This is a genomic window from Nitrospirillum amazonense, from assembly GCF_007828045.1.
GTDB lineage: Bacteria > Pseudomonadota > Alphaproteobacteria > Azospirillales > Azospirillaceae > Nitrospirillum > Nitrospirillum amazonense_C.
In genome coordinates, this window is sequence record NZ_VITN01000015.1 from 1 (window position 1) to 115,343 (window position 115,343).

Annotated in this window: 77 protein-coding genes and 1 pseudogene (1 of these 78 running past the window's edge); 38 read left to right on the forward strand and 40 right to left on the reverse strand. The window is 67.6% G+C overall.

The genetic code is table 11. The annotated features are described in order from the left end of the window. From FBZ89_RS20665 to FBZ89_RS20700, 7 genes are all read right to left on the reverse strand, one after another. Nucleotides 1–15,861: S-layer family protein (locus FBZ89_RS20665; RefSeq protein WP_145751773.1), on the reverse strand; the 15,861-nt coding region annotated here is incomplete at its 3' end. 461 nt (nt 15,862–16,322) lie between these two features. After that, nucleotides 16,323–16,592 (reverse strand): NHLP leader peptide family RiPP precursor, encoded by a 270-nt coding sequence (locus tag FBZ89_RS20670; protein ID WP_145751775.1) that lies wholly within the window; start codon nt 16,590–16,592, stop codon nt 16,323–16,325. Nucleotides 16,593–17,191: 599 nt separating this feature from the next. Then, entirely contained in the window at nt 17,192–18,133 is a 942-nt protein-coding gene (locus FBZ89_RS20680) for an aldo/keto reductase (protein WP_145751776.1), read from the reverse strand. Nucleotides 18,134–18,135: 2 nt separating this feature from the next. Beyond that, a complete protein-coding gene (locus FBZ89_RS20685; RefSeq protein ID WP_211115292.1) occupies nt 18,136–19,617 on the reverse strand; it encodes an efflux transporter outer membrane subunit in 1,482 nt (493 codons plus the stop codon). Between the two features lie 16 nt (nt 19,618–19,633). Beyond that, on the reverse strand, nt 19,634–21,121 hold the full coding sequence (locus FBZ89_RS20690) for an MFS transporter (RefSeq protein ID WP_145751777.1): 1,488 nt from the start codon (nt 21,119–21,121) through the stop codon (nt 19,634–19,636). Continuing rightward, nucleotides 21,118–22,245 carry an HlyD family secretion protein gene (locus FBZ89_RS20695; RefSeq protein ID WP_145751778.1) on the reverse strand — a complete coding sequence of 376 codons (1,128 nt, stop codon included), beginning with the start codon at nt 22,243–22,245 and terminating at the stop codon, nt 21,118–21,120. Before FBZ89_RS20695 ends, FBZ89_RS20690 begins: the two co-directional genes overlap by 4 nt. 71 nt (nt 22,246–22,316) lie before the next feature. Beyond that, nucleotides 22,317–22,676: a hypothetical protein gene (locus tag FBZ89_RS20700; protein ID WP_145751779.1), complete on the reverse strand. Its 360-nt coding sequence runs from the start codon at nt 22,674–22,676 to the stop codon at nt 22,317–22,319. Between the two features lie 56 nt (nt 22,677–22,732). On the opposite strand from FBZ89_RS20700, the gene FBZ89_RS20705 reads away from it, so the two are divergent. The 3 genes from FBZ89_RS20705 to FBZ89_RS20715 all read left to right on the forward strand — a co-directional run bounded on the left by FBZ89_RS20705 (nt 22,733) and on the right by FBZ89_RS20715 (nt 25,182). Beyond that, nucleotides 22,733–23,449 carry a TetR/AcrR family transcriptional regulator gene (locus FBZ89_RS20705; protein ID WP_246172418.1) on the forward strand — a complete coding sequence of 239 codons (717 nt, stop codon included), beginning with the start codon at nt 22,733–22,735 and terminating at the stop codon, nt 23,447–23,449. Continuing rightward, the gene (mug, locus tag FBZ89_RS20710) at nt 23,440–23,964 is read left to right on the forward strand and encodes a G/U mismatch-specific DNA glycosylase (protein WP_211115294.1); all 525 of its coding nucleotides are present in this window, start codon (nt 23,440–23,442) and stop codon (nt 23,962–23,964) included. The genes FBZ89_RS20705 and mug overlap by 10 nt, the downstream gene beginning before the upstream one ends. A 324-nt stretch (nt 23,965–24,288) precedes the next feature. Next, on the forward strand, nt 24,289–25,182 hold the full coding sequence (locus FBZ89_RS20715; protein ID WP_186457479.1) for a LysR family transcriptional regulator: 894 nt from the start codon (nt 24,289–24,291) through the stop codon (nt 25,180–25,182). 57 nt (nt 25,183–25,239) lie between these two features. Here the strand turns inward: FBZ89_RS20715 and FBZ89_RS20720 are convergent, their stop codons facing one another. Continuing rightward, nucleotides 25,240–27,603: a TonB-dependent receptor gene (locus FBZ89_RS20720; protein ID WP_145751781.1), complete on the reverse strand. Its 2,364-nt coding sequence runs from the start codon at nt 27,601–27,603 to the stop codon at nt 25,240–25,242. Nucleotides 27,604–27,951: 348 nt separating this feature from the next. Between FBZ89_RS20720 and FBZ89_RS20725 the strand changes: the two genes are divergently transcribed. The 3 genes from FBZ89_RS20725 to aptA are packed head-to-tail and all read left to right on the forward strand — an operon-like array spanning nt 27,952 to nt 30,996. Then, nucleotides 27,952–28,197, forward strand: a complete 246-nt coding sequence (locus FBZ89_RS20725) for a hypothetical protein (RefSeq protein ID WP_145751782.1) — start codon at nt 27,952–27,954, stop codon at nt 28,195–28,197. Next, on the forward strand, nt 28,194–29,660 hold the full coding sequence (locus FBZ89_RS20730) for a sodium:solute symporter family protein (RefSeq protein WP_145751783.1): 1,467 nt from the start codon (nt 28,194–28,196) through the stop codon (nt 29,658–29,660). The genes FBZ89_RS20725 and FBZ89_RS20730 overlap by 4 nt, the downstream gene beginning before the upstream one ends. Next, on the forward strand, nt 29,653–30,996 hold the full coding sequence (gene aptA, locus FBZ89_RS20735; protein ID WP_211115295.1) for an omega-aminotransferase AptA: 1,344 nt from the start codon (nt 29,653–29,655) through the stop codon (nt 30,994–30,996). Before FBZ89_RS20730 ends, aptA begins: the two co-directional genes overlap by 8 nt. Before the next feature lie 69 nt (nt 30,997–31,065). On the opposite strand, the gene FBZ89_RS20740 is transcribed toward aptA, so the two are convergent. Next, a complete protein-coding gene (locus FBZ89_RS20740; RefSeq protein ID WP_145751784.1) occupies nt 31,066–31,947 on the reverse strand; it encodes a LysR family transcriptional regulator in 882 nt (293 codons plus the stop codon). Nucleotides 31,948–32,144: 197 nt separating this feature from the next. On the opposite strand from FBZ89_RS20740, the gene FBZ89_RS20745 reads away from it, so the two are divergent. Beyond that, a complete protein-coding gene (locus tag FBZ89_RS20745) occupies nt 32,145–33,569 on the forward strand; it encodes an amidase (RefSeq protein WP_145751785.1) in 1,425 nt (474 codons plus the stop codon). Nucleotides 33,570–33,657: 88 nt separating this feature from the next. Here the strand turns inward: FBZ89_RS20745 and FBZ89_RS20750 are convergent, their stop codons facing one another. The 5 genes and pseudogenes from FBZ89_RS20750 to FBZ89_RS20770 form a co-directional block, all read right to left on the reverse strand. After that, entirely contained in the window at nt 33,658–35,340 is a 1,683-nt protein-coding gene (locus tag FBZ89_RS20750) for a tannase/feruloyl esterase family alpha/beta hydrolase (protein ID WP_145751787.1), read from the reverse strand. Next, nucleotides 35,337–36,764, reverse strand: a pseudogene (locus tag FBZ89_RS32005) (MFS transporter). The gene FBZ89_RS20750 and the pseudogene FBZ89_RS32005 overlap by 4 nt, the downstream one beginning before the upstream one ends. Further along, the gene (locus FBZ89_RS20760; protein WP_211115296.1) at nt 36,761–38,857 is read right to left on the reverse strand and encodes an acetoacetate--CoA ligase; all 2,097 of its coding nucleotides are present in this window, start codon (nt 38,855–38,857) and stop codon (nt 36,761–36,763) included. Before FBZ89_RS20760 ends, FBZ89_RS32005 begins: the two are co-directional and overlap by 4 nt. A 100-nt stretch (nt 38,858–38,957) precedes the next feature. Next, nucleotides 38,958–41,267: a TonB-dependent receptor gene (locus FBZ89_RS20765; RefSeq protein WP_186457480.1), complete on the reverse strand. Its 2,310-nt coding sequence runs from the start codon at nt 41,265–41,267 to the stop codon at nt 38,958–38,960. A gap of 154 nt (nt 41,268–41,421) precedes the next feature. After that, entirely contained in the window at nt 41,422–42,513 is a 1,092-nt protein-coding gene (locus FBZ89_RS20770; RefSeq protein ID WP_246172392.1) for an AraC family transcriptional regulator, read from the reverse strand. A gap of 283 nt (nt 42,514–42,796) precedes the next feature. On the opposite strand from FBZ89_RS20770, the gene FBZ89_RS20775 reads away from it, so the two are divergent. Then, complete coding sequence (locus FBZ89_RS20775) at nt 42,797–43,825, forward strand: alpha/beta hydrolase (protein ID WP_246172394.1); 1,029 nt, start codon at nt 42,797–42,799, stop codon at nt 43,823–43,825. Nucleotides 43,826–43,885: 60 nt separating this feature from the next. Here the strand turns inward: FBZ89_RS20775 and allB are convergent, their stop codons facing one another. Both allB and FBZ89_RS20785 read right to left on the reverse strand, forming a co-directional pair. After that, complete coding sequence (allB, locus tag FBZ89_RS20780; protein WP_145751793.1) at nt 43,886–45,304, reverse strand: allantoinase AllB; 1,419 nt, start codon at nt 45,302–45,304, stop codon at nt 43,886–43,888. A gap of 48 nt (nt 45,305–45,352) precedes the next feature. Further along, entirely contained in the window at nt 45,353–46,144 is a 792-nt protein-coding gene (locus FBZ89_RS20785) for an SDR family NAD(P)-dependent oxidoreductase (protein ID WP_145751795.1), read from the reverse strand. Between the two features lie 173 nt (nt 46,145–46,317). Between FBZ89_RS20785 and FBZ89_RS20790 the strand changes: the two genes are divergently transcribed. Then, nucleotides 46,318–47,298, forward strand: coding sequence for a LysR family transcriptional regulator (locus FBZ89_RS20790; protein WP_145751797.1), 981 nt, complete (start codon nt 46,318–46,320; stop codon nt 47,296–47,298). On the opposite strand, the gene FBZ89_RS20795 is transcribed toward FBZ89_RS20790, so the two are convergent. From FBZ89_RS20795 to FBZ89_RS20815, 5 genes are all read right to left on the reverse strand, one after another. Further along, on the reverse strand, nt 47,277–48,935 hold the full coding sequence (locus tag FBZ89_RS20795; RefSeq protein WP_145751799.1) for a hydantoinase B/oxoprolinase family protein: 1,659 nt from the start codon (nt 48,933–48,935) through the stop codon (nt 47,277–47,279). The two genes, FBZ89_RS20790 and FBZ89_RS20795, sit on opposite strands and share 22 nt — an antisense overlap. A 5-nt stretch (nt 48,936–48,940) precedes the next feature. Then, nucleotides 48,941–51,046 carry a hydantoinase/oxoprolinase family protein gene (locus FBZ89_RS20800; RefSeq protein WP_145751801.1) on the reverse strand — a complete coding sequence of 702 codons (2,106 nt, stop codon included), beginning with the start codon at nt 51,044–51,046 and terminating at the stop codon, nt 48,941–48,943. After that, a complete protein-coding gene (locus FBZ89_RS20805; protein WP_145751803.1) occupies nt 51,030–52,040 on the reverse strand; it encodes an isopenicillin N synthase family dioxygenase in 1,011 nt (336 codons plus the stop codon). The genes FBZ89_RS20800 and FBZ89_RS20805 overlap by 17 nt, the downstream gene beginning before the upstream one ends. A 194-nt stretch (nt 52,041–52,234) precedes the next feature. Continuing rightward, the gene (locus FBZ89_RS20810) at nt 52,235–52,537 is read right to left on the reverse strand and encodes a 2Fe-2S iron-sulfur cluster-binding protein (RefSeq protein ID WP_145751805.1); all 303 of its coding nucleotides are present in this window, start codon (nt 52,535–52,537) and stop codon (nt 52,235–52,237) included. Nucleotides 52,538–52,588: 51 nt separating this feature from the next. Beyond that, nucleotides 52,589–53,818, reverse strand: a complete 1,230-nt coding sequence (locus tag FBZ89_RS20815) for an NAD(P)/FAD-dependent oxidoreductase (protein WP_145751807.1) — start codon at nt 53,816–53,818, stop codon at nt 52,589–52,591. A 192-nt stretch (nt 53,819–54,010) separates the two neighbouring features. Here FBZ89_RS20815 and FBZ89_RS20820 point away from each other — a divergent pair, with 192 nt between their 5' ends. From FBZ89_RS20820 to FBZ89_RS20835, 4 genes are read left to right on the forward strand one after another with little or no spacing between them, the layout of a single operon-like run. After that, nucleotides 54,011–54,805 carry an SDR family NAD(P)-dependent oxidoreductase gene (locus FBZ89_RS20820; RefSeq protein ID WP_145751809.1) on the forward strand — a complete coding sequence of 265 codons (795 nt, stop codon included), beginning with the start codon at nt 54,011–54,013 and terminating at the stop codon, nt 54,803–54,805. A gap of 29 nt (nt 54,806–54,834) precedes the next feature. Then, nucleotides 54,835–56,031, forward strand: coding sequence for a cystathionine beta-lyase (gene metC / locus FBZ89_RS20825; RefSeq protein ID WP_145751811.1), 1,197 nt, complete (start codon nt 54,835–54,837; stop codon nt 56,029–56,031). A gap of 29 nt (nt 56,032–56,060) precedes the next feature. Further along, entirely contained in the window at nt 56,061–56,477 is a 417-nt protein-coding gene (locus tag FBZ89_RS20830) for a DUF3830 family protein (protein WP_088874452.1), read from the forward strand. Beyond that, nucleotides 56,474–57,952, forward strand: coding sequence for an aldehyde dehydrogenase family protein (locus FBZ89_RS20835; RefSeq protein WP_186457481.1), 1,479 nt, complete (start codon nt 56,474–56,476; stop codon nt 57,950–57,952). Before FBZ89_RS20830 ends, FBZ89_RS20835 begins: the two co-directional genes overlap by 4 nt. A 31-nt stretch (nt 57,953–57,983) precedes the next feature. Here the strand turns inward: FBZ89_RS20835 and FBZ89_RS20840 are convergent, their stop codons facing one another. Then, complete coding sequence (locus FBZ89_RS20840) at nt 57,984–58,586, reverse strand: LOG family protein (RefSeq protein ID WP_211115297.1); 603 nt, start codon at nt 58,584–58,586, stop codon at nt 57,984–57,986. A 291-nt stretch (nt 58,587–58,877) separates the two neighbouring features. Between FBZ89_RS20840 and FBZ89_RS20845 the strand changes: the two genes are divergently transcribed. Together FBZ89_RS20845 and FBZ89_RS20850 are read left to right on the forward strand one after the other, a co-directional pair. Continuing rightward, complete coding sequence (locus tag FBZ89_RS20845) at nt 58,878–60,203, forward strand: aromatic ring-hydroxylating dioxygenase subunit alpha (protein ID WP_145751816.1); 1,326 nt, start codon at nt 58,878–58,880, stop codon at nt 60,201–60,203. Then, the gene (locus FBZ89_RS20850) at nt 60,173–61,642 is read left to right on the forward strand and encodes a glutamine synthetase family protein (protein ID WP_211115298.1); all 1,470 of its coding nucleotides are present in this window, start codon (nt 60,173–60,175) and stop codon (nt 61,640–61,642) included. Before FBZ89_RS20845 ends, FBZ89_RS20850 begins: the two co-directional genes overlap by 31 nt. A gap of 168 nt (nt 61,643–61,810) precedes the next feature. Here the strand turns inward: FBZ89_RS20850 and FBZ89_RS20855 are convergent, their stop codons facing one another. From FBZ89_RS20855 to FBZ89_RS20865, 3 genes are read right to left on the reverse strand one after another with little or no spacing between them, the layout of a single operon-like run. Then, nucleotides 61,811–62,602, reverse strand: a complete 792-nt coding sequence (locus tag FBZ89_RS20855) for an SDR family NAD(P)-dependent oxidoreductase (protein ID WP_145751818.1) — start codon at nt 62,600–62,602, stop codon at nt 61,811–61,813. Then, entirely contained in the window at nt 62,603–63,460 is an 858-nt protein-coding gene (locus FBZ89_RS20860; protein ID WP_145751819.1) for a phytanoyl-CoA dioxygenase family protein, read from the reverse strand. Nucleotides 63,461–63,462: 2 nt separating this feature from the next. Next, a complete protein-coding gene (locus tag FBZ89_RS20865) occupies nt 63,463–64,290 on the reverse strand; it encodes a D-glutamate cyclase family protein (protein ID WP_211115299.1) in 828 nt (275 codons plus the stop codon). Nucleotides 64,291–64,375: 85 nt separating this feature from the next. Here FBZ89_RS20865 and FBZ89_RS20870 point away from each other — a divergent pair, with 85 nt between their 5' ends. Further along, nucleotides 64,376–65,143 (forward strand): SDR family NAD(P)-dependent oxidoreductase, encoded by a 768-nt coding sequence (locus FBZ89_RS20870; RefSeq protein WP_186457482.1) that lies wholly within the window; start codon nt 64,376–64,378, stop codon nt 65,141–65,143. 2 nt (nt 65,144–65,145) lie between these two features. Here the strand turns inward: FBZ89_RS20870 and FBZ89_RS20875 are convergent, their stop codons facing one another. Next, nucleotides 65,146–66,357 (reverse strand): MFS transporter, encoded by a 1,212-nt coding sequence (locus FBZ89_RS20875; protein WP_186457483.1) that lies wholly within the window; start codon nt 66,355–66,357, stop codon nt 65,146–65,148. 222 nt (nt 66,358–66,579) lie between these two features. On the opposite strand from FBZ89_RS20875, the gene FBZ89_RS20880 reads away from it, so the two are divergent. After that, nucleotides 66,580–67,869, forward strand: a complete 1,290-nt coding sequence (locus tag FBZ89_RS20880) for a lipase family protein (RefSeq protein ID WP_145751825.1) — start codon at nt 66,580–66,582, stop codon at nt 67,867–67,869. Between the two features lie 172 nt (nt 67,870–68,041). Here the strand turns inward: FBZ89_RS20880 and FBZ89_RS20885 are convergent, their stop codons facing one another. Then, entirely contained in the window at nt 68,042–70,381 is a 2,340-nt protein-coding gene (locus FBZ89_RS20885; protein WP_145751827.1) for a TonB-dependent receptor, read from the reverse strand. Nucleotides 70,382–70,427: 46 nt separating this feature from the next. Here FBZ89_RS20885 and FBZ89_RS20890 point away from each other — a divergent pair, with 46 nt between their 5' ends. Beyond that, nucleotides 70,428–72,239 (forward strand): amidohydrolase family protein, encoded by a 1,812-nt coding sequence (locus FBZ89_RS20890; protein ID WP_246172396.1) that lies wholly within the window; start codon nt 70,428–70,430, stop codon nt 72,237–72,239. A gap of 152 nt (nt 72,240–72,391) precedes the next feature. Here FBZ89_RS20890 and FBZ89_RS20895 read toward each other — a convergent pair whose 3' ends face one another. Next, complete coding sequence (locus FBZ89_RS20895) at nt 72,392–74,116, reverse strand: chemotaxis protein (RefSeq protein WP_145751829.1); 1,725 nt, start codon at nt 74,114–74,116, stop codon at nt 72,392–72,394. Nucleotides 74,117–74,615: 499 nt separating this feature from the next. On the opposite strand from FBZ89_RS20895, the gene FBZ89_RS20900 reads away from it, so the two are divergent. From FBZ89_RS20900 to FBZ89_RS20940, 9 genes are read left to right on the forward strand one after another with little or no spacing between them, the layout of a single operon-like run. After that, the gene (locus FBZ89_RS20900; RefSeq protein ID WP_246172398.1) at nt 74,616–74,981 is read left to right on the forward strand and encodes an STAS domain-containing protein; all 366 of its coding nucleotides are present in this window, start codon (nt 74,616–74,618) and stop codon (nt 74,979–74,981) included. Beyond that, nucleotides 74,981–75,349 (forward strand): response regulator, encoded by a 369-nt coding sequence (locus tag FBZ89_RS20905; RefSeq protein WP_186457492.1) that lies wholly within the window; start codon nt 74,981–74,983, stop codon nt 75,347–75,349. Before FBZ89_RS20900 ends, FBZ89_RS20905 begins: the two co-directional genes overlap by 1 nt. Further along, entirely contained in the window at nt 75,346–77,496 is a 2,151-nt protein-coding gene (locus FBZ89_RS20910) for a chemotaxis protein CheA (protein WP_145751833.1), read from the forward strand. The genes FBZ89_RS20905 and FBZ89_RS20910 overlap by 4 nt, the downstream gene beginning before the upstream one ends. Nucleotides 77,497–77,511: 15 nt before the next feature. Further along, nucleotides 77,512–78,012, forward strand: a complete 501-nt coding sequence (locus FBZ89_RS20915; protein WP_145751835.1) for a chemotaxis protein CheW — start codon at nt 77,512–77,514, stop codon at nt 78,010–78,012. A 14-nt stretch (nt 78,013–78,026) separates the two neighbouring features. After that, on the forward strand, nt 78,027–79,763 hold the full coding sequence (locus tag FBZ89_RS20920) for a methyl-accepting chemotaxis protein (RefSeq protein ID WP_145751837.1): 1,737 nt from the start codon (nt 78,027–78,029) through the stop codon (nt 79,761–79,763). 15 nt (nt 79,764–79,778) lie between these two features. Beyond that, the gene (locus FBZ89_RS20925; protein ID WP_145751838.1) at nt 79,779–80,321 is read left to right on the forward strand and encodes a chemotaxis protein CheW; all 543 of its coding nucleotides are present in this window, start codon (nt 79,779–79,781) and stop codon (nt 80,319–80,321) included. A gap of 29 nt (nt 80,322–80,350) precedes the next feature. After that, the gene (locus FBZ89_RS20930; protein WP_145751840.1) at nt 80,351–82,306 is read left to right on the forward strand and encodes a HAMP domain-containing methyl-accepting chemotaxis protein; all 1,956 of its coding nucleotides are present in this window, start codon (nt 80,351–80,353) and stop codon (nt 82,304–82,306) included. Next, nucleotides 82,307–83,191, forward strand: a complete 885-nt coding sequence (locus FBZ89_RS20935) for a CheR family methyltransferase (RefSeq protein ID WP_246172400.1) — start codon at nt 82,307–82,309, stop codon at nt 83,189–83,191. Nucleotides 83,192–83,197: 6 nt separating this feature from the next. Then, nucleotides 83,198–84,280 carry a protein-glutamate methylesterase/protein-glutamine glutaminase gene (locus tag FBZ89_RS20940; RefSeq protein ID WP_145751841.1) on the forward strand — a complete coding sequence of 361 codons (1,083 nt, stop codon included), beginning with the start codon at nt 83,198–83,200 and terminating at the stop codon, nt 84,278–84,280. 35 nt (nt 84,281–84,315) lie between these two features. Here FBZ89_RS20940 and FBZ89_RS20945 read toward each other — a convergent pair whose 3' ends face one another. The 6 genes from FBZ89_RS20945 to FBZ89_RS20970 all read right to left on the reverse strand — a co-directional run bounded on the left by FBZ89_RS20945 (nt 84,316) and on the right by FBZ89_RS20970 (nt 92,788). Further along, nucleotides 84,316–85,419 carry an amidohydrolase family protein gene (locus FBZ89_RS20945; protein WP_145751843.1) on the reverse strand — a complete coding sequence of 368 codons (1,104 nt, stop codon included), beginning with the start codon at nt 85,417–85,419 and terminating at the stop codon, nt 84,316–84,318. A gap of 9 nt (nt 85,420–85,428) precedes the next feature. Continuing rightward, the gene (locus tag FBZ89_RS20950) at nt 85,429–88,452 is read right to left on the reverse strand and encodes a TonB-dependent receptor (RefSeq protein WP_186457484.1); all 3,024 of its coding nucleotides are present in this window, start codon (nt 88,450–88,452) and stop codon (nt 85,429–85,431) included. Between the two features lie 41 nt (nt 88,453–88,493). Continuing rightward, nucleotides 88,494–89,390 carry an N-acetylglucosamine kinase gene (locus FBZ89_RS20955; protein WP_211115300.1) on the reverse strand — a complete coding sequence of 299 codons (897 nt, stop codon included), beginning with the start codon at nt 89,388–89,390 and terminating at the stop codon, nt 88,494–88,496. Between the two features lie 64 nt (nt 89,391–89,454). After that, on the reverse strand, nt 89,455–90,612 hold the full coding sequence (locus FBZ89_RS20960; protein ID WP_145751846.1) for an AgaS family sugar isomerase: 1,158 nt from the start codon (nt 90,610–90,612) through the stop codon (nt 89,455–89,457). Further along, nucleotides 90,612–91,898 carry a D-tagatose-bisphosphate aldolase, class II, non-catalytic subunit gene (locus tag FBZ89_RS20965; protein ID WP_145751847.1) on the reverse strand — a complete coding sequence of 429 codons (1,287 nt, stop codon included), beginning with the start codon at nt 91,896–91,898 and terminating at the stop codon, nt 90,612–90,614. Before FBZ89_RS20965 ends, FBZ89_RS20960 begins: the two co-directional genes overlap by 1 nt. After that, nucleotides 91,895–92,788: a DMT family transporter gene (locus FBZ89_RS20970; RefSeq protein ID WP_145751975.1), complete on the reverse strand. Its 894-nt coding sequence runs from the start codon at nt 92,786–92,788 to the stop codon at nt 91,895–91,897. Before FBZ89_RS20970 ends, FBZ89_RS20965 begins: the two co-directional genes overlap by 4 nt. Before the next feature lie 200 nt (nt 92,789–92,988). On the opposite strand from FBZ89_RS20970, the gene agaR reads away from it, so the two are divergent. Both agaR and FBZ89_RS20980 read left to right on the forward strand, forming a co-directional pair. After that, a complete protein-coding gene (agaR, locus tag FBZ89_RS20975) occupies nt 92,989–93,780 on the forward strand; it encodes a transcriptional repressor AgaR (protein WP_145751849.1) in 792 nt (263 codons plus the stop codon). A gap of 110 nt (nt 93,781–93,890) precedes the next feature. Beyond that, nucleotides 93,891–95,969 (forward strand): glycoside hydrolase family 36 protein, encoded by a 2,079-nt coding sequence (locus tag FBZ89_RS20980; protein ID WP_145751851.1) that lies wholly within the window; start codon nt 93,891–93,893, stop codon nt 95,967–95,969. 90 nt (nt 95,970–96,059) lie between these two features. Here FBZ89_RS20980 and FBZ89_RS20985 read toward each other — a convergent pair whose 3' ends face one another. Then, complete coding sequence (locus FBZ89_RS20985) at nt 96,060–96,929, reverse strand: SDR family oxidoreductase (protein ID WP_145751852.1); 870 nt, start codon at nt 96,927–96,929, stop codon at nt 96,060–96,062. A gap of 159 nt (nt 96,930–97,088) precedes the next feature. Between FBZ89_RS20985 and FBZ89_RS30960 the strand changes: the two genes are divergently transcribed. The 5 genes from FBZ89_RS30960 (at nt 97,089) to FBZ89_RS21005 (ending at nt 104,324) form a co-directional block, all read left to right on the forward strand. Further along, nucleotides 97,089–97,262 (forward strand): hypothetical protein, encoded by a 174-nt coding sequence (locus tag FBZ89_RS30960; protein ID WP_186457485.1) that lies wholly within the window; start codon nt 97,089–97,091, stop codon nt 97,260–97,262. Between the two features lie 156 nt (nt 97,263–97,418). Then, nucleotides 97,419–98,576, forward strand: coding sequence for a porin (locus FBZ89_RS20990; RefSeq protein ID WP_145751854.1), 1,158 nt, complete (start codon nt 97,419–97,421; stop codon nt 98,574–98,576). A gap of 235 nt (nt 98,577–98,811) precedes the next feature. Continuing rightward, nucleotides 98,812–102,270: a hybrid sensor histidine kinase/response regulator gene (locus tag FBZ89_RS20995; RefSeq protein WP_145751856.1), complete on the forward strand. Its 3,459-nt coding sequence runs from the start codon at nt 98,812–98,814 to the stop codon at nt 102,268–102,270. Next, nucleotides 102,263–103,213, forward strand: coding sequence for a response regulator transcription factor (locus tag FBZ89_RS21000; protein ID WP_145751858.1), 951 nt, complete (start codon nt 102,263–102,265; stop codon nt 103,211–103,213). The genes FBZ89_RS20995 and FBZ89_RS21000 overlap by 8 nt, the downstream gene beginning before the upstream one ends. 142 nt (nt 103,214–103,355) lie before the next feature. After that, complete coding sequence (locus FBZ89_RS21005) at nt 103,356–104,324, forward strand: hypothetical protein (protein ID WP_145751860.1); 969 nt, start codon at nt 103,356–103,358, stop codon at nt 104,322–104,324. Between the two features lie 69 nt (nt 104,325–104,393). On the opposite strand, the gene urtE is transcribed toward FBZ89_RS21005, so the two are convergent. The 5 genes from urtE to urtA all read right to left on the reverse strand — a co-directional run bounded on the left by urtE (nt 104,394) and on the right by urtA (nt 109,312). Then, complete coding sequence (gene urtE, locus FBZ89_RS21010; protein ID WP_145751862.1) at nt 104,394–105,116, reverse strand: urea ABC transporter ATP-binding subunit UrtE; 723 nt, start codon at nt 105,114–105,116, stop codon at nt 104,394–104,396. After that, nucleotides 105,109–105,915 (reverse strand): urea ABC transporter ATP-binding protein UrtD, encoded by an 807-nt coding sequence (urtD, locus tag FBZ89_RS21015; RefSeq protein WP_246172402.1) that lies wholly within the window; start codon nt 105,913–105,915, stop codon nt 105,109–105,111. Before urtD ends, urtE begins: the two co-directional genes overlap by 8 nt. Continuing rightward, nucleotides 105,912–107,018 carry an urea ABC transporter permease subunit UrtC gene (gene urtC, locus FBZ89_RS21020; RefSeq protein WP_246172404.1) on the reverse strand — a complete coding sequence of 369 codons (1,107 nt, stop codon included), beginning with the start codon at nt 107,016–107,018 and terminating at the stop codon, nt 105,912–105,914. Before urtC ends, urtD begins: the two co-directional genes overlap by 4 nt. A gap of 29 nt (nt 107,019–107,047) precedes the next feature. Beyond that, on the reverse strand, nt 107,048–107,956 hold the full coding sequence (urtB, locus tag FBZ89_RS21025; RefSeq protein WP_145751866.1) for an urea ABC transporter permease subunit UrtB: 909 nt from the start codon (nt 107,954–107,956) through the stop codon (nt 107,048–107,050). 150 nt (nt 107,957–108,106) lie between these two features. Then, a complete protein-coding gene (gene urtA / locus FBZ89_RS21030) occupies nt 108,107–109,312 on the reverse strand; it encodes an urea ABC transporter substrate-binding protein (protein ID WP_246172406.1) in 1,206 nt (401 codons plus the stop codon). 292 nt (nt 109,313–109,604) lie between these two features. On the opposite strand from urtA, the gene FBZ89_RS21035 reads away from it, so the two are divergent. From FBZ89_RS21035 to FBZ89_RS21050, 4 genes are all read left to right on the forward strand, one after another. Next, complete coding sequence (locus tag FBZ89_RS21035) at nt 109,605–109,958, forward strand: hypothetical protein (RefSeq protein ID WP_145751868.1); 354 nt, start codon at nt 109,605–109,607, stop codon at nt 109,956–109,958. Nucleotides 109,959–110,069: 111 nt separating this feature from the next. Beyond that, a complete protein-coding gene (locus tag FBZ89_RS21040) occupies nt 110,070–111,341 on the forward strand; it encodes a TolC family protein (RefSeq protein ID WP_145751870.1) in 1,272 nt (423 codons plus the stop codon). Beyond that, nucleotides 111,338–112,630 carry an efflux RND transporter periplasmic adaptor subunit gene (locus FBZ89_RS21045; RefSeq protein ID WP_145751871.1) on the forward strand — a complete coding sequence of 431 codons (1,293 nt, stop codon included), beginning with the start codon at nt 111,338–111,340 and terminating at the stop codon, nt 112,628–112,630. The genes FBZ89_RS21040 and FBZ89_RS21045 overlap by 4 nt, the downstream gene beginning before the upstream one ends. After that, nucleotides 112,627–115,343: the 5' portion of an efflux RND transporter permease subunit gene (locus FBZ89_RS21050; protein WP_145751873.1), read on the forward strand. It continues 400 nt past the right edge of the window; 2,717 of the gene's 3,117 nt are visible here — the first part of the coding sequence; it begins with the start codon at nt 112,627–112,629; its stop codon lies beyond the right edge, outside the window. Before FBZ89_RS21045 ends, FBZ89_RS21050 begins: the two co-directional genes overlap by 4 nt.

Genomic DNA, 115,343 nt, shown 5'->3' on the forward strand with positions numbered 1-115,343 from the left:
CAGGTTGCCGCTGGCCAGTTCCACGGTGCCGCTGGTGCTGGTAATGGTGCCGATGGCGCCGTTCTGGCCCGTCAGGGTGCCGATGGTGGAACCGGTGCCGCCGGTGACGCTGAGGCTGGCGCTGCCGGTGTTGGTGATGTTGCCGGATATCGTGCCGCTGTTGGCCAGGGTGCCCAGCGTGCCGGTGGAAGCGATGTAGATCGCCATGGCGCCACCGGCGGTGTTGGTCAGGCTGCCGGTGATGGCCAGGCTGGCCAGAGTGCCGCCGATATAGTCGTTCGCGGCCACGGCCAGCAGGCTGGTGCCGCTGGTCGTGCCTGTCGCCGCCAGGCCGGTCACACCGCTGGTCACCGTGGCCCCAGCATAGTTGGAACCGGCACCGCCCTGGACCAGGGTGGCGCTGTCACCCACCAGATAGTTGCCGGTGCCGCTGAGACGGGCATCGACCACGCCGCCGCTGATGTTGGCGGTGCCGCTGACGTTCAGGTTATGCCCGGCCACGTCGAGTGTGCCCGCCGATTGGCTGTAGGCGCCGGTGACCGAGATGTCGCTGGCCAAGGTGAGGCTGGCGCCACTGTTGCTGACGGTATGGCCGGTGACATCGATGGCATCGCCCAGGCTGACGGTGCCCGACGCGAAGCCGAGGTTGCTCAGGCTGTTGCGGATGGTGCCGCCGCTGAAGCTGCCCACCGCCGTGCCGCTGCCACCCGCGATCACCAGATCGTGGCCGCTGCTGTTGAGCAGGTCGCCGATCAGGGCGCCGCTGTTGGCCAGCGTGCCCAGGCTGCCGCTGGCCGCGATGTACACTGCCGTGGCGGCGGTGAGGGTGCCGGTGTTGGCCAGGGTACCCAGCGTGCCGCCGATATAGTCGTTGCCAATCACCGCCAGCAGGTTGGTGCCCACCACGCCCTGGCTCACCACCAGGCCGGTGAGGCTGCCCTGCACCGCCACGCCGGTGTAGCTGGACCCGGCGCCGCCGGCGACCAGTGTCGAGGCACTGCCGGCCAGGAAGTTTCCCGTGGACGCAAAATCCGCGAGCACGGTGCCGCCGCTCAGGCTGGCGGCCCCGCTGACGGCCAGAGCCCCGCCGCTGGCGATGTCCAGGGTCAGGGTGCCGGCCGTCTGGCTGTAGGCGCCGGTGACGCTGACCAGACTGTCCAGGATTACCGAGGCGCCGCTGTTGACCAGGGTGTGGCCGGTCACGGTCACGGCGTCGTTCAGCAACAGGTTGCCGGAGGCGAGATCCACGTTGCTGAGGGTGTTGATAATGCTGCCCTGGCTGCCGGCGGTGTAGCCGGTCAGGGTGCCCACGCCCGTGCCGCTGCCACCGGTGATGCGCAGGTCATTGGTCGACAGGTTCAGGATGTTGCCGGTGACAGTACCGCTGTTGACCAGCACGCCCAGGCTGGCGCCGGTGTCGATGTACAGGGCCGTCGGCGCCGTGATTAGGCCGCTGTTGACCAAGGTCCCGATGGTGCCGGCATTGTAGACGCCGTAGGTGGCGCCCAGGATGGTGCCGCCGTTCAGCACCGTGGCGATGGTGCCGGTGTTGTAGAGGCCGGCGGCCGTGGGCGCGCCGGCATCGATCAGCGACCCGGTGTTGACCAAGACGTCGATGGTGCCGGCGTTGTAGAGGGCCATCTGGCCCGCGACGGTGCCGCTGTTGCTGAGCGTGCCGATGCTGGCGCCCGCCTGGTTGCCCAGGCCGGTGATACTGCCGATCACCGTGCCCTGATTGCCCAGGGTGCCGATGGTGCCACTGTTGCTGATGCCGGCGACACTCCCCAGGACGGTGCCGTCATTGCTGAAGCTGCCGACCTGGCCCTGGTTCAGCACGGCGATGGTGCCGATCAGGGTGCCGGTGTTGGACAGGCTGCCGACGGTGCCGCCGGCGGCGACATGGACGGCCGTCGGGGCGTCGATCACCCCGCTGTTGCCCAGGCTGCCCAGCGTGTCGCCGACATAGTTGTTGGCGATCACGGCCAGCAGGTCGACATTGCCGCCGATGGTGACGGTGCTGAGCGTCACGCCCACGCTGGCCACGTTCACCAGGGCCGTCAGCCCGGTATAGCTGGAACCGGCACCACCCACGACCAGGGTGCCCAGCACGCCGCCCACCAACTGGTTGCTGGCTGCCGAGACCGAGGCCGCCACCGTACCGCCGCCGAGCGCTGCGACACCGGTGACCACCAACTGACCGGCGTCCAGCGCCAGGCTGCCCGCCGTCTGGCGGTAGTCGCCGGTGATGGTCAGGGTGCTGGCCAGGTGCAATGAGGCACCGGTGTTGGACACCGTGTGGCCCGCCGCAGCGATCATGTCGTTCAACAACAGGGTACCGCCGGCGAAGACCACGTCGCCGCCCGTACTGGTCAGCGTGCCGACACCGGACCGGCCCGTCAGCGTGCCGACCAGGGCGCCGGCGCCGCCCGTGATCACCAGCGCGCCGGCGCCGTTGTTCAGGACATCGCCGGCGATGGTGCCGCTGTTGGCGATGGTGCCCAGGCTGCCCAGGTTGACCAGGGCGTGGGCGGTGCCGGCCAGCAAGCCGCTGTTGACCAGGGTGGCGAGCGTGCCGCTGCCGGCCACATAGATGGCGGTGGCAGCCGACAGGGCGCCGCTGTTGGTGACGCTGCCCAGCGAACCGCCGACATAATCGTTGCCGACCGTGAGGGTCAGGCCATTGCTGACGGTGCCCTGCGCGGCGGACAGGCCGGTGATGCCGCTGACCTGCAGCTGCGCCGTCACGATGGCGCCGCCGGCCGCCTGCAGCAGCGTGCTGGTCCCCACCAGATAGTTGGCGGTGGAGGACAGGTTGGCCAGCACGGTACCGCCGACGGTGGCGGTGCCGCTGACCACCAGTTCAGCCGCCTGGGTGTCGTTCCGCGTCAGCACCAGGCTGCCGCCGACCTGGCTATAATTGCCGCTGACCGTCACGGCATTGGCCAGCGCCAGGGTCGCGCCGCTGTTCACCACGGCATGGCCGGTGGCGACGAGATCATCGTCCAGCAGCAGGGCGCCGGCCGCGAAGACCACGTTGCCCCGGGTATTGGTGATCGTACCCCTGCCGGAGAGGCCCGTCAGCGTGCCCAGGCCGCCGCCGGCACCGGTGAATACCAGGTCCTGCGCCGCGTCGTTCACGATAGCGCCGCGGATCACGCCGCTGTTGGCGATGGTGCCCAGGGTGCCGTCATTGTACAGCGCCGTGACACCCGCCAAGGTGCCGCCGGCAGCGTTCATCAGAACCGCCAGCGTGCCGCTGTTGTAGAGGCCGACGGTGGCGGTGATGGTGCCGCTGTTGGAAACGGTGGCGATGCCGCCGCCGTTGTACAGGCCGGCGCGCGACATGGCGCTGATCAGGCCCGTGTTGCTGACCAGGGTGGCCGTACCGATATTGTGGAGGCCGTCACGGCCGCCGGTGATGGTGCCGCTGTTGGCCAGGGTGCCCAAGGTGCCGACGTTGGCGGCCGCACTGCTGGCCCCCATGACGGTGCCGTCGTTCACCAGGGTGCCGACGACCCCGTTGTTGGCGACGCCGATCACACCGCCCGACAACAGGCCGGTGTTGGACAAGGTGCCGACGCTGCCGGTGGCGGCAACGTAGCCGGCGGTGCGGACGCCGGTGATGGTGCCGCTGTTCGACGCGTTGCCGATGGCGCCGCCGATATAGTCGTTGGCGAACTGCAGCAGCAAGGCGCTGGTGCCCGCCACCGTCACGATGGTGGTGTTGCCCGCGAAGCCGGCCAGGGCGGTGATGAGATTGGCGCCGCTGAGGTCGATGCCACCGCCAGCCTGCATCAGGGTATAGCCGTTGCCATAGAGATAGGTGCCGCCGGCGCTGAGCGTAGCCTGAACCACGCCACCGCTGACGACGATGGCCTGACTGGCGACCAGGCGGCCGGTGCCGGGGTCGATGCTGAGCGTGCCGCCGGTCTGGGCGTAGGCGCCGGTAATGCTGACCTGGCTGGACAGCTGCAAGGCAGCACCGCTGTTCACCACCGTGTGACCGGTGACATCGATGGCGTCGGCCAGCAGCAGATCGCCGGACGCAAACACCACGTTGGAAAGGCTATTGACGATGGTGCCGCCGGTGAAGGTGCCCACCGTGCCGCCGGCCCCGCCGCTGATGGAGAGATCCACGGCCGACAGGTTGCGGATGTTACCGGTCAGTGTGCCGGTATTGGCCAGTTGGCCCAAGCTGCCGCCGGCCGCGATATAGACGGCCGTGGCCGCCGACAGGCTGCCGCTGTTGGTCAATGTGGTGTAGGCGCCGCCGATATAGTCGTTTTCCGCCACCAGCAGCAGGGTGTCGCCGCTGACGGCACCGGTGCCGGTAAGGCCGGTGAGGACCGAGCTGACCGTGGCACCGCTGTAGTTTGACCCGTTACCGCCGACCACCAGAGTGCCCAGCGTACCTGCCAGGTAGTTGCCGGTGGCGGCCAAGGTGGCCAGGACGGTACCGCCGGTGATGCTGGCCGCACCGCTGGCCGTCAGCCCATTGTTCACGCTGGCCCCCAGGATGCCGGCCGCCTGGCTGTAGGCGCCGGTGACGCTGACGGCATCCGCCAGTTGCAGGTTGGCGCCGGCATTGACCACGGTATGGCCCGTGGCCTGAATGCTGTCGTTCAGCCAGATGGTGCCGCTGGCCAGGACCACATCGCCGCCGACGGCGATGGTGCCCTGGCTGCCCATGGTGCTGCCGGTGAAGGTGCCCTGGGTGGCGCCGCTGCCGCCGACGATGGTCAGGGTGCCGGCGGCCACCCGGATGTCGCCGGCGATGGTGCCGCTGTTGCCCAGGGTGTCGAGGCGCCCGCCTCCGGTCACCAGGACACCGCCGCTGAGCTGGCCCTGGTTGTCGAGGGAAAGCAGCGTACCGGTGCCGCCGATGGAAACGGTGGCGATGCCGCCGACGTTCAGGGCGGAGGCGACCACGCCGCCGTCGATGGCCAAGCCGGCGGTCTGCCCTGTCAGGGTGCCGACATTGTCGAGGAAAGTGATCAGGCCGCCGCTGTTGCGCAGGCCATAGGCGCCGCCACCAATGGACCCGACATTCACCAGCGCGCCGACGGTGCCGACATTGCGCAGGCCGGCGTTCTGGCCGACCAGCGTGGTGCTGTTGGTCAGGGTGCCCAGCGACCCTGTGGTGGCCACATACAGCGCCGTGCTGGCGTTGTTGACCGCGGCGGTGATGGACAGCGTGGCGAGCGTGCCGCCGATATAATCGTTCAGCGCCACGGCCTGCAGGGCGTTGTTCGCCACCGTACCGCCCAGACCGAAGCCGGTCACCAGGTTGGTGATGCCGAGGCCCGTATAGTCGGACCCCGCACCACCCTGCACCAGCGGCCCCAGGATGCTGCCGGCCATATAGTTCGCGGTGCCCGACGCGCTGGTGATGGTGGCGGTACCGCCCGTGAACCGTGCCGCCCCAGTGACGGACAGCATGTCGCTGCCGATGCCCAACCGCAGGCTGCCGCCCGTCTGGTCGTAGTCGCCGGTGACGGCGACGGTACCGCCGAGCGTCAGGTTGGCGCCGCCATTCACCACCGTGTGGCCGGTGGCGTCGATGGCGTCGGCCAAGCGCACATCGCCGGACGCGAAGACCAGGTTGGACAGGCTGTTGACGATGGTGCCGCCGCTGAAGATGCCCACCGTTCCCCCGGTCCCGCCGGTGATGGACAGATCGACGGACGAGAGGTTGCGGATGTTGCCGGCCAGCGTGCCGCTGTTGGCCAACCGTCCCAGGCTGCCGGCGGCGGCGATGTAGACAGCCGTCGCGGCCGACAGGCTGCCGCTGTTGCTCAGCGTGGCGTAAGCGCCGCCGATGTAGTCGTTGCCGCCCACGAACAACAGGCTGTCGCCGCTGGCCGCCCCGCTGCCGGTCAGGCCGGTCAGGGCGGAGGCCACCACAGCGCCGCTGTAGTTGGAACCGGCGGCGCCGGTCCCCAGGGTGCCCAGCGTACCCGCCAGATAGTTGCCGCCGGCATCCAGGGTGGCCAGGACGGTGCCGCCGGTGATGCCGGCGACGCCGCTGACCGTCAGGCCATGGTCCACGGTGACGCCCAGGGTGCCGGCCGTCTGGCTGTAGGCACCCGTGACGCTGATGCCGCCGGCCAACGCCAAATAGGCGCCGGTATTGACCACGGTCGCTGCCCGCACGCTGTCGTTCAGCAGGACATTGCCGCCGGCCAGCACCAGGTTGCCGCCGGCAATGCTGAGGGCGCCCTGGCTGCCCAGGGTGGCGCCGGTGAAGATGCCCATCACCGTGCCACTGCCGCCGGTGACGGTGAGATCGCCCGAGGTGGCCACGTCGCCGGCGATGATGCCGGCATTGGCCAGCAGGCCGATGGTGCCCGCGGAAATGCCAATGCTGCCGCCGGCGATGGTGCCCTGGTTGATGAGGGTGCCCAGGATGCCGGCATCCACACCCACCACACCGCCGCCGACCACGCCCAGACTGGTGATGGACAGCAGGCCGATGGCGCCCGCGCCGCCGATGCCGGCGTTGGTGGTGCCGAGGATGGTGCCGCTATTGATCAGGATCCCGATGGAACCGGCATTCTCGATACCGCTGGCAGCACCGCTGATCACGCCGCCGTTGTCCAGCGCAGTGATGCCGCTGGTGGTGAAGCGCACGCGCACGGCGTAGCCGTCGCCCAGGATGGTGCCGGTGTTGCTCAGGGTGGCGACGGTGCTTTCCACCAGCACGCCGCCCTGGGTGCCGCCGTTGATCACGCCGCCGGCGGTGTTGATGAGGGTGCCGACACCGCCCGTCTGCTCCACATAAATCCGGGCGCCGATGCTGCCGCTGTTGGACAGCAGGCCCAGCGTGCCGCTGACATCGAACGCGCCGCCGATGGTGCCACCGTTGACCAGCGTATCGATGGCGCCGTCCGCGAACAGGCCCCCCAGGGTGCCGTCGTTGGCCAGCGTATGGATGAGGCCGGTGTTATGGAGGCCGAACCCGCCGCCGGTGATGGTGCCACTGTTCGACAGCGTGGTGATGGTGCCCAGGTTGGCGATGGCGGTGCTGCCGACGCTGCTGATCACGCCGCCGGTGTTGGCCAAGGTGCCCAGGGTGCCGGTCTGGGCCACGTAAACGGCGGCGCCGTTCTGGACGCTGAGCGTCCCGGTGTTACCCAGGCTGGCGTAGGTGCCGCCGATGTAGTCGTTCCGCGCCACGCCCACCAGGGCGGTGCCGGCGATGGCGCCGCCAAGGGTCAGGCCGGTGGCGTCATCGGTCACCACCACGCCGGCATAGTCGGAACCGGCACCGCCGGCAACCAGTGTCCCCACTGTGCCGCCCTGCAGGTAATTACCGATGGCGGCCCCCACCAGTTGCACCTGCCCGTTGGTCAGGCTGGCGCTGCCGCTGGCGGCCAACTGGCCGGCGCCGGTCACCAGGACCAGGGTGCCGCCCGTCTGGGCATAGTTGCCGGTGATGCTGACGGCGCCGGTCAGGGTCAGGTCGGCGCCGGTGTTTCGTACCGTGTTGCCGCCGACATTGACGCTGTCGTTCAGCAGCACGTCGCCGGATGCGAAGATGACGTTGCCCAGGGTGTTGGTGATGATGCCCTGGTTGGTCAGGGCGGCGCCGGTGAAGGTGCCGGTCCCGATGGTGGTATTGCCCAGCGTGCCACCTGTGATGGTCAGGTTGGGCGTGGCCGTGGCGTTGTTGATGATGTTGCCGGCGATGGTGCCGCCGTTGGCCAGTGCGAAGAACTGGCCCAGGCTTCCGATGCTCAGCGCGGTGGCGCCACTGATCACACCGCTGTTGAAGTTGAGGATGGATCCCAGCGTGCCGCCGTCCTGCACCTGGACGCCGCCGCTGATCCGCCCGATATTGCCCAGCGCGAACACCGAACCACCGCCGCTGACGGCGACAGTGGCGATGCTGCCGTCATTCAGAGCGAACATGACGCTGCCGCCGTCCACCGCCAGGCCGGCCGTCTGGCCCGCCAGGGTGCCGTGGTTGCCGAGGAAGGTGATGGCGCCGCCGCTGTTGCGCAGGCCATAGGCGCCGCCGGCGATCGTCCCGTCGTTCAGCAGCGCGCCGATGGTGCCGAAATTGCGCAGGCCGGCGTTCTGACCCACCAGCGAGGTGCTATTGGTCAGCGTGCCCGATATCGACCCCGTGGCGGCCACGTACAACGCCGTGCTGGCGGTGCTGACGGCACCTGTGATGGACAGCGTAGCCAATGTGCCGCCGACATAGTCGTTCAGCGCCACGGCCTGCAGGGCGTTGTTCGCCACCGTGCCGCCCAGGCCGAAGCCGGTCACCGTGTCGGTGATGCCGAGGCCGCTATAGTCGGACCCCGCCCCACCCTGCACCAGGGTGCCGAAGATGCTGCCGGCCATATAGTTGGCGGTGGCCGAGAAACCGGTGACGGTGGCGGCACCGCCTGCGAACCGAGCCGCCCCGGTAACGGACAGCAGGTCGCTGCCGACACCCAGCCGCAGGCCGCCGCCCGTCTGGCTGTAATCGCCGGTAACGGCCACGGTGCCGCCCAGGGTCAGTGCGGCGGCGCTGTTCACCAGGGTGTGGCCGGTCACGTCGACGGCATCGGCCAGGCGCACATTGCCGGACGCGAACACCACGTTGGACAGGGTGTTGATCAGGGTGCCACCGGTGAAGGTGCCCACCGTGCCACCGGCCCCGCCGGTGATGGATAGGTCGACGGCTGACAGGTTACGGACGTTGCCGACCAAAGTGCCGGTATTGGCCAACTGGCCCAGGCTGCCGGTGGCCGCGATGTAGACGGCCGTCGCGGCCGACAGGCTGCCGCTGTTGCTCAGCGTGGCATAGGCGCCGCCGATATAGTCATTGCCACCCACGAACAGCAGGGTGCCACCGCTGGACGCGCCACTACCCACCAGACCGGTCAGGGCCGAGACCACGGTGGCGCCGTAGCCGGACCCGTTGGCGCCGGCCGCCAGGGTGCCCAGCGTACCCGCCAGATAGTTGCCGGTGGCGGCCAGGGAGGCCAGGACCGTGCCGCCGGTGATGTTGGCGACGCCGCTGGCCGTCAGGCCGTTGTTCACCGAGACGCCCAGGGTGCCGACCGTCTGGCTGTAGCCGCCGGTGACGCTGACGGCACCGGCCAGTTGAAGGTTGGCGCCGCTGTTGATCAGGGTGTGGCCGCTGACGACGACGTTGTCGTTCAGCAGGATGTTACCACCCGCCATCACCACATTGCCGCTGGTGACGGTGATGGTGCCCCGGTTGGTCACGGTGGCACCACTGAAGGTGCCCGCCACCGTGCCGGTGCCGCCGGTGATGGTCAGGGTGCCGGACGTGGCCTGGATGTCGCCCAGGATGGTGCCGCTGTTGTTCAGCAGGTCCGGCTGGCTGGTGAGGGACAGGGCGTTGGCACCACTGATCAGGCCGCTGTTCAGGATGGTGCCGAAAGCGCCGGACAGGGCCGTGCCGCTGGCACCGGTGGCCTGGATGGTGCCGCTGTTGATCACCGTGCCCGTGGCGCTGGAGGAAAAGACGCCGTACTGGGCGCCGCTGATCAGGCCTATGTTGACCAGGGTGCCCAGGGAACCGGCATTCCCGATGCCGCTGGCGGCACCGCTGATCACGCCGCCGGCGGTGTTGATGAGGGTGCCGACACCGCCCGTCTGCTCCACATAAATCCGGGTGCCGATGCTGCCGCTGTTGGACAGCAGGCCCAGCGTTCCCCTGACATCGAACGTGCCGCCGATGGTGCCACCGTTGACCAGCGTATCGATGACGCCGTCCGCGAACAGGCCGCCCAGGGTGCCGTCGTTGGCCAGCGTATGGATGAGGCCGGTGTTATGGAGGCCGACCCCGCCGCCGGTGATGGTGCCGCTGTTCGACAGCGTGCCGATGGTGCCCAGGTTGGCGACGGCGGTGCTGCCGACGCTGCTGATCACGCCGCCGGTGTTGGCCAGGGTGCCCAGGGTGCCCGTCAGCGCCACATAGATGGCGGCGCCGTTCTGGACGCTGAGCGTCCCGGTGTTTCCCAGGCTGGCGTAGGTGCCGCCGATGTAGTCGTTCCGCACGACGGCGATCAGGTTGTTGCCAATGGTGACGCCGGCCAGGCTGAGACCGGCGCCATCGCCGCTGAGCGTCACGCCGGCGTAGTCCGACCCGGCGCCGCCGGTCACCAGGGGCCCCACCGTGCCGCCCTGGAAATAATTGTTGGTGGCGGCCCCCACCAGTTGCACCTGCCCGTTGGTCAGGCTGGCGCTGCCGCTGACCGCCAGCAGACCGCCGCCGACCGCCACGCCCAGGCTGCCCCCCGTTTGGGTGTAGTCGCCGGTAATGTTTACGGTGTTGGCGACCGTGATGCCGGCGCCAATATTGCGCACGACAAAGCCGTTGGTGGTGATGCTGTCGTTCAACAGCAGGTCGCCGCCGGCGAAGACCACGTCGGCGTAGCTGGTGGTGATGCGGCCCTGGCTGGTCAGGTTGGCGCCGGTCAGGGTGCCGATGGTGCCGCCGGTGCCCCCAGCGATGGTGAGGGCGGCCGCCAGCGTTCCCGGCCCCGCATTGGATGGGTCGAAGTTGTTGTAGATGTTGCCGGCGATGGTGCCGCTGTTGACCAGCAGGTCCACCTGGCTGCCCACGAAAATGTCCAGGGCGGTACCGCCCTTTATCAACCCGGCGTTGGCGATGGTGCCGATTTTCCCGCCATTGAAGACGCCGATGCCGAAACCGGGACCGGCGATGGTGCCGGAATTGGCCAGGCGGGCGATGGTTCCGGAATCGGCCAGGGCGAAGGACACGCCGCTGCTGATCGTGCCACCGTTGTCCAGAAGACCGACGGTGCGGTCGTTATAGAAGCCCACCCCGTTGGTGGACATCAGGGTGCCGCTGTTGGTCAGGGTGTTGATGGTGCCGTAGTTGCGCAGGGCCACGTTGGTCCCGCCACCGATCAACCCGCTGTTGGTCAACGTGTCGATGGTGCCGCTGTTGGTCATGTCCGACCGGACGGCGGTGATACTCCCGCTGTTGCCGAAAGTGCCGATGCTGCCGCTGTTATTAACGGCGAGCCCGGAGGTCACGGTGGCGGCGATGGTACCGCTGTTGGTCAGCCGGGTGATGTTGCCGCCGTTATAGAGTCCGTAGGACTGCCCCAGGATCGTCCCGCTGTTGTTGATCGAGCCGATGGGGCTGACGGTGCCATTAAGATATAGAGCCGTCTTGCCGGTGATCAGGCCCAGGGTCTGATTGTCGATAGCGCCGATGGTGTTGAAATTGGAACCGATGATGGCGGTCCGGGCGGAAATGGTACCGCTGTTGAGCAGGGTGCCGATGCTGCCGACACCGATGCCGATGGTGTCGCTGTCGATCACACCGCTGTTGTCCAGCAGGCCGATACCCCGGTTGTTGGGGGACGAGATGCCAACGGCGGTACCGGTCAGCGTGCCGCTGTTGGCCAAGGTGCCCAGCGTGCCATTCAGATAAAAGGCGGTGCGGCCCGTGGCGGTGGCCGTGTTGCCGACGCTGCCGATATTGCTGTTGATGTAATAGTTGCCGGCCACGGCCACCAGGTTGGCGCCGGCCGTCCCGATGCTGGCCGTCACGCCGCCGAGCGTCCCGGCAAGGGTGCCGGTCAGGCCGGAATAGGTGCCGCTGGCGGCGGAAACCAGGGTGGTGAGAACATCGCCCAGTAGATAGGTGTTGGCGTAGCTGAAGGCCACGGTGCCAATCACCGCGGCACCGGTGATACTGGCGGTACCGCTAACGACCAGGCCACCGCCGGCCCCCAGCAGCAGCGTGCCGCCGGTCTGCGCGTAGTCGCCAGTCACGCCGATGTTGCCGGGTAGGGTCAGGGTGGCGCCAGCATTGACCAGGGTGTGGCCGCTGACGTTCACGCCTTCGCCCAGGCGCAGGCCGCCGGCCAGCACCAGGTTGGCAAGGGTGTTGATGATGGTGCCGCCGGTCAGCACGCCCACCGTGCCGGCCGTCCCGCCCATGATGGACAGGTCGTGGGACGACAGGTTCAGGATGGTCCCCGACAGAGTGCCGGTGTTGACCAGTTGGCCCAGGCTGCCGGACGCGGCGATGTAGACCACGGTGGCGGCCGACAGGCTGCCGCTGTTGGTCAGGGTGGCCAGGGTGTCGCCAACATAGTCGCTCTGCGCCATCAGCAGCAGATTGGTGCCGTCATTCCCGCCGGTGAGGGTGATGCCCGTCTGGGGCGCCACCGTTATGGAGGCGCCGGTGTAATCGGAACCGGCACCGCCCACCACCACCGTGCTGGGGGCACCCACCACGTAATTGGCCTGCGTCGGCAGGCTGCTCAGGTTGACGCGGGCGCCGGTCAGGCTGGCCGCACCGCTGACGAGCAGTTGGGCGCCGTTGAACAGGCTCAGGCTGCCGCCCGTCTGGGCATAGTCGCCGGTGATGCGGACGGTATTGGCCAGCGTGATGCCGGCGCCGGTGTTGATGACCGTGTGGCCGGCGGCATCGATAGCATCGTTCAGCAGCAGGGCGCCGCTGGTGAAGACCACATTGCTGAAGGTATTGCTGATGGTGCCTTGGCTGTTGGCGGCGTAACCAGTGAAGGTGCCGATGGTGCCGCCGCTGCCGCCCGCGATGGTCAGGCCGCCATAGGAGAAGCTGTCGTTCAGGGTGCCGTTGACGATGTTGCCGGCGATCAGGCCTGTGTTCACCAGGGTACCGATGCTGCCGCCGAAGACCAGCGCCACGGCCTCGGGCGCCAGGATGGTGCCGCTGTTGATCACCGTACCCATGGTGAACTGCGATTGCAGGATGCCATATTGGTTGCCGGTGCCGCCGCTGACGGTGATCAACCCGCTGTTCAGCACCGCGGCAACGGTCCCGACGTTGTAGATGCCGACGCCGCCGGCGGTGGCCGCGATGGTGCCGCTGTTGCTGACCGTGGCGACGGTGGCGTTGTTGACGATGCCGAAGCCGCTGGCACCCACGGCGATCCGACCACCATTGGACAGCAAGGTGGCGACGCGGCTTTGGCTCAGGATGCCGACGTGCGCCAGAATGGTGCCGGTGTTGGACACCGTGCCGATGGTGGCGGCGGTGCCCAGGCGGATGCCGAACTGGGTGGTGGCGGCGCTCACGCGCGCATCGATCAACCCATCGTTGACCAGCGTGCCGATGGTGGCGGCACGCACATCTATCCCCACCCCCACGGTACCGGCGGTAAGGTGTCCCCGGTTGACCAGCGTGCCGATGGAAGCGCCATCGGCGACATAGGCCGCGATGCCGCCGGCATCCACTGTACCGGTCAGCGTCAGGCTGGCGGCATTGGTGCCGATGTAGTCGCTGGTCGCCACCGCCAGCAGGTTGGCACTGTCGGTGCCCAGGGTGGCCGTCAGCGGGACGAGGCCGCTGTCCACCGTGCCGCTCAGGCCGGTGTAGGCGCCGCTGGCCGCGGACACCAGGGTCGAGAGCGCATCGCCCACCAGATATGTCGCGCCCGCCGACGGGGTGGACAGCGTGGCGATGACGCTGCCGCCCGTCATGGTGGCCGCACCGCTGACCACCAGTTCTGCGCCCGGCTGCAGCATTAGGGTGCCCGAGGTCTGCGCGTAGTTGCCGGTGACGCCGACCACGCTGGCCAGGGTCGCGGAGGCGCCGCTGTTGGCCAGGGTGTGGCCGCTGACGTTGACCGCATCGTCCAGCAGAAGGCTGCCGCCGCTGAGCACCACGTCGCTGAAGCTGTTGGCGAGGGTGCCGCCCGTCAGCGTGCCCACCACACCGCCCGTGCCGCCACTGATGGACAGGGTATTGGCCGACAGGTTCCGGATGTCGCCGGTCAGCGTGCCGGTGTTGGTCAACCGGCCCAGGCTGCCGGTGGCCGCGATGTAGATCGCCGTGGCTGCCGATATGCTGCCGCTGTTGGTCAGTGTGGCAAGCGCGCCGCCGATATAGTCGTTGCTGGCGATCAGCAGCAGGTTCTGGCCGTCGTTGCCGCCGGTGACGGTAGCCCCGGTCAGAGGGGTGATGGAAATGGTGGCGCCGGTGTAGTCCGACCCCGTGCCCCCGGCCACCAGGGTGGTGGGCGATCCCACCACGTAGTTGGCGGCGGCGGGCAGGCCGGTCACGCCGACCTGGGCGTTGGTCAGGCTGGCGCTGTCGCTGACCAGCAATTGCGCGCCGTTGGCCAGCGTCAGGCCGCCGCCCGTCTGGGCATAGGCGCCGGTGAGAGTGACGGTGTTGACCAGGGTGATGCCGGCGCCATTGTTCAGCACCGTGTGGCCGCTGGCGTTGATGGCGTCGTTCAGCAGCAGGCTGCCGCCGGCAAACACCAGGTTGCTCTTGGTGTTGCTGATCGTGCCCTGGCTGTTGGACGCATAGCCGGTGAAAGTGCCGACCGTCCCGGCGGTGCCGCCCATGATGGTCAAGTTGCCGTAGCTGAAGCTGTCGGTGCCGTTGACCACGTTGCCGGCGACCAAGCCGGAATTGACGAAGCTGCCGGTGATGGAGGCACCCAAGGCCAGAGAGACGGCGCTGTTGGCGATGATGGTGCCGCTGTTGACCAGGGTGTCCAGGGTCCAGTACTGCACCCGCACGCCGGTGCCGATGCCCATGGAGATGAGGCCGCTGTTGCGGATCGTGTTGATGAAACCGGCGTCATAGATGCCGATACCGCCGCTGCCACTGACGATGGTGCCGCTGTTGATGATGGTGGGAAGGGTGGCAGCGGTGTAGACGCCGTAGCCCTGGTTGCCGGTGAGCGAGATCGTGCCGCTGTTGGACACCAGGCTGACCGCGTTGCTCTCGTCCCAGATGCCGAGCCAGCCGACGATGGTGCCGGTGTTGGACACGGTGCCGACAGTGGCGCCGCTGGTCACGTGGATGCCGGCCTGGGTGGTGCCGACGGCGATGGATGAGACGTCGATCAGCCCGGCGTTGACCAGGGTACCGATGGTGGCGCTGCCCACCTGGATGCCGATGCTGCCGGCGATCAGGGTGTCGGCATTGACCAGGGTGCCGATGCTGACGCCGTCGGCGACATAGGCGGCGAAGGTGCCGGCGCTGACCGTGCCGGTCAGTGTCAGGTTGGCGACGCTGGCGCCGATATAGTCGTTGGTGGCCCGGGCCACCAGATTGCCGCCGATGGTGCCGCCGCCGATGGAAAGGTTGGCGATACCGCCAATGACGCTGACGTTCACGCCTGAATAGGTGCCGCTGCTGGCGGCGACCAGTGTGGACAGCGCCTGGCCCGCCAGGTAAGTGGCGCCGGTGGGCACGCCGGACAGGCTGGCGGTGATGGACCCACCCGTCATGGTGGCCGCACCGCTGACCGCCAACTGGCCACCGCTGCCCAAAACCAGGGTGCCGGCCGTCTGGCTGTAGTCGCCCGTGACGTTGACCAGGGTGGTCAGCGTGACGGAGGCGCCGGTATTGAGCAGGGTGTGGCCGCTGACATTCACGGCGTCGTTCAGCAGGATAAGGCCACCGGCCATCACCACGTTGCTCAAGGTGTTGGTGATGGTGCCCTGGTTGCCGCCGAGGCCCGTATAGCTGCCCACGGCGGTGCCGGTCAGGACCAGGTCGCTGGTGCCGTTGTTGATGATGGCGTTGACGATGGTGCCGTTGTTGCTGATCGTCCCGAGCGTGCTGTCGCCGGAGATGGAGATGCCATAGCCGGTGCCGCTGATCACCCCGTTGTTGTGCAGGGTGCCGATGGTCGATCCGTTGGTGAGCAGGATGCCGCCCACACCGGTCGCGAGGGTGCCGTTTTCGACAAACGGCGTGATGGTGGCGCTTTGCAGCCAGACGGCGACCGTGCCGGACCCTGCCAAGGTCGTGCCGGAGAGGGTCCAGCCATTGCGGAAGTTGCCGCTGAAGGTGGTGTAGGCGTCGGTGGCCCGTGCCGGCCGGGGAGCCGCCAGCCCGACGGCCATCACCGCCAGCGAAGATCCGGCCAGAAGAACACTCCGGGCGCGAGCGCGCCGCAGCCGGTGGTTATGTTGTATCTCTTGCGGACAGGTGTCAGCCCCGCCAGCCCCTCGCAGCCCCATCCCTGCCCCCACACTTTTTTGCTCGCCCCCGCAGAAAATCGCCGCCTTAAACTATCGGCCCAGATCCGCTAATAGGCTGGTTCAACTTAAAAATTCAAATAAGCCCTTCCTGAGCCCCGCACGCACGCATGAAGCATTATTCTTATGTAATATAGATTAGTACTATAGACGGAATCTTGGCATTAACCAATAACACCTTCCGCATACGCATTCAGATACCATGAGGGCTACGTTGAAGAGGCGGCCCTCATGGATCAGCACACTACCACCCGTCATGCAAGACGGCGCCGCGCCCAACACGCCCCAGGCCAACACCGTGCCCAGGGAGCCACCCGCGCGCGGCGTCAGAGACTGAGTTCGCAGTACCAGCACCAGCCGCCGGAAGCGCCATCCAACTCCTCGTCCGACAAGTCGGTCGGACGGGCGGGAAGCACCAGAGTGTAGCTAGCCTCGGTGTTCTCCACGACCGACAGGCGGATTCCCGCAGGAACGTCGACCCCTTCCGCCGCCAGCACCGCTGCCGGATCAGCCAGCAGCCGCACCTTGAAATCCTCGTCCGCCCAGGCCTTGGCAATGACCCGGCCCGCCGCCTTCGCCTTCTTTTCGTTCGTCACGTCCACCCCCCTCGAGATTGGTCAAAGTGATTGCAAACATGCCGGAAGAAATGTGGAACCTGCGGTCAGGCATACGGTGGTTGATGTTCAGCTGCCGCGTGTCCTGTTCGCCGATCTCGCGTGACAGTAATTACGGGCCGAGAACCTGTCTGTAGAACAAACGCGCCACAGCGGTAATCGCCCTTTCCTGGCGCCCCCTCCCATGACCATCGGTCCCGAATACTGGGCTGCTGTCATACGTTTACATCTTGCGAATTATCGGCTCTGGCCATCATAAGCGGCACGCGCTGACCGGATGGTGTCCATGCGCGATAGTACCCACGTCGCCAAAGCGCGCACGGGTTCCAGCACCCCGCGACCGAGCGGCGTCATTGAATACCGGCCCGCGACCCGGTGCGACTGTCACCGTATGACCGTTCCGAACGAACAAACAGGGAGAAAGGTCGCCGCTCGCGTCACGGTAGGCAATGCCTGTCCGGCAGGAAAAGTCCGCCCCCTCCCCTTTCGGCCCCCGCCGCCGACACCGGCTGGCGGTTTGACGGAACCTGGATGAAAAAGGGCGGACAGGCTGAAGGCCACGGACATGGCGTGCCGCCACCTCATCCCGCACGGGGAATGAAGCCGGGCACGCCGGTTTCCACCACCGCGTTGAAACGAACATTCATGGCGATGCCCTGCCGGATTTCCCGCATCGCCTCTTCAGGCAGGGCGGAGATTTCGAAGTTCTCCCGGATATGATCGGGGTTGGTGGACGTGGTCAGCAGCGCCGTGCCTCGCTGCACCGCCCACGCCAGCGCCACCTGCGCCGGCGTCCGCCCCAGACGCCGCGCGACACCCACCAACACGGCGTCCTCCAGCACCCGGGGCTGCATGGCGTGTCCCAGGGGCGCGAAAGCCTGCAGGACGATGCCGTGCTCCTGGCAGAAGGCGAGCAGATCCCATTCCTGGAGATAGGGGTGGGATTCCACCTGGACCATGGCGGGCTTGATCCGGGCGATGGCCACGATCTCCCGCAGCCTATCCAGCGTTATGTCCGACAGGCCGATGGCACGGCAGCGCCCCTCCTCCACCAGGCGCTCCATCGCCCGCCAGGTATCGGCCAACGTCACGTCGGTGTCGTAGAGCACCCGCCCCTGCCCATCCCGCGGGTCCTGGTCCTCACCCGGCTGGAAGGCGAAGGGGGTGTGGATGATGTAGCAATCGACGCTATCCACGCCCAGCCGCCGGCAGCTCGCCTCGAAGGCGGGACGGACCCGTTCCGGACGGTGGTTGGTGTTCCACAGCTTGGTCGTCAGGAAGATATCTTCCCGGCGCACCATGCCCGCATCGACGGCGTCCCGCATGGCCTCGCCCACCGCCGCTTCGTTGCGATAACGTTCCGCGCAATCGAAATGCCGGAATCCCACTTCCAGGGCCGCCCTGGTCGCCCGCCGGGTGGCGGCGGGATCGGGGATCAAGGTGCCAAAGCCCACGGCGGGGATGGCGCCCGCCCCATGGGCGGAGGGCAGCGTGGTGCGCGCGAACATGTCATTGGTCGTCATGGTCATATCCCTTTCCGGGCGATGGTGATGCGTGCGGAAGCGCCGGACGCGTTGCCGCCCAGCGCGATGAAAAACTGCACCGTGTCCAGATAGCGGGCCGTCTTGGCCTGGATCTGGCCCAGCAACGCCCGCTGATAGGCCCGTTCGGCATCCAGCACCTGCAGGACACCCGTCTCGCCCACGCGATAGCCGTCGCGATTCAGGCGCAGGCTGCTCGCGGCGGCGGCCAGGGCCCGCTCCTGCGCCGCGTAGGCATCCGCGTCGTGGCTGATGGCCTGCAGCACGTCGGCCACCTGGCCCAGCGACCGGACCACCGTCCGCTGGTAGGCGGCGCGCGCCGCCCTGTAGCCGTCGATCGCCCCCTGTCGATTGGCCTCGAGCGTGCCGCCATGGAAGACCGGGCCGGTCAGGCCCGCGGCCACACTCCAGAGCGAACCGCCGGCCTGGAACAGGGACGCCGGGTCGGCCCCCGCCTGGATGAGGGATCCGGACAGGGTCAGGTGGGGGTAGAGGTCGGCGGTGGCCACGCCGACCGCCGCGCTGGCGGCATGCAATTCGGCTTCGGCCTCCAGGATGTCGGGCCGGTCATGCGCCATCTCCGACGGCAGGCTCAGCGGCAGTTCCGGCGGCAGGGTGAAGTCGGCCAGGTCAAAATCCGGTACCACCTGGTCGGCCGGCCCCTGTCCAGCCAGAATGGCCAGTGCATGCCGCGCCGCCTCGCGCCGCTGCGCCAGGGGCGGCAGCAGGGTCTGGTCCTGCGCCAACTGGGTCTCCGCCAACGCGACATCGGCTTGGCCAACGCCACCCTGGCCATGGGCCACGCGCAGGAGGGCGAGAGTGCGCTCATCATCGGCCAATATCGTCCGGACGGCGTCAATCTGCGCCCGCGCGGATGCCAGCAGCACGGCCTGGGTCGCGACCTCACCGGTCAGGGTCAGATAGGCGGCGTCAAAACGATGCCGCTCCGCATCGGCCAGTGCCCCCTGCCGCTCGACCAGCCGCTTGGTCCCGCCGAACAGGTCAAGGTCGAAGCTCACATTGGGACCAAGCGCATAGAAGCTGGAGGTCGCCGGCGTTGGCGCCCCCGACCGTCCTCGGCCGATCTGGCCACCAGCGTCCACCTGAGGAAAGAGGGCGCCACCCGCGGCCTGGACGGCCTCCGACGCCTGGTCGATGCGCGCGTCGGCGATCCTGAGATCGAAGTTGCCGCCGATTGCTCGCCGCATCGCCAGGCTGAGCGCCGGTGAACGGAACGCAGACCACCAGTCGCCGGCCATCCTGCCGCCTGCCGTCACACGCTGGGCAGCGCCGGCCTGGGCCAAACCATCCTCCGCTGCCAGGTCATAGTGCGCCGAGGGCGGATCGGCCGGTGGCGTGAAGTCTGGACCGACGGTGCAGGCGGGTAGCAGGACCAGCGAGAGGGCCGCCGCAATCTCCCGCCCAAGAAGCCATCGACGCGGAACGGACACATGAGACGTCATCATTTCACGATCTCCTCGACTATCGGTCGCTTGGGCGCGGCGCGCGCAGGAACAGGGCGAGCGGGGCCGCCGCCAGCATCACGAGCATCAGGATCTTGAACTGGCCGATGATGGCGACGGTGGCGGCCTGGCCGGTGACCACCTCGTTGATCAGGGCCAAGGCCGGCCCGGAGGCCGACGCCACGCTATGGGCGGCGGCGCGATAGGGGGTGAGATTCCGGGCCAACGCCAGATGCATGGCCTGGGTGTTGCCGTAGAAGAAGATCTGGACCACGGCGATGCCGATGGTGCTGCCGTACAGGCGGGACAGGTTGAACAGGACCGCCCCTTCCGGATGGGCCGTCCGGTCCAGCGTGCTGAACGCCACCCGGCCCAAGGCCGGCAACAGCAGGCCGAGGCCCGCCCCCTGCAGCGCGCCCGCCAGGACCACCGGCCGCCAGTCCATGGCCGGGGAATAGCCCAGCATGCGCCAGTTGGCGTACACGACCAGCGCGGTGCCGGCGACCACCAGGGCGCGGCTGTCGATGCGCGCCGGCACCCAGCCTGCCAGGATCAGCACCCCCACCAGCGCCACGCCACGCGGCACGGCCATATAGCCGGTGGTGTCGACCGGGTAGGCGAACAGGTCCTCCAGCATGGGCGAGGTCAGCGCCAGGGTCGGCAGCAGGACGAAACCGGCGGCGAAGGCGATGAGGGTCGACAGGACGAAATTACGGTCCCGGAACAGCGCTTTGTCCAGAAAATGCGCCCCGGCCGTCAGGATGTGGACGATGAAAAGAGAGAACCCCAGCATGGCGGCCGCAGCCTCCGCCCAAATCTCAGGCGAGGCGAACCACTCAAGACGCTCCCCCCGATCCAGCAGCAGTTGCAGGCCGACGATGCCCAGCGAAAAGGTCGCCAGGCCGAAGAAGTCGAAGGGCGGGCTTTGCGGCGCCCTTTTCCCCGGCAGCCACAGCGCCATCGCCAGGAACACGAAGCCCGCCAGCGGCAGGCTGGCATGGAAGATCGACGGCCAGCCGTGATACTCGCTGAGCCAGCCGCCGATGGGTGGCCCGCTGCTGATGCCGAACAGCCCGCATGCCGTGCTGGCCAATCCAATGCGGGCATGGCGCGCCGGCGGCGCCAAGTCGAGCAGGATCGCCAGCGCCCGCGCCCCCAGCGGTCCGCTGGCCGCCCCCTGAAGGATGCGGGCCAGGATGAGCTGGCCGCTGGTGCCGGCCCGCGCGTCAAGCACAAGGCCAAGGCTGAAGAGGACAAGCGACCCCAGCAGGACCGCCTTGCGTCCGAAGCGGCCGGCCAGCCATCGTGTCAGCGGTAAGGTGACCAGGCTAGCGGTCACGTAGGCGGTGAATATCCAGCCGATCTCGTCATCCGCCATCGACAGGGTCCCCTGCATGTGCGGCAGGGCGGCGTTGGGGATCGAGATGTTGACGCCCTGCATGTAGATCGCCAAGAGGGCCGCGACCATGAGCACACGCTGGCCGCCGGAGGGGGGCGTCGGGGTCATCTTGCCGCCCCCATCGCCAGGGCGGGCCAGAAGGCAGGAAGCCAGCGGCGGCGGTGTCCGGTGTCGATCCGCGCGGTGACGCTGATGCCGGAGTAGGCCGGCCAATCCGGCGCCGCCCCGTCGAGTTCGATGCGCACCGGCAGGCGTTGGACAACCTTGACCCAGTTCCCGGTCGCATTCTCTGGCGGCAGGACCGCGAAGTCCGACCCCGTGCCGGGACTCATGCTGACGACATGCGCCTTGAGGGCACCGTCAGGGAAGGCGTCGATGCGGATGGTGGCCGCTTGGCCCGGCCTCATGTGCGTGAGGTCGGTTTCCCGGAAATTGGCTTCGATCCAGACCTGCCGGCTGGACAGCAGCGAGAACACGGGCGCACCGGGTGTGACGAAATCGCCGACCTGTAGCTCGTCGACCTTGGTCACGATGCCATCATCCGGCGCCGTCACGGTCGCGTAGGAAAGGTCGAGCCGGGCGCGGTCAAGGTCCGCCCGGGCCGCGCGCACCGAGGGATGGCGGTCGACCGCCGCATCCGGATCGCCATTCAGCGCGGCCACGGTGTTGGCGATCTGCTGCCCAATCGACGCGATACGCTGGCGCGCGACCTTGAGATCCGTCTCGGCCCGCTCATAGGCGGCGCGCGAGGCGAAGTCGGCGGCCATCAACGCCTTCTTGCGGGCGTACTCCCGTTCGTCGAAGTCGGCGGAATCCCTGGCGGATTGAAGTTCAACCAATTGCTGACGGTAGGTGGCCTTGAGGGCCGTGATCTGGAGACGCGCGCCGTCCAGCCGCGCCTCCGCCTGGTCGATGGCGATGCGGTAGGGCTGGGGATCGATACGGAACAGCACCTGGCCCTTGGTGACATGTTGGTTGTCCGTGACGGCGATCTCTACTGCCTGCCCACCCACCCGGGCGTTGACCGATTCCTTCGCCATGCGGACGAAGGCGTCATCGGTGGAAACATAGGGTTCGTCGGCGACGTGGCGGGCCGCGCCCAGGATGGCCATCACCACCGGGAACGCCAGCAGCAGAGGAAGACGCAGCTTTTCCTTCAGCGTTTTCTGGGGACTTACGGTTGAGCCGCCGGGCGAGCGGAGATCAAGCGGTCTTTCGATTTGCGCGTCCATCACATGACCTCTGGTTCGAAGGGTGCCGGCAGCCGCACCCCGGCTTTCCGGGGCGCGGGCCGAGGCACGGGTCAATTCGGCGCCAGGCGAGCCTGGGTCAGGGCGCCGTCCAGGTTGGCCTCGCAGCGGCTGTAACCGCTGCTACCAGGGGCCAACCCCACCTCGGCGCAGGCCGAGACGGCGCCTGGCGGGCTGTGGCGCTCCGCCGGCTGGGCGGTGGCCAGAGCCCGGTTCAGGGTGCTGACGCAGGCGGCGTAGTCGGTATCGTTGACCGTCAGGCCCAGGGTCTGCTGGCAGACGTGCCGGATGGCGGCGGCATCGCTGTCCGTGACCGGTGTCGCCCAAGCGGACGGAGCGGCGAGGGTCGCGGCGCCCACCAGGGCGGCGGCGATGGTGGCCTTGATCGACGTAGGCAAAGTCCGGGTGTTCATGGCCTTTACTCCATGGTTGGGAGGGGTGGGTTTCCAAGAAGCGGAATTTGAAGGCGGTGCCCATCGCGAGGCCGGCGCCGCCCTTGTGTTTTGTACTGATCAGTATATATATTGAGAATGAAGCCCCCCGTCAAAGGATTTTATGCGAGATGGTACAAATATCGAATGACGACGAACCCAAGCGTCGCGGCCGGCCCCGTGCCTATGATCCGCAGGCGGCCCTCCTGCGGGCGATGGATGCGTTCTGGAAAAGCGGCTATTCCGGCACGTCGCTGGACGACCTCTCCGCCGCGACCGGCATGAACCGGCCCAGCCTCTACGCGGCGTTCGGCGACAAGCGCTCGCTCTACCTCAAGGCGCTCGCGCATTACTGGCAGGTCGCGCTCGGTGCCATGCACGCCGACTTGGCCGAAAACCGCCCCTTGGCGGACTCGCTGATGCGGGCCTATGAGGGGGCGCTGGCCATCTATTTTTCCGGGGAAGACCGGGCGCGCGGTTGCTTCGTGGTCAGCACCGCGGTGACGGAGGCCGTGGAGGACGCCGAGATCCGAGAGGGCCTGATGACGGGATTCCTGGCCTTCGACGCCGATTTCGAGGCGCGTTTCCGCGCCGCGCAGAGGAACGGTGAGTTGCGGGACGATGCGGATCCCGCAGCGCTTGCCGTGATCGCGACGGGGGTGATGCATACCATCGCCATCCGCGCCCGCTCCGGCGCCACCCGGGCCGCATTGGAAGAGTTGGCGCGCAAGGCGGTCCGCGCCTTATGCGGATGAGCGGGCTCCAGGCGCTGCCGGACATTCTCGCCAACCACCTGGACGTTGTCTTCTGCGGCATCAATCCCGGCCTGACCGCCGCCGCCACGGGACACCACTTCGCCGGACGGGGGAACCGCTTCTGGCGCGTGCTGCACCGGGCCGGCTTCACGCCGCGGGAAATCCGGCCCGAGGAGGGCCAGACGATCCTGCGTTATCGCTGTGGCCTGACGACTGTGGTCGAGCGGCCGACGGCGCGGGCGGACGAGGTGTCCGCGTGGGAATTTGCCGACGCGGCCGCGCGGTTCGAACAAAAAATCGCGGCTCACGCCCCCCGCCACGTCGCCTTTCTCGGAAAGGCCGCCTATTCCGCGTTGTCGAGGCAAAAAGGGATCGCCTGGGGCCGCCAGCCAACCAGCATCGGCGGCGCCGCGACATGGATATTGCCCAATCCCAGTGGCCGGAACCGAGCCTACACCCTGGACCAGTTGGTAAACGCCTACCGTTCCTTGCATCAGGCGCTGATAGGGGAATAGTCGGCCACCGCCGTAACGCCGAGAGGCTGTACGGAAGCTGACCGCCAAGCTGGGCGAGACGCTGGCCGCGCATTACTATATCGGCCCCGGGGGCCGGACGCGGCTAGATTTGGCTGTCGCCGCCGATGTCATGCCGCCTGAAGCCGCTTGACTTCCCCGGGCCGAAGCCGACATCGTCAGGGTTAACACCTGTGGGCAGGCAGGCCGAAGACAGGCTTGATGCCTGAATCCGCAAGGAAAAACAGGGAACAGGGGCCACGTGTGTTCCTAGTTGAACGCCCGGGTGCCCTGGTGAAGGCAGGTGGGGCAAGGCTGGGCGGCGGCATGCGTTTGAAGGCGCTGGAGGTTTTTGTCGAGTTGGGCGAGGCGGAATCTTTCCGTCAGTTGGCCCGTGCGCACGGGGTGAAGGCCAGCGCCATCAGCCGCCAGATCGAGGCGCTGGAATACCATTTCCGCACGGAGCTTTTCGACCGCAACGCCGAAGGGATCACGCTGACCGAGTCCGGCCGGCTGCTGCTGGGGTATGCACGCACCATCCTGGCCAACGTGCGCGAGGCGCGCGCCGCAACGGACGAACTGCGGGGGCTGGAGCGCGGCAACGTGACCATCTATGCCGCCGGCGCCCCGGCGGCCGGCATCCTGGCGCGCGTGGTGGCGGATCTGCACATCCAGTACCCAGGCCTGCTTTTCCACATCGAGACGGCGAGCGCCAGCAACGTGTTCGATGCGGTGGAAAGCGGCAAGGCCGACCTGGGCCTGACCATGTTCTCGCCCGAAACCAGCAAGGTCGAAATCCGCCTGAGCAGCTATGTCGAACACAAGATCATCGTGGCGCCCGGCCACCCGCTGGCCGGGGAGGAGCGGGTGTCGCTGCGCCAGCTGGCCAGCGTGCCGCTGGTGCTGGCCGGGGCCAGCCACGGGTCGCGCATGCGGCTGAACCAGATGGCGCGCGAAGCCCACGTGCTGCTGGAACCGGTTTTCGAGAGCAGTTCCGTCGAGGTCCACAAGGAACTGGCCTTACGCAAGGTGGCGGCCCTGGTGCTACCCGTGATGTGCTGCCAGCGCGAGATTGAGACGGGACAGCTGATCGCGCTGCCCTTTGAGGAGCGCGACGCGATGATCACCACGGTGGACCTTTGCTGTGCCCGCGGCCGGCGCCTGTCCTTCGCCGCGCGCAAGCTGTCCGCCGCCATCGGCCACGCGCTGGAGGGCGCCTGACGCGGGCTTGCCGGAGACCAAGGAAGGGGCCGGATGCGCCGCCGGCCCCGGCCCCGGTCAGTAGGTGATCGAGAAGCGCACACCCCAGGTGGCGGGCTCGCCGGCCAGCGCGATGTTGTTGCCCGCGACGAAGAAGTTGCGGGTCACGTCATAACGCTTGTCGAAGATGTTCTTCCCGAAAAGCTTCAGGCTCCAGCGGTCGTCCTTGGGCGCCAGGGTCACACTGGCATCGACCAGCGTGTAGCCGGCCACGTCGTAGAGCGAACCGAAGATGGAGTTGTAGGTGCTGCGGCTTGAATAGGACATGTCCGTCGTCAGCCCGTAGTCACCCAGGTTCCAGAGATAGGAAACCGACCCGTTCGAGGTGAACTTGGGGGCGAACTCGGTCTCGCCGGCCCGGTTGGTCGGCACGCCGACATAGAGCCCGCCCACCTTCACCGCGGTGCCGATGGTGGAGAACTCGTCGAACGAGCCCTTGGCCAGGGCCAGCGATTCATTGATGCGCAGGTTCTTGATCGGCTCCCAGATGAAGTCGGCCTCGCCACCGTACAGGTGGGACTTCGGCGCGTTGATGATGGAACCGACCAGGCCCGTCAGCGGGTTGACCACCGCCGACTGCACCTGCTGGTCGCGATAATCATAATAGAAGGCCGAAATATTGAAGCGCAGGTGATATTCCGGCACCGCCAGCTTGTTGCCGATCTCATAGGCAAAGATCGTTTCCGGCTTGAAGGGCGTGGTGGAGGTCTGGGCGACGTTCGAGTTGTAGGCGGTGAAGCCGCCCGACTTGATGCCCCGGCTGAACGAGACATAGGCCATGTCGTCGTCGGTGAAGCGGTACTGGAGTTCCGCCTTGCCCGACGGTTCCAGGAAATCGGTGTCGCGATAGGGCACGAAGTTGCCGGGGTTGGTGACGACGCCGTTATCGACGTAATAGGCGCCGAAGTCGCGCAGTTCGCGCTTCTCATATTCCAGGCGCAGGCCGCCGGTCAGACTGAGCTTGTCGGTCAGGTCGTAGGTCACCTGGCCAAAGGCGCTGCCCGTGTTCACCGTCTGGCCGTAGGTGACGTTGCGGTCAAAGCCGTTCAGTTCGTAATAGCCGGTGGCGTAGCGGTCGTGCAGGACCTGGTTGGCGTAATACAGGCCCGTCACCCAGTGCCAGTCCTGGTCCCCGGTCGAGGTGAGGCGCAGCTCATTGGCGGCCACGTTGGCGCGGGTATCGAAATAGACGTCGCCCGTGCTGCGGGGCGAGCCGTCGAAATTGTCGTACTCCTGCCGCGTGGCGTGGTCGAAGCTGGCCAGGTCGGTCAGGGTGGCGAACTCAAAGTCCCAATCCGCCCGCACGCTGGTGCCAACCGTATCGATGTGGGAGAAGGGCTTGGTGGTGGGCGAGATGCCGATTTCCGAAGCGAACTGCGGCGTCGTGCCCCATCCCGTGGCGTCCCGTGCGGTATCGGCCGGGTAGACCGGATACTGGCTGGGGTATTTGGTGTTGAGCGCCGTCAGCGGGGAGAGGAGATAGGTACCCGCCGCGTCGGAGCGATCGCGGCTCCAGTGGAAGTTCAGGCCCACACGCAGGTTGGAACCGCTGTCGTAATCCAGCAACGCGCGCAACGCCTGCCTGTCCGCGTCGCCCAGCGCCTCGCCGGTGTCGCGGTTATGCTGCCAGGCGCCCCCTTCCTGCACCTGTCCCGCCACGCGGAAGGCGAGCTTGTTGTTCAACGGGCCGGAGACGAAGGCATCCGACGTGACAGCGTCGAAGCTGCCGTACTGGACCGCGACGCCGGCCGTCATCTCCTTGGTCGGCTTGTTCATGATGTAGTTGATGGCGCCGCCCGTGGTGTTGCGGCCGTAGAGCGTGCCCTGGGGCCCGCGCAGCACCTCGACGCGCGACACGTCGAACATGGCACCGTTGCTGGCGAAGGGGACGGGGTAGGCCACCTCATCGACATAGATGCCCACCGCCGGCGCATTGTTGCTGGCATAGTCGTTGAAGCCCACGCCGCGGATCTGGTAGGCGGGCTGGCCGCTGCCGAACTGGGGCGTCACCTGCAGCGACGGCGTCAGGTATTGCAGGTCGTAAACGTTCTGGACATTGCGATCGACGAGGTCACTGCCCGTCACGACGTCGATCGAGGTGCCCACCCGCTGGGCGTTCTCCAGGCGGCGGTTGGCCGTCACCAGGATGGTCTGGACGTCGATTTCCTCCAGCCCGGCCCCCTTGTCGGCGGCCTGCTCCGCCGCCGGCGCCTGGTCGGCCGCCCGGGCGACATTGCCCGCCAGGGCCAGCAGCAGCGCCAGCGCCGTGCCGGTGCGCAGCGCCGCCCGGTTCAATCCCCCGCTTCTTCCTTTGCCGGGCACGCCGCCGCGGAAGTCATCGCGCCCCGGATGGGCGCCCTTATCAAGGACAAGCCTGCTCATTTATCATCCCCAAACATGAATGGTCACAGGGGGGCTTCCCCTCTCTCAACCAGGGCGCTCCGCTGTTTCCTTGCGGTTTATGCGCCGTACCTACCTGTTCGCATTCATGCTGCTGCAACGCACAATCCGGCGAAAGCACTTTAAGGCGGTCACCCTGTCGCATTTTCCGGGGCACGCCCTGCGGCGGTAACCCCCTGCAATGCCGGCCGATTTGCGCGACACCCTGTCCCGCAGGAGGTGCTAGGCGGCGGCGGGCGGGCGCGGCATCCTTCGAGCATGGGCCGGCCTCCCTTCGCGGGTGCCCGCGTGGAGGTCGCCCCCAGAACCACAAGCTGGAAGGAGCCCCGCATGGCGGAAAAACGGACAGAGGATGGGCTGGGCAGGGATATGCCGCGTTCGGGTTTGGCGGTGTTGGCGCTGGGCCTGCCGGTCACCCTGCTCTTCGGGTTGACGCTGTGGGCGCCCTTCGCCTCGGTCACGTTCCTGGGCATCCGGGGTTCGATCTGGTGCCTGTTCGCCTGCGCGCCGGCGACCAGCCTGTGCCTTCTGGCCTGCAACCGTCTTTCCGGCACCCAGGGGAAGGGGACGCCATGATCCCCGCCTTCGTCACGATCATCGCCGCCTCCGTGCTGCTGGCGCTGTTTTCCAAGCGCGGGCACACCCACCAGGGCGCCAAGGAGTTCTTCACCGCCTCCGGCCAGTTCGGCGCCGTCCTGTTCTTTTTCCTGTCGGTGGGGGAAACGTACAGCGTGACCAGCATGCTGGGCTTCCCCGGCGGGGTCTATGCCAAGGGCGGCGACTTCATCACCTGGTTCTTCGGCTACATCCTGCTGGCGGCCCCGGTGCTGTATTGCGTGGGGCCGGTCATCTGGCGGGCCGGTGTCCTCTACGGCGCCGCCACCATCCCCGATTTCTTCCGCAGCCATTTCGACAGCCGCGCCCTGGAACTGGTGATGGCCGGCTCCGCCATCCTGCTGCTGGTGCCGGTGGGAACCACGCAGTTCATGGGGCTGAAGATCGTGCTGGCCTCGCTGGGCCTGCCGGTGGCGCCAGTGGTGCTGCTGGCGCTGGCGGGGGGCATGGCCTTCCTCTACGTGGTCATCGCCGGGCTGCGCGCCTCCGCCTTCGTCGCCATCCTGAAGGACGTGCTGATGCTGTCGGCGATCCTGCTGGTCAGCGGCGTGGCCATCGCGCGCTGGCACATCGACGGCGGGCACATCGACGGCGGGCAGGCCGGCGGCGCGGCGGCACTGACAGTGTCCGCCCCGGCCGGCAGCGACCATAGGGGCCTCGTCTTCGCCCTGTCGACCATAGTGCTGCAGGCGGCGGGCTTCGCCATGATCCCGCAGACCTGGGCCTTCCTGTTCTCCGCCCGCGACCCCGGCGCCATCCGCAGGGCGCAGGTGGTTTCGCCACTGTACCTGCTGCTTTTTCCCCTGCTGATGTGCGTGGCCTACTTCGCCCGGTTCCACGGCCTGCGACCACCGCAGCCGGACTTCGTGTTCATCACCACCGCCCAGGCCCTGCTGCCGGAATGGATGGTGGGCGTGGTGCTGGCCACGATCACACTTTCGGGCCTGGTGCTGCTCAGCAGCGTGTGCCTGGCCATCAGCCCCCTGGTTACCCGCAACATCGTCTCCGGCCTGAACGAGGCCGGCCAGCGGCGCTGGGCCAAGGTCGTCACCGCGCTCTACATCCTGCTGTCCATCATCGGCACCGAGGTGTCGGGCAAGTTCATCGTCACCCTCAACAACATCTTCTATTTCGGCATCGCCCAGTCGCTGCCCGCCTTCTTCGCCGCGCTGTTCCTGCCGCGCGTCAGCGCCAGCGCGGTGATCGTGGGCATGGCGGCGGGCTACGCCACCGCCTTCTGGATTTACCTGGCCGCCATCGACGTGGGCGGCCTGAACGCCGGGCTGGTGGGGCTGGTGCTCAATACCGCCGTCATGCTCACCGCCGCGGCCCTGCACCCGCGCCAGCAGGCCGCCACCCTGCTGACGCGCCTGCGCGCGGCCCCTTCCCTTCCTTCACATGACCAGGATCCTGAAAATGCTTGAAGATGTCGCCGGCCGCCCGCCGCTGCGGAGCAACGAGGCCGACCTGTCCTCCTTCTGGATGCCGTTCACCAACAACCGCTTTTTCAAGAAGAACCCGCGCCTGCTGGCCAGCGCCAGCGGCATGACCTACCGCACACCCGATGGGGCGGAGATCCTGGACGGCACGGCGGGCCTGTGGTGCGTCAACGCCGGCCACGCCCGGGCGGAGATCGTGGAGGCCATCGCCCGGCAGGCCGCCACGCTCGACTTCGCCCCCACGTTCCAGCTGGCCCATCCGCAGGCCTTCGAACTGGCCAGCCGGCTGTCGGCCATCATGCCGGCCAGGCTGGACCGCATCTTCTTCACCAATTCCGGTTCGGAGTCCGCCGACACCTCGCTCAAGATCGCATTGGCCTATCACCTGGCCCGGGGCCAAGGCGGCCGCAACCGGCTCATCGGCCGGGCGCGCGGGTACCACGGCACCAATTTCGGCGGCATGGCGGTGGGCGGCATCGGCGGCAACCGCAAGGGGTTTCAGACACAGCTGCCAGGGGTGGACCATCTTTCCCACACGTATCGTCCGGCGGACGCCTTCACCCGCGGCCAGCCGGCCGGCGGCGCCGCGATGGCCGACGAGTTGGAGGCACTGATCGCCCTGCACGGGGCACACACCATCGCGGCGGTCATCGTGGAGCCGGTGGCCGGTTCCACCGGCGTGCTGGTGCCGCCGGCGGGCTACCTGGAACGCCTGCGCGAGATCACGCGCGCCCACGGCATCCTGCTGATCTTCGACGAGGTCATCACCGGCTTCGGCCGGGTCGGGGCGGCCACGGCGTCCGAACGGTTCGGGGTCACGCCGGACCTGCTCAACATGGCCAAGGGCATCACCAACGGCACCGTGCCGATGGGCGCGGTCGCCGTCTCGCGCGACGTGCACGACACCATCGTGAACAGCGCCGAGCCGGGCATCGAGCTTTTCCACGGCTATACCTACTCGGCCCATCCTGTGGCCACGGCCGCGGCGCTGGCCACGCTGGAGATCTATGAGCGTGACGGGCTGTTCGCCCACGCCCGGGCGCTGGAAGACCATTGGGAAACGGCCGCCCATTCCCTGCGGGGGACGCCCCATGTGATCGACGTACGCAATTTCGGCCTCATGGCCGGCATCGAGCTGGCACCCCGCCCCGGCGCCCCCGGCGCGCGGGCGATGGAGGTGTTCCACCGCTGCTTCGATGAGGGGGTCCTGGTGCGTGTGACGGGCGACATCATTGCGCTGTCACCGCCGCTGATCGTCACGCCGGCGCAGATCGCCCGCATCTTCGAGCAGATCGGCAAGGTCCTGGCCGACGTCGCCTGACACCGCAGGGTCCCGCTGGTTCCGGCGGCCGAGCGCCGCCGGAACCAGCGATTCAGAACCGCGGGCGATTCAGAACTGCGGGCGATAGCGTTCGATCAGCTCGTCCAGGAACTCCACCACCGCACGCACCCGTGGCTGGTGCTGGTGGTCGACGTGGAACACCAGCCAGTAGCTGCGCTTCACCTCCACCTCCGGCAGCACCCGCACTAGGCGCGCGTCGGCCTCGGCCGCGAAGGCGTGCAGCAGGCCCAACCCCAGCCCCGCGGCCACCGCCCCCTGCTGCGCGGAAATGGACGTGGACCGGAACACCGGCCGGGCATCGGGGATCACCTCGTTGAGGTAGAGCAGCTCGGGATCGTCGATCTTCTCGTCCATGTACCAGACGAAAGGATGGCGGCGCAGCTCCGCCCGGCTGGTGACGGGGCCGTGCTCGGCCAGGTAGTCCGCCGACGAATAGAGGCACAGGCGGAAATCCACCAGCCGCCGCGCAAAAACGCGCCCCTTGGGCGGGCGGTTGAGCACGATGGCGATGTCGGCCTCATGATTGGCCAGGCTGACCTGCCGCGGCTCGGGCGCGAGGTCCAGCCGCAGGTCCGGATAGCGCCGGTGGAACTCCGCGACATGGGGGGCCACGATGGCCATGCCGAAGGCCTCCGGGGTGGCAATGCGCACCACGCCCGACGGTGCCGCCCCCCGGGGCCCCAGACGCGCCACCGCCGCCTCCATCTCGCTTTCCATGCGCTCGGCATGGGGCAGCAGCAGGCGCCCCGCCTCCGTCAATGTCACACCGCGCGGTGAACGGTCGAACAGCCGCACGTCCAGCGCCGCCTCCAGCGCGCCGAGCCGGCGGGCGATGGTCGTATGGTCCACGCCGACCGCCTTGCCGGCCGCGACCAGGCGCCCGCTGCGGGCCACGGCCAGAAATAAGTGCACGTCGTCCCAGTCCGGCATAGGCAAATTCGCCCAACAGTTTCTCGATAATGCGCATTTTTCCACATATGCCCGGTCTTTATCCTATCCTCAAGTCGAAAGCCGCCACCGGCCCCCGGGCGGGGCGGTGATCGACCAGAGTTTCGTCATCCCCACCTTGGCGTTGAGGCCCCTTCCCGTCCCCACCGTCCCTCCGGCCAACTGAAAGAGACAGCCTGATGACCAACCTCGCCGACCTGACCGCGACCGCCCTGTCCGACGCCTTCGCCGCGGGCGCGCTTTCCCCGGTGGAGGTAATGGAAGCCGTTCTCGACCGGGTGGACAGGCTGGAGCCGCTGCTGCACGCGACCTACGCCCTGGACGGCGACGGCGCGCTGGCGGCCGCGCGGCTTTCGGAGGAGCGGTGGCGGAAGGGGGCGGCGCTGGGCCCGCTGGACGGCCTGCCGGTGACGCTCAAGGAGCTGATCGCCACGCGCGGGGTGCCCAAGCCCATGGGGACCGCCGCTGTGGAGCTTACCCCCCAACCGGAGGACGCGCCCATCACGGCCCGCCTGCGTGAGGCCGGGGCGATCGCCTTCACCAAGACCACCGTGCCTGATTACGGCATGCTTTCCTCCGGCCTTTCCAGCTTTCATCCGCTGACCCGCAACCCCTGGGACCTGTCACGCAACCCCGGCGGGTCCAGCGCCGGGGCGGGCGCCGCGGCGGCGGCGGGTTACGGCCCCCTGCATGTCGGCACGGATATCGGCGGCTCGGTGCGGCTGCCGGCGGGCTGGTGCGGCGTCTTCGGGTTCAAGCCCAACAACGGCCGCATTCCCATCGACCCGCCCTACATGGGCCGTTCCGCCGGCCCCATGACGCGCACGGTGGACGACGCCGCGCTGCTGATGACGGTGATCTCCCGCCCCGACGCGCGCGACTTCATGAGCCTGCCGCCCGCCGACCTGCCGTGGCGCGACTTGGCGGGCGATGTCCGGGGCCTGCGCTTCGGCCTGATGCTGGACGCCGGGTGCGGTTCCCCCACCGAGCCGGAAGTGGCCGAAGCCGTGACCGCGGCGGCCCGCCTGTTCGAGCAGGCCGGGGCGGTGGTGGAGCCGATGACGCCCTTCGTCACACCGGAGATGTTTGACGGCTTCGACCATTTCTTCCGCATGCGCTTCTGGGCCGAGACGAAGGATTTGCCCCAGGACCGCTACCGGAAGATCCTGCCCTATATCCGGGCCTGGGTGGAACCGGCCGCGGCCTATGACGCGATGACCGTCTACAGCGGCTTCAGCGGCCTGATGGCCATCCGGGAACAGGGCGTACGGGCCAGCCAAGCCTATGACTACATCCTCTCGCCCGTGGCGCCCATGCCGGCCTTCGCGGCCGAGTTGCCCAGCCCCAACAACGACCCCGCGCGGCCCTTCGACCACATCGGCTTTACCATGCCCTACAACATGACCGAGCAGCCCGCCAGCTCGATCAACTGCGGTTACACATCGGGGGGCCTGCCCATCGGCCTGCAGATCGTGGGGCGGCGCTTCGATGACATGGGCGTGCTGCGCGTCTCCCGCTGGTTCGAGGAAGCTCGAGGGCCCCAGCGCCCCTGGAGCGAATTGGCGGAATTATTGGAAGGTTCTTCGCAGGGGCGTGGGTCGTGAGGACGGCGGCCGTCGCCTGAACGCCGAAGCGGACGGGGCGGACCTCAGTGCCCCGGGACCAGGCCCCGAGTATAAGAGGCCCGTCGCGTCAATGTTGGGCCCCCTTGTCGCCTTCCGAGTGGTTCGGCGTGGACGAGCAAACGAAACTTTCCGCGGCATTGGTCGAACCGCGTCCATCATACGACGCCTTTTGCGGATACGCGCACAGCGGCCGTTGAAGCTGGATCGTCCTCGGGTCGCCCATCGCGAACTTCGTGGCGATCACCCGGTCGGGCGCGCGTCTTCCGTTGGCCCAGTCGATCAATGAGGCGAAGAGGTCGTCCCCCGGACCGCCGATGGGTGGCTGCGGCGTCCCGCCGAGCGCCGAGTTGAACGCGTCGGGACCGGGGCCGCCACCGCAGTGCATCAGCCCGGGCGCCAAAAAGAGCCTGGCAACATCCCGGGCCTGGTCCATGCCCCCCAGTTCACGCACCTGGCGGTCATAGAACGCGACCGACTGGCCCGGCGGCACCAGCGTGTCAGCCAGGCCATGATAGATGATCAGCTTGCCGCCGCGCGCCTTGAACGCACGCAGGCTTCCCCGGGTGGCGTCGTTGACGTCGCCGCCCAGGGCGCGGTCGATCGTGGGCATGTCGCGATCAAGATCGAAACCCCGCCAATCCCAATCGGTACCGAACACCCATTTGAACAGGCCGCCGAATTGCGGCTGGCCGTTGGCGGCGCTCTGCAGGAACGCCCAGCCGAAGCGGCCCTGAACCTCGCTGCCCGGCAGCCAGCCGAAAAAGACCGCGCGCCCGTCCGCGGTGGTCGGCCCACTGTAGAACGCGCGGGCAGTCGCGACCTCGGCCGGCGTCAGGCATTGGTCGGACTCCGCCCCCAGGCAGCCCAATTCCGCAGGGTCGAAGGGGCAGCTGAGGGGATCGGTGATGAAGGCGTCACCCTGCAGGCCGTAGCCGCGACGGTTGCAGCTTGCGACCGCGGCGTCGCTCAGCAATCGAAGCTTGCCATCCGACAGGTGACTGCCGGGTGTGCGATTGGCGGCGATGAAGTCCCACAGGACGGCGGCGTGGCCCCAGGTCCGATTGATGACGGGCGCGCCGACCAGGATGCCGTCATAGTCCGCGGGATAATAGAGCGCCTCGATCAGCCCCTGCTGCCCCCCGGTCGAACAGCCGGTGTAATAGGAGCGCGTGGCAGCCCGGCCGTAGTAGGCCTGGGCGATGGCCTTGCCGGTCACCGTCATGACGTGGGTGGACAGACGGCCCCAGTCCTTCCACTTGCGGGGATGACCGATAAGCGCATCGCCGTCCAGCGGCGTCGCGGGTGCCGTTCCCGTATCGGTCGTCGCCACGGCGTACCCGCGCCGCAGCCCGCCGACCATGCTGCCGTACCCGCCCTGAAGCACGCCGGCGAACCCCCCGTTGCCGTTGCCGTGGAAGACGCCGGCCCAGGTGCCGACCGGCAGCCAGACATCGACCCCGATATCGGAATCGGGGGCCGACCGCACATGGGCGATGACACGGCAGAAGGCCGGCAGGGTCGATGCGTCGCGGAGGCCCGGAGCGACCCCCGCACCTTTTTCGACCATCGCCGCGCTGTCGATGGTGGTGTCCTTGAGGCGCAGTTGGGTAAGCGCCTCGCAGCGGGCGGCATCGGCCGCTGGCGCCATCCCGGCCGCCGGTGACGGCGTGGCGAACGCGAAAGCCGCCATTGCCATGGCGAGCGGGGCGAAGAGCCTTGAGAAGTTAAGGGCCGAAACCTTCATGGTCATGAACCTCGCCTGGCGGAAGATGATTTAGCGTCCCGGGTCAAGAAATAGGTGCATGTCAGCGATATGAAGCACACGCCGAACAGGAAGATGGAGATCGGCAGGGTCGACGCGTACTTGGCGAATAGGGCGGTCGCGATGATCGGGGCGAACCCGCCGCCGATGACGGCGCCCAATTGGTAACCGAGCGAGGCGCCGGAATAGCGCACTTCCACGGGAAACAATTCGGCGAAAAGCGCCGCCTGCGGGCCGTACATCACGCTCAGGCACAGCAGTTCCACGGTGAGGGCCATCAGGACGGCCGGATAGGACAGCGTCTCCAGCAAGGGGAAGAAAGCGAAGGACCACAGCCCGGTCAGCGCCGCCCCGGCCATGAAAAGGGTTGATCGCCCCCACCGGTCCGACAGCGCCCCGAAGAACAGCACGCCGGGTACCATGACGACGCTCGCCGCCACCACGGACGCGAGCATCGCGCTTCGGGACAGGTGCAGGACCGAGTCACCATAAGACACGGCATAGGTGATCGCGGCGTAGAAGCATGTGTTCGAGGCGATGAAGGCCCCACCCGCCAGCACGATCTTCTTGGGATGGCGCCCCAGAACCTGAAGGACCGGTGACTTGCGCTTTTCATTCCGGGTGAAATCCTGCGTCCGGGCGGCCTGTTCGAACGCCACCGACTCCTCCAGCCTCGTCTGGATATAGAGGCCGACGAAAACCAGCGCGATGCTCAGGATGAAAGGCACGCGCCAAGCCCAGGTTTCGAACGCGTTCCGCGGGAAGGCCGCCACCACGAAGAAGAAGACGATGTTGGACAGAACCACGCCCAGCGGAACGCCCATCTGGACGAAGCTGCCGTAAAATCCTCCCCTGCCTGGGGGAGCGCTCTCGATCGCCATGAGCGCGGCGCCGCCCTATTGGCCGCCGACGGCGATGCCCTGGACGAAGCGCAAGGCCAGAAGCAGCAGCGGGCTGAGGGCGCCGACACTCGTATAGGTCGGCAGGAAGCCGATCGCGGTGGTGGCGAGGCCCATGGTCAGCAGTGCGACCAGCAAGGCCTTCTTGCGGCCGAACAGGTCCCCGAAATGGCCGAATACGATGCCGCCGAACGGCCGGGCGATAAAGCCCACGGCAAAGGTACTGAACGCCGCAAGCTGGGCCACCAGCGGCGGCAAGTCCGCCGCGAAGAAGATCTTCGGAAAGACCAGGGCGGCGGCCGTTCCGTAGACGAAGAAATCGTACCATTCGATGGTGGCGCCGGCACCGGCCGTCAACGCGACCTTGAAGAGCGAGGCCCCTTTGTTCGCCGCCCCTTTGTTCACCGCTGATGAATCCATCATTTTTTCTTTCCGGGCCGGCGCCCGCCTGTCAGCCACGGGCTGCGCGGCGGACGGTTGACGCAACGCTTTATCCACTTGCCGCGCGCTCATCCAATGTCACCCCTGGCTTTGCCGTCCGCAGTGCCCGACCGTTCCCGCCAGGCCTCGGCTTGCGCGATGTACCAGGGAATGACGCCGGGATTTTCGGTCACATTGGGATCAATGACCTTCGCCGCGGGCCAGCCCTGGAACAGACGCTTGACCGGCAACTCCTGCTTCTTGCCGGACAGGGTACGCGGAATCGCCGGTGCCGGAATGAACGCGTCGGGGATGAACCGGGGCGAGAGCGAGTCCCGGATGGCGGCGACCACGGCCGCCTCCAGTTCCCGACCCCAGACACGCCCGTCGCCAGGGACGACAAACATGAACAGCTTGCTGTCGCCGGCGCCGTCCTCGAGGTCAATCACCAGACTGTCCGCAATGGATCCCAGGCGTTCCACGGCGGCATAGATGTCGGCGGTACCCATCCGCAAGCCGTGCCGGTTGATCGTGGCGTCGCTCCGTCCGGCGATGACGCAGCTTCCGTCAGCCTCCACCGCCAGCCAATCGCCGTGCCGCCAGATGCCGTCCCACGCGTCGAAGTAGGTCGAGCGATAGCGGCTGCCGTCCTCGTCACCCCAGAAGAACAGCGGCATGCTGGGGAAGGGCCGTGTGCAGACGAGTTCGCCGACGCGGCCGCGCAGCGCATGTCCATCCTCATCCCAGGCCTCGACCGAGGCGCCCAGGTGGCGGCATTGAAGACGGCCGGGCGTTGGAGGCAATTCCCGGTTCCCCGACAGGAACGCGGCGGCGATGTCGGTCCCGCCGGAGATGTTGCACCACCAGATGTCGGGGGTACCCACGGCGTCGAACTGCGCGGTGCCCCAGTCCTGGACATCGGCCGTCAATGGGGAGCCGGTGCTGCCCAGCGCGCGGATGGCCTTCAGGTCACCGATCCCGTTCAAGGCCAGGCCTGCCCTGCGGCAACTGGCGAAGAACGCCGCCCCGGCACCGAACCAGGTCACACCGTGGCGCGCGGCGAACGCCCATAAGGGCTGCCATTCCGATTGCCCCCCGGCACCTTTCGGCGAACCGTCATAGAGGCAGATCGTCGTCCCGGTGAGGAGCCCCCCCACCTGGATGTTCCACATCACCCAGCCCGTGGCACTATACCAGTGGAACTTTTCGCCGACCGTGTTGAGCGAATAGCTGGGCCCCAGGTCCAGATGCATGTTGCCGACGCAGGCCGAAATGACGATGCCGCCATGCCCGTGCACGATCGCCTTGGGCAGGCCTGTCGTTCCGCTGGAATAGAGGATCCACAGCGGATGATCGAAAGGCAGCCATTCGGGCTCGAACGCCGCGACCCCTGCGTCATCCGCGGACTGGGCGCCGTCGAAGTCGATCGAGTCCGGTATGTGCGCCGCGCCATGCCCTGTCCGGATCGCGAACAGGGACTCGACAGTGGGCAGCCCGCGCCGGATCGCCTCGACGGTGGCGGAGCGATCCATGCGCCGGCCGCCATAAAAGACCCCGTCGATGGCGATGAGCGCCTTGGGCGCCGCCTGCCGCAATCGATCCAGCACCGCCGGCGTGCCCATATCGGGCGAGCACATCGTCCACACCGCGCCCAGGCTGGCACAGGCGAGCATGGAAACGACCGCCTCGGGGATATTGGGCAGGTAGGCCGCGACCACGTCGCCGCGCCCTATCCCCCCGCGGCGCAAGGCAAGGGCCAGCGACGCCGTGCGCCGCCGCAGCTGGCCCCAGGTCCATTCGATGGCCTGCCCGCTTTCCCCTTCCGCGATGATCGCCGGCTGCCCGGCGGCATCGGCCAGGCCGGCGTGGCGAAACACCTGCCGCGCATAATTCACCTGCACGCCCGCGAACCAGCGGGCGTCCGGCATCGCCCCGTCTATGATGACGGTCGGCGGCGTCGGGGATTCCAGCGCGTGATAGTCCCAGACGCTCAGCCAGAACGCGGCGAGATCGGATCGCGACCATTCCCACATCGCCGCGTAATCGGGAAACGTCAGGCCGCGTTCCCGATGCAGCCATTCCCGATACAGTCTTATCTGGGGGACGCTGTCGCCCGCCCCGCGATTTGTCATGTTGGACTTTCCTCGTAAATCGATAGCCAGCGCCGCCCCGGATCGCAGCGCCATGCCCGGTATGGGGGCCGCGATCGAGACCTGGATGCCGAGCGCCAGCCTACGCGGACCGCGCGGGACCCGAGCCTCGCGGCCCGCCCAGAACCGGTGCCGCTCAGAACCGGTGATAGAGCGTCGCCCCGTACATGCGCGGCATGCCGATGGACCCGGCGGTGTACGCCGTCGCACCGGGCCGGGTGGTCGCCTGGCTGATATAGCGGATGTCAAAAGCGTTGCGGACCCAACCAGTCAGCGACCAGGCCTTGTCGAAGGTGCCCAGACCAACCGACGCGTTGAACAGCCCGTACCCGTCCTGGGAGTCGAGCGGGTTGTTGTAGATGTCGAAATAGACCCTGCTTTGCCATTTGTAATCGGCGCGCGCGGTGACCTCCAGCGCGTTGGAAACCGGGAAGACGTACTCGCCGGACACGTTGAACTGCCATTTTGGCGCCTGGGTGAGCGTGTTGCCTTCCAAGTTCTTGGCGCCGGGCGGCAACGCCTGGCCATTGGTGGTCACCCCCACGCACGCGGCGGCGGTCGGCAGGGTCGGATACAGCGGATCGTTGTTGCAGAACTTCCCATATTCCGTATCGAGGCGCGTGACCGCCCCGGCCACCTTCAGCCCTTCGGCCAGGATGGCCTCGAATTCGAACTCGACGCCCTTGATCGTGGCGGCGGACGAGTTCTCGACCTTCGGGAACTGCACCCCCGTCTGCACGTTCGTGCGGAAGACGGTCTGCTGCAGGTTGGTGTAGTCGGCATAGAACGCGGTAAGGCCCATGCGCAATTTGTTGTCGAACAACTTGGCCTTGGTGCCGATTTCGTAGTTCCAGACATATTCCGGATTGAAGAAATTAACCGGCTGCGTAATGTCGCCCAGGGTGTTGAAGCCACCCGACTTGAATCCACGGGACACGCTGGCATAGACCAACGTGTTGTCTTGGGGCGTGTAGTCAAGCGCGAAGCGGGGCGTGAAAGCCTTCCAGATATCCTTGTCGGCGAGAAGATAGTGAAGCCCGCCCGACGTGGCATCCATCGCATAAGACTTGGAGTCGAGGGTATAGCGTCCGCCGGCAGTCGCACGAAGACTGTCGGTCAGGTTGTAGCGGAACTGCGCGTAGGCCGCATACGAGTCCAGCGTTTCGGCGGGAAGATAGACCAGCAGGTTCTTGACCGCCGCCGTGCTGAGGTACAGCGGCTCACTCGAATCCCCGTGCATGTAAAACAGGCCGGCGACCAGATCCGCCCGGCTGCCCACGTCCGTGGTCGAGGTAAGTTCCTGCGTCACCTGCTTCGCGTACAGGCCGATGAGATCGAACCGCGAGCTGGCCACGGGCGTCAGATCGACATCGAGGTTGGTCAGGTCGATATCGTGCTTGATGAAGCCCGTGGTCGAGGTAATCGACGTGTCCGGCCCGAGGTCCAGGTGGGCGGTCAGGGTGGCCCTGATGTCCTCCACGTCCCGTTGATTGGGTTCGTTGAAATAGAAGGTCAGGTCGTCAATGTTGTTGCGGGGATACGCATAACCCGGCACCTCGGTCGGCATGGGCCTGGCCGGATCAGCACGGCCCAGCAGAAGATTGAACGATGGGTCGCTGCGGTCGCGCGTGTAATCGACCAGCGCGCTGATGCTGAAGATTTCGGACGGCTTCACCAACACCTGGCCGCGCACCTCCGTGAGGTCGGCGTTGTCGTTGTGCCGGCCGAGATACGCGTTGTCCGTCCAGCCATCCGCACGGTCCCGCTGGAAGGAGACGCGGGTCAGAACCTTGTCGGACAGCGGCACGTTCACGAAGCCCTTGGCCCCGAAACGCGCGTAGTTGCCACCGGTGAGCGCCAGTTCGGCATCGGTCTGATCGGTCGGGGCCTTGCTGTTGACATTGATGGCGCCACCCGTCGCGTTGCGGCCCTGGATGGTGCCTTGCGGCCCGCGGAGGACCTCCACCCGTTCGATGTCGAGGAAGGACGGGTTCATCATGAAATGGTTGAGCAAAGGAACGCCGTCGAGCGAGACGGTCACACCCGACTGGCTGCCGATGTCCTGCCCGGCCTGGCCGATGCCGCGCATGGCGATGAACACGTTGGTGGAGCGCGTGCCGAACTGGAGGCTGGGCGCGAGCTGGACGAGGTCGCCCACCTCCTTCACGCCGGCCTTCTCCAGTGTTTCCCCCGAGACGGCGGTGATCGCTATCGGGATGTTCTGCAGGCCTTCGGCGCGCTTTTCGGCCGTCACGAGAATTTCTTCCAAGCCGAGGTCGCGCGAGGTGTCGGCCGGAGCGACCGAGGCGCCATTCTGTGACTGAACGGCGGCCCCCTGGGTCTGGGCCTGCGCCCACACCTGGCCCGTGGCCAGGCATCCACCGACCAGCGCCGTCGCCCCCAAACCCAGCGCGCGCGCACGACGGATCAGCCTCAAGCTGCTCATGTCCTCCCCCTCCCTTTTTATCCGATTGACGCCGGGGATCTCACGCCCCCGGTCGAGGCGGATCTTCGCATTTGCCGGACGAGAGGCAATGACACGGGTGACGCCATGATTTGGCGGAAGTGACATGGGGGCGCCGCGCGGCCCCATCCCCGCCCTATGCGATGCGCCGATCCTTGAGAAGGACGGTCGCGGCGCCGACCTTTGCCGCGTCGGCCATGTATTCGGTGCGATATGCCGATGGCGTCATTCCGGCCCAGGCGTAGAAATGGCGCGAAAAGCTGCCGGGCTCGCTGAACCCCACGGTAAGGCCGATCTCCGTGATCGGCAGGTCGCTCGCAAGCAAATAGGCCGCGGCCAGTTCCCCGCGCAGGCGCGTCCTCATGTCCTGGAAGCACTCCCCTTCCAGCGACAGATCCTGGCGAAGCCGCCTGGGGCGGGTCCGCAGGCGCGCGGCGACGACCTCGACCGGCGCCGACCAGAGGCCGGCGCGCTGGAAATCGATCAGCACCTGCCGCGTCCGCTCCCGCCAGGTCGGGCCACGATCGGGAATGTCGAACCAATCAGGCTCGCTCGCGTAGTAATCGTCATATTCTTTGATTGAACTGTGCACCAGCCGCACCGCCAGATCGTCCCAGTCGTAAGACAAGGCATCCACCGGCGCGTCGAATTGCACGGGACAGCGGAACAGCGCGAACCGGTCGAAACCGTTTTCCTGGATGGGGCGCGGCCCCCGGATGGAAAGGCCGCGAAGCACCAGCGGACGGCCGATCAGCCAACTGAAGAACTGGTATATCCAGACAAACCTGATCCAGACCAGGATGTCCCGGTTTACACCCGGGATGGTCTGGTACTTGCAGATGTGCTGAAGGCCGGAGCCGTGCTCCTCGGTAATGCCCGGCCCGACATCGGCGGACATCGCGTCGGTGAAGCGGATGCTGACCCGCAGCGCCTCGCCCAGGGTGGCGCAATGCAGGAAGGACAGGAGGCGCTCGGCCTCGAGCGCGAGGCGACAGCCTTGGGCGAAGAAGCCGAGATAGACGTCATCAAGCGCGAACTGAATCCGACGGATCAGTCGAACCAGGGCTTGACCATCGATCGCGGCGCGCGCGTTCCCGTAGACCGCCGGATCAATCGCCGCGTCCCGTAAAAGCGCGTAGGGGTCGCCCCCCTTGAGCACGGCGCCTTGCAGCAGTTGCCGGACCGCCTCGCCATCCAACCCCATCTTTCCCGTGGGTTCTTCTTCCATCCCGTATTCGTTCTTATGGCGACATGGCCGGGCCGATGTCGCGTACCGCAAGGCGTCCATTATTTGCAGCGCCCCATCCGCGCCGCAAGGGCCGGATGACGGTGGCGCGCCGCGCGGCAGCTTCCTCCCACGACAACACGCGCACCGCCGCGGCCCCGCCCGCAACGTGCAAGGGACCTTGACACGTCAAGTCATTTATTCGCAATCTAATAAAAATCAATGCCAAGCGCTTGGCTTCCTCGCCCCACGCCCCTCGCCTTCTTGGACGGAATGCGCCGGGGCCGTGCCCGAGGTCGCCGCGACGGGGGAACTTCCGGTGATCAACCGACGTGATTTGGCGGTCGCGATGGCCGCGATAGCAAGCGTGCCGGCCAGCGTCCATGCCGAAGGCAAGGCCGCGGGAAAGGTGCGCAGCGTCACGCTGCGATCAGCCAACGTCCCAGGGGACGTCCCTGTCAGCATCTACACGCCACCGGCCTACGATCAGGGGCGTCCCCTTCCCCTCATGCTTCTTCTGCATGGTGGCAACGGAAGCGATCGGGATTTGCTGCGTTTCATTCCGGCGATCGACACCGCCATAGCAGACGGCCGAATCCCGCCCGTGGTCATCGCCACACCCAGCGCACGCCGGTCCCTGTACATGGATTTCAAGGACGGGTCGCAGCGTTGGGAAACGTTCATCATTTCCGACCTGCTCCCCCACCTGCGCGACACCCTGGCCGTGTCGGCGGAGCGGCGAGACAGCTTCGTCGGCGGATATTCCATGGGCGGACTGGGAAGCCTGCGGCTCGCGTTCAAACACCCGGAGGTCTTCGGCGCCGTGGCCGGCCTGGAACCCGCTGTCGAGCCCGTCCTGTCCTGGAGCGACGCGGGCCCGCGCGTCAAATTCTGGCGGCCGGAAAAGGTGATCGAACCAATGTTCGGTTCGCCCATCGATCTCGATTACTGGGCGGCGAACCATCCCCCAACAATCGCCAAGCGCGATCCCGGGCGGCTTATCGACCTACCCATTTACATTGATGTCGGCGATCAGGACATGCTGTACCTGAATCAAGGGGCGGAATTCCTGCATCGCGTCCTGTTTGACGCCGGGGTCGGCCACGAATATCGGTTGGTGCACGGCGCGGACCATGTGGGCCCATCGCTGGTGCCACGGCTTCTCGAAGCGATGGAATTCATCGGCCGCCAGATACGCCCCCCAGGATGGATAGATGAAACCGTGCTGAAAACACGCGCGGTTTATGATGACATCAAGCGGGCCGCCGGGGTGCCGGTCGAACCGGTGGACCCCAGGCGGATCAGAGGACTGTGAACGGGAAATATCGGCAAGGGCCAGAGGATACCCCATACGGTTCGCGCGGCGGCAAATCCTCTATTTACGGTTCTTTCTGACGATGGCCGCCGTGGTCGTCTCGACGTTGCGAGGCTTGGGCGTCGGCATCTGCTGGATGCGGCGGACGTTGCGGCCGTGGCCCTTGGCCTCCGTCACCAAGGCGCCATCCCGCATGACGAAGCGGCCGCGAACCAGAGTGTGCACCGGCGCCCCTTTGGCCGCGTGGCCGTGGAAGGGTGTGCTCGATCCCTTGGACTTCAGCTTGGCCGAATCCACCTGGGTTTCCCGCTCCATATCGATGACCACCAAGTCGGCATCCGATCCCGGCAGCAGGGCGCCCTTGCGCGGGTAGAGGCCAAAGGCCTTGGCCGGGGCGAGCGAGGTCATGCGCACATAGTCGGTCAGCGACAGGCGGCCCGCGCCCACTTGCGTCAGCATCAGCGGCATCTGCGTCTGCACGCCGGTGAAACCACAATCCGTCGTCCAGATGTCGTCGCGGTGCTTTTCCTCATGCGAGTGCGGGGCGTGGTCGGTGGCGATCATGTCGATAGTGCCGTCCTGCACGGCGCGCCACAGCTGGTCCTGATGCGTCTTCTCGCGCACCGGCGGGTTCACGCGGATCAGCGACTTCTTCTCGGTGTAGGCGCGCTCATCCAGCAGCAGGTAATGCGGGCAGGTTTCCGCCGTGATGTCCACCCCGCGCGCCTTGGCCTCCCGCAGGGGGCGCAACTCGTCGCCCGAGGAGACGTGCAGGATGTGGATGCGGGCGCCGGTCCATTCCGCCAGGATGGCGGCGCGGGCCACGGCTTCCGTCGCCACCACCGGCGGCCGGGCATCCAGGTGGGCCAGCGGGTCGCAGCGGCCGGCCTCCCGCAGCTTCTTGGACCGGCGCGCCATGATGGACGCGTTTTCGGCATGCAAGGCGATGCGGTAGCCGTGCTTGGCCACGATCTCGAAGCCTTCCAGGATGGCGCCGGTGGGCGGCGACGGCAGGTTGCCGAAGGTGTTGCCCATGAAGCACTTGAACCCGGCCACGCCGCCCTCGATCAGGGCCTCCAACTCGGTCAGGTTCTCCTCCCCCAGCAGGCCGTAAATGCCAAAATCGACATAGGCTTGCTCGGCGGACTTCAGTTTCAGGTTCAACGCTTCCACCGTGCCGGTGGGCGGGTTGGTGTTGGGCATCTCGAACACCGTGGTGACGCCGCCCATGGCGGCGCTGGCCGTCCCCGTCTCCCACGTCTCCTTGTGGGTGTAGCCGGGGTCGCGGAAATGCACATGGGCGTCGATGGCGCCGGGCAGGATGTACTTGCCCGCCGCGTCCACCACCTCGGCCGCCTCAGGCATGGACTCAGCCGCGCCGATGGACAGGATGGCGCCGTCCTTGATGGCGATGGAGGCCTGGAACTGGGCGCTGTCGGTGACCAGGGTGGCGCCGTTGATGACGATGTCTGCCTTCATGATGCTTTTCCCGCGAGGATGCGTAAGTCTTGGGGGAGGTGACGGGTGTCAGAGGGCGGCCCAGCCGCCGTCGACCGGCAGGTCGATACCGGTGATCTGCTTGGAAACGTCGGACGCCAGGAAAAGGCAGGCGGCGGCCACGTCCCGGGCGGTGCTGATGCGGCGCAGCGCGTACTCGGCCGCGTGCTCGGCGATCACCTCTTCCTCCGTCAGGCCGCGGGCCTTGGCCACGGCGGGCATCACCTTGGTGCGGAAGCGCGGGCCGTCCACCATGCCGGGGGCGACGATGTTGACGTTGATGTTATGCGGCCCCGCCTCGATGGCGGTGGATTTGGTGATGCCGCGCAGACCCCACTTGGAAGCCGAATAAGCCATGCGGCCGGCGCGGCCGCGCAAGCCGAAGGTGCCGCCGACATTAACGATCTTGCCATAGCGGCGCGCGATCATGCCCGGCAGCACGGCGCGCATGGTGTTGAAGCAGCCGGTCATGTTCAGACGCACGATCTCGTCAAAGGCCTCCGGTGTGGTGTCCCACGCGGTGGTTCCCACCGGGCCGGTGCCCCCCGCCACGTTGACCAGCACGTCCACCTGGCCGAATGCTTCGACCGTTGCCGAAACGGCGGCGGCACACTGCGTGGCGTCCAGCACATCGCACGACAGCACCAGCGCGCGCGCGCCCAATCCTTCTATTTTTGCCGCCAGTTCGTTCAGTGGCGCCATATCTCTCCCTAAAATTGCAATATCCGCACCCTCTTCCGCAAAACAAAGGCAAATATCTGGGCCCATTCCCTTGCCAGCACCCGTGACAAGAATCTTCTTTCCCGCAAGGAACAGATCCATTTCATTCCTCTATATTGCTTCAGGCAACTATGGATATTTTGTCAGATTTAGATCAATCTGGAATGCAAGGTCGGATGGTTAGCGCCCCACCCCATTGACATTAAAGATATGCCGTTGCCACAGTTGTGCTAAAGCTGGGGTGGGGCGTAGCCAAAAACGAACAGGGACCCGTCATGGCTCTGCGTAATCAGCGAATTTGGATCTACATAAACGAGGTCGCCCGCATCGGATCGGTACGCCAGGCGGCGGAACGCCTGAACGTCACCCCCTCCGCCTTGCTTCGACGTATCCAGGATGTGGAACACGACCTGGGCGCCCCCATCTTCGAACGCCATTCCTCAGGTGTCCGCCTGACGGCGGCCGGTGAGGTGCTGATCCGTTGGATCCGCTCGCAATCAGCGGATTTGCGGCGCGTCTATTCGGAGATCGAGGAACTTTCCGGCCTGCAGCGCGGCGAGGTGCGGCTGGCCTGCAGCCAGGCGGTGGCGCGCGGCTTCGTGCTGCGCCAGGTCGCCGCCTTCCGCAAGAAGCACCCCAACGTGCGCTTCAAGATCACGGTCACCGACCATTCCACGGCCATGCGCCAGCTGACCGCGTTCGACATCGACCTGGTGCTGATCTTCCGCCCGCTGCGCCATCCCGAACTGCACCCGATCATGTCGATCGGCCAGGGACTGGTCGCCATCATGAGCGCCGACCACCCGCTGGCGGCCAAGGACATCCTGCGCCTGCGCGAGTGTGCGGAGTATGAAACCGCCATGCCGGAGTCATCGTTCGGCGGGCGTGAGATCATCGAGAACCGCCTGGCGGCCAGCTCGGCCAAGCTGTCCATCGGCGTGGAGTCCAATAGCTTCGACCTGCTGGGCGACCTGGTGGCGGTGTCCAACCTGATCGCCTTCCAGATCGACATCGGCGCCGACCTGTGGCGCAACGACCCGCGCTATGCCGTGCGCCGCATCAGCGACCTGGACCGCACCTATGGGCCGCTGGTCCTGGGCCAATTGAAGGGGCGCCCCCTGCCCCTGGCCGCCGCCAAGTTCGCCGAGCAGATGGCCCGGGAACTCAACGACTGCCGGTCGCTGCCCACGCTGGGCGACTATTACCCCGGGGATGAGCAGGTGCCCTTCGAGGGTCAGCCGACGCCACTTCCGTAAAAGCGGACGGCCGCTTCGGCGGAGACGAAGCCCTCTTCCACATCGCGCGCCACCAAGTCCGCGGCGCGCGATGTGGCCGCCCCCAGGCCGGCGCCGCCGGGAATGTCCAGCACCAGCCGGTCGCCGGCCGGGATTTGCTGAAGGCCCTTGGCCTGCATCGCCTTGCCCGACGCCAGGCGTACCGACCCTTGCGAACCGTCACCGCCGCCATCCCGGCCCTGGGCGGGATGGTCCACACGCTCGAACATGGCCAGCACCTCGAAGGCGCTGTCGTCGCGCATGGCCACTTCCACCCGCTGGCCCAGGCCGCCACGCCGTTCGCCGATGCCGCCGCTGTCCGTCAGCAACTCCTTGCGCCAGATGACGATGGGGGCGCTGTTCTCGGTGATCTCCACCGGCATGGCGCGCACGCCGCTGGGGAAGGCGGTGCCGGACAGGCCGTCCTGGCTGGGACGCGCGCCCGAACCGCCGCTATTGAAGAAGATGGCGTCGAAGCTCTCACCGGCCTGAGGCTCGCCCGCCGGCTGGCGGCCGCGCAACTGCACGCTCCACAGGCAGGAGCTGCCCTCCGCCGGCACCCGGTCGGGGATGGCCTGGGACAGGCAGCCGAACACCAGGTCGGGCAGCATCTGGCCGATGACGTGTCGCGCCGCCACCGGCCAGGGCCGCTGGACGTTGACGATGCTGCCCTCGGGCGCCACCACCTCGAACGGCAGCAGGGCGCCGTAGTTGTTCGGCACCTCCGGCGAGATGACGCAACGCAGGCCGAAGATGGTATAGGCGCGGCAATAGTTGAGCACCACGTTGATGCCGCGCGGCACGCAGGCGTCGGTACCCTCGTAATCCACCAGGATGCGCTCACCATCGATGGTCAGGCGGGCGCGCAGGGTGATGGGGTGGTCATAACCGTCAATGGTCAGGCTGCTGGTCCAGCTGCCCTGGGGCAGCCTGGCGATTTCCGCCCGGGTGGCGGCCAGCGAGCGGTCGACGATGTAGTCGGCGACACCGGCCAGGTCGTCCAGCCGGAATTCCGCCAGCATTCCGCTGAGCCGCCGCGCCGCTGACTCGTTGCTGGAGATGTAGGACAGCACATCGCCCCGCACCTGCAGCGGCGTGCGCACGTTCAGGCACAGGATGTCCAGCAGATCCTGGTTCAGCACGCCCCGGCTGGCCAGCTTCATCAGCGGGATCTGCAAGCCTTCCTCGAAGACCGACCGGCCGTCCGGCCCCTGGCCCAGGCCCCCGATGTCCACCTGGTGGCAACAAACGCCGAACAGCCCGACGATGCGCCCCTGGTGGAAGGCCGGCGACAGGACGGTGACGTCATGCAGATGGCCGGCCGTCAGCCAGGGGTCGTTGGTGATGAAGTGATCCCCTTCCATCATCGTCGGCACGGGGAACTTGGCCAGGAAATGCCGCACGCCAGCCGCCATGGAGTTCACATGGCCGGGGGTGCCGGTCACGGCCTCCGCGATCAACCGCCCCTGGAGATCGAACAAGGCGGCGGAGAGGTCGCCGGCATCGCGCACGGTGGTGGAAAAGGCCGTGCGCATCAGGGTCTGGGCCTGTTCCTCCACAATAGAGATCAGGCGGGTCCAGATCACCTGGGTGCGCAGTTCATTCAACGCTGCCGTCATGGCGGTTAACCTTCCTCACGCCGGGTCAGGATGAGATAGCCGTTGGCGTCCATCCAGGCATCGAAACGGGGGGAGACCACGGTCGTGGTCTCCCGCTCGGTAATCAGCGCCGGGCCCTTGACCCGGTCGCCCGGCCGCAGGACCTCGCGCCGCACCAGGGCGAAGGGCAGCGCGACACCGCTGTCGGGGTCGATCACCGGCCGCCGCTCCGTGACCTCCAGGTCGCGGGTGGCCGTCACCACCGCCGTATCCTTCGGCTTCCAGGCGGGCGATCCCACGGTGACACGCCAGGTCAGCGCCTCGATGGGCAGGTCCAGGGTCACGCCACCGTACTGGGTGCGGTAGGCCGTCTCGAACGCCGCACGCAACAGGTCCACGTCGCCCTCACCCAGAGTGCGGGCCGGGATCTCGAAGGGGATCTCATAGCCCTGGCCCTTGTAGCGAGCCAGGCAGGTGCGTCGTTCCACCTGGGCCGCCCCTGGGGCGCCCGCCTCCACCAGGGCCCGTGCCTCGGCCGTCATGCCGTCCAGCAGGCCGTTGAGCCGATCGAGGTCCAACTGGTCCAGCCGCAGGGTCAGGCTGCGCGCCATTTCATAGGACACCGGCGCCCGCAGGAAGCCGATGGCGGAGCCGACACCCGCACCCGACGGGATGATGACCTCGCGGATGCCCAGCTTCTCGGCGAAGCGTGCGGCGTGCAGGGGGGCGGCGCCCCCGAAGGCGATCAGGCTGCGGTCGTCCAGGGTCATGCCCTGTTCCACCGCGTGGACACGGGCCGCACTGGCCATGGTTTCGTCCACGATCTCGCTGACGCCGATGGCCAGCGTCTCCGCCTTGCCATCCCAGATGCCCAAGGCCGCTAGGGCGTCGTGCGAGGCGCCGGCGTTCAGCGTGACCTTGCCGCCGGCGAAGCGCGAGGGGTCGATGCGGCCCAGGGTGATGTCGGCGTCCGTCACGGTGGGGCGGGTGCCGCCCCGGCCATAGGCGGCGGGGCCCGGTTCGGAGCCGGCGCTGTGCGGTCCCACGGCCAGGCGGCCGGCATTGTCGACCGAGGCGATGGAGCCGCCACCGGCGCCGATCTCCACCATCTCCACCACCGGAATGCGCAACGGCAGGCCGCTGCCCTTGCGGAAGCGGTGGGCGCGGCCGACCTCGAACACCTGCGAGGTTTGGGGCGTGCCGTCGTTGATCAGGCAGATCTTGGCGGTGGTGCCGCCGACGTCCAGGGCCACCACCTGGCCCACGCCCCGCTCCGCCGCCACCGATGCCGCGAAGATGGCGCCGCCGGCCGGCCCGCTTTCCACCAGCCGCACGGGATAGCGGGCCGCGGCGTCCACGGTGGTCAAGCCGCCGGACGACAGCATCAGGTACAGCGGGCAGGTGAAGCCCATGGCCTTCAGCTTGTCATCCAGGCGATGCAGATAGGCATCGACCAGCGGCTGGACGTAGGCGTTGGCGACGGTGGTGGAGAAGCGCTCATACTCCCGCATCTCGGGCGAGACTTCCGACGACAGCGACAGGCTGACGCCCGGCATCTCCGCCGCCAGGATTTCCGCCGCCAGAATCTCATGGCTATCGTTGGCGTAGCTGTGCAGGAAGGCGACAGCCACGCTGCGGATACCCTGCGCCCGCCACTGGGCCGCCGCGGCGCGCACCGCATCGCCATCCAGCGGCACCAGCACCTGGCCGCGCGCGTCCATACGCTCCGCCACGCCCACGCGCAGCCGGCGCGGGACCAGGGGCTGGGGCTTTTCCATGCCGATGTCGTACTGGTCGAAGCGGCTTTCGCTGCCCAGGGCCAAGACGTCGCGGAAGCCCCCGGTGGTCAGCAGGGCGGTAGGCACGCCCCGCCGTTCGATCAGGGCGTTGGTCGCCAGCGTGGTTCCGTGCACCACCAGCGACACCTCGGCCGGCGCCACGCCCGCCTCGTCCAGCAACAGGCGCACGCCGTCCAGCAAGGCGCGCTCCGGCGCATCGTAGGTGGTCAGCAGCTTCGTGGAATGCCGGCGGTCGCCCACCTCCAGCACGATGTCGGTGAAGGTGCCGCCAATGTCGGCGCCGATGCGCGCCCCCTTGGGCGCGGACGGGCCGCAGTCAGTTGTAGATGTCATGGGGATTCTTGGACAGCGTGGAATAGAAGCGGGCCAGATGGTCGGCGACGCGCACGGGTTTGTACTTCGGCTCGGCACCCGCCAGCAGTTCGGGCAGCGGGGCCACGATGACCTCGCGATCGGGGTTGGCGAAGTAGGGCACGGAGAAGCGGCGGGCGCCGTCGCGGTTGCGCACGCGGTGATAGTTGGACAGGAAGCGACCGTTGGACCACCACATCATCATGTCGCCGACATTGATGGTGAAGGCACCCCGCACCGGCGGCGCCTGGATCCACACGCCGTCACGACGCTTCACCTCCAGCCCACCGACATCCTGCTGCGCCAGGACGGTGAACGGCCCTTCGTCCGTGTGGGCCACCATGTTGGACACCTCATCCTGCGCATCCACGGGCAACTGGGGATAATAGTTCATGCTCAACTGCGAGGCTGGCTGGTGGAAGCAATCGTCGAAACGGTCCTCCGCCACGCCCAGGCCCAGGGCGAAGGCGCGCAGCAGCTCGCGGGAAAAGGTCAGCATGGCGGCCAGGTAGTCCTCGCTGGCCCGCTTGAAGGCCGGCATGTCGTCGGGCCAGCGGTTGGGCTTGTCGAAGATGTCGGCGTGCCGCATGTCGCGCGGGTTGGCCGGCCATTCGTGCTGCAGGCGATACTGCTCGAACATGCGGGTGTTGCGCGACAGGGGCTGGGCCTCCGGCGCGGGGATCCAGCCGCGATACCAGTCCGGCGTCGCCATGGCTGTGCGGCGGTCCGCCTTGTCGCGGGAGAAGAAGGCGTCGGCCTGGCTGAAAATGCCATCCACCGTCGCCTGCGGCACACCGTGACCCGCCAGGTAGAAGAAGCCAATCTCCTCACAAGCGTGCGCGATCTCGGCAGCCACCCGGCCGCGCGCAGCCGCATCACCCGACAGGAAGGGCGCGAAATCGATTAGAGGTAATTCAGCCAGGGAAATGGCGCTGGCGGCGGTAATATCGTCCGCGCTGCGTTCGCTTCTGCTCATTTCAACCTCCGAGACTATTCTTTGAGCCCACCCCATCGGGCGGCCCAGTGCTCAGGACGGACGGCCCGTTGCGATGATGATTACGGCAACACGACAAGGCAATGCGGTGCTTTTTCCTGACGGCACCGTGGCCGAATGATCACTGTTGCAGTATCCCGCCAGCGCAATAGTTGGTTTTGCCCGCGAAATGCCAGTCAATCCTCCGGTGGAATCTCCACCCGCAGACCGTCATGGTCCGGCGTCAGCGTGATCTGGCAGGACAGCCGCGAATTATCACGGCGATGCGCGGACAGGGCCAGCAACTCGTCCTCCTCGCCCGCCGCCGTCGATGCCGGCTCGACATAGACGTGACACGTGGCGCAGGAACAGCAACCGCCGCACATGGCCAGCACCTCATCGAAGCCATGGTCGCGCAAGCCCTCCATCAGGGTCATGCCCGTGTCCATCTCGACGGCGCGGCCGGTGCCGTCCCGGTTGACAACGGTGATGATCGGCATGGGTGTCCCTATCCCCCAGGAAAAATGAAGCCAGGCAAGAAATGAAACCGGTCACGCGGCGGCGGCCAGGTCCTTCAGCGGAACGCGGATGTCGGCCACGGCGGCCGGGTCACAGCGGGCACCACCCTCCACCAGGGCGCGGCCCTGGGTGTAGTCGCGGATGGCGTTGACGCAATCCAAGGCCACCACCCGGCCGGCGCGGAAATAGACGATGGAAAAGCTGCGCGCCGCCGGGTCGCCCCGCAGGACGGCCGCGTCATGACCGGCCGACAGGCCCACGGTCTGCAACTTCAGGTCATATTGGTTGGACCAGAACCACGGCACCGCGTGATAGGGCTCCGCCGCCCCGGTCAGCGCCTTGGCCACGGTGATCGCCATGTCGTTGGCGTTCTGCACCGATTCCAGGCGGATGCGCCGGCCGTCGGCATAGGCGTTGGCGTGCAGGGCACAATCGCCGATGGCGCGGATATCAGGCAGCGAGGTAGCGCAGAAAGCATCGACCGCGACACCGTCGCCCCCCTCGGCCCCCGCCGCCAGCAGAGGCTCCACCGCCGGGGTGATGCCGATGCCCGCCACCACCATCTGCGCCGGTATCAGGGCGCCGTCCACCAGCCGCACGCCGGTCACCCGCCGCCCATCGCCGACGATGTCCTTCACCTGGGCGCCCAGGCGCAGGTCCACGCCCTGCGCGCGGTGTTCACCTTCATAGAAGCGGGACAGCGCGTCCCCTGCCACGCGGGCCAGCACGCGGTCCGCCCGTTCCAGAAGGACGATGGACTTGCCCGCCGCGCGCAGCACCGCCGCCGCCTCCAGCCCGACGTAGCCGCCGCCGATCACCACCGCCTGCTCCGTCGCCGGCAGCTCCGCTCGCAGGGCATCGGCGTCGGCGCGGGTGCGTACGGTATGCACACCGGCCAGATCGCCGCCCGCGCAGGCCAGGCGCCGGGCTTGGCCGCCGGCCGCCCAGACCAGCTGGCCATAGCCGAAGACCTCGCCCCCAGCTGTGGTCACGGTATGGGCCGTCGCGTCCACCGCCACCACCCGCCGCCCCGGCAGCAGGGTGACGCCGCGCGCCTGCCAAAAGGTGGCGGGGCGGATCAGGATGCGCTCGAACGGCTTGGCGCCGGACAGGTAGTCCTTGGTCAAGGGCGGGCGTTCGTAGGGCAGCTCCGGCTCATCCCCCATCAGGGCGATGCCGCCGGTGTAACCCCGCTGGCGCAGCGCAATGGCCGCCTGGGCACCGCCGTGCCCCGCGCCGACGATCAGGACGTCGTGCTGCATGTTACCCTATCCGCCAAATTGTCTTGTGACGCCGCCGGCCGGGTCTGGCGGGCGGTCCTGTTGATGATTACGGCAACACAAGAGGCCGGGGCGGTGCTTTTTTCTACAGACGCCGTGGCCAAATGATCACTTTTGCCCGACCCTGCCGGCGCATTAGTGATCCTATGGAACAAGGGAATTTTAGGTCGGACCATGGAACGGGTACTGGCGGGCGCACTAGCGGGCAAGGTCGCACTGGTGACGGGGGGAACGCGGGGGCTGGGCCTGATGCTGGCGCGCACCCTGGTGGATGCCGGCTGCGCCGTCGCCGTGATCGGCCGCGACCCGCAGGCGGGGGCGATGGCCTTCGATCATTTGCAGGCCCGCGGCGGCCCGGTCTGCGCGCTCAGCGCCGACGTCACCGACGAACAGGCGATGAAGGCCGCCGCCGCCGAGGCCGAAGCGCGCTTGGGCCCGCTGGACATCATCGTCTGCGCCGCAGGCGTCAGCTCGCCGCGCGCGCCCATCTGGAGCAATTCCGCCGACACCTACCGTCACTGCTTCGACACCAATGTGCTGGGGGTGCTGAACAGCCTGACGGCCACCCTGCCCGGCATGGTGGCGCGCGGCGGCGGCAAGGTCATCGTCATCGGCGGCACCTATGGCCACAAGGGGGTGGCCGGCTTTTCCGTCTACGCCTCCTCAAAATGGGCGCTGCGCGGGCTGGTGCGGTCCGCCGCGCTGGACGCCGCCCCGCATGGGGTCACGGTCAACATGATCTCGCCCGGCGGCGTGGACGGCGAACGGCTGCGCCGGCTGTTCCGCCAATCGGCGGCGGCCAATGGCGAGCCCGAGGACGCGCCGCTGAAGCGCTTCACCGCCGGCACGGCGCTGGGGCGGCTGGTCGGCGAGGATGACGTCGCCGCCGCCATGCTGCACCTGCTGGGCCCGGGCGGGCGGATGATGACGGGCCAGGACATCGTCGTCGATGCCGGTATGGTCGTTTAGGGCATGGTGATTTAAGGAGAGCTTGAGACATGAGCAATTTGACCGGCTTTCGGCGCGAAACGCAGATCCTGCACGCGGGCCGCGACCCGAAGGCCAATCACGGCGTCGTGAACCCGCCCGTCTATCATTGCTCCACCGTCCTGTTCGACAGCGTGGAAGCGCTGCTGGAAACCCGCAAGGACCGGGCGTCCGGCGCCTATGTCGGCTTCACCTATGGGCGCGAAGGGACGGAGACGACCCGCGCCTTGGAGGACGCCGTGACCCTGCTGGAGGGCGGTTACCGCGCCGTCACCACCTCCTGCGGGCTGGGCGCCATCTGCGCCTCGCTCACCGCCTTCCTGTCGGCCGGCGACCACCTGCTGATCGTCGACAGCCTGTACGGCCCGGCCCGCGCCTTCTGTGAGGATTTCCTGCGCAAGTTCGGCGTGGAGATCACCTACTACCGCCCCACCATCGGCGCCGGGATCGAAGCGCTGTTCCAGCCCAACACCAAGGTCGTCTATTTGGAATCCCCCGGCTCACTGACCTTCGAGATGACGGACGTGCCGGCGATCACCAAGCTGTGCCGGGCGCGGGGCATCAAGACCATCATGGACAACACCTGGGCCTCGCCCGTGTGCTTCCGTCCGCTGGAGCATGGCGTCGATGTGTCGGTCAACGCCGCCACCAAGTACATCTCCGGCCATTCCGACCTGATGCTGGGCATCGCCGTTTGCACGGAGGAGGCCTTCATCCCCGTGAAGAAGACGGCCTCGGGCTCCGGCTATTGCGGCGGGCCGGATGATGTCTACATGGCCCTGCGCGGCCTGCGCACCCTGGCGCTGCGCATGAAGCGGCACCAGGAATCGGCCCTGCGCGTGGCCCTGTGGCTGCAGCAGCGCGCGGAGGTGGCGCGGGTGATGTACCCGGCCCTGCCCGACGACCCCGGCCATGCCATCTGGAAGCGCGACTATGACGGTGCCTCCGGCCTGTTCGGCGTGGTGCTGAACGCCTGCACGGACACGCAGTTCGCCGCCATGCTGGACCATATGGACCTGTTCAAGCTGGGCTACAGCTGGGGCGGGTATGAAAGCCTGGTGGTGCCGACCTACCCGTCCGACCTCCGCTCCGCCGTGACGTGGGAGGCGCCGGGACCGTCCTTGCGCCTGCATGTCGGCCTGGAAGACCCCGAGGATCTGATCGCCGATCTGGAGCGGGGCTTCAATCGCCTGGCCGCCGCCCGCTGACCCAAGCCCCAAGCCCTAGGAAACGTCCCATGACCCTGATCGACATCACCGCCGGCGGCTTCCGCTTCGCCGCCCGGCTGGAGGAAGAGCTGGCACCCGTCACCTGCGCCCGCTTCCTGGCCATGCAGCCCTATGACGAGAAGCTGATCCACGTGCGGTGGAGCGGCGAGGGCTGCTGGATCCCCATGGGCGATACGCCCTATGACCTGCCGTGGGAGAACGCCACCCGCCATCCCGCCCCGGGGCAGTTCATCTTCTATCCCGGCGGCTACAGCGAAACCGAGATCCTGCTGGCCTACGGCGGCGTCGCCTTCGCCAGCAAGCTGGGCCCCCTGGCGGGCAACCACTTCCTGACCATCGTCGAGGGCCAGCAGCAGTTGCCGGCCCTGGGCCGCAAGGTCCTGTGGGAGGGCGCGCAAGCCATCAGCTTCCGGCCCCGCGCATGAGCGCCCCCTCCCCCGCGCACCCTTTCCTGGATGGCCAGCCCAAGGCCCTGTTCATCGGCGGCCGCTGGCAGGCGACGGACGCAGTCTTCGAGACGCGCAACCCCGCCAACGGCCAGGTGCTGGCCACCGTCGCGCGCGGCACGGCACGGGAGATCGACGCCGCCGTCACCGCCGCCCGCACGGCGTTCGAGGATGGCGCCTGGCCCCGCTTCTCCCCCGCCGACCGGCAGCGCCTGCTGCTGCGCCTGGCGGACCTGCTGGAGCGGGACGCGGAGGATTTCGCCCGCATCGACACCTTGGAAATGGGGTCGCCCATCCGGCACACGCGCGGCAGCGTGGCCCTGCTGGTCGATCTGCTGCGCTATTACGCCGGCATGGCGCGGGGGATCGAGGGGCTGACGGCCCAGCCGTCCGACCCCGACATGTTCGCCTGCACCCTGCGGGAGCCGGTGGGCGTCTGCGGCGCCATCATCCCCTGGAACGGGCCGCTGTGGGCCTCCGTCCTCAAGCTGGGCCCCGTGCTGGCCACCGGCTGCACCCTGGTGTTGAAGCCGGCGGAGGACGCCTCGCTGGCACCGCTGATGCTGGCGCGTCTGGCGGAGGAGGCCGGCGTGCCGCCCGGCGTCTTCAACGTCGTCACCGGTTTCGGGGCTGAGGCGGGCGCCGCCCTGGCGGCCCATCCGGCCATCGACAAGCTGGCCTTCACCGGGTCCGACACCACCGGCCGCGCCATCGCGGCCGCCGCCGGTGCCAATCTGAAAAAGCTGTCGCTGGAGCTGGGCGGCAAGTCGCCCAACATCGTCTTCGCCGACGCCGACCTGGACGCCGCCGCCCGCACCGCCGTCATCGCCGCCTTCGCCAACTCCGGCCAGGTGTGCAGCGCCGGCACCCGCCTGTTCGTCGAGCAATCCGTGCACCGGGAGTTCGCGGAACGGGTGGCGCGGATAGCCGGAACCTTGCGCATCGGTGACGGCATGGATCCGGACACGGACCTGGGCCCCCTGGTCAGCGCCCGCCAGCTGGCCCGCGTCTGCGGGCACATGGATGACGCCCGGGCCGCCGGCGCCACGGCCATCAGCGGCGGCGCCCGCCTGGACGGCGCCGGCTACGGCCAGGGTTTCTTCTTCCCGCCCACCGTGCTGGTGGACGCGCGCGACGACATGCGCGCGGTGCGGGAGGAGATTTTCGGCCCCATCCTGGCCACCCTGCCCTTCACCACCGAGGATGAGGTCGTCACCCGCGCCAACGCCACCCCCTTCGGCCTGGGTGCCGGGGTGTGGACGCGCGACGTGGGCCGGGCCCATCGCCTGGGCCGGCGCCTGCGCGCCGGATCGGTCTGGGTCAATTGCTACAACGCCATCGACCCGGCCATGCCGTCCGGCGGCATGAAGGCCAGCGGCTATGGCCGCGAATACGGCCGTGCCCACCTGGATGAGCATTTGGAGACGAAAAGTCTGTGGATCAGCTCTCGCTGATCCCCTCAGGCGCCGGGGCCCCGGTCGGGGCCTATAGCCATTTGGCCACGGTGGGTTTCCGGAACACTTGCAACTGGTCGATCAGGCCGTCGGCGTCCGGGGCCAGGGCGATGCCGGCGCGATGCTCGGGCGGCAGGAAGCGCTGGGCGATCATGGTGTCGATGAAGGCCATGAAGGCGTCGAAATAACCGCCGACGTTCAGCAGGCCCACCGGCTTGTCGATGTCGCCCAGCTGGTTCAGGGTCCAGGCCTCCATGAACTCCTCGGTGGTGCCGATGCCGCCCGGCAGGGCGATACAGGCGTCAGCCAGGGCCAGCATCCGCTCTTTGCGCGCCCGCATGCCGTCCACGATCTCATGCAGGCTGAGCGTGGGGTGCAGATGGTCCTTTTCGAACAGGCGGCGGGTGATGACACCGTGGACGTGCCCGCCCTCCGCCAGGGCGGCATCGGCCAGGATGCCCATCAGGCCCTTATGCGTGCCGCCATAGACGATGCCGATGCCCCGGCGCGCCAGCGTGGCGCCCAACTGGGCGGCGGCGTCCTTGAACACGTCGCCCAGGCCGGTGTTCGATCCACAGAAAATCGCAATATTCTTCAACGTCCGCGTGGCGGCGGCAGGCGTTTCCACACTCATGTCGTAAGGCATCCCTAATGGAGCGAGCAGTCAAAGCATAGGTCATGGCCGGGACCTATACAACGCGACGGCGGGTTTGTTTCGGCACCGCCCTGCCGCCGTTTGGGCAACGGGGGTCGTGCGGCACCGGGTGCATACTATGGAAAAACACGCGGGCGCACGACAATCCCGCGAATTACTGGCACGGGTCCCGCTTCCAACCAAACAAGCAACCAGCCGCGCGTGGGGCATGAACCCGCGCGCGGCACCGCATAGGGCCGCCTGGCACCAAGGAAAAACAGGAGCAACCGCATGACTCCCGAACAGAACGCGCTGATCACCCGATCGGGCCCCGACACGTCGCTGGGTAAACTGCTGCGCCGCTATTGGCAGCCCATCGCCCTGGTGGAGGAACTGGAGGGCGCGCGTCCCGCCAAGGCGGTGCGCGTGCTGGGCCAGGACATGGTGCTGTTCCGCGATGAGGCCGGGCGCCTGGGCCTGCTGGATCGCGACTGCCCCCACCGCAACGCCGACCTGGCCTTCGGCCGGCTGGAGGGCGGCGGCCTGCGCTGCCTGTTCCATGGCTGGCTGTTCGACGTGAACGGCAATTGCATCGAAACCCCGGGTGAGCCGGCGGGCAGCAAGCTGTGCACCCGCATCCACCAGCGTGCCTATCCGGTGGTGGAGAAGAGCGGCATGGTCTTCGGCTATCTGGGCGACGGTGACGCGCCGGCCTTTCCCGACCTGGACTGCTTCATCGCCCCGGACAGCCACGTCTTCGCCTTCAAGGGCTATCTGGACTGCAACTGGCTGCAGGCGCTGGAGGTGGGCATCGACCCCGCGCACGCCAGCTTCCTGCACCGCTTCTTCGAGGATGAGGACGCGGCCGGCAGCTATGGCCGCCAGTTCCGAGCCCAGTCCGCCGACAGCGACATGACCATGACCCAGGTGCTGCGGGAGTATGAGAACCCCGACATCAGCGTGGAGAAGACGGACATCGGCCTGCGCCTGACCTCGCTGCGCGCGCTGAACACCGGCGACACCCATGTGCGCGTCACCAACCTGCTGTTTCCCCAGGCCTTCGTCATCCCCCTGTCGGAGACGATGACCATCACCCAGTGGCATGTGCCCATCGACGATGTCAGCTGCTATTGGTACGCCGCCTTCACCGGCTTCGCCGAGCCCGTGAACAAGGAAGAGATGCGCCGCCAGCGCCTGCAGCTCTACACCCTGCCCGACTACAAGCCGCGCCTGGGCCGCCACAACGACTACGGCTATGACGTGGTGGAACAGCGCAGCCGCACCTACACCGGCATGGGCGAGGACATCAACGTCCACGACCAGTGGGCCGTGGAAAGCCAGGGCCGCATCCAGGATCGCACGCGCGAGCACCTGGGCACGACCGACAAGGCCATCGTCGCCTACCGCATGATGCTGATGAGCCAGATACGCAAGTCCGATCAGGGTGAAACGCCCCTGCTGGTGTTGGACGCGGCCGCCGCGGCCGGCGTCACCGGCCCCGCCACCGTGGACGGTGTGGCCAAAGCGGGCGAGGACATCCAGGCCTATTGGCAGCGCACCGACGCCCGCCGCCGGGCGCAGGCGTCGTGGACCGCGCCCGTGAAGGCCAGCGCCTGATGCCGGCCTTCATCGAACGCCACGGCCTGTGGACGGACGAGCAGCGGCGGCAGGCGGATGAGGTGCTGGCCCGCCTCAAGGGCGAGAACGTGCGGCAGGTGCGTCTGTCCTTCCCCGACATGCACGGCCTGCTGCGCGGCAAGACGCTGCTGCCCGGGGCCATGCCCGGGGCCCTGCGCGACGGTTGCGCCATCACCTCCACCCTGTTGCTGAAGGACACCGCCCACCGCACGGTGGTGCCGGTGTTCACCGCCGGAGCCGGCATCGGCAATGCCGACCTGCAGGGCGGCGGCGACGTGGTCATGGTGCCCGACCCCGCCACCTTCCGGCACCTGCCCTGGGCACCGGGCACCGCCTGGATGATGTGCGACCTCTACCACGCCGACGGCAGGCCGGTAGCCCTGTCCACCCGGCGGATCGCGCAGGCGGCGGCGGCGCGGCTGGCCGATCTCGGCTTCGACTATGTCAGCGGGCTGGAGGTGGAATTCCATCTGACCCGGCTGGTCGATCCCAAGCTGGCGCCGGCGGATTCCGGGCAGCCGGGCACGCCGCCGGAGGTCTCTCTACTGCACCAGGGCTACGCCTACCTGACCGAGCAGCGCTTCGACCAGATCGAGCCGGTGCTGGACATCCTGCGGCGCGACTGCTTGGCCCTGGGCCTGCCGCTGCATTCGCTGGAACTGGAGTTCGGGCCCAGCCAGTGCGAGTTCGTGTTCAGCCCCGGCAGCGGCATCCAGCCGGCCGACGACATGATCCTGTTCCGCAACGCGGTTAAGCAGATCACCCGGCGCCACGGCTACCACGCCAGCTTCATGTGCCGGCCGCAGCTGCCCAACGCCATGTCCAGCGGCTGGCACCTGCACCAGTCCCTGCGCGACCGCGGGACCGGCGCCAACGCCTTCGCGGCAGAGGATGACGCGCCCGGGCTGTCCCGCATCGGCCGGCTGTTCCTGGCCGGCCTGCTGCGTGGTGCCGCGGCGGCCACGCCGTTCAGCACCCCCACCATCAACGGCTACAAGCGCTACCGCGCCAACAGCCTGGCGCCCGACCGGGTGGCCTGGGGGGAGGACAACCGGGGCGCCCTGCTGCGCGTGCTGGCGCGTGGCGAACCGGGGGCCACCCGCATCGAGAACCGCATCGGCGAGCCGGCGGCCAACCCCTATCTCTACCTGTCCTCCCAGATGCTGACCGGCCTGGCCGGCATCGAGGCCGGGGAGGAACCGCCCCCCGCCGTCGACAGCCCCTATATGGCCGAGGCCGAGGCCCTGCCCACCAGCCTGGAATCCGCCCTGGTGTTGCTGGACCGCAGCGACATCCTGCGCCGCGGCTTTGGCAACGGTTTCGTCGATCACTTCCTCATGATCAAGCGCGCCGAAGTCGCCCGCTACAACAGCACGGTGACCGACTGGGAACATCGCGAATATTTTGATTTGTACTGAAATCCCGCCATCCCAACAAGAAACGCCCCGGCCGGCTGATCGGGGCGTTTTTCTTTGCTGGCGCCGCACTTTTCCTGGGATGCGACTGCATCCGCCGAAGCGAGTACCGAAGGGCGGAGCGAGGAAGCCAGGGCGGCGGATGCCGCCGCCCGGCGCCTGAGGGCGAAACTAAAGCGTCGCCCCGCCGTCGATGACCATTTCCTGGCCCGTGATGTTCCGACCACCGGGCCCCACCAGGTACAGGACCATGGCGACGATGTCCGACGGTTCGCTCGGACGGCCAAGCGGGATCCCCATGTTGGCAACGTAGCGGGTCAGCGCCTCATCCTCGCTGACGCCGTCCTGTTCCGCCCGGGCGCGCCAGGCGGCCTTCATGCGGGGCACGGCCACGGGGCCGGGGGCGATGTAGTTCACGGTGACGCCATCGGGCCCCGCCTCCAGCGCGGCGCTGCGCGACAGGCCGCGCAGGCCCCATTTGGAGGCGCTGTAGCTGGACCGGCCGGCGCGGCCGCGCATGCCGTGGTTGCCGCCGATGTTGACGACGCGCCCGCCCTTGGCCGCCCGCATGACGGGCAGCAGGCGCGACAGCACGATGAAGGGCGCGCGCAGGTTGGTGGCCATGACGTTGTCGAAATCCGCCACGCTGAATTCGCCGATGGGCGGGGACAGCGGCCCGGTGGTACCGGCGGCGTTGATCACCACGTCCACCCGGCCGCCCGTCCATTCCAGGAAACGGGTCAGCGCCTGGTCCAGGGCCTCGGCGTCGCGCACGTCCACCGTCAGGACCAGGGCGTCGCCCCCCTGCCCGCGCAGCTGGCGGGCCAGTTCCTCCAGCGCTTCCGTCCGGCGGCCGGTGATGGCGACATCATAGCCGGCGGCGCCCAGCGCCAGGGCTATCTCGCTGCCGGTGCCCGCACTGGCGCCCGTGACCAGGGCCACGGGCCGTTCACGCGTGGCCACTTACATCGCCTCCGCGAAATAGCGGCGGTTGGATTCCGCCTGGATCTTGTAGATGGAGCTGCCGGCACGCGACGGGAACGGCAGCTTCACGTAGTTCTGCTCGAAGCGCACCTCGCTGGTCGGCGGGCCGGCGACGATGCGGCTGTCGTACTCCTCCCAATCCAGCTTGTAGAACAGGGGGAAGGCATCGGTGGCGGCGTATTCGTAGAACAGGATGCGGCGCGACCTGCCGGAGCGGTTGACACTGGAGCCGTGCAGGGTCATGGGGTGGTGGAAGCTGACGGTGCCCGGCGGGCCGGCCAGCAGGGCGGCCTTGTCCAGCGCGACCTGGCTGACATCCACGGCACCGGCGAAATAGCCTTCCTCGTCATGGTGGTCCAGCAGCGGCCCCTTATGGCTGCCGGGGATGACCTGCATGGCGCCGTTCTCGGCCGAGGCACCGTCCAGCATGATGGAGGCGACACAGGTGGACATGTTGGTGTGGGGGGCGAAGGCCCAGTCCTGATGCCATTCCAGTGCTGCGCCGCCGTTGGCCGCCTTCATGTTCATCTTGGTGTGGTTCAGGCGGATGTTGGGCCCGATCAGCCGGTTCAGCACGTCGATGATCTTGGGATGGCCGGCCAGGCGGGCATAGAAGGGATCGATGCGGTTGGGCTTCTTGATGCGCTGGATGGTGCGCTTGCCATTGGCGTCCTGGTCGAAATCGAACCAGGCGTCGTCGGCGATGCTGTCGGCCGCGCGCGCCTCGATCCGGGCGGTCAGCTCCAGCAGTTCATCCAGCACGGGGCCGGCCAGCAGGCCCGGCACGACGGCGTAGCCGTGGGTGTCGTAATGAGAGACGATTTCGTCGACGTTCATCCTCAATCTTCCTTCGGCAAAGGCAGGTCGGTAACGACCATGTGCGCCTTGTAGTGCGTGATGCAGAGCGGCAGGCGGGCGGCGCGGGCGGCGATCTGGCCGGTGGCGCCGCAAGCCCAGAAAACGGGAATCTCGTCGGGGTTGAGCCGGGTCAGGCCATGGCCGCCATAGCTCTGTTCCAAATCCTCAATACCCAGATCGCCGGGCAGGCCCAAGGATACCGGCGCGCCGTGGAAGGCGGGGTAGCGGGCCGACAGGATCGTGGCCTTGATGGCGTCGGCCGGGCGCAGGGCCCGCATGGACACCACCAGCTTGCCGGCGAAGGGGCCGACGGGCGTGGTGTCGCGGTCGGTCACATACATGGCCGAGACATTGCCCTCATCCAGATGACGCAGGCGCACGCCGTGACGCTGCAGCAGCGCCTCGAAGGAAAAGGAGCAGCCCAGGACGAAAGCCACCAGGTCATCGCGCCAGGCCGCGCTGGCATCGACCGGCGTGTCCACCAGTTCCCCATCGCGGAAAATCATATAGCCGCCGGTGTCCCGGGCGATGTCCATGTCCTGGGCCAGGGACGGGATGGTCCGTTCCCCCGGCGCGCTGCGGCCCAGCAGGGGCAACGCCTGGGCATTGGCGCGGCAGTAGGCCTCGAACGCGTCGGCATATTCCACCGGCACGGCCACCAGGTTGCCCTGCACCACGGTGCGTGCAATCAGGTTGGTGAACCCGGTGAAGCGGCGCTCCCGTATAGCCCGGCGCACGGACACCGGGTCGGCGGGATCGAACGCACCGGGCACGCCGGCCGTCGCATCAGGATGTGACATCAAGTTCATGGGGCCGATCATATCCAGCGCGGGTGTTGCCAGGAGTTGCTATTTTTTGCCCCGGCCGTTGCCGAAGCGGCCCTGGGTTTATGCGGTGGCCAGAGTATGGGTGGTGGAACACCATCACCATCGGGACAAGACCATGGCGCGCATCCTGATCATCGGCAGTTCGGCCGGCCTGGGGCGGACGATAGCGCAAGGATGCCGGGCCGACGGCGACTGGGTCGCCGTGGCGGACGGCGCCACCGACGCCACCGGCCCCTGGGACCTGTACATTCCCGTAAATCCGGCGGATCCGGAAGCCCCTGCGCGCGCCGTGGAAGCCATCCTGGCCGACCAGGAGGCGCTGGACGCCGTGGTGGTCGCCGCCTCGCTGGTGCAGGCGGCCCCGGTGGGGCAGTGGACGGCGGCGATGTGGGATGAGGCGGCGGCCGTGAACCTGCGCCTGCCCTTCCTGGCGGCGCAGGCGGCAGTGGATCTGCTGGGCGCCTCCTCCAATGCCAGCATCATCTTCATCTCGTCCACCGCCACGCTGCGCGGACAGCCGCTCACCCATGCCTATCAGGCGACCAAGGCGGGGCTGGCCGGGCTGGTCCGCAGCCTGGCGGCGGAGCTGGGCCCCAGGGGCATCCGGGTCAATGGGACCTTGGTCGGCTGGGTGGACACACCGCAGACCCGAGCCTTCTGGTCGGCACAGGAAGACGCCAACGTGGGGCACCAAGCGGTGGACGACCGCATTCCCCTGCGCCGCCATGGCCAGGCGGAGGAAGCGGCGGCCCTGGTCCGCTATCTTATCTCCCCCGCCGCGTCCTACATCACCGGGGCGATGATCCCGGTGGACGGCGGCGACACGGCGGTATGAGTTTAAGACGCTGAAACGGCCGGCGCCGACCGGCGCTGCGCGCCCACCACACCCGGCAACGCCACCAGCGCCACCACAAGGCCGGCCAAGGCGATGGCAACATAAACACCCCAGGCCGATGACGCGAAGTAGAGGGTCGGCGTCAGGAACGACGCCAGGGAGACGAATTGGTTGACGGTGCCGGCCATCGTGCCGCCCCCCAGCGCCTGGCCGGCGACCAGCGGCATGGCGGCCATGCACACGCCCGACAGGGCGCCGAACGTGAACAGCCAGCCCATCAGCCCCGCCACCGCCAGCACCAGCGGACTGCCGGGGAAGAACAGCAGGAACTGCGCCACCATGCCCACGCCCACCATGATGGTGAACAAGGTGCGGGGCGGAAAGTCGCGGGCCAGCAAGGTGCCGGTCACGGTGCCACCCAGCAGGACGGCCGCGATCTTCGCCACCGCGACGATGCTGGCGGACGCCGCCAGGGACACGCCGTGCACCTTGGCCAAGTACGTAGCGGCCACCAGACTGGTGCCATAAGAGATCATGCTGGGCAGGGCGGCGCTGACCGCCAGTTGCAGCACGTCCCGGCGCCGCAAGGCGGCGAACAGACGGCCGACCTGTTTGCGAACGGGCACGCCATCGGCCTTGCGCGGCGGCACCTGGGGCAGGAACACGGTGCCGACGCAACACAGCAGCATGAAGGCACCGTGCAGCGCCGGCGCCACCCGCCAATCGGCCGCGGTGGTGAACGGCGCCGCGACCAGCAAGCCCAGGGAGAAGCCGACGGGGGCGTAGGTGGACCACAGCGCCATGGCCCTGGTGCGGGTGGCGCCATCCAGGCCGCCCATCAGCATGGCAGCACCGCCGTTCAGCACCCCGACATAGCCGACGCCGGCCAGCAACACGCCGACGTCCAGCAGCCAGACATCCCGGGCCAGGAAAACCACGGCGTCGGCCAGCGCCAGCACCGGAGCCGCCAGCACCAGGGTTCGGCGCGGCCCGATGCGATCGACGACACCGCCGCCGACCATGGCCATGATGGCCGCCGGCAAGGAGAACAGGGCGATGGTCAGGCCGATGGCGGCGGCCGGGGCCTGCAGATCGGCGGTGATGCGGACCGTCAGCGGCGACAGGATGCCGACCAGCGACATGGCGCCCAGCCCGATGCCGTACACCACCAGGATGGCCAGCCATCCGCCCCGCTTCACCGCCGTCGCCATCATCGTGCCGCTCTCCCGTTTGGGTCCCCAGACACCTAACTGTGGGGGGGCGGCGACGCGCAAGCAAGCCGGGTACGGGATTAGCACCGGGCCGTTCACAAAAACCGCACCACGGCCGCGTTGTCGCCCGGGCAACGGCCCATGGTAGAAACGGACACGGGGGAAATGGAGGCGGGGCCCTAGGCTGTGGACCATCCATCACCACGACAAAAGATCGGACAGCGTATGGTCAGGATTTCCAAGCGCGCGCTTCTGTACTTTTCCCTGGCGCTGCTGTCGGGAACGGCCCTGGCGCGGGCCGCGACGAATGGCGCGCCCGACATCGAGGGCGACGGCGGCGTCTCTGCCTTTTACCGCTGGGACGCGGCGATCACGCAACCGGGCCTGCCCTTGCGGGAGGAGACGTTCCCGGCCACCCTGTCGCGGCCCAAGATGGCCGGGACGGCGCTGCGCATCCTCTACACCGCCACCAGCGGCGTCGGGCGCGGACTGGTGCCCGTGTCCGGCATCATCTACCTTCCCGCCGGCGCGCCGCCCCCGGGCGGCTGGCCCATCCTGGCCTGGGCCCACGGCACCACCGGTTTCGCCGATGTCTGCGCCCCCTCCTGGCGGGGCCAGCCGGCGCGGGACGTGGCCTATCTGCAGCGCTGGATGGAGGCCGGCTTCGCCGTCGTCGCCACCGACTATGAGGGGTTGGGGACCAAGGGCGTCCACCCCTACCTGCTGTGGAAGTCCGAGGGCCGGTCCATCCTGGACGCCGTGCGCGCCGCCCTGAAGGCCAAGCCGGGCGTGCTGCGCAACCAGGTGGTCATCGCCGGGCAGTCCCAGGGCTCCGGCGCCGCCCTGGGGGCCACCTATCTGGCACCCGACTATGCGCCGGACCTGCACGTCCTGGGCACCGTCGCCACCGGCCTGGTGGTCACCTTCGCCGGCCCCCACGGCGACGGCTATGTGAAGAAGCCGGAGCAGTACACCGACCCACGCCAGATGGACCCGGGCTTCGCCATGCTGCGCATCGGCGGCATCGACCGCGCCCTGCATCCGGAACTGGATCCCGCCGATTTCGTCACAGCCAAGGGCCGCCCCCTGCTGGATGCCGCGCGCACCTCCTGCCTGCACGACCTGTTCGCCCTGTCCAAGGAAAAGGGCCTCACGGGGGAGGAGGTCTTCGTCCCCGACCTGAAGCCGCTGGACGCGGACATGGAGCCCAACTTCGTCCTGCCGGTCGCGAAGATGACCGTGCCCGTCTTCGCCGGCACCGGCCTGGCCGACGGCATGGCCGGCACCGCCGGGCAGTACAACGCCGTCAAGGCCATGTGCGACGCCGGCACCGCGGTGCAATGGCATGTCTATCCCGGCCTCAGCCACAACGGCGCCGTCAACGGCTCCCTGGCTGACAGCCTGCCCTTTGTCCGGGCCCTGCTGAAGGGTGAAGCACCCAAGGGCAACTGTGCGGACATCACCCCGCCGGGGCCGGTGCAGGCGCCGACGCCGGGCATCCCCTTCAACAATTGAAGAGTTCACGGACAACAAGAAGGGCGGCGGCACCATCACGATGCCGCCGCCCCAGTTTCAAGCCTACGGGAAACCTCGGGGAAACACGGGATCAAACCAGCGGCGTGAGGACTCCCCCCCACGCCGCCGCAGGATGACGCCGCTGATCGACCATGATCAGCGGCGTCACGCATCAGTAGCGGTACTGCGCTGTCAGACCGATGGTGCGGGGGCGATAGCCCTGATCGTAGTACAGCGTGCCGCCGACGCCGTCGTGGTTGCGCGCCAGCACGTCGGTGGAATTGGTGACGTTGTCGACGAATAGCGACAGGTCCAGGCCCGAGAACCGCGCGCCGGCGCGCAGGGACAGATAGTTGGTGGCCCCCAGGGCATAGAGGCCGGCGTCATAGCCGTAGGTGCCCTGGATGTTCTGCTGGATGTTCTTGCTGGCGAAGCTGTAGTCGGCACGCAGATAGCCGACGACGTTCTCGTTGACCGGAATTTCCCCCTCGCCATAGACGTGGCCAGACCACAGCGGCCCACCGATGCGCTGGCCGGCCGCCTTCAGCAGCAGGTTGTTGCCGCCATAGATGTTCTCATCGTAGGTGATGTGGGTATAGCCCAGCTCCGTGCCGAAGGTCAGGCCGCGCATGGGCCGGATGGCGGCGGACAGCTCCGCGCCCTTGCCGGTGGCCTCACCCAGGTTGGAGATGTAGGAGAAGCTGCAGGTCGGCAGGCGGATGGACTGCTGGATGTTCTTCCACTTCAGCAGGTAACCGCTGGCGTCCAGGCTCACCATGCCGCCGAACAGCTTGTTCTTGCTGCCGCCCTCATAGGACCAGAGGTTGTCGGACTCATACCCGGTGGGGCTGGAGGTCAGGCCCAGGGTCTTGAGGTCCGCGGCGCAAAATTCGCTGGCGACCGCCGCCTGGGCGCCGCCGGGGCGGAAGCCTTCGGTGGCGGAGGCGTACAGCATGTGGTCCGTATCCAGCTGGTAAGACACGCCGACCTTGGGCGTCCAGGCGCCCTCGTTCTGCCCGACCGTTTTCACGGTGCGCACACCGGCATTGGTGGGGCCGTCCTTGGTGTCGGTGAAGCTGAACTCATCCAGGGTGTAGCGCACCGCCAGGGTGACCTTCAGGTCCTCCATCGGCTTGATGTCGACGGCGCCATAACCCGCGTACTGGCGGTCGTTGGCGGAAACCAGGTTCACGTAGCTGTAGCGGTTGTCGTACTGCTTGTAGCCGTTGACCAGCACGCCCGGAAAGCGGCCCGAGCCCGTGTAGTTGGTGAAGTACTGCCGGGTGCGCGAGTAATAGGCGCCCACCGTCCAGTCCACATACTTGTTGTCATAAGACTGCGCCCGCAGTTCCTGGGTCAGGTTGCGCTGGTTCAGCGTCAGGTAATCGGCCGTGTTGGACAGGGTCTTGTTGGAATAGGTGCCGAAGGGGTTGCCTGACCGCAGGAAGGAGAAATAGGTGCCATAATCCAGCGTCTGGTCCTGCTGACGCTCGAAATAGGAGGTGTTGGAGATGATGTCGATGTTGTCCCACCGGTACTTCACCGCCAGGGCCGGCATGGTGAAGCGGTCTCGGGTCGGTTCCAGGTTGGCGACACCGGTCTTGTAGTCGGCATCCCCGGTGTTGCCGTAGCCTTCCCAATAGTCGTTGCGGGCGTTGGACTTTTCCAACTGGTAATAAATGCTGGGCGTGATCGTCAGGTCCTCGATCGGCCGCCAGGAGGCGGCCAGGCGGGCCTCCCGCGTGTCGCTGAAGTTGACGTCCTTGTCGATGACGGTGTTGGTGCCCTGCTTCAGCTGGTCGATATAGCCGCCGCTGTGCTGGTACCAGGCGCTGGCGCGGATCGCCAGGGTGTCGGAAATCGGCCCGCCGACGGCGGAACCGGCCTCGTAGCTGGCGGCGCCGTTGTAGGTGGAGGCCACCTCCGCGCGGGAGTAGATCTCCAGCTTGTCGAAGCTGGGCTGGGGCGTGATGAAGCGGACGGCGCCGCCTTCCGCGCTGGCGCCGAACAAGGTGCCCTGCGGCCCGCGCAGCACCTCCACCCGCTCCAGGTCGAACACCTTGGGATAGGGGTTGCCGCCGTAGTAGCCGACGTTGCGGATCTGGATGGGCGTGTCGTCGATGTAGATGGCGGTGGTGGCCGAGCCCACGTCCGAGGCCAGGCCGCGGATATAGATGTTGCTGCCGTTGTTCGCCGTGACGCCCGACGCCGGCGCGAAGCGAAGGGCGGGCGTCACCCGGGCGATGTCGTCGATCTTGCGGATGCCCTCCTGGTCCATCTGGTCCTGGCTCAGGGACGCGACGGACAGCGGAACCTTGCTGATGCTTTCACCGCGGCGCTGCGCGGTCACGATGATCTCGGTGAGCCCGTCCGCATCCGACGCCGGCAGAGCCTGCGCCCAGGCCGCCGTGGCGCCAACGACAAGGCCGGCCGGGGCAGCTGACAGAACAAGAAAGGCCAGGCCGGCGCGACGGACCGGCAAGCGGCTGGTACGTGGATGACGTTCAGACATAAAGAGTCCCCCTTACCTGAAACATTAGTGCCCCCTGCTATTTATTATGTCGCCTGTGAGCCGCGTACCTTGTGGTACGGGACCTTGGATGCGACCGCGGTTATTTCGGCATCCGTCCACCAGGACCGTGATTTTCACCAGTTCCGGCATCGCCCGTTCGCTGTTGGTTGGCGCCGCATGTCCCGACAGCCACATCGTCCGGGGAAAACGCGGCCAAGGCCATTGCAAGAACGGAACAGTCCCGTTGCTAAATCCGTGCGACGGCATGCCGTTGCCGGGGGCGCACACCGGCGCTGCGGAACTGGCAACCGGGGGGGGGCCTGTTTCCGATACCCTCTTTTCCCCGCCGCCCTATCATGGTGGGCCGCAGCCGAAAACCGTCGGAGCAAGCATGTCGGATCAGACCACCCTGGTCGTGCGGGCCGGGCATCTTATCGCCTCTGCCGATCAGGCCCCCGTTGGCCCGCATGAGGTGATCATCGCGGACGGCAAGGTCGTGAGCATCCGAGCCGTGGACAGCGACCAGCTGACGCCCGATGAGACCCGCCTGCTGCTGATGCCGGCCCTGGCCAACGCCCATGACCATGGCCGCGGCCTCGGTCCCCTGGCCTTTGGCGCGGCTGACCAGCCCCTGGAGACATGGCTGCCCGACCTCGCCCGCCAGCCGCCGCTGGACTTCTATCAGTGCGCCGCCATCGCCTTTTCCCGCATGGCGGAATCCGGCATCGGCGCCGTCAATCACTGCCACAACACGCAAAGCAGCCAGACCTTGCTGGCCGAGGCGGAGGCGGTGTCGCGGGCGGCGCGGGACGTGGGCATCCGGGTGGCCTTCTGCTGGCCCTTCTTCGATGCCAATCCCTTCGTTTATGGAGACCTGGAGTGCCTGGCGGCACACATGGACGCGGCGGAATTCCAGGAGTTGAAGGGCCGGGAGGCCACCATGCGGGACTGCGCCACCAACCTGGCCCTGATGGACCAGGCACGGGCCTTCGAGCATGCGCTGTTCACCCTGCAATATCATCCCGTCGGGCCGCAATGGGTCCAGCCCGCCACGTTGGCGGCGATCGCCCGCGCGTCGATGGAGGATGGCCGGCGCGTGCATATGCACTTGTTGGAAACACGCCACCAGCGGGCCTGGGCGGACCATCGCTATCCGGACGGCATCCTCCGCCATTTCGATGCCATTGGCCTGCTTTCCCCGCGTCTGACGGTGGCACACGGCGTCTGGCTGCGCCCGGATGAATGCGCCCTGCTGGCTGACCGGGGGGTCACGGTGGTGGTCAACACCTCGTCCAACCTGCGCCTGCGGTCGGGCCTGCCGCCCATGGGCCTGTTGGCGCGAGCCGGTACGCCCCTCGCCTTCGGGCTGGATGGGATGAGCCTCGATGATGACGAGGATATGCTGCGGGAGATGCGCCTCGCTTATCATCTGGCGGGCGCGGCGGCGGGCGACGGTGAGGCGCTATCGCCGGCGGATGTGTTGAAGGGCGCCTGGGAAACGGGGCGCCATACCATCCTCGGCACCGATGGTGGCGGCCGCCTTGTGGAGGATGCCCCTGCCGATATCATGGGCGTCGATTACGCCACCATTGCCCACGATGCCATGACGTCCAGGTCCGACATCCTTTCCCTGTTGATGGGCCGCGCGCAAAAACGCCACGTTCGGCTACTTATTGTCGGGGGCCGTGCTGTTTTCAATCGGATGGACGTTTCGACGTCGCCTCAAGACGCATCCACTCCTTATCGCAACAGATCATTTTTCAATGACCAAGCCCTTACAGAAGTAAGGGTCAAAGAAATAGAAAACCGTCAATCATTAATGAGATTATATTACGGTATTAAAAAGATGCCCTACTAAGGGCGCTTGCGAACCGGGCCAGAATCGGAACAACCTATTGAGAATCCCAGGCACGGGTGGTGCTGGACGCCACCCTCCCACCTTCATCAGCGTCGGCGCCCCCGCGTGATGCGGCGGGCACCGTCCACGGAACGTGGCCCAGTCCTGAGCCGTCAGAAAAAGATGTCCTCCAAATCGTCCGCCGTGGCGGCCGGCCCGGGCATCGCCGCCGGCGCCTGGTTCTTGCCGGGGGCGAGCCGGTCCAGCACCTGGCGTTCGCGGGCCATGGTGTAGCTGCGGGCCATCAGGGCGATCAGCGGCTCGGCCCGCGCCGGAACGTCAGCCATGTGCGGGCCCGGAGCGAGGAGCGCCAGATCGGTCGCGGCCTGCCGCAGTACCTGACCCATTTCCCCATGCGCGGCGGCCCGGTCCACCGTTTCCTGCAGCAGGTCCACCACCGTCTCGCCATCCCGCTCCAGGGTTTGCAGGGCGGCGGCGAGGTTCTGGCCCGCGGTCCCCAAGCGGGCGATGGAACGCGTCATGATGTCGGCCATGGCTGCGGTGTCCGCAGCGTCGGTGTCCCGCGCCTGCCCTGACAGGCTGGCGGCGATGGCGGCGATTTGGTCCAATTCGCCCATCACGCCGTTGGCCTCCACGGCGATCTCGTTGGCGTAGAGGCGCAATTCCTGCGCGATGATCGACAGCGGCCGGCCAACGGTGCCAAGCCGCCCGCAGCGTAGACTGGTGTTCAGGCCCATGATGCGGATGTCCGCCTCCAAGGCTCGCATGGTGCCGATCTGGTTGGCCAGCCGCGTGGTTGCTTCCGACACCGACGCCGCCACGGCGTCAGCCTGGCGCCGCGCCGCGCCATAGCCCTGCAACAGGGCGTCGACCTCCGCGACCTCCCCTTCCAGTTCGCCCACGAAGGTGCCCTGCTGGCTGCCGGAGGCACCGAAGGCGTCATGCCCCAGGTTCAGGATGTCCCGGGCATCGCGCGCCAAGTCGCGCAGCGAGGTCAGTACCTGCCCGATCTCCTGCGCCAGTTCGTCCGCCGTGTCGTCCAACTGCGCCGCCTGCAGGCGACAGCAAAACCGGGCGGTCGTCGCCACGTCATCGGGGGCGCCGGCGCCATCGGGCTGGAATGGACCGGCCTGGGCCGCCATTTCCGCCACCAGGCCCAGGGCGTAATCGACATGTTCCATGCGCTGGCGCGTGATGTCCCCCACCTGCAGCGCCATGACCGCCAGGCCGATGCGCTTGGCGATGTCCTGGGAACGCTGGCCGACGGTGGCGGCGATGGCGCCCGCCCGCTCGCCACGATCGACCACCGTGCCGATGCTGTGGGCCAGCCGCTGGGGAACGGTGCGGATGGCGGTGGCCTGCCGCGCATCCAAGGCGGATTGGTCGGCGGCGGCCGCCTGCAGGTGCCGGCCCACCCCCGCCAGTTCGGCGGCGAACTGGTCCAGGCTGGCCTGCGCCAGTCCCAGCGTGCGCCGGATCTCGGTCGCGAAGTTCATGAACTCGGCGCTGGTGTCGCCGATGACCGCCGCGGCGATCTTGGCGTTGGTGGCCAGCATGCCGACGCCCTTGATCGATTTGTCCATACGCGCCAGCCTGCCGGCTATGGCGGCGACCAGCGCCGTCAGCGTGCGGAAGGACCCCGCCTCCCCGCCCGGAGTCAGGGCCGAAACGAAGCGCGCCACCTGCGACAGATCCTGGGTGGCCAGGCGCAGGCCGTCCCCCTTCATCTCGTCGGACAGCGTATCGAAGGTGCGGGTCAACGCCGTCAGGATGTCAGCCGAAGTTTCCAGCCGGCGGCCGATATCCAGGAAACGCGTGTCGGTCGATATGGACGCAGCCCTGATCGCCTTGGCCACGGTATCCAGATCCCTGCCCATGCATGTCCCCAATCAATTTTTTGGCGTGTTGACGGCCACTTTTCATCAAACAGGTAAATTGGTGGTTAATCCTGGAGCGGCCATTCACCCTCGTGGCGATACGGCAATATAATAAACCCGTGAACGTTGGGCCCAGCCGGGCCCGCCTCGCATCATACCGGAGGCGTCAACCTGAACATCAATGTGATTGAATGTGACTTCTAAGCGATGACTGTAATGGCGTCCCGTCTGTTTATTAATTCCATGTTTACATTGGATTTTATTTAAAATTTTCCCCATCAGATTGATATACATCAGTCAATCCGCCGTCCTGCATTTACACTTTGTCAACCAACTACCCATAAGGTGCGTCAAGCCATCAGGTTTGATTGGCACTCGCGTTGGGAAAGTTCTTTTAACGGCAAATCCTTCTCAATATTCAATAAATTCGCGGCCGGAAAATACCAGCCGCCAAAGGCGGACGCATGTTCCATTCCAAGTCAACTGAAGCGGGGTGCCCATGATGCCGAATGCCTCGAATGGTGATGTCGGGAAAATCGTTTTTGAGGGCGCCCGCACGCTACGGAACGCCGAAGAGACACATGCGGCCCTCATGAGTGCGATGAAGGCCCATGCCGTCCTGGAAATAGACTGCGGCGCGCTGGACGAGGTGGACCTCAGCTTTGTCCAGCTGCTGCTCGCCGCCCGGAAAAGCGCCAGGAATGCCCAGCGGATACTCAAGCTGGCGCAGCCGGTTTCCGGGGCGCTGCGCGACACGCTGCACCGGGGCGGCTTCCTCATGACTGCGGAACTGGCGGCCGGAATCCCTGCCCCCACCGACCAAACCACCGACAGCGATTTCTGGCTGCATACGGAGGCACGATGATGGCCAAGACCGTCCTGAGCGTTGATGATTCCTCCAGCGTGCGCCAAATGGTGAAGCTGACCCTGTCCGGCGCCGGATACGACGTCGTGCAGGCCAGCGACGGCGCCGAAGGGCTGGCCAAGGCCAAGGACACGGTGGTCGACCTGGTGGTCACCGACCTGAACATGCCGGTGATGAACGGGCTGGATCTCATTCGCGCGTTGCGCCAGCTGCCCGCTTATCGCGGCGTGCCGATCCTGTTCCTGACCACGGAATCCGATGCCGACATGAAGCAGGCGGCCAAGGCGGCGGGCGCCACCGGCTGGATCACCAAGCCCTTCCAGCAGGAACAGCTGGTCGCCGTCGTGCGCAAGGTCCTGGGCGCATGAGCACGCTGGACCCGGCCGCCGTCTTCCGCCAGGAAGCGCAGGAACTGCTGGAGCAGTTGGAGCAGGCGCTGCTCGACCTTGAGCATGCGCCGGACGACGACGACCTGATCAACAGCGCCTTCCGCGCCCTTCATACCGTGAAGGGGTCGGGGGCGATGTTCGGCTTCGACGCGGTGGCGGCCTTCACCCACCATGTGGAAACGGCGTTCGACCTGGTGCGCAAGGGCAAGGTGGCGCCCAGCCGCGCGCTGATCGCCGTGGGGCTGGCGGCCAAGGATCATATGCGGCGGCTGATCGAGGCGCCCGACCTGGCGGAAGCCGCGGACGGCGACGCCATCCTGCAGTCGCTGAAGCAGATCGTGGGCGGCCCGTCGGCATCCGCGGCGGCATCCACGGCGGCGGCTGAAACCACGCCGGAAAATGCGCCAGAGGCCGCGTCCCCGGAAGGCACATCTACCTGGCGGATCCGCTTCCGGCTGGCCCGGGACGCCATGGCGATGGGCACCAATCCCCTGCTGCTGCTGGACGAGTTGCGCGGGTTGGGCGTTGCCACGGTGGTGGCGCGGACCGAGGGCGTGCCGGCGTTGGAGGAGATGGCGGCAACGGAGTGCCACTTGGCCTGGGACGTCGTGCTGACCACCAGCCAGCCCCGCACGGCGATCGAGGAAGTCTTCATGTTCGTGATCGACGACATGGAGTTGTCGATCGACGCTCTCGGCATGGCCGGCGAAGGCCGCCGCATCGGCGAGATCCTGGTGGACCGGGGGGATGTGGCGCAACAGGCGGTGGATGCCGCCGTGGCCGCGCAGATGCCCCTGGGCACGCTGCTGGTCAAATCGGGCGAAGTCTCCCCCGACACCCTGGCGGCGGCGCTGGCCGAGCAACAGCATGTGCGTACCGGCCTGGGCGCCGGCGCGAGCCCCTCGGCTCTGCCGGGAAGCGGCCAGGGCGGGACCAAGGGCACCGCCAAGGGGGCGGACAGCATCCGGGTGCCGGCCGAGCGGCTGGACGAGTTGATGGACAGGGTGGGCGAACTGGTGATCGTGCAGTCCCGCCTGTCGCAGGTCGCGGCGTCCAGCAACGACGTGGAAGTGAAGGCGATCGCCGAGGAGATCGAGCGCCTGGCGCACGAGCTGCGGGACACGACCATGGGGGTCCGCACGGTGCCCATCGGGTCCCTGTTCGGGCGTTTCCGCCGGCTGGTCCACGACCTGGCCAACGAGCTGGGCAAGCGCATCGAACTGGTCACGGTGGGTGAGGAAACCGAACTCGACAAGACGGTCATCGAGCGCCTCAACGACCCGCTGATCCACCTGATCCGCAACGCCATCGACCATGGCCTGGAGGCGCCGGAGGGGCGCGCCGCGGCAGGCAAGCCGGCGGCGGGGCGCATCACCCTGACCGCCTGCCATGCCGGGGCCGAGGTCATGGTGTCCATCAGCGACGACGGCCGCGGCCTGGACCGCGCGCGCATCCAGTCCCGCGCCGAGGATCAGGGGCTGGTTCCGCCTGGTGCCAAGCTGTCCGACGCCGAACTGTTCCAGCTGATCTTCGAGCCCGGCTTCTCGACCGCGAAAGAGGTGACCAGCCTGTCCGGCCGCGGCGTGGGCATGGATGTGGTGAAGCGCGCCATCGAGGGCTTGCGCGGGAAGATCGATATCGCCAGCACACCCGGCGAGGGCACCCGGCTGACCCTGCGGCTGCCGCTGACGCTGGCCATCATCGACGGCCTGCTGGTGCGCGTCGGCACCGGGCGCTACGCCCTGCCCCTGTCGGCGGTGGAGGAGTGCGTGGAACTGTCGGCGGAGGAGGACGCGCGCTCGCGCGGGCGTAGCTTCCTGAACATCCGGGGCGACCTGGTGCCCTTCCTGCGCCTGCGCGAGCTTTTCCAGGTGACGGAGCCGCCGGACCGCTACCAGAAGGCGGTGATCGTCTCCTTCGGCGGGCGTCGCGTTGGCCTGGTGGTGGACCAGGTGATCGGCAATCACCAGACGGTGATCAAGTCGCTGTCCAAGCTGCACGCCGATGTCGAGACCTTCGCCGGCGCCACCATCCTGGGCGACGGCGCCGTGGCCCTGATCCTGGACATCGCCAACCTGGTCAAGCTGGGCATGGCCTACGAGAACCGCTTCAAAGCCGCAAGCTGACGGCAGGGGAATATCATGACAGCGTGGAAGAGCGGCGCGCCGCTGGAAGTCCTGACCCTGGGCCTGCAAGGCGAGGTTTTCGCCCTGGAGGCGGCGCAGGTGCGCGAGATCCTCGACCTCATTCCCGTCACCGGCGTGCCCAACAGCCAGCCCTTCGTCGGCGGGCTGATCAACGTGCGCGGCAAGGTGGTGCCGTTGGCGGACCTGCGCCTGAAGTTCGGGATGGATCTGCAGCCGCCGACCATCGACACCCGCATCGTCGTCACCGAGGTGATGATCGACGGGGACCCCGTGATCGTCGGCATTCGCGCCGACAAGGTGTACGAGATCACCCAGGTGGCGGCCTCCGCTCTGGAAGAGACGCCGCGCATCGGCATGCGCTGGCGGCCGGAATACATCCGCTGCATCGCCAAGCGCGGTGCCGAATTCATCGTCGTCCTGGACCTGGAACGCATCTTCTCCCGCGGTGACGCGCGGGACGACGCGGCCGGCCAAACCCAACGCTCCGCAGCCTGACGGGAGAACCTGACATGCGTGTTACCATCAAGCTGAAGCTGGCGTTGACCTTCGCCCTCATCATCATGCTCAGCACCGCCACGGCGGGGCTGGGCATCAGCAGCCTGGCCACCATCAACACCACCATGCGCGACATGGTCGCCGGCCCGGTGCAGAAGCTGCAATGGGCGGAAGAGGTACTGGTCAACCTGGTCCAGATGGTGCGGGCCGAGAAGAACATGCTGCTCTCGACCAATCCCGAGCAGATCGAGAAGTACGACCAGGAGATCACGCGCTACCGCCAGGACTTCGCCGACCTGGTCGGCAAGGTCCAGGCCATCATCAGCGCGGACGGCAAGCCGAAATGGCAGGCGCTGCAGGCGACCTGGCAGCAGTTCCTGGCCGCCGACGACAAGATGCGGGAACTGGTCAAGCGCGGCGAGCAGGCCAAGGCCGTGGAGGTATCGGTGGGCCCGGCGCGCCAGCTGGTGGGCGAAGCGCAGCGGCAACTGGCCGACATCATCGAACTCTACCGCACCCAGATGGCGCGCGCCGACGCCGACGCCGTCGCCCAATACGAAAGCGCGCGCCTGCTTCTGGTCGTCGCCGTGCTGGCGTCGCTGCTGGTCGCCGTAGCGGCCGGGACCTGGATCGCGCTGGGCATCAGCCGCGGCCTGAACCGGGCCGGTGCCTTGGCCCAGGCCGTGGCGGACGGTGACCTGACCCGCACGGTCGAGGTGACGTCGCGCGACGAGGTCGGCGACCTCATGCGTCACGTCAACACCATGGTCGAGAAGCTTCGGGATGTCGTGGGCGAGGCGACGTCGGCCTCGGACAACGTATCGTCGGGCAGCCAGGAGCTGTCGGCGACGGCGGAGGAGCTGTCGCAAGGGGCGACGGAGCAGGCGTCGGCGGCGGAAGAGGCGTCGGCGTCGATGGAGCAGATGGCGGCGAACATCAAGCAGAACGCGGACAACGCCAGCCAGACGGAAAAGATCGCGCGGCAGTCCGCGGCGGACGCGCAGACGAGCGGCGAGGCGGTGACGCGGGCGGTGCAGGCCATGCGGACCATCGCGGAGAAGATCACAATCGTGCAGGAGATCGCGCGCCAGACGGACCTGCTGGCCCTGAACGCGGCCGTGGAGGCGGCGCGGGCGGGCGAGCACGGCCGGGGCTTCGCCGTGGTGGCGTCGGAGGTGCGCAAGCTGGCGGAGCGCAGCCAGACGGCGGCGGCGGAGATCAGCACCATGTCGTCGCAGACGGTGCAGGCGGCGCAGGAGGCGGGCGAGATGCTGACGCGCCTGGTGCCGGACATCAAGAAGACGGCGGAGCTGGTGGCGGAGATCAGCGCCGCCTGCCGGGAGCAGGACATCGGCGGGGAACAGATCAACCAGGCGATCCAGCAGCTGGACAAGGTGACGCAGCAGAACGCCAGCGCGTCGGAACAGATGTCGGCGACGTCGGAGGAGCTGGCGGCGCAGTCGGAGCAGTTGCAGGCCAGCATCGCCTACTTCCGGGTGGATGGGGCGGCCTCCGCACCGGCCGCGCGCCGGCCGTCGCGGCCGGTGGTCAGCGCCGCCAAGCCGGCGCCCTCCCCAGCACGCCCAGCGAGCCTGCGGGCCGTGAATGGGCATGGGCACGGACATAACGGCCGCGTGGTCCCGGCAGCCATGCGCGTCGGGGCCGGCCGCAAGGCCGCCGCCGGCGGCTTCGCCCTGGACCTGAGCAACGGCGCCGGCGATGCCCGCGACGCCGAGTTCGAGAAGTACTGAGGTCGCGTGGCCATCATGAACAGCCTGACCCAAACCTCGCGGGACGCGCAGTTCGTCACGCTCGGCATCGAGCGCGAGATCTACGCCGTTCCGGTCGAAGCGGTGGTGGAAATCCTGGACATGCGGCCGGTGTTCCGCATCCCGGAAACCCCGCCCTACCTTGTCGGCCTGATCGACGTCCGGGGCCGGGGCGTGCCGGTGATCGACCTGCGGCTGAAGCTGGGCCTGTCGCCCGGCATCCCCTCGGAACACACCCGCATCCTGGTGCTGCATGTCCCGATCAACGGGCGGGACATCGCCCTGGGCCTGATCGCGGACCGGGTGTTCGAAGTCCTGCCGCTGGACCTGCGCCAACTGGAGGGGCCTCCGGACATCGGGGTGTCGTGGCGGTCCGACTATATCCGGGGCGTGGGCCGCCGCGGCGACGGCTTCGTCATCGTCTTCGACCTGACGACGCTGTTCACCGCCGAGGAGGCGTCGGTCATCGGGCGCAAGGCCCCGCCGGACCTGGCGGCCAGCGCCGCCGCCCCGCCGCTGCCGGCGGCCGCCACCCTTTAAGACAATTCGACGATCAAGGAACCTTCGCGATGCGCATGACCATCAAGCTGAAACTGGGGCTGACCTTCGCGGTTATCGTCGCGTTGTCGACCACCAGCGCCGTCCTGGGCATACAGAAATTGGCCGCCCTGGATGAAAGCCTGCACCACATGGTCCAGGGGCCGATGCAGCAGATCAAGGTGGCCCAGGATCTCTACACCGATCTCATGACCGTGACGCGGTCGGAGAAGAGCCTGCTGTTGGCGGACAGCAAGGAGCTGGTGAGCCAGTACGAGGCGCGCATCACCAAGGAACAGCAGGCCCTGGAGGCCGACCGCGCCAAGCTGGACTCCCTCACCAGCGGTGAAAGCAATAAGAAGGTGGCGGCCTTCACCGCCGTTTGGAAACAATTCCTGCCCATCCAGAACCGGGTCATCGCCCTGGCAAAAAGCGAGCAGCGGGACGAGGCCGTGCGCCTGTCCCGCGTCGAGGGACGGCAGGTGCTGGACAGCGCCGACGCGGCGCTGGACGAAGTGGTGGCCCTGGCCCAGGCGAACATGACGCAGACGGAGGCCGCCGCCAGCGCCCAGTATGACGCCGCGCGGACGGTACTGACCGCCACGGTCGCCGTCTCTCTCCTGATCGCGCTGGCCGCCGCGACCTGGATCCTGGTCAGCATCAGCCGTGGGCTGCAGGGCGCCATCCGCCTGGCCAACGGCGTCGCGCGCGGCGATCTGGACCAATCGCTGGCCGTCAGGTCCGATGACGAGATCCGGGATATGGTGAACGCCCTGAACACCATGATGCACAATTTGCGGGCGACGGCGGGCATCGCCGACACGGTGGCCAACGGCGACCTGACGGTGGAGGCCAAACCCCTGTCCGACAAGGATACGCTGGGCATCGCGCTGAAGCGCATGATCGCCAACCTGCGGGCCACGGCGCAGGTGGCCGACACGGTCGCCGACGGCAACCTGACGGTGGAGGCCAAGCCCCTGTCCGACAAGGATGTCCTGGGCCTGGCGCTGCAGCGCATGGTCGAGAAGCTTCGGGATGTCGTGGGCGAGGCGACGTCGGCCTCGGACAACGTATCGTCGGGCAGCCAGGAGCTGTCGGCGACGGCGGAGGAGCTGTCGCAAGGGGCGACGGAGCAGGCGTCGGCGGCGGAAGAGGCGTCGGCGTCGATGGAGCAGATGGCGGCGAACATCAAGCAGAACGCGGACAACGCCAGCCAGACGGAAAAGATCGCGCGGCAGTCCGCGGCGGATGCGCAGACGAGCGGCGAGGCGGTGACGCGGGCGGTGCAGGCCATGCGGACCATCGCGGAGAAGATCACAATCGTGCAGGAGATCGCGCGCCAGACGGACCTGCTGGCCCTGAACGCGGCCGTGGAGGCGGCGCGGGCGGGCGAGCACGGCCGGGGCTTCGCCGTGGTGGCGTCGGAGGTGCGCAAGCTGGCGGAGCGCAGCCAGACGGCGGCGGCGGAGATCAGCACCATGTCGTCGCAGACGGTGCAGGCGGCGCAGGAGGCGGGCGAGATGCTGACGCGCCTGGTGCCGGACATCAAGAAGACGGCGGAGCTGGTGGCGGAGATCAGCGCCGCCTGCCGGGAGCAGGACATCGGCGGGGAGCAGATCAACCAGGCGATCCAGCAGCTGGACAAGGTGACGCAGCAGAACGCCAGCGCGTCGGAACAGATGTCGGCGACGTCGGAGGAGCTGGCGGCGCAGTCGGAGCAGTTGCAGGCCAGCATCGCCTACTTCCGGGTGGATGGGGCGGCCTCCGCACCGGCCGCGCGCCGGCCGTCGCGGCCGGTGGCCAGCGCCGCCAAGCCGGCCCCCTCCCCGACCCGCCCTGCGAGCCCGCGGGCCGCGAACGGGCACAATGGCCGCGCGGCGCCCGCAGCCGTGCGCGTCGGGGCCGGTCGCAAGGCCGCCACCGGCTTCGCCTTGGACCTGACCAACGGCGCCGGCGATGCCCGCGACGCCGAATTCGAGAAGTACTGAGTGTTGGCGGATCACGGGGAGGCGGCCTCCAGGGCGGCAGCGGCGGCTGCCGCCGACCGCCTGGGCGCGCGCGACTTTCGTCGGCTGGCCGCCTTCATCCAGGACTACAGCGGCATCAAGATGCCCGAGAGCAAGCGGACCATGGTCGAGGGCCGCCTGCGCAAGCGGGTGGTGGCGACGGGGGCGGCCGACCTGGCGGACTACTGCGCGCGCCTTTTCGACGGCGGCGGCCTGGCGGATGAGGCCATCCATCTGATTGATGTCGTCACCACCAACAAGACGGAGTTCTTCCGCGAGCAGGAGCATTTCCGCATCCTGGAAGAGGTGGCGCTGCCGGAACTGCTGGCCCGGCGCCGCGCCGGACCGTATACCAGCTTGAAAGTCTGGAGCACCGCCAGCTCGATCGGGGCCGAACCCTACACCCTCGCCATGGTCCTGGCCGATGCCAGCCAGCGTCACGGCGGCTTTCGCGTCGATATCGTCGCCACCGACATCTCCACCCGCGTGCTGGAAACGGCGGCCACCGCCATCTATCCGGAGGAGATGATCGCCCCCGTGCCGCCGGAGATGCGCCAGCGCTACCTGCTGCGCTCCAAGGACCGGGCCCGGCGCCTGGTGCGCATCGTGCCCGAGCTGCGCCGCATGGTGCGGTTCGGCCGGCTGAACCTGATGGACGCGACATACCCGGTCGATCGCGACCTGGATGTCATTTTCTGCCGCAACATCCTGATCTACTTTGACAAGCCGACGCAGCAGGCGGTGCTGGCCCGCCTATGTGACCACCTGCGTCCCGGCGGCTACCTGTTCCTGGGGCATTCGGAATCCCTGGCGGGCTCCGGCCTGCCGATGCGTCCGCTGGGCGCCAGCGTCTTCCGGCGGGAGTGATCCGCCATGCTCCGCAAGATCCGCGTGCTGGTCATCGACGATTCCGCATCGGTCCGCCAGGTCATGACCGACATCCTGCAATCCGATCCCGAGATCGACGTGATGGCGACGGCGTCCGACCCGTTCGTCGCCGCGCGCCGCATCCAGCAGGAGGTGCCCGACGTCATCACCCTGGATGTGGAGATGCCGCGCATGGACGGCATCACCTTCCTGCGGCGGTTGATGTCGCAGCGGCCGGTCCCGGTGGTCATTTGCTCCTCACTGGCCGAGGCCGGATCGGAAACGGCCAGCCAAGCCTGGGACGCCGGCGCCGTCGATATCATCCTGAAGCCCCGCGTGGGCACGGCCGAGTTCCTGCAGGACGCGAAGATCCGCATCTGCGATGTGGTGAAGGCGGCAGCCAGGGCCCGGCTGAAGCATGTGCCCGTGGCCCCGCGCGTGCGCGAGCCGGAACGCAAGCTGACCGCCGATGTCGTCCTGCCGCCGCCGCTGGTCCGCCACCACGCCATGGCCCGAACCACGGAAACCGTGATCTGCATCGGCGCATCGACCGGGGGCACGGAATCCCTGCGGGTGGTGCTGGAAAGGCTGCCGGCCGCCAGCCCCGGCATCGTGGTGGTGCAGCACATGCCGGAGAAGTTCACCGAGGCCTTCGCCCGCCGGCTGAACGGCCTGTGCGAGATGGAGGTCAAGGAGGCGGAGGACGGGGACACGGTGATGCGTGGGCGGGTGCTGATCGCGCCCGGAAACCGCCACATGCTGCTGCAGCGCAGTGGCGCCCGCTATTACGTCTCGGTCAAGGACGGCCCCCTGGTGTCGCGCCACCGGCCGTCCGTAGACGTGCTGTTCCGGTCGGCGGCCACCCATGTCGGCCCCAATGCCGTCGGCATCCTCATGACCGGCATGGGCGACGATGGCGCGCGCGGGCTGCTGGAAATGAAGGGGGCCGGCGCCCAGACCATCGCCCAGGATGAGGCCACCTCCGTCGTCTTCGGCATGCCGCGGGAGGCCATCGCCCTGGGCGCCGCCGACAAGATCCTGCCCCTGGATCAGTTGGCCATGGAAATCATCCGGGTGGGTAACCGGTGATCCCCATCCCGTGACGCGGGGGGGGCGGCGGTGATCTACGGCCGCAGATGAAACTCGCGGCGGGCGTTGGACCAATAGATCTTGTCGATCACCGCCTTCGGCAGGCCCAAACCCTTGACCTCGGCATTCACCGCATCGATCCGCTGGCTTGCGGTGGTGGCCAGGTAGCGCCAGTCCGAGCGCCAGAAATGATCGGCCTCCGCCGCGATCCCACCCCCTTCACGGGGCGGGTTCTGGGCGCGCTCCTGCGGTGAGGGCGGGTTGTCGGTCAGGTCGGTGCCATACAGCAGCCGGTCCTGGTAGCGGATGAAGAAGGCCCGCACCTTGTCGTGGTCGCGCACCGACTGGTACTGCACATTGCTCAGGCGGGCGGCCAGATCGACCACCGCGTTGGGATGGGCGTCGAGGAACCTGGCCAGCAGATCGACATCCCATTCCAGGCTGCCCATATGTGCCCCGTCCACCGCCAGGTCGGGATGGCGTTCGATCATCCGGTCGCGCGCCGCCAGGATGGTCTCCAGGCTCGGCTGCTCGGGGTGCAGGTACATGTGGTATTCGGGGTGCTCGCGGAAATAGCTGCGGTCGTTCTCCGTCGTCATCTGGTCCAGCGGCAGCCAGCAATTCTTCGGCTCGCCCTGATGCGCGATCAGTGGAATGTGCTTCTCCGCCAGATGGTTCATCACCGGGTCGAAACCGGGATCGTCCAGCATGATCAGCTGGCCCTGGGCGTTCCTTTCCACCATGCCGATGTTCTTCCACACCTTGACCGCCAGCGCGCCCTGGGCGAATTCGGCGTCCAGGTGGCGGATGGTGCCGGCGGCCCAGCCCTTCCCGCCATATCCCTTCATGGAAAAGGTGGTCGCGAAGTGAAAGCGCCCGGGGTCCAGCGCCGTCAGCGTGTGCGCCACCTTGGCCTGGTCGGCCAGCGGCGGGAAATCGGGATAGTCGACGTTGATCGACAGCAGCTCGAACCCGTCCTTGCGGGCGATGTCGAGGAACTCGGATCCCTGCCGGTTGGCGTGGACATGGGCGTCGAATTTGGGCACCGAGGCGAAATCCGCCTCGGTGTAGAGCAATTCGTCGGCGTCCGCCGCGAACGCGATCAGCGTCACGGCGAATGCCAGTGCAAGCTTGGACATGCTTCGCCCTCAGAATTGATAGGCCGCGCCGGCCACGAAGGTGCGGCCGTAGGCGGAATATCCGGCACCCACGCCGCTGGCGCTCTGCCCCACCGACTGGCCGGGCGCCCAGGGCAACAGCGGATTGCCGTTGAGGTAGGTGCGCGCCACCGCGTTGGTCAGGTTCTTGGCCTCCACATAAACGTCGAAGCCATGCAGGAACTTGTAATGGACGCTGGCCGTGACCCAGTCGAAGGAGTCGGCCTTGGCCGGCCAGCCGGGCACCTCGGTGCACATCGAGCAGGCGTAGGTGTAGCCCGACGCGTGGTCCCAGGTGATGTCGCCGGACAGCCCGTCCTTGTCGTAGATCAGGCTCAGTGACGAGGTTATGGGCGGCACCGGGTCGATCGCGCCCAGCGATTTGCCGTTCTGGTCGTAGCCCTGGCTGCTGGTGGCGGTGAACTGGGCATGGATGCCGACACCCAGATCGGTCATGTGCTGCCAGGTCAGCTCGATGCCGGCGAAGGTGCTCTTGGCGCCGTTGGAGGGGGCCGTCACCGTCCACAGGAAGGGCGTGCCGGGCACGGTGCCGGGCGGGCCGCCGACATACTGCATGGTGCCAAGATCCACGTTCGTCGACACGCCTTCATAGATGTCGTCGCGGATCCGCTTGCCGAACAGGGCGACGGTGAAGGCGGCATGCGGCATGTAGTACCATTCGGCCGACAGATCCGCCTGCCAGGCCTTGATGGGGCGCAGGCCGGCGGTGCCGCCGTAGAACAGCTGGGGCTCGCCGTTGATGGCGTTGTTGGACGAGGTCGGCGCCAGTTGGTTGAGGTTGGGGCGCGACAGGGTCTGGGCCACCGCCGCACGCAGCTGCAATTCCTCCGGCATGGCCCAATAGGCGAAATTGGCGGACGGCAGCGGGATGATGTACGAGCCGTGCGAGGTCGAGGCCTGGCCGGTGGCGTATTGCACGTTCCAGGTCTGGGTGGCGCCAACGGCGGTCGGGGTCCATAGCGACACCGGCACGGCCGCGGCGGTGCTGGCGTCGGTTTCGGTGCGCACCACGCGCACACCGACATTGCCCGACCAGCGCGCGCCCGACATCTCCGCCTCGACATAGAAGCTGTCGGTGCGCTCCTTCACGCTATAGGAATTGTAGGGGTTTTCCTGCGGCAGGGTCTGCGAGAAGTCGAACGCCGTGTAGGGTGCTTCGCAGACGGTCGGGTAATTCTGGCAATAGAAGGGGTTGGGCTTGCCGTTCAGGCTCTTGAGGAAGTTCAGCAGCGCCGCCGAGTTGAGGCGCGGCAGGGTGGTCGGGAAGGAACCGCCGGCGCCCTGCATGAAATTGGGCGGGCTGACCATGGTGACCACGTCATAGCCCTGCGAGGCGAAGGAATAGGGGTTGCATTGGATGGGGCAGCCGGCGGTGTTGTATAGGGTGCCGTACTGGCCCGAGCCGTTGTCCCAGTCGTTGCTGATGTCCAGGCGGCTTTTCTCGCGCCGCGTCTCCCCCCCGCCGAAGGTGAGGCGGTCGATGAAGAAGGCGTTGACGTCATAGGTGCCGTCGAGATTGATGCCGCGCACCTGGTCCTTCACGGTGTAGCCGTTGAGACCGACATAGTGGGTCGACCAGTATTTGTTGTCGTTGAGGAAGCCGGAGTTCATCAGCGCCGTGTAGGAGCAATATCCGGCATTGGTCGAACTGGCCGTTCCCGACGGGCAGGCGCCGAGGCCAAGCTGGCTGGGCGGTATGGCGACGTTGAGGCTGGGCAGTCCGCGCACATTATCGGACATGTTCAGGATGTCCTCGGCATAGGGCGTGGCGGACACCAGGCCGGCGGTCATGAAGGTGTCCTTGCCGCCCTCGGGCCGGTCGGCGGCAGAGCGGTAGGCGTCCAGCGCCAGGGACAGCCGTGACGTGGCCTGCCACTTGGCATTCAGGCCGACCAGCGAGGTATCGACCTTGCGGGCCACGGTGTTGTTGACCATTTCCGGCTGGAAGTCGTTGACCGACACGCCGCTGATGATGCCGTTCTGATAGGTGGCGTTGCTCCAGGTCGGATTGCCGTTCTGGTCGCTGCCGTAGGGGAAGTAATAGCTTTCGTTGTAGCCGACCTGCGGATCCTGCAGCCGGGTCCACAGGCCATCCACGGCGATCTTCAGCGTGTCGGTCGGGCGCCATTCGATGCTGCCCGACACCGCGTCGCGCTTCTTCTCGTCATAGATGGAACCGAAGGTGATGCAGCAGGGCGTCGCCGCCAGGGCGCGCGGATTGCCGCTGCCGTCGAACGGATAGGTGTTCGGGCCGTAGATGTTCTGCTGGTAGGCGTTCAGCGAGTCCGTGCGGATATTGTTGTCCGAATGCACGGCGCCGATCAGGATTCCCCAGGTGCCGGTTGAATCGGTATCGGACAGGAAGGCCGTATATTTCTGGCCGTGCAGGGTCGACATGTCGTTGTAGTCGCCCTCGGCATGGACGCCGCCATGCAGGCCGGGATTGTCGAAGGGGCTGGCGGTGCGCAAATTCACCGTGCCGCCGATGCTGCCCTCCAGCGCCGACGCCTGGGGCGATTTCAGTACGTCGGCGGCGGTGATGACCTCGGACGGCAGCACGTCGAAGGCCAGGTCGCGGCCGTCGTCGTCGGTGGCCAGGACGCGGTTGTTCCAGGTGACGATGTTGTACTGCGCCCCCAGGCCCCGCACGCTGACCTTCTGCCCCTCGCCGCCGGTGGTGCGCGAAATGGTGATGCCGGGCAGATGCGCCAGTGAATCGGCGACGTCGGCGTCGGGGAAGCGCCCCAACTCGGTGGAGTTGATGGAATCAAGGACGACGGAGGCGTTCCTTTTCACCTCCAGCGACTTTTCCAGGTCGGCGCGGATGCCGGTGACCACGATCTCCTCCAACTCGCCCGTGGCGGAGGGACCATTGGCGGCACCGGAACCCGCCGATTGCGCCCAGGCCCCGCCCCCGCATCCCATCGCCAGGATCATCGGCAGGATCCAGGCGCTTTGCGGCGTTCTGTGGGTCGTCTTAAGACCTCTCCTCATTCTTTCCACCTCCTGTTCGGTCGCGGCATTCGAGGCCGCTTTCATTTTGATGCGAGCGTCGTCACCTGCTCGCGGCTGAAACGGATCCCGCCGGCGCGGGCGGCATAGAGTGCTGCACCGACCACGGGGGTCAGCAGCGGCGGCCGCAGGCGATAGCGATGGCCGCCGGCCTCCAGCGCCGCGGCGAAGGGGTCGAGCACCAGGGCGCCGGCGCGGAACACCCCGCCGACATACGACAGGGCCAGTTCCTCGCCCTCCGGCACGCCAAGACCCGCGCGCACGGCGTCGGCCAGACGGGCCAGCTCGCCCCCGGCGCGGATGAAGATCGCCCTGGCGGCCTCGTCACCGGCCTCTGCGGCGGCAGCCACGGCCTGCGATACCTGGGCGACAGCGCTGCGCGCGGCACCGCCCGGCGTGTTGACCAGGCCGCACAGATCGATGTCGCGGGCCAGCTGGAAGCGGGCGCGGACCAGATCGAGCAGCGGACCGGGCGGCATGCGCCCGTCGCTCATCTTCGAGAACAGGCCCAGCCCCTCGCGGCCGATCCAATGGGCCGAGCCCTCGTCGCCGAAGACCTCGCCCCAGCCGCCGGCGCGGGCGCCACGGCCCTGGTATTCGCCGTAGGCGATCGAGCCGGTGCCGGCCGTGATGACGATGCCGTCCTCGCACGCCAGGGCGCCCGCCCAGCCGCCGACCATGTCGTTGCCGCAGCTGTACCGGCCGCCGGCCATGGCGGCACCGGCCGCGTCCGCCAGGACGGGATCGGTGGCCGGATCCTCACCCACGGTGGGCAGGCCGAAGAAGGCGTGGCGGATGGCGGCGGGCGGCAGGCCGGCCTGGGCCAGCACCGCGCGCACGCCATCGTTCAGCATGGCGCGCACCCCCTCGATCCCGACCTCGGGATGGTAGGAGGAACCGCCCTCGTGGCGGGCCAGCACCGCGCCCTCGGGCTGAGCAGCAGGAAGGCGGTCTTGGTGCCGCCGCCATCGACGCCGAGGAACATCAGGCCCTCCCCGGCTCGGGATAGATGGTCACGCCCTGCACCACCCGGTTGACCGCCCCGGTGCGGCTGGGGTTGTCGGGGGTGCGGCCCAGGGCCAGCGAGCGGCCCAGGGCGAAGGCCTGGGCCCAGGTCAGGTAGGGGAAGCTCAATTCGGCATCGGATGCGCCATCCAGGCCGGGCAGCAGGTCGGCGCCCAGGCCGTCCAGGCCATGCCCCTGCCCCGCCAGCACCAGCAGCCGGCCGGCGATGCCGTCGCCGGCGATCTCGCGCGCCACGTCCAATTCATAGCGGCGCGCCTGCGGGTCGTTGGACAGGAACAGCACCACCAGGGTCTCCCCATCGACGAAGGTCTTCGGGCCATGGCGGAAGCCCAGCGGCGTCTGGGCCATGGCGACGATCTCGCCATCGGTCAGTTCCAGCAGTTTCAGCGCCGCCTCGTCCGCGATGCCCGCCAGGCCGCGGCTGCCCAGGTAGACCACCCGCCTGAACCCGCCCCCGGCGGCGGCGGCCAGCGAGCCGCCATGATCGGCGGAAACCAGGTCCGCCGCCGCGCCGATGCGGGCGACATCGACGGGCTGGTCCGGCAGCAGGAGGCGCCGCGCCGCCAGCGCCATCGAGGTGAAGCTCGACGTCATGGCGAAGCCCCGGTCGTGGGTCGCCTCGGGCAGCAGCGCGACCAGGCTGCCCGGCCTGCCGTGGTGGCGCCGATACAGGGCGCCGTCGCCGTTGCAGGTGACGATCAGATGGCGGCACTGGGCCAGATAGGTCTCGGCAATCTCCGTGGCGGCGACGCTCTCAGGGCTGTTGCCCGAGCGGGCGAAGGACACCAGCAAGGTCGGCACGTCGCGCTGTAGGAGCTGGCCGCCGCCGACCACCAGATCGGTGGTGGCGATGGCTTCGACCCTACGGCTGAGCCCGGCCAGCAAGTCCGGCACCAGCGAGCGGCCGATATAGTCGGAGCTGCCGGCGCCGGTCAGAACCACCCGCAGGTCGGTGTGCGCCATCAAGGGTGCCAGGAACGCCTCAACGTGCGGGCGCAGCGCCTGGATGAGCTGCTCGGTGGCGACCCACATGGCGGGTTGCTGGCGTATCTCGCGCGCAGTCCACCCGCCGCCGCGCGCCTCCAGCTCGTCGGCGGCCAATCCGGTGAAAGTCATTAATGGGTGCTCCGTTGATCGCAGGCGCGGGAGTACGGGGTCAGCGTCTCCCGGATGTGGTGGATGACCAGGTCCTCGCCCTTCAGGGCCAGCGCGCCGGCGCGGATCGCCTCATAGGCGGCGGGCATGTACTGGCTGACCAGGGCCAAGGGGGGCGGGTCGGCATCGAACGCGGCGCAGAGCCGCCTGACCGCGCGGGCGACCCGGCCGGCCGGCCAGTAGTAGCGGATGCGGTCGGACAGGCTGTATTGCAGCTGGAGATCCAGCTCGGCGCCCCGCCCCTCGTAATAGGGCTTCCAATAGGTCGGGTCGTCATGCATGGCGGCCAGCACGGTGTCGCGCAGGCTGGCGGACCGGTCGTCGCCCTGCCATTCCTGGCCGATGCGGTCCAGGGCCCACAGTGCCTCCCTCAAGGCGAAGGTGACGCCGGGACCGACCTTGAGGATGGCGAAATGGTCGCGCACCAGGGCGGCCAGGGCGGCGGCACTTTGGTAATCGGTGGAATGGGCCTCGAACACCAGATGCGGCTGGCTCTCGATCGAGGCGCTCAGTTTCTCCGCCTTGGCCGGCACATAATCGACCACGTGGTGGTTGTCGAACTCGACGCCCGGCTGGACCACCAGACCGACCACCCGATCCCATGCCGCCTCCAGCCCGTGCCGGACGAAGGCTTGCCGATGCGCCTCGATGGTGGCGCGCGCGGCGTCGGGATCGGTCACCGCCAGTTCATCCAGCACTTCCTGCGCGCCGCCGGGGACCGGCACTTCCGAACCGATGATGTAGACCGGCGGTTCGCCGCCGGCGTCTTTCCAGGCCGCCTCGGTGCGTTCGCACAAGGTGGCGGTGCGCTCGGCGATCACCGCGTCGGAAAGGCCGCGCGGATCGCCGCCGCAGGACATCGAACAATCCAGATGGATCTTGCGGAAGCCGGCCGTCACATAATCCGCCACCATCACGGCGGCCCGCTTCATCGCTTCCTCGGCGTCCATCGCCCGCCAGGCATTGGGGCCGAGATGGTCGCCGCCCAGCAGCACACGGTCGCGCGGCAGGCCGGCCTCGTCCGCCAGGCCCAGGACCAGGTCGCGGAAGCCGTCCGGGCGAAGGCCGGTATACCCCCCCTCCTGGTTCACCTGGTTGGAAGTCGCCTCGATCAACGCCTGGCCACCCGCCTCGCGGGCATGGCGCAGCGCCGCCTTGATCGCCAGCGGATGGGCGCAGCAGACGGAATAGATGCCGACCGGTTCGCCGGCGCGGTGCCGTTCGATCAGATCGAGTATCGCTTTCATGCCTGGTCCTCGGGTTCAATGGTCAGGAGGGCCGCCGCGGCGAAGGCCAGTCCGATGCCGGCCAGCTTGGGGACGGCGGGCACCAGCCCCAGCGCAGCCAGCGAAATCAGCGCGGTGATCAGCGGGGCGCCGGCATTGGCCAGGGGCGAAACGACGATCGCCCTGCCGTGGCGGAAGGCGTAGACCAGGGTCAGCGCCCCGATCGAATTCAGGATCTGGGTGGCGGCGGCCAGGCCCGGGCCCGACCAGCCGTAATTGATCGGCTGCGAGAAGTCGGTCATAGCCAGGGCGACGGGGGCCAGCAACAGCCCGGTCAGCGCCATGTAGGCGAAGATGGCCTCGGCGCTCATCACCGGCGCCGCGTATTTCATGAAGAAGCCCTGCACGCCCCAGGCGACCAGCACCAGCAGCGCCAGCACGAACCAGGCCAGGCCCTGCCCGGTCCCGGCGCCGCCGGGTGAGAAATCGAACAGCGGCAGCGCCACCAGGGCGCACAGGATGCCCAGGCCGCCGATCCAGGTCACCCGCTCCCGCAGGAGCGTGGCCGACAGGACGATGGTGACCAGCGGCGACAGGGCGATGACCGGAAAGATCAGATAGGTCGGGCCGATCCGCACCGCGTGGAACAGGACCATCTGGCCGCCGGCACCCAGCAACCCGACCGCCGCGCCATAGATCAGGGAGCGGCGATCCCATGGCCAGTTCCAGTCGACCCGCCACAGGGCGTACAGCGCGGGCGGGATCATGGTGAACGCCCACACGACGTAGATCAGCGTCTCGGGAAAACCGTTTTCCGCCGGGGCACCGGCAAAGGCGCCCCACACACCCCACAAACCGGTGGTCAGCAGTGCGAAGAGCAGCCAGGGACGGCGATAGGCGGGGATGGCCATACTGGACACGCGGCACTCCCTTGAGGTTCGTTTTGCTAAGTTTCGTTTTCTTGTCACTTCGCGACCTTACTGAAAGAAGATGGAAAACGCAACACACTGAATCGCGCGCTTTGAAGCGAATCCCTGGCGGGCGGTTTTTCCAATTGACGCGCCTGGGCAAGTGCCGCACTCGTAGGCGTCCAAGGTCAGGAAAACGAAAGATGAGCATCAAGCGCGATACCAGCGAGCGGCGCAGCCAGATCAGCGCCATGGTGCGCCAGCACGGCAGCGTCCAGGTGGCGGACCTGGCCAAAAGGTTCCGCGTTTCGATGCAGACCATCCGCAAGGATTTGCACTTCCTGACGGAGCACGGCGTCACCGCACGCTCTTATGGCGGCGCCATCGCTTCCGACGTGGTCGGCTCGGCGACGACGGCTGCCATTGAGTCCCCGGTCGCCGCCAAGCTGGAGCTGCAGCACGCGGAGAAGGAGCGCATCGGCCGCTTCGCCGCCGGGCTGATCAACCCCGGTGAGTCCATCGTGCTGGATTCCGGTACAACCACCCTGCAAATCGCCCGTTTCCTGCCGGATATCGAAGATTTGACCGTCGTCACCAACGACCTCAACATCGTGACCGAGCTGGCCGGCAAGAGCCATATCCGCGTGGTGCTGATCGGCGGAGAACTGCGGCGCAAGAACATGGCGTTCTACAGCGCCCAGACGGTGGCGGCGCTGAGCGAGCTGGCGGTCGATAAGCTGTTCCTGGGCGTCGACGGCATCGACATCGAGCGGGGCATCACCACCCATCACGAGGCCGAAGCCATCCTCAACCGCAAGATGGCCGACGTGGCCCGCCAGACCGTCGCCGTCACCGACAGTTCGAAATTCGGCCGGGTCTGCCTGCATCGCATCATCGGCGTGGGCGAGATCGACATGCTGATCACCGACGAGGCGGCACCCGATACCATCGCCACCGCCTGCCGGTCCCTGGGCGTGGATTTGCGGCGGGTGTAGGGACGAACGCGATCCGGTAAGTTTCGTTTTATTGCGATCTTCATATTGAATTTCGATTCCGTTCGCCATAACTTCCAAACGAACGACATCGATAATCGTCTGGACTCGCCATGAAGCAGCCTTCCTCGCGCCGCGCCTTCCTCAAGATGACGACGAGCCTGGCGCTGGCCGCGCCCATGGCCACGCCGATGCGTGCGCTGGCGTCGCCGGGGGAGGCGGTGGTGTTCGCGGATGACTGGCTGCGCATCGAATTCGACAGTCAGATGCGATCGCGCATCGCCCTGGTGACGGAGGGCAAGCCGCTGTGGTTGACCGGTTTCGACGCCGGCGAGACCCTGTCCCTGGTTGGCGGCCATGACGCCATATTGTTCGCGCTGCGCGAAACAACCGCGCAGGCCGTCAATGACCGCCATGGCCCCGGCCGCCAGGTGCGCCTGGCCGGCCTGTCCAGGCAGGGCATCGAAAAGACCCTGACCCTGCGCCAGTACGCGCGCTACCCCGGCGTGGTGTTCATGCAGGTCTCTTACCGCAACACCACCGGGAAGGCCGTGGCGGCGACCGGCTGGCGCAACGGCGCGCATCGCCTGCTGCCGCCGGGCGGCCCGGCCCCTGCCTTCTGGTCCTATTCCGGCGGCACCTATGCCGACCGGCGCGACTGGCTGCAACCGGTGAAGGCCGGATTCGCCCAGGACAATTATTTGGGCATGTCGTCCTCGGATTACGGTGGGGGGCCGCCGATCGCGGACCTGTGGCGGCGCGAGGGCGGCCTGGCCGTCGGCCATCTGGCGCCGGTGCCGGAACTGGTGTCGCTGCCGGTCAGCGAGGACAAGGGCGGCGCGCGCCTGGCCCTGACCGCCGAGCGCGACGTCGTGCTGGCGCCCGGCGGGACACTCGACACGCTGGAGACGCTTCTGGCCGTGCATGCGGGCGACTACTTCCCGGCGCTCGACGCCTACCGCCGCATCGCCGCCGACCGGGGCGTGCGGCCGCCGCAACCCTCCGCCGCCTCGTTCGAACCCATCTGGTGCGCCTGGGGCTATGAGCGGTCGTGCACGCCAGAGCTGATCGAGGCCACCGTGCCCAAGGCCAAGGAATTGGGGCTGGACTGGGCGGTGATCGATGACGGCTGGCAGAAGGCGATCGGCGATTGGGTGGTCGACCCCGCCAAATATCCCGGGCGCGAGGCCGATTTCCTGAAACTGGTGGACGGCATCCGCCAGGGTGGCCTGAAGCCGCGCCTGTGGTACGCGCCGCTGGCGGCGGCGCCCGGCAGCGACCTGCTGCACGACCATACCGACATGCTGCTGCTGTCCAAGGAGGGCGCCCCCCAGCTGGTCACCTGGTGGAACAGCTTCTACCTGTGCCCCGCCTATGAGCCGACCCGCGCCCACACGGTGGCGCTGGTGAGGAAGTTCCTGGGCGAATGGGGGTTCAAGGGGCTGAAAATCGACGGGCAGCATCTGAACGGCGTGGCCCCCTGCCACAACCCGGCGCATAACCATGCCCGGCCCGAAGAGTCGGTCGAGGCGCTGCCCGGCTTCTTCCGCGCCATATACGAAGCGGCGATGGCCATCGACAAGGACACCGTCGTCGAACTCTGCCCCTGCGGCACCGCCTACAGCGTCTACGACTTCCCCTACGTCAACCAGGTGCCGGCCTCGGACCCTGAGTCCTCGTGGCAGGTGCGGTTGAAGGGCAAGACACTGAAGGCGCTGATGGGTCCGTCGGCGCCCTTCGCCGGCGACCATGTCGAGTTGTCCGACGGTGGTGACGACTTCGCCTCCACCGTCGGAATCGGCGGGATCGTCTCGACCAAATTCACCTGGCCGGTGGACCCCAAGCCCAAGGACTCCTTCCTGTTGACGCCGGAGCGCGAGGCCCACTGGAGGAAATGGATCGGGCTTTACCGCGACAAGCGCCTGGCCGAAGGGCTCTATCGCGGCGACGTCTACGACATCGGCTTCGACAAGCCGGAGGGCCACCTGGTGGAAAGCGGCGGACGCTACTACTACGCCTTTTACGCGCCGCACTGGAGCGGCCCCCTAACCCTGCGCGGGCTGCCGGCCGGGGGCCGCTTCCGAGTGCACGACTATGTCGATGAGCGCGACCTGGGCGTGGTGCCGTCGGCCCATCCGGTACTGACGGTCAGCTTTGAGAAATCGCTGCTGCTGGAGGTGTCGCCGGCGTGAGCATGGGTCATTCATTCTCCGCCGGTGCGTTGCTTTCAAGGCGCGCCCTGGGCCGGCGGCCCGGGGCGCGCGCTTGAGGGAGGCTTCGGTTCAGGCCGAGGGTACGAGCCCACGCGCGAAGTCGCGGTAGGAATGCAGCGGACGGCCCAGGATGCCGGTCAGCCGCTCGACATCGCCGGCTTCGGGGATCATGCCGTCGCTGACATAGCGCTCGGCCATCAGGCGCATTTCGTAGGCCATCCACGTCGGCATGAAGCCGGCCATGGTGCGCTCGAAGCCGCTGGGGCCGTCACCGCCATAAGCGATCGGGCGCCCCAGGATGTCCGACCAAATCGCCGCCACGTCAGCCCCCGTCAGCGTATCGGGGCCCACCAGGTTGATGGTTTCGACCGGCACATCGACCGGCCCCTGCCGGCGGCGGATCAGCTCTATGGCCGCGACCTCGGCGATGTCGCGGGCGTCGACCATGGCGACGCCCTTGCCGCCGATCGGCATGGGATAGACGCCATGATGGACGATGACGTCCTTGATCATCAGTTCGTTGTCGATGAAGTAGCTGGGCCGCAGGATCGTGGCGCTGAAGCCCATCTGTTCGATCATGCGCTCGGCGCCCAGCTTCACCGCGAAGTGAGGCACGTTCACGAAGCGGTCGGCGTGGATCACCGACAGGTAGACGAGCCGCCGCACGCCCGCCTCGCGGGCGATGTTCAGGGTGATGATCGCCTGCGTGAACTCATCGCCGGTGACGGCGTTCAGCAGGAACAGTGTGTCCACGCCGGTGAAGGCGGCGCGCAGGCTGTCGATGTCCAGCAGATCGCCCCGCGCCACCTCCACGCCGGCCGGGAAACCGGCCTTGGACGGGTCACGGGTCAGCACACGAACGGGGGCGCCGCGCTTGACGAGCTGATCGACGACATGGCGGCCAACGCGGCCGGTGGCGCCAATAACAAGGATGGTCATGAGGATCACTCCAGGTTGGGGTCAGAAGACACCCTGTAAGTTACTGATCCAAATTCCACCCGATAGACGCCTATTTTGGACATGCCGTCTCACTGACGGAACACTATGGCTCCACCATGCCCCTCTCCGAGGGTTGGTTTCCCACGAGGATGCGAAAGAATGAGCGACGCTGCGGCGGGTGGCAGGGGCGGCGGGTGGCTGGGGCGGCGGGCGCCGATCAAAGGGCCGAAATTCATTCGACCACAATCGCCGAATAGTGACGCCCAGAACAAGAAAAGCGGCCAGACCATATCCAGTCCGCGCCGCAGGATAAAGACGATTTCTACCTATTGAATTCTTGTTTATGCCAGCACCATCAAACAAAACATACGCAGTTTGACGTATTATGATTTCGCCCCTCCAGCCCCATCCTGCCCCGGAAGCCGACGCCGGGACCCGAGTTCCCGGTACCGATAACGGCAACGGGACCTAAGGACGGGGGAGTACATCATGTCGGGCATCATCAACACGTCGCAACGCCGCCTGCGCCTGGCGCTTCTGGCCTCGGCCCTCACCCTGCCCGCCCTGGCGGCGCGGGCGGGCGAGACCATTTCCGCCGGCGGCGACAAATCCATCACGGTGGGGCTGGGCGTGCGCGCCAGCTTCACCAGCGTGGAGGATGGGGCGCCGGACGGCACCTCGCGTTCCGCCGATTTCAACCTGGACAGCGTGCGCCTCTACATCAGCGGCCAGCTGACGCCCATGATCAAGGCCACCTTCAACACCGAGCGGGACAGCGCCGGCCGGGTGGAGGTGTTGGACGGCTACGCCCAGTTCGAGCCGGCGGACGGCATCAACCTGTGGGTCGGCCGCATGCTGCCGCCCAGCGACCGCGCCAACCTGGACGGCCCCTATTACCTGAACACCTGGGCCTATCCCGGCACCGTGTCGCAATATCCGGCCAAGTTCGCCGGCCGCGACGACGGCGCCACCGTCTGGGGCAAGCTGCTGGACAAGAAGCTGGTCTATTCCGTGGGCGCGTTCGAGGGGCACAACCGTGTGACCGGCGCCAGCAACCAGTCCGACAACCTGCTGTACGCCGGGCGCGTCGCCTATAACTTCTTGGATCCGGAGCCCGACCCCGCCTACTACACCAGCAGCACCTACTACGGCTCCGTCGATGTGCTGACCCTGGCCTTCGCCGCCCAGTACCAGCAGGACGGCGTGGGCACGCTGGCCCGCCGGGGCGACTACGCCGCCTGGAACGTGGACGGCCTGTTCGAGAAAAAGCTGGACGGCATCGGCGTGGTGACGCTGGAGGGCGCCTATTACCAGTACGATACCGGCGGCGTGGCCGACGTGCCCAGCAGCTTCGGCGCCGCCGGCCCCACCGACAATGTCGGCGGCCTGACCCAGGGCAAGGCCTATCTGGTGGGCGGCGCCTTCCTGTTCCCGGCCAAGGTGGGCTGGGGCCAGTTCCAGCCGACGGTGCGCTACCAGCATTTCGACGCCGACCTGACCGGCATCTCCACCAGCCAGACGGACCTGGGCGTCAACTACATCATTGATGGCCACAACGCCCGCATCAGCGCCGAATATGTCATCACCAGCACCACCGGCAAATCCGACGGCAACGCCGTGGTGTTGGGCGTGCAGCTGCAATTTTAAGGAATTCAGAACCCCCATACGTCAAACGCCCCATGGGGTTCTTCCCACTCCACCCCTATCCTGCCGGCGGCGGCTAGCCACCTTGCCCCCGACTGGACCCCTTTCTGGGGGGGACAGGGTTCAGGGGGCTTCCTTACAGCCTCGCGACCGGTAAAGTCGGTCGCGGGGCCGCCTCTTTGGGAAAGAAGCACGGGGAACGATGGGGGATAGCAGGGCCGCCATTAAGGCGGGGGGCATGAGCGCGCGGCAGCGGATCGTCAGGGAACGGCGCCAATACAACCAGCTGGCCGCCAGCCAGACGCTGGAGGACTACGCCCTGCGCTTCACCGCCACGCGGGCGCGGCGCTGGTCATCCTTCCGCGTGGCCAACACCGCCTTCGGCGCCATCAGCTTCCTGGCGTGCGAGGCCATCGGCGGCAGCGCCACCCTGACCTACGGCTATGCCAACGCCAGCGCCGCCATCCTGGCCGTCGCCGTCCTGATGTTCCTGGTGGGCCTGCCCATCACCTATTACGCCGCCCGCCATGGCGTGGACATCGACCTGCTGACCCGCGGCGCCGGCTTCGGCTATCTGGGGTCCACCCTCACCTCCCTGATCTACGCCAGCTTCACCTTCCTGCTGTTCTCCATCGAGGCCAGCATCATGTCGGCGGCGCTGCAGATGGCGCTGGGCATCCCGCTGTGGCTGGCCCACATCATCAGCTCCCTGGTCGTCATCCCCATCGCCGTCTACGGCATCCGCCTGATCAGCCGCATGCAGCTGCTGACCCAGCCCCTCTGGCTGCTGCTGCAACTGGCGCCCCTGGTCTATCTGGCGCTGAACCACGGCGCGGACCTGGCCGCCTGGCGGGAATTCCCCGGCGCGTTGGGCCATGCCGACGGCCATATCGACCCGCTGCTGTTCAGCATGGCGGCCAGCATGCTCCTGTCCCTGCTGCCCCAGATCGGGGAGCAGGCGGACTATCTGCGCTTCCTGCCCACCCTGCGCAAGACCGGGCGCTGGGCCTGGTGGACGGCCCTGATCACCACCGGGCCGGGCTGGGTGGCCATGGGTGGGCTGAAGCTGCTGGCCGGGTCCTTCCTGGCGGTGGTGGCCCTGCGCCACGGCCTGTCGGCCGAACAGGCCACCCAGCCGACGGAGGTGTTCTACATCGCCTTCCAGGAGATGCTGTCGTCACCCACCGCCGCCCTGGTGCTGACCGGCGTCTTCGTCGTCGTCTGCCAGATCAAGATCAACGTCACCAACGCCTATGCCGGGTCCATCGCCTGGTCCAACTTCTTCTCGCGCCTGACGCACAGCCATCCCGGCCGCGTCGTCTGGCTGGTGTTCAACGTCATCCTGGCCCTGATGCTGATGGAGCTGGGCATCTTCCGGGTGATCGGCGGCATCCTGGACCTGTACGCCAACTTCGCCGCCGGCTGGATCGGGGCGCTGACCGCCGACCTGGTGGTCAACAAGCCCCTGGGCCTGAGCCCGCCGGGCATCGAGTTCAAGCGCGCCCACCTCTACGACATCAACCCGGTGGGCGTGGGCGCCATGGCCCTGTCGGTCGTGGCCTCCACCCTCGCCTCGCTGGGCGCCTTCGGGCCGCTGCTGGGGCCTTTGCCCCAGGCCATGGCGCCGTTCATCGGCCTGGGCGTGGCCTTCGTTACCGCCCCGCTGATCGCCAAGGCCACCCGGGGCCGCTATTACCTGGCGCGGCCCGACACCGACCTGCCGGCTGACGCGGCGGAGGCCCGCTGCGTCATCTGCGAGAACGTGTTCGAGCGGCGGGACATGGCCCATTGCCCCGCCTATGCCGGGGCCATCTGTTCCCTGTGCTGCACGCTGGACAGCCGCTGCCACGACCTGTGCAAGAAAGAGAGCCGCATCACCGACCAGTTGGCCCGCCTGATGGAAGCCGTGCTGCCCAGCCGCATGGCGGGCGGCGTCCGCACCCGCACCGCCCGTTTCCTGGGCGTCATGGCCGTCTTCACGCTGGTGAACGGCGGCCTGCTGTCCTTCATCGGCATGCAGTATGGCGCCGCCGTGCCGGAGGCGCGCGGCGTGGTCGCCACCACCCTGTGGATCGTCTTCTTCGCCCTGCTGATCGTCTCCGGCGTCGCCGCCTGGCTGCTGGTGCTGGCCCTGGAAAGCCGGCGGGTGGCGGAGGAGGAGACGGCGCGCCAGACCGGCATGCTGATGGAGGAGATCGAGGCGCATGAGCGCACCGACGCCGCCCTGCAAAAGGCCAAGGAGGTGGCGGAGGCCGCCAACGTGGCCAAGAGCCGCTACATCATCGGCATCAGCCACGAGATCCGCACGCCGCTGAACGCCATCTTCGGCTACGCCCAGCTGCTGGAACGCGACGCCAGCATCCGCAACCCGGACGGCGTGCGCGTCATCCGCCGCAGCGCGGAGCACCTGTCCAACCTGGTGGACGGGCTGCTGGACATCAGCAAGATTGAAAGCGGCCTGTTGCGCCTGACCCGCGATAAGGTGCGGCTGGTGGAGTTCCTGGACCAGATCGTGGACATGTTCCGCCTGCAGGCCGCCGCCAAGGGCATCCGGTTCCATTACGACCGCCCCGCCTACCTGCCGGCCTTCGTCCATACCGACCAGAAGCGCCTGCGCCAGATCCTGATCAACCTGCTGTCCAACGCGCTGAAGTACACGGCGCAGGGCCATGCCACCCTGCGCGTGCGCTATCGCAGCCAGGTGGCGGAGTTCGAGGTGTCGGACACCGGCTTCGGCATCCTGCCCGAGGACAGGGAGCGCATCTTCGAACCGTTCGAGCGGGGGCGGATGGCCAACGCCCGCGCCGTGCCCGGCACCGGCCTGGGCCTGACCATCACCCGCCTGCTGACCCGCATCATGGGCGGGGAGATCGCGGTCGCCAGCACGCCGGGGCAGGGCAGCACCTTCACCGTGCGCCTGCTGCTGTCGGAAGCGCAGTCCGGCCCGGACGACCCGCCGGCGGCCCGGACCATCCACGGCTATGCCGGCCCGCGCCTGCGCGTGCTGGTGGCCGACGACGACCCCGACCATCTGGCGCTGATCCAGAACCTGCTGCGGCCGCTGGACTTCCTGCTGTTCGCCGCCCGCGACGGGCGGGAGTGCGTGGAGCTGGCGCGGGAGTGCAGGCCCGACCTGGCCCTGCTGGACATCTCCATGCCCCACATGACGGGGTGGGAGGCGGCGGCGGCCCTGCGCGACCTGGACCTGCCGCGCCTGAAGATCATGATGGTGTCGGCCAACGCCCACGACTACACCCCCGGCCGCGCCGCCGCGGGTGGGGAGGATGGCGGCCGCGCTGCGCACGACGCCTTCGTCATCAAGCCGGTGGACATGGACGTGCTGCTGGAACGTATCGGCGCGCTGCTGGGCCTGGAGTGGCTGTACGCCCCGGCCGCCCCCGCGCCGGCACCCATCGCGCCATCGGACGCCGTGCCGGCCCTGGCCCAACCCCATGTAGAGGCGCTGTGGCAATTGGGCCGTATCGGCCATGTGCGCGGCATCGAGGCCAAGCTGCGCGAGCTGGAGACGGAGGACGCGGCCACCGCCGCCTTCGCCGCCCAACTGCGCACCCTGGTGCGCGCCTTCGATCTGAAGCGCTATATGGCGGTGCTGGAGGCGGCACGGACACAGACGGGAGGGGCCAATGATGATCCAGGCGATGACGGACAGGACCGGGGGAAGCACGCCGATGATTGATGCCGTCCAGACCGCTCCCGGCCGCCGCGACACCGTGCTGGTGGTGGACGACACGCCGGAAACCCTGGGCTTCCTGACCGACGCCCTGGACCAGGCGGGCCTGACCGTGCTGGTGGCGACGGACGGCGAAAGCGCCCTGGCGCTGCTGGAGCAGGTGACGCCGGACCTGGTGCTGATGGACGCCGTCATGCCCGGGCTGGACGGGTTCGAGACCTGCCGCCGGCTGAAGCGCGACCAGGCCCTGGCCCATCTGCCCGTCATCTTCATGACCGGCCTCAGCGAGACGGAGCACGTGGTGCAGGGCCTGCAGGCTGGCGGCGTCGACTACGTCACCAAGCCCATCGTGGTGGATGAGCTGATGGCCCGCATCCGCGTGCACCTGGCCAACGCCCGCGTGGCCTATGGCGCCCAGGTGGCCCTGGACACCACCGGCCGCTATCTGCTGGCCACCGACGCGCGCGGCACCCTGCGCTGGTGCACGCCCCAGGCCCAGCGCCTGCTGGCGGCCTTCTTCCCCGATGATGGGTCCGGCGGGGACGCCCCCGACCGCCTGCCCCCGGCGGTGACCGAACGCCTGGCCCAGTTGCGCCGCGATGGCGCGCCCAACCAATCCATCCTGATTGACGGCCCCGACGCGCAGGACACCCGCCGGCTGGAGGTCGCCTACCTCAGCCAGACGGAACCGGACGAGTTCCTGTTCCGCATCAGCGAGACCGGCGCCGGCCGCGCGGAACGCGCCCTGCAGCAGGCCCTGAGCCTGACGGCGCGTGAGGCCGAGGTGCTGGTGTGGATCGCCCACGGCAAATCCAACCGCGACATCAGCGACATCCTGGGCATCAGCCCCCGCACGGTGAACAAGCACCTGGAGCAGGTCTTCGTGAAGCTGGGGGTCGAGAACCGCGCATCGGCGGCCGCCGTGGCGGTGCGGGTGATGACTAATTGAATAAATCTCGAAGAACAACAAGAAAATATTTAAAATATCACTTCAGAAATTGCCATCTACATATGCCGATATCTTCCTTCGATCCGGTGAGCATAGCGCCATAGGGGATTAAGCGGCATTGAAGTAAGTCAGGAAAGGAGATATGTTGGAACTGTTGGTTGGTAAATGGGGGCGAACCATGGATGGCACAGGAAGTCCATCACTTCCAGAAAAGCAGGCATTTGAACATTACGCGTTCGAGTTTCGCGTCAGAGCTCGGAATCATAACATCATTGCAAATCTAATTCTCATTATAATTGTTTCTCTTTTTGGTTTATCTGTCTATATTTTCTTGAACGCACAGGAAATAGATAAATCGAAACCCCCTATATCTACTTACAAAGAACTCGAGTTAGCGCGGATTAGCCAGGAAAAAATATTGGAATTAGCGAAATCTGAACTAGAGGGCTTGAAGCGAGAACAATCGGTCGGGGCTCGCACCATATCGGACATTCTCGGGGCGATGGTAGTTGTCGGTCAGTCCAACGAAAGATTAAATCTTATAAATAAAAAAGAAGATCTTTTGGAAAAATATGGATATTACTCAAGTATAAATGAAGCAAAATCGAAAGAAGAGATAGATTCTCAGATTTTTTCAGTTTCTATTATGCTGAAAGATCTCGATAATGAGTTAAAAAAAGCAAACGAAATGTTAGCCATAGGAGAATTAACAAAAACGGATGTTACACAGGTCGAGAGATATAAGAACCAGTCCGATACTGATTTAAAGATACTGAAATCAGAAGCAGAATCTGCGAGAAGTGCGAATGATATTGAAGGTAAATACAAAGACACTGACACAATAACACTAATAAGAACCAGCCTAATAAGATTTGGCGGCGTTGGTGTTGTTTTATTCTTAATTAGCATATTAGTTCCGATATACAAACACAATATAAAGTTGTCAGCATATTACCTAGCAAGATCAGATGCCATCTCGATAAATTCGAGCCTTGGCACTAAAAACTTAAAGGAGTTAACCAATATTCTTACTCCGAATTATCTATTCGAGAAAGAACCGAACACCCCACTGAATGAAATAGCAAGAGCAATTAGCAGCTTACAAAAATAAATCAATCATGCCGCAAGTCATGTATTTATTGAATAAATGTTTTGTTATTTATCTTCAGAAATAATAATCTCAAATATTCACCAGGTGCGCCACCTCCGCCGCCGTCTCGTCGCGCGTGCTGCCGGCGCGGATGATGCGGCCGCGCTGCATGACGCGGTAGCTGTCGGCGAAGGACCAGGCGAAGTCCAGGTACTGCTCCACGATCAGGACGGTGACGCCCAGGTCGGCGCGGATGCGGCGCAGAGCGTCCTCGATCTGCTGGACCACGGAGGGCTGGATGCCTTCCGTCGGTTCGTCCAGCAAAAGCAGGCTGGGCTGGCCCGCCAGGGCGCGGCCGATGGCCAGTTGCTGCTGTTCGCCGCCGCTGAGCACGCCGCCCTTGCGGTTGATGATCTGCGCCAGCTTGGGGAACAGGTCGAAGATGTGGTCGGGCACGCCCGCCTTCATCGCCCCGCCGCCGCGGCCGGCCAGGGCGGACAGGCCGGTCTCCAGGTTCTCCCGCACCGTCAGGTGGGGGAAGATGTGGCGGCCCTGGGGGACGTAGCCGATGCCGGCGCGGGCGCGCTGGTGGGGGCCCAGGGCGCTGACATCGCGGCCATGGAAGGTCATGCGGCCGGCGGTCAGGCGCTGGGCGCCGATGATGGTCTTCAGCAGGGTGGTCTTGCCCACGCCGTTGCGGCCGATCAGCGCCACGGCGCCGCCGGCGGGCACGTCCAGGTCAATGTCCCACAACACCTGGCTCTGGCCATAGGATGTCGCCACCCCGTCAAGTGTCAGCAACGGTTCAGCCATGGGTGTCCCCCTTCGTGCGGCCCAGATACACGGCGGCGACGTCCGCGTCGGCGCGGATGGCGGCCACGCTGCCTTCCTTCAGGAACTGGCCCTGGTGCATGACGGTGACGCGGGCGTCCAGCTGCTCCAGGAAACTCATGTCATGGTCGATGACCAGCACGGTGTGCTGCCCGACCAGGCGGCGGATCAGGGCCGCCGTCTGGCTGGTTTCCGCCGGGCCCATGCCGGCCGTGGGTTCATCCAGCAGCAGCAGGTCGGCGCGCGTCGCCACCACCATGCCGATCTCCAGCCATTGCTTCTCGCCATGCGCCAGCTGGCCGGCCGGGGCGGCGGCGCGGTCGGCCAGGCCGATGGTTTCCAGGATTTCGGCCACGCGGGCCTTCTCCTCCGCCGCCACGCCGTGGCGGAAGGTCGACCACCAGCGCCGGTCGCGCCGGGCGGCGATCATCAGGTTGTCCACCACCGACAGGCCGGGCAGCACGCCCGGCGTCTGAAACTTGCGGCAGATGCCCCGGCGCACGATCTCATGCTCCGGCAAATGGGTGATGTCCTGGTCCTTGAAGATCACCCGGCCGCTGGTGGCCCGCACCCGGCCGATGATGGTGTCGCACAGCGTGGACTTGCCCGCCCCGTTGGGCCCGATCAGCACCCGCAGGGTGCCCCGGTCCAAGGTGAGGCTGAAGCCGTTCAGGGCCTTGAACCCGTCGAAGTCCACCGTCACCCCATCCACGGCCAGCAACAAGGGGCTGGCGGGCGCGGTGGTGCCGATGTGGTGGGCCGTGGCCGCCATCGCGTTCATTTCGATCCTCCAACGATAAAGGATTTCAGACGCTTCCCCCAAGGGGTGGCGCCGGCATCGGCCACCAGGCCGGCCAGGCCGCCGGGCAGCAGGGTGACCACCAGCACGAATACCAGGCCCAGGGCGTAGAGCCACAGGTCGGGGAAGGCGCTGCTGACGCCGTCCTTGGCCAGGTTGACGGCCAGGGTGCCGGCGACGGCGCCGGCCAGGCTGTTGCGGCCCCCCACCGCCACCCAGATGACCATCTCGATGGACGGCACCACGCCGACCAGGGCCGGTGACACCACGCCAGCGTGCAGGGTGAACAGCGCGCCGGCCAGGCCGGCCAGCACGGCGCCGATGGTGAAGGCCACCACCTTGAACGGCGTGGGGTCGTAGCCCAGGAAACGGATGCGGTTCTCGCCATCCCGGATGGCGCGCAGCAGCAGGCCGTAGCGCGACGCCATCAGGGCGCGCAGGGCCACGAACACCCCCACCACCAGGGCCAGGGTCAGCCAGTACAGGCCATGCGCCGCCGCCGGCGTGCCGAGTTCCACGCCCATCAAGGTCTGGAAATCCGTCAGGCCGTTGAAGCCGCCGGTGGAGGGCTGCTGGCTGATCAGCAGGGTGGCGAAGGCCAGCGCCAGCGCCTGGGTGATCAGGGCGAAATAGACGCCGCCCACCCGCCGCCGGAACACCGCCCAGGAGAACAGGGCCGCCAGCGCGCCCGGCACCAGCACCACGCCCAGGATGGCGACCAGGGGGCTTTTGAACGGCACCCACCACCAGGGCAGGGCGTCCAGGCCGCTCCACACCATGAAGTCGGGCAGGTCGCCGTCGGCCAGCGCCGCCAGCTTCATGTGCATGGCGATGGCGTAGCCGCCCAGGCCGAAGAACACGCCCTGGCCCAGGCTCAGCACCCCGCCCTGGCCCCACACCAGCACCAGGCCCATGGCCAGCAGCGCCATGGCCAGGAAGCGGGCCAGCAGGTTCAGCTCATAGGCGGAGACCAGCCAGGGGGCCAGCGCGGCCAGGGCCACCACCGCCAGCGACAGTGCCAAAGGCCGGCCCAGGGCGACGCCGGGCAGCAGTCCCGGGAGTGGCGTCTCTTTGCGCATGCTCATGTCCATGCCGTCCTCCTTCATCTGGCGCCTCACGCGTCCAGCGCGCGGGACCGCACGGCCACCACCCCCTGGGGACGGAACTGGATGAACCCGATGACGAACAGCAGCAGCAGCACCTGCGCCAGGCTGACATCGACCAGGATCTGCACCAGCGCCGAGAACAGCCCCACGATCAGCGAGGCGATGGCCGTGCCCTTCAGGCTGCCCAGGCCGCCCAGCACCACCACCAGGAAGGCCGGCACGACATAGCTTTGCCCGACATTGGGGGTGACGGGGCCCAGCAGGGCCAGCACCACGCCGGCCAGGCCGGCGATGCCGGTGCCCAGGCAGAACACCGAGAGGTCCACCGCCCGCACGTTGATGCCCGCCGCCGCCGCCATGCCCCGGTCCTGGTTCACGGCGCGCACCAGCAGGCCGATGCGCGTGCGGGCCAGCAGCAGGCCGAGCGCGCCCATGACGGCGAAGGCCACGGCCAGGATGAACAGGCGGGTGGCGGGAATGGTCAGGCCCTCGAGCAGGCCGGAAGGGACCGTGTAGGCGTGGTTCAGCCATTCCGGCGCCCGCACGTCCACGCCGATGGCGCCGAAGATGTTGCGGGCGGCCTGCTGCAGGATCAGGCTGACGCCCCAGGTGGCCAGCAGCGTGTCCAGCGGCCGGGCCGACAGGCGCTTGATCAGCGTCGTCTCCAGCACCGCGCCCACGGCCGCCGCGCCCAGGAAGGCGACGGGCATAGCGGCCAGGATGCCCAGCGGCCCCGGCACCACCTGCAAGGTCAGGTAGGCGAGGTAGCCACCCAGCATCAGCATCTCACCATGCGCCATGTTGATGACGCGCATGAGGCCGAAACTCAGCGCCAGGCCCAGGGCCGCCAGCACGTACAGCGAGGCGACGCTGAACCCGTTGAAGACTTGGCCGGCGATCAAAGGCCAGTGAGTCATGGTGTTTGCTCCCTCACACGCCGGGCGGCCACGTCCGTGGCCTTGGCTATCCTCGATTTCCAGTCCGCTGACGCTCCCCGGAAATCTCCGGCGGACGCGGTCGCGCCCTACAACGGCAAGGGGCGCCGCCCCTTGCCGTTGGCGTTTTCATCAGCTCGCCGGGCACTTCTTGCCCGGGAAGACCAGGGGATCGTACGGGTCAGGATCGATGGTGCCCTTGGACTGCCAGATGATCTTGAACTGGCCGGTGGGGTCCAGCTGGCCGATGTAGCCGGTCTGCACCAGGCTCTGGTTGGCGGCGAACTTCACCTTGCCCATGGCGGTGTCGAGATAGTCCAGCGCCACCGCCGCCGCCCGCACCTTCTCCGGATCGAAGCTGCCGGCCTTTTCCACCGCCGCCTTCCAGGCGTAGACGTCGACATAGCCATGGACCATGGGGTCGGTGACGGCCGCACCCGCGCCGAACTTGGCTTGGTAGGCCGACACGAACTTCTTGTTGGCGGCCCCGTCCAGGCTCTGGAAATAGTTCCAGGCGGCGTAGCTGCCCTCCACCAGGCTGGGGCCCATGGCCACGGCCTCTTGCTCGCCGATGCTGAAGGACATGACGGGCAGCTTGGCCGAAGGCAGGCCGGCGGCGGCCATCTGCTTGAAGAAGCTGACGTTGCTGTCGCCGTTCAGGGTGCTGAAGATGATGTCGGGCTTGGCCGCCTGCACCTTGGCGATGACGGCGCTGAAATCGGTGCCGCCCAGGGGCACGTATTCCTCGCCCGCCACCTTCAGCTTATCGGCATCGATATGCTTCTTCAGGATCAGGTTGGCGGTGCGGGGGAAGACGTAGTCCGACCCGATGAGGAAGTAGCTTTTGTAGCCCTTCTCCACCGCCCATTGCAGGGCTGGCAGGATCTGTTGGTTGGGCTGGGCGCCGGAATACATGATGTTGGGCGAGCACTCGTTGCCCTCGAACTGCACCGGGTACCACAGCAGGCTCTTCAGCTTCTGGAACACCGGCAGCATGGCCTTGCGGCTGGCCGAGGTCCACCCGCCGAAGACGGTGACCACGCCGCCGTCCTGCACCAGCTTGGTCGCCTTCTGGGCGAAGATGGCGGGGTCGGACGCGCCGTCCTCCACCACCGGCTCGATCTTCTTGCCCAGCACGCCGCCGCCGGCATTGATCTCCTCAATGGCCAGGATCTCGGCGTTCTTCACCGTGACCTCGCTGATGGCCATGGTGCCGGTCAGCGACTGCAGCACGCCCACCTTCACCGTGTCGGCGGCCCAGGCCGTCGCCGGCGCCGACAGGCTGGTCGCCGCCAGCAGCAGGGCCGCGAGACCGACCGGCTTGTACATCCCCCTCATCACCATCCCCTTCCCGTTCGCTTTGGTCTTTCGCCGCCATGGACGCGGCGACCACGGGGCAAAGGCTAGGGCCCGGAGAGGGAACCGGGTATGGGGCGTTTAACGTAGCGGGCCGGGAGGGAGGACGGTTTGGGAAGGCATTCATGGTCCGCTTGCCGCGGGAAACTACAGACGCCTCTCGCATGCCGCATTGCATTTCTGGCCCGCGTGGCCTACCTCTAGCGGCATGTCGCGCCGCCCACTTCCCCCTTCGCGGAAGACGCCTGCCTTTCCCGCCCATCGGCTGGGCAGGGTGGCGGCGTGCCTGCGCGGCCTGGTTCTGGCCTTCCTGGTGCTGTCCTTCCTGGGCGCCATCACGGTTCAGGCCATGCCCGTGGACCTGCCCCCCACCGTGACGGCCGCGGCCATGCCCGGTGACTGCCCCATGGTCCATTCCGCCGGCACACCGGCCAAGGGCGGACCCTGCCACGGCTTGAACGCGGCCTGTCTCAAGCAGATGGGTTGCCTGGGCCTCTCGCTCCTGCCGGAGCGGACCGGCCAGCCCGTGGCCCCGGCCGGTTTCGGTGACGCCTTCTTCTGGCAGCCGTCAACCGCCATGGCCGGCCTGTCCATCACGCCGGAACCCTTCCCTCCCATCGTCGCGTGAGCGGGGCACCCTGAGGGTGCCCTTGTCGCCTCGGGCATCGACGCCCGAGGCCCGTTCACGCCGCCGGCATCGCCATGCCGGCCCCGATACCCTTTCGGGAAGGGAACCCTCATGACCCGATACACCCATGCCCGCACGGCCACCGCCGTGGCGGCGCTGGCCCTCATGCTCGCGTCCGGCACGCGGGCGGATATCATCCCCACCCCTGACGTCCCGGCGCTGGGCGCCAACCTGGACGGCCTGCTGGACGCCGCCCGGCACCTGAACCCAAGCCTGCAGGCCGCCGCGCTGGAAACCGCGGCGGCCGATGCCGAGGCCTCCGCCGCCGGCGCGCTGGACGACCCGACCTTCCGCGTCAATTCCGACGAGGTGGACCGCACCAGCGGCCCCCGCATCAACAAGACCTACATCACGGTCGAGCAGGAGTTCCCCCTGTGGGGCAAGCGCGACCTGCGCCGCAGCGCCGCCCTGGCGGCGGTGGACGCGGCGCGGGGCCGGGAACGGGCGGCGGGCCTGGAATTGGCGGAGCGCATCAAGGGCACCTTCGCCCTGTACGCCGCCGCGTCGGCCGCCCTGGCCGTCAACGACGACGTCCTGCGCCTGGATCGCCAGATAGCCAAGAACGCGGCCGACCGCTATGGCCAAGGCCTGGGCAGCCAGGGCGACGCCCTGACGGCCGCCGCCGAAGCGGCCCGCACGGAGGTGGAGAACGCCCGGCTGACCGCCGACCGCCGCGCCGCCGCCGCGCGCCTGAACACCCTGCTGGCGCGTCCGGCGGATACGGCCCTGGCCGAGCCCTCCGGCGGCCGTCCCCTGCCGGTGTCCACCCCACCCCTGACGGTGCTGGCCGACCGGGCCCAGGCCGACAATCCCCGCCTGGCGGCCGGCCTGGCGGAGGTGCGCGGCGCCGAGGAAGAACGCCGCCTAGCCGCCAAGGCCTGGTACCCCGACCTGACCCTGGCGGTGGGCGCCATCCAGCGCGACAACGGCCCCACCGGCTATACCGCCACCGTCGGCTTCAAGATCCCCCTGCAGGCGGAGCCGAAGCGGGCGAAGGAACGCCAGGCGGTGGCCAAGGCCAACGCCACCCAGCAAAGCCTGGCCGCCACGGCCGCGGACATCGAAGGCGACCTGGCCGAGGCGCTGGCGGCGCTGAACGCCGCCCGCCAGCAGGCCGGCGTGTACCGGGCGCAGCTGCTGCCAGACCTCGGCGGCGCCCATGACGCCGCCCTGGCCGCCTATGGCCGGGGGCAAGGCAGCCTGGCCGCCGTGCTGGACGCGGAGCACCGCCTGCACCAGGCCCGCCTGGATTTGCTGCGCATCGAGGTCGAGGGTCAAAAAGCCCTGGCCGCCTTGGAACGTCTGGTGGGAGGTCCGCTATGACCCGCGCCCGTTTTCTTATCGGCCTGGTCCTCGCCCTCGCCGCCACCCAGGCGGCCCAGGCTGAGACTTCGCCCCAGGTCCCCGCCGACAAGGGCAAGGTTCTGTACTACCGCAACCCCATGGGGCTGCCGGACACCTCGCCCGTGCCCAAGAAGGACGGTATGGGCATGGACTACATGCCGGTCTACGCCGATGGGGCCGAGCCGGCGGGCACGGTGCGGGTCGCCCCCGGCAAGCTGCAGACCCTGGGCGTGAGGACCGCCCCGGTGGAGGAGGTGCCGGCCCTGGCGGGCACCGTGCAGGCGACCGGCACCATCGCCCTGGATGAACGGCGCCAGATCGTGGTGACCACCCGGGCGGAGGGCTGGGTGGAGACATTGGCCGTGGCCGCCACCGGCGACACCGTGCGGCGGGGGCAGGTGATGGCCCAGCTTTACGCTCCGGACCTGCTGACGGCGGAGAAAGAATACTTGCTGGCCCGGTCACTGGCCTCGGACGGCCATGCGGACATGGGTCACGGCAGCGCGGCCGACCTGGTGTCCGCCGCCGTGTCGCGTTTGAAGGCGCTGGACATCCCGGCGGAGGAGATCGCGCGGCTGCAGCGCAGCGGCGAGGCCGCCAGCCGGATACCGATCCGGGCGCCGGCGGATGGCGTGGTCATCGACAAGCCGGTGGTGGCGGGTATGCGCGCGGGGCCCGGCGAGCCGCTGTACCGCATCGCCGACCTGTCCAGCGTCTGGCTGGTGGCCGAGGTGGCGGAGCGCGAGGTCGGCCTGGTCCGCCCCGGCCAGGCCGCCCACGCCGCCCTGGCGGCTTATCCCGGCCGCCGGTTCGACGGGGTGGTGGACTTCATCTACCCCACCCTGTCCCGGGAAACGCGGACGGCCCGGGTGCGCATCGTTCTGCCCAACCGCGACCGCGCCCTGCTGGCCGACATGTACGCCAGCGTGACCATAGATACCCCGCGCGCCGGCGGCGATGGCGGACCCCCGCTGGTGATCCCGGACTCCGCCGTCCTGGACGGCGGCGGCCGGCAGACGGTGCTGCTGGATCTGGGCGACGGCCGCTTCCAGCCGCGCGCCGTCCACCTGGGCGTACGGGGCGATGGCAAGGTCGAGGTGCGCGACGGCCTGCGGAAGGGTGACCGCGTGGTGGTCGGCGCCAATTTCCTGATCGACGCGGAAAGCAACCTGAAGGCGGCCCTGGAGGCCTTCACGACCAGCCCAACCTCCACGTTCAACAGGGGCACGTCCGACAGGGGCACGTCCAACGGGGGGGGCAAGCCATGATCGCCCGCCTCATCGACTGGTCGGCCGCCAACAAGGTGCTGGTGCTGGCGGCCACCCTGTTCATCGCCGCGCTGGGCGCCTGGTCCTTGCGGCACACGCCGCTGGACGCCCTGCCCGACCTGTCCGACACCCAGGTCATCGTCTACACCGATTATCCCGGCCAGGCGCCGCAGGTGGTGGAGGACCAGGTGACCTATCCCCTGTCCACCGCCCTGCTGGCGGTGCCCCGGTCCAAGGTGGTGCGCGGCTTTTCCAACTTCGGCGTCTCCTTCGTCTATGTGGTGTTCGAGGAGGGGACGGATCTCTACTGGGCGCGCTCCCGCGTGCTGGAATATCTGAACGTCGCGCAAAAGCGGCTGCCGGCCGGCGCCACGCCCTCGCTGGGGCCGGACGCCACCGGCGTAGGCTGGGTCTATCAGTACGTGGTGCAGGGGGCCGGCCGCACGCTGGCCGAATTGCGCAGCCTTCAGGACTGGCTGGTCCGCTACCAGCTGGCCAAGGCCGACGGCGTGGCCGAAGTGGCGGCGCTGGGCGGGTTCGAGCGCCAGTATCAGGTGGTGGTCGATCCCCGCAAGCTGCAGGCCTACGGCATCCCCCTGTCGGCGGTGTCGGACGCCGTTCGCGCCTCCAACCGCGATGTCGGCGGCCGCACGCTGGAGATGGCGGAAACCGAGTACATGGTGCGCGGGCGGGGCTATCTCCGCGACGCCGGCGACCTGGAACGGGTGGTGCTGAAGGCCGACGCCGCCGGGGCCGCCCCCGTGCTGCTGCGCGACGTGGCCCGGGTGGAACTGGGACCGGACGAGCGGCGCGGCATCGGCGAGCTGGACGGCCGGGGCGAGGCCGTGGGCGGCATCGTCATCAAGCGCGACGGCGCCGACGCCCTGACCACCATCGCCAGCGTCAAGCGGCGGCTGGCGGAACTGCTGCCGGCGTTGCCGGAGGGCGTGACCCTCAAGGCGGTGTACGACCGATCCGATCTCATCGACCGGGCCATCGAGACGCTGAAACATACCTTGCTGGAGGAAAGCCTGATCGTGGCGGCGGTCTGCGTCGTCTTCCTGTTCCATGTGCGCAGCGCCCTGGTCGCCATCATCACCCTGCCCATCGGCATCCTGGCGGCCTTCGCGGTCATGCGACCGCTGGGCATTGGCGCCAACATCATGAGCCTGGGCGGCATCGCCATCGCCCTGGGCGCCATGGTGGACGCCGCCATCGTCATGATCGAGAACGCGCACAAGCATGTCGAGCGGCTGGCCCCAGGCGAACCCCGCGCCCCCGCCCTGCTGGCGGCGGCGCGGGAGGTGGGGCCGTCGCTGTTCTTCAGCCTGCTGGTCATCGTCGCGTCCTTCCTGCCGGTGTTCGCGCTGGAGGCGCAGGAGGGGCGGCTGTTCAAGCCCCTGGCCTACACCAAGACCTTCGCCATGGCCGGCGGCGCCCTGCTGTCCGTCACCCTGGTGCCGGTGCTGATGCTGTTCTTCGTGCGCGGGCGCATCGTGCCGGAGGCGCGCAACCCCCTGAACCGCGCCCTGATCGCGGCCTATCGTCCGCTGATCACCCTGGTGCTGCGCTGGCCCAAGATGACGGTGCTGGCGGCCGTGCTGGCCCTGGCGGCCACGGCCTGGCCGGTGTCGCGCCTGGGGTCGGAGTTCATGCCGGACCTGAACGAGGGCACGCTGTTGTTCATGCCGGCCACCCTGCCCGGCATTTCCGTCACCAAGGCGGCGGACCTGCTGCAGACGCAGGACCGCATCCTGAAGTCGTTCCCCGAGGTGGCATCCGTCTATGGCAAGGCGGGGCGTGCCGCCTCCGCCACCGACCCCGCCCCGCTGGAGATGAGCGAGACGGTGGTGACCCTGAAGCCGCAGGCCGACTGGCGGCCCGGCCTGACCCTGGACGGCCTGGTGCGTGAAATGGACCAGGCCCTGCAATTGCCAGGGGTCAGCAACGCCTGGACCATGCCCATCAAGGCCCGCATCGACATGCTGTCCACCGGCATCCGCACACCGGTCGGCGTCAAGGTGTTCGGTCCCGACCTGGCGGTGTTGGAGCGGCTGACAACGGCGGTGGAGACGGCGGTGCGCGGCGTGCCCGGCACCACCAGCGCCTATGCCGAGCGCCTGGGCGGAGGGCACTACCTGGAGATCACGCCCGACCGCGACCGCATCGCCCGCTATGGCCTGGGCATCGACGCCGTGCAGCAGGTGGTGGCCACGGCCCTGGGTGGGGAGACGGTGACCACGACGGTGGAGGGGCGGGAGCGCTATGGCGTCATCGTCCGCTATCCCCGCGACCTGCGGGACAGTCCGCAGGCCATCGCCAGCCAGGTGCTGGTGCCCCTGCCCAACGGCGCCATGGTGCCGCTGGGCGACTTGGCCGGGGTGGCCCTCACCCAGGGCCCGCCGTCCATCCGCACCGAGAACGCGCAGCTGGTCGGCTACGTCTACGTCGACATGCATGGCCGCGACGTGGGCGGCTATGTGGCGGAGGCGGCGCGGGCCGTGGCGGCCAAGGTCACCCTGCCGCCCGGTTACCGGCTGGAGTGGAGTGGGCAGTTCGAGTATCTGCAGCGGGCCAAGGCCAAGCTGGCCCTGGTCGTCCCCGCCACGCTGGGCGTCATCTTCATGCTGCTGTACCTGAACTTCGGTCGGCTGACGGAAACGCTGATCGTCATGCTGTCGGTGCCCTTCGCCCTGGTGGGTGGCGCCTGGTT

What these genes read in the sequence shown, in the direction of transcription:
- FBZ89_RS20680 (WP_145751776.1), bottom strand. Translation starts at nt 18,133, where the DNA reads ATGACGACCAATGACATGTTCGCGCGCACCACGCTGCCCTCCGCCCAT.
- FBZ89_RS20685 (WP_211115292.1), bottom strand. Translation starts at nt 19,617, where the DNA reads ATGATGACGTCTCATGTGTCCGTTCCGCGTCGATGGCTTCTTGGGCGG.
- FBZ89_RS20690 (WP_145751777.1), bottom strand. Translation starts at nt 21,121, where the DNA reads ATGACCCCGACGCCCCCCTCCGGCGGCCAGCGTGTGCTCATGGTCGCG.
- FBZ89_RS20695 (WP_145751778.1), bottom strand. Translation starts at nt 22,245, where the DNA reads ATGGACGCGCAAATCGAAAGACCGCTTGATCTCCGCTCGCCCGGCGGC.
- FBZ89_RS20700 (WP_145751779.1), bottom strand. Translation starts at nt 22,676, where the DNA reads ATGAACACCCGGACTTTGCCTACGTCGATCAAGGCCACCATCGCCGCC.
- mug (WP_211115294.1), top strand. Translation starts at nt 23,440, where the DNA reads ATGCGGATGAGCGGGCTCCAGGCGCTGCCGGACATTCTCGCCAACCAC.
- FBZ89_RS20715 (WP_186457479.1), top strand. Translation starts at nt 24,289, where the DNA reads ATGCGTTTGAAGGCGCTGGAGGTTTTTGTCGAGTTGGGCGAGGCGGAA.
- FBZ89_RS20720 (WP_145751781.1), bottom strand. Translation starts at nt 27,603, where the DNA reads ATGAGCAGGCTTGTCCTTGATAAGGGCGCCCATCCGGGGCGCGATGAC.
- FBZ89_RS20725 (WP_145751782.1), top strand. Translation starts at nt 27,952, where the DNA reads ATGGCGGAAAAACGGACAGAGGATGGGCTGGGCAGGGATATGCCGCGT.
- FBZ89_RS20730 (WP_145751783.1), top strand. Translation starts at nt 28,194, where the DNA reads ATGATCCCCGCCTTCGTCACGATCATCGCCGCCTCCGTGCTGCTGGCG.
- aptA (WP_211115295.1), top strand. Translation starts at nt 29,653, where the DNA reads ATGCTTGAAGATGTCGCCGGCCGCCCGCCGCTGCGGAGCAACGAGGCC.
- FBZ89_RS20740 (WP_145751784.1), bottom strand. Translation starts at nt 31,947, where the DNA reads ATGCCGGACTGGGACGACGTGCACTTATTTCTGGCCGTGGCCCGCAGC.
- FBZ89_RS20745 (WP_145751785.1), top strand. Translation starts at nt 32,145, where the DNA reads ATGACCAACCTCGCCGACCTGACCGCGACCGCCCTGTCCGACGCCTTC.
- FBZ89_RS20750 (WP_145751787.1), bottom strand. Translation starts at nt 35,340, where the DNA reads ATGACCATGAAGGTTTCGGCCCTTAACTTCTCAAGGCTCTTCGCCCCG.
- FBZ89_RS20760 (WP_211115296.1), bottom strand. Translation starts at nt 38,857, where the DNA reads ATGGCGCTGCGATCCGGGGCGGCGCTGGCTATCGATTTACGAGGAAAG.
- FBZ89_RS20765 (WP_186457480.1), bottom strand. Translation starts at nt 41,267, where the DNA reads ATGAGCAGCTTGAGGCTGATCCGTCGTGCGCGCGCGCTGGGTTTGGGG.
- FBZ89_RS20770 (WP_246172392.1), bottom strand. Translation starts at nt 42,513, where the DNA reads ATGGAAGAAGAACCCACGGGAAAGATGGGGTTGGATGGCGAGGCGGTC.
- allB (WP_145751793.1), bottom strand. Translation starts at nt 45,304, where the DNA reads ATGAAGGCAGACATCGTCATCAACGGCGCCACCCTGGTCACCGACAGC.
- FBZ89_RS20785 (WP_145751795.1), bottom strand. Translation starts at nt 46,144, where the DNA reads ATGGATCTGTTCCTTGCGGGAAAGAAGATTCTTGTCACGGGTGCTGGC.
- FBZ89_RS20790 (WP_145751797.1), top strand. Translation starts at nt 46,318, where the DNA reads ATGGCTCTGCGTAATCAGCGAATTTGGATCTACATAAACGAGGTCGCC.
- FBZ89_RS20795 (WP_145751799.1), bottom strand. Translation starts at nt 48,935, where the DNA reads ATGACGGCAGCGTTGAATGAACTGCGCACCCAGGTGATCTGGACCCGC.
- FBZ89_RS20800 (WP_145751801.1), bottom strand. Translation starts at nt 51,046, where the DNA reads ATGACATCTACAACTGACTGCGGCCCGTCCGCGCCCAAGGGGGCGCGC.
- FBZ89_RS20805 (WP_145751803.1), bottom strand. Translation starts at nt 52,040, where the DNA reads ATGAGCAGAAGCGAACGCAGCGCGGACGATATTACCGCCGCCAGCGCC.
- FBZ89_RS20810 (WP_145751805.1), bottom strand. Translation starts at nt 52,537, where the DNA reads ATGCCGATCATCACCGTTGTCAACCGGGACGGCACCGGCCGCGCCGTC.
- FBZ89_RS20815 (WP_145751807.1), bottom strand. Translation starts at nt 53,818, where the DNA reads ATGCAGCACGACGTCCTGATCGTCGGCGCGGGGCACGGCGGTGCCCAG.
- FBZ89_RS20820 (WP_145751809.1), top strand. Translation starts at nt 54,011, where the DNA reads ATGGAACGGGTACTGGCGGGCGCACTAGCGGGCAAGGTCGCACTGGTG.
- metC (WP_145751811.1), top strand. Translation starts at nt 54,835, where the DNA reads ATGAGCAATTTGACCGGCTTTCGGCGCGAAACGCAGATCCTGCACGCG.
- FBZ89_RS20830 (WP_088874452.1), top strand. Translation starts at nt 56,061, where the DNA reads ATGACCCTGATCGACATCACCGCCGGCGGCTTCCGCTTCGCCGCCCGG.
- FBZ89_RS20835 (WP_186457481.1), top strand. Translation starts at nt 56,474, where the DNA reads ATGAGCGCCCCCTCCCCCGCGCACCCTTTCCTGGATGGCCAGCCCAAG.
- FBZ89_RS20840 (WP_211115297.1), bottom strand. Translation starts at nt 58,586, where the DNA reads ATGAGTGTGGAAACGCCTGCCGCCGCCACGCGGACGTTGAAGAATATT.
- FBZ89_RS20845 (WP_145751816.1), top strand. Translation starts at nt 58,878, where the DNA reads ATGACTCCCGAACAGAACGCGCTGATCACCCGATCGGGCCCCGACACG.
- FBZ89_RS20860 (WP_145751819.1), bottom strand. Translation starts at nt 63,460, where the DNA reads ATGAACGTCGACGAAATCGTCTCTCATTACGACACCCACGGCTACGCC.
- FBZ89_RS20865 (WP_211115299.1), bottom strand. Translation starts at nt 64,290, where the DNA reads ATGAACTTGATGTCACATCCTGATGCGACGGCCGGCGTGCCCGGTGCG.
- FBZ89_RS20875 (WP_186457483.1), bottom strand. Translation starts at nt 66,357, where the DNA reads ATGATGGCGACGGCGGTGAAGCGGGGCGGATGGCTGGCCATCCTGGTG.
- FBZ89_RS20880 (WP_145751825.1), top strand. Translation starts at nt 66,580, where the DNA reads ATGGTCAGGATTTCCAAGCGCGCGCTTCTGTACTTTTCCCTGGCGCTG.
- FBZ89_RS20885 (WP_145751827.1), bottom strand. Translation starts at nt 70,381, where the DNA reads ATGTCTGAACGTCATCCACGTACCAGCCGCTTGCCGGTCCGTCGCGCC.
- FBZ89_RS20890 (WP_246172396.1), top strand. Translation starts at nt 70,428, where the DNA reads ATGTCGCCTGTGAGCCGCGTACCTTGTGGTACGGGACCTTGGATGCGA.
- FBZ89_RS20895 (WP_145751829.1), bottom strand. Translation starts at nt 74,116, where the DNA reads ATGGGCAGGGATCTGGATACCGTGGCCAAGGCGATCAGGGCTGCGTCC.
- FBZ89_RS20900 (WP_246172398.1), top strand. Translation starts at nt 74,616, where the DNA reads ATGATGCCGAATGCCTCGAATGGTGATGTCGGGAAAATCGTTTTTGAG.
- FBZ89_RS20905 (WP_186457492.1), top strand. Translation starts at nt 74,981, where the DNA reads ATGGCCAAGACCGTCCTGAGCGTTGATGATTCCTCCAGCGTGCGCCAA.
- FBZ89_RS20910 (WP_145751833.1), top strand. Translation starts at nt 75,346, where the DNA reads ATGAGCACGCTGGACCCGGCCGCCGTCTTCCGCCAGGAAGCGCAGGAA.
- FBZ89_RS20915 (WP_145751835.1), top strand. Translation starts at nt 77,512, where the DNA reads ATGACAGCGTGGAAGAGCGGCGCGCCGCTGGAAGTCCTGACCCTGGGC.
- FBZ89_RS20920 (WP_145751837.1), top strand. Translation starts at nt 78,027, where the DNA reads ATGCGTGTTACCATCAAGCTGAAGCTGGCGTTGACCTTCGCCCTCATC.
- FBZ89_RS20925 (WP_145751838.1), top strand. Translation starts at nt 79,779, where the DNA reads ATGAACAGCCTGACCCAAACCTCGCGGGACGCGCAGTTCGTCACGCTC.
- FBZ89_RS20930 (WP_145751840.1), top strand. Translation starts at nt 80,351, where the DNA reads ATGCGCATGACCATCAAGCTGAAACTGGGGCTGACCTTCGCGGTTATC.
- FBZ89_RS20940 (WP_145751841.1), top strand. Translation starts at nt 83,198, where the DNA reads ATGCTCCGCAAGATCCGCGTGCTGGTCATCGACGATTCCGCATCGGTC.
- FBZ89_RS20945 (WP_145751843.1), bottom strand. Translation starts at nt 85,419, where the DNA reads ATGTCCAAGCTTGCACTGGCATTCGCCGTGACGCTGATCGCGTTCGCG.
- FBZ89_RS20950 (WP_186457484.1), bottom strand. Translation starts at nt 88,452, where the DNA reads ATGAGGAGAGGTCTTAAGACGACCCACAGAACGCCGCAAAGCGCCTGG.
- FBZ89_RS20960 (WP_145751846.1), bottom strand. Translation starts at nt 90,612, where the DNA reads ATGACTTTCACCGGATTGGCCGCCGACGAGCTGGAGGCGCGCGGCGGC.
- FBZ89_RS20965 (WP_145751847.1), bottom strand. Translation starts at nt 91,898, where the DNA reads ATGAAAGCGATACTCGATCTGATCGAACGGCACCGCGCCGGCGAACCG.
- FBZ89_RS20970 (WP_145751975.1), bottom strand. Translation starts at nt 92,788, where the DNA reads ATGGCCATCCCCGCCTATCGCCGTCCCTGGCTGCTCTTCGCACTGCTG.
- agaR (WP_145751849.1), top strand. Translation starts at nt 92,989, where the DNA reads ATGAGCATCAAGCGCGATACCAGCGAGCGGCGCAGCCAGATCAGCGCC.
- FBZ89_RS20980 (WP_145751851.1), top strand. Translation starts at nt 93,891, where the DNA reads ATGAAGCAGCCTTCCTCGCGCCGCGCCTTCCTCAAGATGACGACGAGC.
- FBZ89_RS20985 (WP_145751852.1), bottom strand. Translation starts at nt 96,929, where the DNA reads ATGACCATCCTTGTTATTGGCGCCACCGGCCGCGTTGGCCGCCATGTC.
- FBZ89_RS30960 (WP_186457485.1), top strand. Translation starts at nt 97,089, where the DNA reads ATGAGCGACGCTGCGGCGGGTGGCAGGGGCGGCGGGTGGCTGGGGCGG.
- FBZ89_RS20990 (WP_145751854.1), top strand. Translation starts at nt 97,419, where the DNA reads ATGTCGGGCATCATCAACACGTCGCAACGCCGCCTGCGCCTGGCGCTT.
- FBZ89_RS20995 (WP_145751856.1), top strand. Translation starts at nt 98,812, where the DNA reads ATGAGCGCGCGGCAGCGGATCGTCAGGGAACGGCGCCAATACAACCAG.
- FBZ89_RS21000 (WP_145751858.1), top strand. Translation starts at nt 102,263, where the DNA reads ATGATTGATGCCGTCCAGACCGCTCCCGGCCGCCGCGACACCGTGCTG.
- FBZ89_RS21005 (WP_145751860.1), top strand. Translation starts at nt 103,356, where the DNA reads ATGTTGGAACTGTTGGTTGGTAAATGGGGGCGAACCATGGATGGCACA.
- urtE (WP_145751862.1), bottom strand. Translation starts at nt 105,116, where the DNA reads ATGGCTGAACCGTTGCTGACACTTGACGGGGTGGCGACATCCTATGGC.
- urtD (WP_246172402.1), bottom strand. Translation starts at nt 105,915, where the DNA reads ATGAACGCGATGGCGGCCACGGCCCACCACATCGGCACCACCGCGCCC.
- urtC (WP_246172404.1), bottom strand. Translation starts at nt 107,018, where the DNA reads ATGAGCATGCGCAAAGAGACGCCACTCCCGGGACTGCTGCCCGGCGTC.
- urtB (WP_145751866.1), bottom strand. Translation starts at nt 107,956, where the DNA reads ATGACTCACTGGCCTTTGATCGCCGGCCAAGTCTTCAACGGGTTCAGC.
- urtA (WP_246172406.1), bottom strand. Translation starts at nt 109,312, where the DNA reads ATGAGGGGGATGTACAAGCCGGTCGGTCTCGCGGCCCTGCTGCTGGCG.
- FBZ89_RS21040 (WP_145751870.1), top strand. Translation starts at nt 110,070, where the DNA reads ATGACCCGATACACCCATGCCCGCACGGCCACCGCCGTGGCGGCGCTG.
- FBZ89_RS21045 (WP_145751871.1), top strand. Translation starts at nt 111,338, where the DNA reads ATGACCCGCGCCCGTTTTCTTATCGGCCTGGTCCTCGCCCTCGCCGCC.